Here is a 114,960-nt window from a genome sequence, read left to right as displayed (position 1 = left end):
CGGCGGCGGCCGACTGATCGCTCGCGTGCACGGCGAGGGACGGATGCCGCAGCGCGAGCGCCGCCGCCACGACGCCCGTGCCGCACGCGAGGTCGACCGCGAGGCCGTCGCCCGGGATGTCGGCGGGCAGGTGCGCGAGCAGGAACCGCGTGCCGATGTCGATCGCGGCGCCCGCGAACGCGCCGCCGAACGCGCACACCACGAGCCCGTCGTGCTCGCGGCAGCGCGGGCGGGGGTCGGCGCCGTCGTGCGGCTCCGACGCGATCAGCACGCGCGACTTCTGGCGGGCGTGGCTGACGTCCACGCGCGCGAAGCGCTCCGTGAGCACTCCGTTCATCGCGAGGGACATGTGCTTGATGCGCCCGCCGGCGAACACGCGGACGTCGTCGGCGGCGTGGGCCGCGATCAGGCCCGCGATGTCGCGCAGCGCGTCGAGCGAGCGGGGGAGGCGCATCAGCACGACGCGCGCGTCCCGCACGAGGTCGGCCGACAGCGGCAGCGACACGGTCGTGTCGTCGAGTCCGACGCGGGCCGCGTTCGCGGCGAGCGCTCGCTCGCCGGTCAGCGCGTCCTGGTGCACGCGGATCCGCCCCGGGTCATGGGGGCCGTCCGCTGCGGAGCCGAGCGCCAGGGCGCCGTACGCGTCGCCGATCACGGTCGTCGCCCCGCGTCCGGCGTCCGCGCGCGCGACGGCCGACTCGTCGAGGATGAGCCGGTCGGCGGCGTCGACGGCCACGAGATCGGGCGCCTCGACGTCCGGCCAGCGCCGCAGCGCGTCCAGCGAGAAGTCCACGTGCTCACGCTACCCGGGCGGCGTCCGGCCGCGTGGCCGGCCGCACGTAGGCTGGATCGGTCCGACCCGAGGAGACCTGTGTTCCGCACGCCCCTGACCCTGTTCCGCACGCTCGCGATCGCCGAGGCGATCTCGTGGACGATCCTCATCGCCGCTCTCGTGCTGCGGGCGACGGCCGATCTCGCGATCGCCGTCACCGTCGGCGGCGCGGTGCACGGCTTCGTGTTCCTGTCGTACGGAGCCACGGCCGTCCTCGTGTCGATGAACCAGCGCTGGCGCCTCGGCCCGGCCGCCGTCGCCGTCGTGAGCGCCGTGATCCCCTACGCCACGATCCCCGTCGAGATCTGGCTGCAGCGGTCGGGCCGCCTCGCCGGCGCGTGGCGCCTCGAGGAGTCGCCCGATCCCGCCGACCGCATCTGGTACGACCGGCCGATGCGGTGGTTCCTGAAGCGCCCGTGGCTGCTCGGCGGTCTCATCGCGCTCGCCGTCGTCGCCCTCTACGTCTCGCTGCTGCTCATCGGACCTCCCGGCGGCCGGCACTGAGCGCGGCCGGCGGCCCGCTCGCCCGCGTCCGAAGAATCCGGATGCCAGCGCGCCCGTCGCGATACGCGCCATGATGGGACCGTGGCCGACGCGCGGGTGAGCACCGACACGATCCCTCCCGCGCCCGCGGCGCGGCGCCCCAAGAAGAAGCACCCCTCCGGCGACCGGCTCTCCGCCGGGCTCATGCTCTTCGGCACGGCGCTCGCCCTGCTGTGGGCGAACTCACCGTGGGGCTCGACCTATCACGAGTTCTGGGAGCTCCACGTCGGACTCACGTTCGGCGACGTCGAGGTCACCGCGACGCTCCACGAGGTCGTCAACGACGTCCTCATGACGTTCTTCTTCTTCCTCGTGGGGCTCGAGGTCAAGCGCGAGCTGACGATCGGCGAGCTCACCGAGCGGTCGCGGGCCATCGTCCCGATCGTGGCGGCGATCGCCGGCCTCATCGTGCCGGCGGCGCTGTTCATCCCGCTCGGCGCGATGGTCGGCGAAGCGGATGCCTGGGGCATCGTGATCTCGATGGACACGGCGTTCCTCCTCGGTGCGCTCGCGCTGATCGGCCCGGCGTTCCCCAAACGCCTGCGCACGTTCCTGCTGACCCTGGCCGTCGTCGACGACATCGGCGCGCTCGCGGTCATCGGCATCTTCTACAGCGGAACCCTCCAGCTGATCCCGCTCGCGGCCGCGGCGCTGCTGATGGGGCTCGTGGCCCTCGTGCGCTTCGTGCCCGCCGGGCGCGGCCTGCTCTACGCCGTGCTCGGCGTCGCGCTGTGGGTCGCCGTCCTCGCCGCCGGCATCCACCCCACCCTCGCCGGCGTCGCGGTGGCGCTGCTCATCCCGGTCTTCCCGCCCCGGCGCGCCGACGTGGAGCACGCCGCCGAGCTCACCCGCGCGTTCCGCGAGTCGCCGAATCCGCAGTACGCCGCCGCGCTCACGCGCAGCATCCGTCAGTCGCTGTCGATCAACGAGCGCATCGACATGGCGTGGCGGCCGTACGTCGCGTACGGCGTGCTGCCGCTGTTCGCGCTCGCGAACGCCGGCGTCCACCTGAGCCCCGAGGTCTTCCAGGAGGCGTTCACGTCGCCGCTCACGTGGGGGATCATCCTCGGCCTGGTGGTCGGGAAGTTCGTGGGCATCACGGGCGCGACCGCGCTCGTGCGGGCGACGGGCAAGGGACAGCTCGCGCCGGGGCTGGCGTTCCACCGTGTCGCTGGTGGAGCGGCACTGTCGGGCATCGGCTTCACCATCTCGCTGTTCATCGTGCCGATCGCCATCGAGGACGGCGAGCTCCAGGACCTGGCGCGCGTCGGCGTGCTCGCCGCATCCGTCATCGCCTTCTTCCTGGGCTGGGCGATCATCGCGATCGGCGACCGGCTGAGGCCGCCGCAGCCGGTCGGCGCGAAGCTCGCCCGGCCCGTCGACCCCGAGCGCGACCACGTGTTCGGGTCGGCCGAGGCGACGTGCGAGATCGTCGAGTACGGGGACTTCGAGTGCCCGTTCTGCAGCCGGGCGACCGGGTCGGTCGACAAGGTGATCGAGCACTTCGGGTCGGACGTGCGCTGGGTGTGGCGGCACCTGCCGCTGGACGCGCCGCACCCGCACGCGCAGGAGGCCGCGCAGGCCGCCGAGGCCGCGGGACTGCAGGGACGCTTCTATCCGATGGCGCGCGCGATGTTCGCCAACCAGGACCGGCTCGAGCGGACCGATCTGTTCGCCTACGCCGAGGAGCTGGGTCTGGACCTGGATCGCTTCGCCGAGGATCTGACGTCGCCCGACGTGCTGCGCCGCGTGCAGGACGACCGGCTCGACGCCGAGGTGATGGACCTGCACTCCACGCCCACGTTCTTCATCAACGGCGTCCGGCACATCGGCCCGTACGACTCGGCGAGCCTCATCCGTGCGCTCGAGGCCGCGCGACCCGATCCGCCCGCCCTGTGATCACCAGCCCTCGGTGAGCACGCGGTCCAGAGCGGCCACGAGGGCGTCGGCGCTGTCCTCGCCGAAGCACAGCGGCGGCTTGATCTTGAGGATGTTCTGGTGGTCGCCGGTCGGCTGCGCGATGACGCCGAGGTCGCGCAGGCGCCGGCAGATCGCGGCGGTCTCCGCCGTCGCCGGCTCCCACGTCTCGCGGTCGCGCACGAACTCGGGTCCGAGATACAGCCCCGCGCCGTGGACGGCCGCGAGGATCGGATGCCGGTCCCCGAGGGCGAGCAGCCTTTCGCGCAGCGCACCGCCGACGCGGCGGGCGTTGCCGACGAGATCCTCGTCGCGCATGATGTCGAGCACCGTGAGGCCCACGACGCTGGAGACCGGACTGCCGCCGGCGGACGAGAAGAAGTACCCGCCGGTGCGGTAGCGGGCCGCGACCTCGCGCGTCGTGATGACGGCGCCCAGGGGATGCCCGTTGCCCATCGACTTCGCGACCGCGACGATGTCGGGCACGGCGTCCTGCTGCTGGAAGCCCCAGAACCACTCGCCGAGGCGTCCGTAGCCCACCTGCACCTCGTCGGCGATCGCAAGACCCCCGTGGGTGCGCACCGCGTCGTACACGCGGGCGAGGTAGCCGTCGGGGAGGAACATGCCGCCGCCGTTGCCGAACGCGGTCTCGGCGACGAAGGCGCCCACCGGCGAGCCCGCGGCGGCCAGGCGTGCGATCTCGTCCGCGGCGTCGGCGGCGTAGCGCTCGGGGGCATCGGCGTGGGGGCCGCGGAACGGATGGGGCGAGGGCACCGTGTGCACCCACGCGGGCCGCGTCTCGAGGGCTGCCGGGTTGTCGGCGGTCGAGGTCGACACGGCGTCGGTCAGGTACGTCCAGCCGTGGTACGCCTCCTCGACCGCGACCACGTCCGGGCGTCCCGACCACCCCCGCGCGAGCCGGAGGGAGAGATCCACCGCCTCGGACCCGCTGTTGACCAGGAAGACCGTGTCGAGCGGGTCGGGGACGAGCTCGGCCAGCCGCTCCGAGAACTCCACGACGGCCGGGTAGTGGAACCGCGAGTTCGTGTTGAGCAGTCGCCACTGCCGGTCCACCGCATCGGCCAGCCGCGGGTGGGAGTGGCCGACGGCCGTGACGTTGTTGAGCGTGTCGAGGTAGACGCGGCCCTCGGCGTCGACGAGCAGCTCGCGCCACCCGCGCACCATGACCGGAGGGGCGTCGTAGTAGTGCTCCTGGACCTCGGCGAACACGGCGTCGCGGCGCTCGAGCAGACGTGCGGCGTCGAGGGGCGCGGGCGCGGGTTCGAGCCCCGGGACGAGCGGCGACGGGTCGGCCACGACCGCGGTCCACGCCGCAGCGAGGCTCCGTGGGGCGAAGCGGGGCGCGTCGACGCCCTCGCGCACCACCTGGACCCACACCCGGCCCGCGGGCTCCGCGACGCGGTCGCCCGCGACGACCGCCGACCCGGCGGGCTCGATGAGGCGGCAGCCGTCGACGATGAGGCGGACGCCGTGCGCGGTGAGGACGAACCCCGACGGCGTCGGCGCCACGGTGCCGGCCCAGGGGGCGAGCAGGGGAGCGCCCGAGGGGGTCGCCAGCTCGACGCCGAGTGAGACGATGCGCGGCGGCTCGGGGTCCAGCGGCACGGCGCGCGTGAGGCGGGACTCGCCGAACCGCGCGGCCGCGACCGCTCCCTGCGGTGCCGCTGCGAACGCGGCGTCCTCGGTCTCGGCGCGGAGCCACCGGCCATCGTCGAGCAGGGCGCTCGCCGGCGACAGGTCGACGACGTGCGGCGCGTCCGTGTCGATGAGCGGCCGGGCGGCCGGAAGCGCGAGCGGGGCCGGGGCGTGCCCGGTCGCGGCGCGCACGAGCGCGGTGGCGACCTCGAGCGGAACCGACACCGCCCGGTCGAAGATGGCCCGCTCGTGCGCGAGGTTCTCCGCGGCGTAGCCGTTGCCGGGGTCGCCGGACAGCACCTGGTGGGCGCTCGCGACCAGCACTGCGCCGCGCTGCACGACGAGCGGCCACAGCGCCGTCTGCTCGGCGTCCGAGAGCGGGCGCTCCCGGTGGTAGGCGGTCACGGCGCGCATCGCGGCGGCGAGGTCGACGCCGTCGTGGTGCAGCAGCGACGAGACCGTGATGGCGAGCTCCGCGACGGCCCACGAGCGACCGAGGTCGCCGAGGTCGATGACGCCGTCGGGCAGCCGTGTCAGCGGGTCGCTGCGGACGACGTTGTCGTCGGTGAGGTCGCCGTGGATCGCCTGCACGGGCAGATCGCCGACGACAGGCGCCAGCGCGCGCGCCGCGGCGCCCGCGGCATCCGCGAGTCGGCGCCGCGCAGCGTCGTCGGGCACGGCGGGGAGGAGCTCGGCGAGCACGTCGGGCGCTCGACGCAGATCCCACTGGTGCGCGCGGTCGGCGCCGGGTAGTGCGAGGGCGCTCAGGGCCTGCGCGACACGCGCCGCGAGGGCGCCGAGTGCGCTCACGACCGCCGGCGAGAGGTATCCCGACAGCGTCTCGCCCGGGAGGAAGTCCAGCAGCCGCGCGTGCATCACGACGCCCGAGATCGGCACGGCGAGGGTGGTTCCCCCGCCGGGGCGGCGGTGCGCCCGCGGGGCGCGGGTGCCGGCGCGGGCCGCGATCAGGTCCGCCGCCGCGGACTGAGCCTCGAGTTCGGGAACCGTGGTGCTCGGGTTGGCGATCTTCAGCAGGAGGGCGGGGCCGTCCTCGCGCTCGATGAGGAAGTTGCGGTCCTGATTGCTGCCGAGCGGGCGTGCGCGCCCGGCGACGCCCCAGCCGTCGAGCGCGATGCCCGCCGCCGTCTCGTCGTCCACCGCGGGCGGGGTGGCCTGCACGAGGCCCGGGGCCTGCGGAGTGGAAGAGCTCATGCCCGGTGCCTCTCATCATCTGCTGGGACGAGGCTATACGCCGACGGTCGCGACGGGCACAGGGTGGGGCATGCTGGGGTCATGGCACCGCACATCGCCCACCTCTCGATCGGCATCGCGGCCGCCGCCGGACCCGATGTCGCCCGGACCGCCGCGCGAGCGGCCGAGGATGCGGGACTGCACGCGCTGTGGGTCAACGACACCCCGGCGGCGGATGCGCTCGAGCTCCTCGCGGCCGCGGCGGCCGTCACCGACCGCCTGGTGCTGGCGACCGGCGTGCTGCCGGTCGACCGCCGGCCCGCCGACGAGGTCGCCGCCCGCGTGGCCGCGCTCGGGCTCCCCGTGGACCGGCTGATGCTCGGCGTCGGCTCCGGGCAGCTGCGCCGCGGAGCGCTCGCGCGCGTCGAAGCGGATGCCGCGCGCCTGCGCGAGGATCCGGCCGCGCCCGTCGTCGTGGGAGCGCTCGGTCCCCGCATGCGGTCGCTGGGCGCGGAGCGCGCCGACGGACTCCTGCTGAGCTGGCTCACGCCCGAGATCGCGGCGCGACAGACCGCCGAGGCGCACGCCCTCTCACCGCGGGCGCACGTCGCCCTGTACGCACGCACGGCGGTCGACGTGGACGCCGTGCCGCGCATGCGGCGCGAGGCGGAGCGCTACGCGTCGTTCCCCGCCTACACCGCCCACTTCGCACGTCTCGGCGTCGACCCGGGCGACACCGTCATCACGCCGGATCGCCTCGCAGGGCAGGTGGCGGAGTACCGGGCGGGCGTCGACGAGCTCGTGCTTCGTGCCATCACCGCGGCCGACGAGCCCCTCGCGATCGCGCGTTTCGTGGAGTCGGTGGCCGGTGCCATGATCGGGCCATGGAGCTGAACGAGCTCGTCGCGACCACCGACGCGGTCGCCGGAACGGCCGCGCGGCGCGAGAAGGTCGCGGCCCTGGCCGCGCTGCTGCGCGGACTCGCCGCCGACGACGTGCCGGTGGCCGTCGGCCTGCTGCTGGCGCGACCGCGCCAGGGGCGGCTCGGTGTCGGATGGCGGGGGCTGGACGCGCTGGAGGTCGCCCACGCCGAGACCCCCACGCTGACGCTGGCGGACGTCGACGAAGCCTTCACGCGGCTCGCGGACGCCGAGGGCGCGGGGTCCGCGACGACGCGGCGCGACACGCTGCGTGCGCTTGCGGCTCGCGCGACGCCGGGGGAGTGGCAGCTGCTGCGCCGCGTGATCCTCGGCGAGCTGCGCACCGGTGCGCTCGAGGGCGTGCTGCTGGATGCCGTGGCAGCGGCCGCCGACCGGCCTGCCGCGGTTGTGCGCCGCGCGGCGATGCTGTCGGGCGATCTCGGGCGGACCGCCGCCCTCGCCCTGTCGCCGGACCCCGAGTCGCTCGACGCGGTGGGGCTGGAGGTCGGGACGCCGGTGCTGCCCATGCTCGCCTCGACGTCGGCGTCGACCGCCGACGCCCTCGCCACGCTCGGCGGGACGGCGTCGGTGGAGGTCAAGCTCGACGGCGCCCGCATCCAGGTCCACCGCCGCGGCGACGACGTGGCGGTGTACACGCGCAGCCTCGCCGACATCACCGCGCGGGTCGCCGAGATCGTCGAGGTCGTGCGGAGCCTCCCCGCCGAGAACGTCATCCTCGACGGCGAGACGCTCGCGCTCGACGAATCCGGTGCTCCCCGTCCCTTCCAGGACACGATGGCCAGGTTCGGCTCCGACGACGCGGCCGACGTCGCGCTGCGACCCTGGTTCTTCGACGTCCTCCACCTCGACGGACGCGACCTCATCGACGAGCCGCTCACGCACCGCCGCGCGGTGCTGGACCGGCTCGCCCCCGGCGCGCGCGTGCCCGGCATCCTGACCGCCGACGCCGCCGAGGCGGAGGAGTTCGCCCGCCGGGCGCTCGCAGACGGGCACGAGGGCGTCATGGTCAAGGCCGCCGACTCCGCGTACGCGGCCGGCAGGCGCGGCAAGGCGTGGCTCAAGGTCAAGCCGGTGCTGACGTTCGACCTCGTCGTCCTGGGGGTGGAGTGGGGCTCGGGCCGCCGCGAGGGCCTGCTGTCGAACCTGCATCTGGGCGCGCGCGACGTCGGCGGCGAGTTCGGCGAGCCCGGCGGCTTCGTCATGGTGGGCAAGACCTTCAAGGGGCTGACCGACGATCTGCTGGCGTGGCAGACGGCGCACTTCCCGCAGATCGAGACGCATCGCACGAGGCATGCGGTCCACGTGCGGCCCGAGACCGTCGTCGAGATCGCCGTGGACGGCGTTCAGCGCTCGTCGCGGTACACGGGCGGGGTGGCGCTGCGCTTCGCGCGCGTGCGGGGATACCGGCCCGACAAGTCCGCGGCCGAGGCCGACACGATCTCGGCGCTGCGGGCCCTGCTGCGGTGACGCACGCCCGCGCAGCGGCCATCATGGTGGCATGCGCATCGTCGTCCTCACCGGCGCCGGGATCTCGGCCGAGAGCGGCGTGCCCACGTTCCGCGACGCCGGCGGACTGTGGGAGGGCCACCGCGTCGAGGACGTCGCCACCCCCGAAGCGTTCGACGCCGACCCCGACACCGTGCAGCGCTTCTACGACATGCGGCGCCGCGCCGTCGCCGGGACGCATCCGAACGCCGCGCACCGGGCGCTCGCCCGGCTCGAGGGTGCGCTGGGCGATGACCTCCTCGTCGTGACGCAGAACATCGACGACCTGCACGAGCGGGCGGGGAGCACGCGCGTCGTGCACATGCACGGAGAGCTCCTGCGGGCTCGGTGCACCGCGTGCGGCGAGCGGCCGGTGTGGAGCGACGACCTCATCGACGCACCGCCGTGCCCGGCGTGCGGCACCTCGACGCTGCGCCCCGACGTCGTGTGGTTCGGCGAGATGCCCTACGACCTCGATGTGATCGAGCAGGCGGTCGTCGCGTGCGACGTGTTCGTCTCGATCGGCACGTCGGGGTCCGTGTACCCGGCGGCGGGCTACGTCGCCCTCGCGACCGCGTTCGAGGCCCGCACGGTCGAACTGAATCTCGAGCCGACCGAGGCCCTCGTGCCGTTCGACGACGCGCGCGCGGGAGCGGCGTCGCTGCTCGTCCCGCAGTGGGTGGACGAAGTGCTCGACGCCCGCCGCTGAGCGCGCTCAGCCGAGTCCGTGGCGCGCGCACGCGTCGGCGACGTCGCCCGCGCACAGCTCGCCGACGGTCACTCCGCCGTCGGCGACGACATCGGCCACCTGGTCGACTCCCACGATCTGCGGCTGCACCGCGATGAAGGGCGTGCCGTCGTCCAGGGCGGCGGCGGTGGCGGGCTCCTCACCGCGCGCGAGGGCCACGGCCGCCTCGGCGGCGGCGTCGACCTCGAGCGCGACGGGGGTGTACACGGTCGCCGTCTGACGGCCGAGCAGGATGTTGCGCAGCCCCGTGAGCGACGCGCCCTGGCCCACCACGATCACACCCTCGGCCCCGCTGTCGGCGAGGACGTCGATGGCCCCGGCGGCATTGGCGTCGTCGGCGGCCCAGACCGCGTCGATCTCCCCGTCGAGCGCCGACAGGGCCCGGGCGAAGGAGATGCCGGTTCGGAACTCGTCCCACACGCCGGCGAGGCTGCGCGAGGGGGCGGCCCCGGCGGCCTCGAGCGTCTCCGTCGCGCCGCGCGTGAACTCGGCCGACCGCGGATCCGACGGGTCGCCGGGCGCGGTCACGATCACGGCGGTGGCCGGATCGACCTCCGCGGCGGTCAGCGCGTCGGTCAGCGCCGTCGCCGCGAGCGAGCCGATGGCGCCGGCGTCGAACCCGACGGCCGCGTCGGCGGCGGTCACCGGACGGTCGTAGGCGAGGACGGGGACGCCGCGGTCGGCGGCGCGCAGTGCCACGGGCTCTCCCGCCCCGTCCTGGTCGGTGAGCAGGAGCACGCGGCATCCGCCCGAGAGCAGGTCATCCGCGGCGGACGAGTACTCCGCGGCCGGGACGAGGCGGATGTCGACGGTGAACCCCTCGGCCGAGAGCGACTCGCGCAGCAGCGGCGCGTCGAGGTCGGCCCACCGGGATGCGGCGTCGGGTCCGCCGGGGAGGATGCCGCACGCACGCCGGCCCGCGGCTTCCGAGGACTCCTGCCCGGTGCTGAGGATGGCGCAGCCGCTCAGCACGACCGCGACCGCGAGGGCCATCCCGGCGGCGAGCACAGCGCGGCCCGGCGCCGTCACCCCCGACGGCGCCCACCTCACGGGTCGCAGGCTAACCACAGGCACACTGTACCCATTCCCGCCGCCGACGAGCGGATCAGCGGCGGTCGGCCGCCAGCCGGACCAGGCGCACGTTGCCGTCCTCCTTGAGCTCGGCGACGGTGTCGTGCGCGGCGATGTAGTCCGTGAAGCTCTTGTGTCCCAGGGTCTTCTCGCTGAAGGACGGATCCATGCGCCGCAGCAGGCTCTTCAGCGCCGACGCGTGCACCCACTCGTCGTCGGTGCGCTCGCTCTCCAGGCGCAGCGCGCGTTCGAGGAGCTCGTCGGCGGGGTCGGCCTTCTCGGTCTTCTTGCGCGAGCCGCGCGAACCGCCGCCCTTGGCCGCGGGAGCGGTCGGGGGAGCGGCGACGCCGGGCAGCGAATCGTACGTGTCGAACTGGTCGCACGCGGCGGCCAGCGACTTGGCCGTGGAGCCGGCGACGCCGACGCCCACCACGACGCGCCCCAGGCGCTTGCAGCGCTGCGCGAGCGGGACGTAGTCGGAGTCGCCCGCGACGATCACGACGTGCGTGAGATCGGGGAGACGGAACATGTCCTCGACGGCGTCGACGGCGAGCCGGATGTCGGCCCCGTTCTTGGCGTACGCGGCGGCCGGGAACAGCTGAACGAGGTCGACCGCACGGCCCACGAGCTGATCGCGGTACTTGGCGTTGACCGGCGACGACCAGTCGGCGTAGGCGCGGGTGAGCACGAGCGTCCCGAACGATGCCGCGTAGTCGATGATCGCGCCGACATCGACGCGGGCCGCCGCGAGCGCTTCGGCGAACTCGTCGTCGGTCTTCTTCTGCCGGTCGCGCATGTAGCTGCTCTTGCCGTGCACGCGGTCGTACCAGCTCATGACGATGTTGTCGAAGTCCAGGTAGACCGCCACACGTGGGTCCTGCAGGTCGGGCATGTCAGTCCTCTCCCGGGTAGTCGACGCCGATCCGGCGGCGCACGTCGTCGAGTGCGGCCATGATCGCGACCGTCTCGTCCAGCGGGAGGATCTCGCTGTCGAACCGGCCCGACGCGACGGCGGCCTCGGCCGCGAGGGCCTGGTACTGCATCCCGCGTCCTTCGATCTCGGAGCGGAACTCCTCCAGCACGGAGCCGTCGGCGGCGGTCATCCGGAACGACGTCGCGGTGTACCAGACCCGGTCGATGTCGATGCGCGCCTCGGTGCCGAGGATGTGCGCCGTGTTGGGGCCGGCGGCCCGCGACGACGACAGCGACGTCGACAGCGCTCCGCCCGCGTGGGTCATGATCGTGGCGACCTCGGTGTCGGCGCCGGTCTCGCCCAGACGCGCGCTCGCCGTGACCGATTCGGGCGCGCCCAGGATGTCCCACGCGAATGAGACGGGGTAGATGCCGAGGTCCAGCAGCGCACCGCCGCCGAGGTCCAGCGCGTTGAGGCGATGCCCGGGATCGGCCGGAAGGCTCTGGGTGTGGTCCGCGAAGACCGCGCGGACATCGCCCAGCGCACCCGAGGCCACCAGCTCCCGCACGCGCACCATGTGCGGCAGGTAGCGCGTCCACATCGCCTCCATCGCCAGCAGACCGCGCTCGCGTGCGGCGTCGCGCACCCGTTCGGCCTCGGCCGCGGTCAGTGTGAACGGCTTCTCGACGAGCACGTGCTTGCCGGCGTCCAGCGCCAGCAGGGCGTTCTCGGCGTGCGCGGTGTGAGGGGTCCCGATGTACACGATGTCCACGTCCGGATCGGCGACGAGCGCGTCGTACGAACCGTGCGCGTGCGCAATCCCGAACTCCGCCGCGAAGGCGTCCGCCGCCTCGCGACGCCGCGACCCGACCGCCGTCACCGTGTGCCCGGCCATGTGCAGGTCGGCGGTGAACAAGTGCGCGATCAGGCCCGTGGCCAGGATCCCCCATCTGAGTCCGGTCATCCTCCGAGCCTAGCGAGCGCCGCGGTTCTCGGGCATGCGTCCGGCGCGTTTAGGCTCGAAGGATGAGCACGCCCGTCGAGCGCCTGCAGGAGCTGCTGCGCATCCCCACTGTTTCGCACGCCGACGAGTCCCTCGTCGACTGGGAGCGCTTCGACGAGCTGCGCGCCGCGATCGAGCGGCTCTACCCGACGATGCACGCGGTGCTCGAGCGCGAGATCGTCGACGGGCACTCGCTGCTGTACCGGTGGCGGGGATCGTCTCCCGGCCGGGCGACGGTGCTGATGGCGCACATGGATGTCGTCCCCGTCATCCCCGGAGACTGGAAGCACCCGCCGTTCGGCGCCGTCGTGACCGGCGAGGGCGAGGACGCCGAGATCCACGCGCGCGGAGCGATCGACGACAAGGGATCGCTCGTGGCGATCCTCGAGGCCGTCGAGGTGCTCGCGGGCGAGGGCTTCACGCCGGCGAACGATGTGTACGTCGCGTTCGGGCACAACGAGGAGACGGCCGGCGGCGGCGCACGCGCGATCGCCGAGACGCTGCGCGAGCGCGGCGTGGAGCCCGCCGTCGTGCTCGACGAGGGCGGCGCGGTCGTCGACGGCGTGATCCCCGGCGTCGCGGTGCCGACCGCGATGGTCGGGGTCGCCGAGCGCGGCATCATGACGCTCGTCCTCACGGCGCGTGAGAGCGGCGGCCATGCGTCGACTCCGCCGCCGATGCCCGCGACCGCGCGCCTCGCGCGCGCGATCGACCGCCTGCAGCGCAATCCGTTCCCGGTGCGCCTGTCGCCGGCCGTCCGCGCGATGCTCGCCACGGTGGCTCCGCACGCTCCGCAGCCGCTGCGCGGGCTGTTCGAGAACCTGTCGGTCACCGGCCCCCTGGTCGCCCGGGCGCTGGCGACCCTCGGGCCCGAGACGAACGCGAGCGTGCGCACCACCGCCGTGGCCACGCGGCTGGCGGGGGCGCCGGGCGAGAACGTGCTGGCCGCGACCGCGACCGCGGCGATCAACATCCGCCTGCTCACGGGCGACACCGTCGAGGGGGCGACCGAGCGCGTGCGGCGCGTCGTCGCCGATGACGCGATCGGGATCGAGGTGCTCCGTGCCTCCGATCCGTCGCCGGTCTCGCCGTGGCGCGGGGCGGCGTGGCGCCGTGTCGCGACGGCCGTGGCGGACGGGCTGGGCGAGGACATCGCGACCCTGCCGTACCTGCAGCTCGGCGCGAGCGACAGCCGGTGGTTCACCGGCATCTGCGCGAGCGTCTACCGCTTCACGCCGTTCCACCTCACGCGCGCCGAGCGCGACGCGCTGCACGCGCACGACGAGCGCATCCGCGTGACGTCGTGGCTGCGGGGGATCGCGTTCTACCGCGAGTTCATCGCCGCGAGCTGAGCGCGGACCGCCCGCCGGGTCCGGCTACAGGACGTCGAGGGCCGCGTCGAGGTCGGCGATGAGGTCCGCCGGATCCTCCAGTCCGACCGACAGGCGCAGCGTCGTCCAGGCGATGCCGGAGTCTGCGAGCTGCTCGGGAGTCATGTGGCTGTGCGTCATGGACGCGGGGTGCGCGATGAGCGTGCGCGCGTCGCCGATGTTGGCGACCAGCCGCACGACCTGCAGCGCCTGGATGAGCCGCTCGGCGCGCGCGAAGTCGGCCTCGGTGTCGCCGGTGGCGGGCAGGTCGAACGAGAAGACGGATGCCGCGCCGCGCGGCAGATAGCGCTGGGCGTTCGCGTGCCACGGACTCGACGCCAGGCTCGGGTGGTGCACGGCAGCGACGCGCGGATCGGCGTCGAGGAACGCCGCGACGGCGGCGGCCGACGAGCTGTGCCGCGTCATGCGCAGGTCGAGCGTCTCGAGGCCCTGCAGCAGCTGGAACGCGCCCATCGCCGACAGCGAGGGGCCCAGGTCGTGGGAGTACTTGGTCTTGACCAGCGTGATGAACGCCTTGGCGCCGAAGCGCTCGAGCAGCCCGCCCCCGGGCACGCGGGCGTAGGGCTCGGACAGCTGCGGCCACTTCGCCGGGTCGGCGGCGAAGTCGAAGGTGCCGAGGTCGACGACGACTCCGCCGAGGGCCGAGCCGTGCCCGCCGACGAACTTCGTCGCGGAGTGCACGGCGATGTCGGCGCCGTGGTCCTTCACGCGCTGCAGATACGGCGTCGCGACGGTGTTGTCGATGACCAGGGGGACGCCGGCGGCGTGAGCCCGTTCGGCGACCATCGCGGTGTCGAGCACCTGCGCGAGCGGATTCGTGACGGACTCGGCGAAGAACGCCTTGGTGGCGGGCCGGACCGCGGCCGTCCACGCATCCGGATCGTCCTGGTCGACGAAGGTGACGTCGATGCCCCAGCCGGCGAACGTGTCGCCGAGGAGGTCCACGGTGCCGCCGTACAGCTGCGACGCCGCCACGATGTGGTCGCCGGTGCGCGCGAGCGCGAGGAGCGCGAGCGCGACGGCGGCCTGGCCCGACGCGACGCCGGCCGCGGCGACGCCGCCCTCGAGTGCCGCCATGCGCTCCTCGAACACCGCGACGGTGGGGTTCGCCGCGCGGCTGTAGATGTCGCCCTCCTGCCGCAGCGCGAAGCGATCCCGCGCATCGCTCAGCGACGGGAACTCGAACGCGTTCGACTGGTAGATCGCCGGCACGGCGGGGCTGTGCGGCGCCGTGGGGGCGTGGCCCGCCTGCACCTGGGTGGTCGCGAACGCGCGCGGCGGACAGGAATCGGGCATGATCCCATCTTCGCCGGTGGCGGCGGAACGGCCCGAACCGTGTGTCGAACTGTTGCGCCCCGGCCGCACCCGACCGGGCACGATGGAGGGATGTCCCCGCTGATCTCCGCGACCGACCTCGACGCCCTCCTCGCCTCGGGCGCGCCGGTGCGGCTGCTCGACGTGCGATGGCGGCTGGACCGGCCGGAGGGACGTCCCGACTATGTGGCCGGTCACCTGCCGGGCGCCGTGTACGTGGATCTGGATCGCGAGCTCTCCCGCCGGGGCGAGCCGCAGGACGGCCGGCATCCGCTTCCGGCCGCCGCGGACCTCGAAGCCGCCGCGCGACGGTGGGGGGTGCGCGCGGGGGACACGGTCGTCGCCTACGACGACGTGCAGTCGGTGGCGGCCGCGCGTGCGTGGTGGCTGCTGTCGCGTTCGGGTGTCGCGGACGTGCGCGTGCTCGACGGGGGACTGCGCGCGTGGACGGCCGCGGGACTCGCGATCGAGACGGGGGACGTCCGTCATGCCGCGGGCGACGTGCAGCTGCACGACATCGCCGACGGCGCGATCGGCCTCGACGCCGCGGCCGTGTGGCCGGACTCCGGCGTGCTGCTGGACGTGCGTGCCGCCGAGCGCTATCGCGGCGACACCGAGCCGATGGATCCGCGCGCCGGTCACATCCCGGGCGCCGTGAACCTTCCCACCACGCTGCACCTGGACGGCGGACGGTTCCGCGACCTGGCGTCGATCGCCGCATCGTTCGCCGCCGCGGGCGCGGTGCCCGGCACCGCGGTCGCCGCCTACTGCGGGTCGGGGGTGACCGCAGCGCACACGGCGCTCGCGGGGGCCCTCGCTGGCCTCGACATCGCCGTCTACCCGGGCTCGTGGAGCCAGTGGTCGAACACGCGCGGACGCCCGGTCGCGACCGGGCCGACGCCCTCCGGGCGCGTCGAGCCGGACTGAGCGGCTGCCGTCGCGCAGGGGACGCGGGCCGCGTGCGTCACTCGGGGCGGAGCGTGATCTTCCCCGGCGTCCCCGCCGCGACGAGGCGGTGGGCCTCGGCGGCCTCCGGCAGCGGCAGCGACGGTCCGCGCTCGATCGAGAAGCGGCCGGCGGCGAGCAGAGACACCGTCACCGGCACCGCTTCGACGCGCCACGCCTGGGCCCGCGCCGACAGCGGCGCAGGACTCCCGCCGCTGAACGCCCGCAGGCCGAAGGCGGCCGCGTCGCGTCCCCGGACGATCGTGGCGGCGCGCTCGGGCTCGGCGACGAGATCGCGGGAGCTCTCGAGGGCTTCGTCGGTGCCCGCCGCGTCGAGGGCGACCGTGATGCCGCCGGGCGCGAGGGCTCGCACGCGGTCGGCGAGCCCGTCGCCGTACGCCACGGGCTCGGCTCCGAGCGACGCGACGCGCTCCGCGCGCCCGGGCGAGCACGTCGCGATGACGCGGGCCCCCCACAGCACCGCGAACTGGATCGCGGCCTGACCGACGGCGCCCGAGCCGGCGTGGAGCAGCAGCGTGTCGCCGGCGCCGACGGCGAGCGACCGCAGCGCCTGATACGCGGTGCCGGCCGGGATGCCGACGCCGGCGCCGTCCTGGGCGCTGACCGACGGCGGCCGCGGGACGACGTGCGAGGCGGGCACCGCGATCTCATCGGCGTAGGCCCCGGCGGCACCGAAGAACACGACGGGCTCGCCGACGCGCAGGCCCTCCACGGCGTCTCCGAGCGCCGTCACGACACCCGCCCCGTCGGCGCCGACGCGCCGCGGTGTCTCGATGGGCCCGGACGGGCGAGCACCGGAGCGCAGCTTGGCGTCGATGGGGTTCACGCCCGCCGCCTCGACGCGGATCACCACGTCGCCGGGACCCGGAGTCGCCGGTTCGATGTCGGACAGGTGCAGCACGTCGGGGCTGCCGAACTCGGTGTAGACGATCGCGTGGGGCATACCGGGTCGAACCGCGGGCTCCGGGCGCGCTATTCCCGCAGCGACTTCTGAATCCGCTGCACAGACACCGGCTCGGCGGTGCCGCGCTGCTGCGCGAACAGGCTCACGCGGTACTCCTCGAGCAGCCAGCGCGTGCGCACGAGCGACGCCGGAGCGCCCTCCTCGGGCGGGATCGTCCCGCCGGCGTCGGCGTACGCGGCGGCGGCGCGCTCGAACTCGCTCATGCGCTGCCGGTCGCGTCCGGGGTTGTCGGGGAGGGCCTTCACACGGTCGACGGCGGCCTGAAGATAGCGCGGGACGTGGGCGAGCTGCGCGAGTCCGGTGCGCGAGGCGAACGCCGGGAAGACCAGGCCCGACAGCTGCGCCTTGACGTCGCCGAGGGCGCCCAGCAGCGTCAGCGAGTTCGCGTCCCGCATGGCGCGCTCGACCTCGCGCGCGAGCGTCAGGATGCGCGCTGTGAGCGAAACCGTCTGGAACAGCTCGTCGACGACCGCGTGCGAGAACGCGTCGCGGACGGTCGCGAACTCCTGCGCCGTGCGGATGCCGCCGGCTGCGGTGCGGTCGCGCACGGCGTCGGCGACGGCCACGCGGCAGTCCTCGATGAGGGCCTTCGCCGACGGGTACGGCGAGGCGGCGAGCGCCAGCTTCTCGGCGCTGGTGAGGTGTTCGAGGACGTACGCGGCGGGGGAGGGCACGGCCAGCAGCATGAGCCGGCGCACACCGCCGCGCCTTGCCGCGGCGGCCGCTTCGGGGGTGGACTCGAGGCGCAGCGCGACCGACGTCTTCTCGTCCACGAGAGCGGGGTAGCCGCGCACGACGCCGCCGGCGACCTTCGTGTCGACGACCGCGGGCAGGTCCCCGAACGACCACTCGGTCAGCCCCGTGCGCTCGGCGAACGAGGAGGCCCCGGCGCTCCCGGCGGAGGCGCCCGCGGGTCCCGATGCCGGAGCGCCCGGACCGGGCCGCCGGCTCGCGGCGCGCTCGATGGAGGTGGCGACCGACTGCCGCGCGCGGTCCGCCAGCCGCGCCTGGAGCGCCTCGAGGTCTCGATCGGTCCCGGCTGCGCGCCCGCGGGCGTCGACCGCGCGGAAGGACAGCCGCAGATGGCCGGGGACGCGCTCGAGGTCGAAGTCGGCAGCGGTGACGGGCTGGTTCGCGACGCGCTGGATGCGCGCGGCGAGGGCGTCGGTCAGCGCCACCGGCGGCAGGCCGTCGTGGGACTCGGGGCCGGCGCCGTGCAGCTCGTCCGAGAACCGCGCGGCCCAGTCGGCCGCCGGGACCACGGTGCGGCGGATCGCCTTCGGGAGCGACCGGATGAGCGCCGCGATGAGCTCTGCGCGCATGCCGGGCACCTGCCAGTCGAAGCCGTCCGGTCGCAGCTGCGCCAGCAGCGGCAGCGGCACGACGGCGGTCACGCCGTCGTCGGCGGCTCCCGGCTCGAAGCGGTACGCCAGCGACAGCACCTGGTCGCCCTGCTGCCACCGCGCTGGGAAGTCCCGCTCGTCGCCGCGCGACGCCTCGTCGACGAGATCGGCCTCGGTCATGTCGAGCAGGCGCGGCGTGCGCCCGATCGTGTCGCGCCACCACGTCTCGAACGAGCGGACGTCGAACACGTCGCGCGGGATCCGGGCGTCGTAGAAGGAGTAGACGGCCTCGTCGCCGACGAGGATGTCGCGGCGCCGCTCGCGCTCCTCGACCTTCTCGAGGCGGCGGCGCAGCTCGAGGTTGCGTCGCTCGAACGCCGTCAGGCGCTTGTCGAGGTGGGCGGACTCCCACTCGCCCTCGACGAGCGCGTGGCGCAGGAACAGCTCGCGCGCGAGCGGCCGGTCGAAGCGGGCCAGCTGGACGCGGCGGCGCGGCACGATGTCGACGCCGAACAGGGTGAGCTTCTCGTAGGCGGATGCAGCCCCCGCCGACTTCGACCAGTGCGGCTCGCTCATGCTGCGTTTGACGAGGTCCCCGGCCAGTGACTCGGCCCACTCCGGGTCGACCGCGGCGACGGTGCGGGCGAACAGACGGCTCGTCTCGACGAGCTCGGCGGCCATGACCGCCTGCGGCCGCTTCTTCTTCAGCCCCGAGCCGGGGAAGATCGCGAACCGCGCCCCGCGGGCGCCGATGTACTCCGCGCCGCGCCGGTCGTCGCGCCGGGGGGACCGGCCGTCGCCGCGTCCGGACGACGTCGTGCGGTCGTCCAGGATGCCGATGTGCGACAGCAGGCCCGCCAGGATCGCCTTGTGCACGGCATCCGGGTCGGCGGCCTCGACCGCGCCGCGGGAGCCCTTCGGTGCCCGCAGGAGCGCGCTGAGCTGCCGGTGGACGTCGGCCCACTCGCGCACCCGCACGTAGTTGAGGTGCTCCGAGCGGCACATGCGGCGGAAGGCGCTCGAGCCGAGCTCGGCCTGCTTCTGCTGCAGGTGGTTCCACAGGTTCAGCAGGCTCAGGAAGTCGCTGGTCGGGTCGGTGAAGCGAGCGTGCAGGCGGTCGGCCTCCTCGCGGCGCTCTTCGGGACGCTCGCGGACGTCCTGGATCGACAGGCCGGCGACGATCGCGAGCATCTCGCGCAGGACGCCGGTCCGCTGCGCCTCGAGGAGCATGCGGGCGAAGCGCGGGTCGATCGGCAGGCGGGCGATGTCGCGGCCGATGTCGGTGAGTCGGGGTCCCTTCGCTTCGCCGCCCGTCGGATCGCCGCGCCCGCTGCGGCCGGCGGACCGGGCGTCGGAGACCGCGCCGAGTTCGAGCAGCAGGTCGAGCGCGGCCCGGACCCCGCGCGCGTCCGGGGGAGTGAGGAACGGGAAGGCCGAGATGTCGCCGAACCCGAGCGCGAGCATCTGGAGGATCACCGACGCGAGCGAGGTGCGCAGGATCTCGGGCTCGGTGAACTCGTCGCGCGTCGTGAAGTCGTCCTCGGCGTAGAGGCGGATCGCGATGCCGGGGGCGGTGCGGCCCGCGCGACCCGAGCGCTGCTGGGCCGAGGCCTGCGAGATCGCCTCGATGGGCAGGCGCTGGATCTTGCTGCGCGCCGACCAGCGCGAGATGCGCGCCGTGCCCGCATCCACGACGTAGCGGATGCCGGGCACCGTCAGGCTCGTCTCGGCGACGTTGGTGGCGAGGATGACGCGGCGGCGCACGCCCGCGACGCGCGAGCGCTCGAACACGCGGTGCTGTTCGGCCGCCGACAGCCGCCCGTACAGCGGCAGCACCTCGGTGGGAGCTGCGTCCTTGGCGTACATGCCGCGGACGGCATCCATCGCGTCGCGGATCTCCGCCTCGCCCGGAAGGAACACCAGCACGTCGCCGGCGGGTTCGCGGTCGAGCTCGCGCAGCGCCGCCAGCAGCGCGTCGACGTCGTCGCCGGAGTCCGCGGCATCCGCCGTGCCCTCCACGCCGGCGGGAGGCCGGTAGCGGATCTCGACGGGATACGTGCGACCCGAGACCTCGATGATCGGGGCGGGCTCGGGCTCCCCGCCGCGACGGCCCGGCAGCGCGAAGTGCTTCGCGAAGCTCTCGGGGTCGATCGTGGCCGAGGTGATGATCACCTTCAGATCGGGGCGCTTCGGCAGGATCCGCCGCAGGTATCCGATCAGGAAGTCGACGTTGAGGGACCGCTCGTGGGCCTCGTCGACGATGATCGTGTCGTAGCGGCGCAGCAGCCGGTCGCGGTGGATCTCGTTGAGGAGGATCCCGTCGGTCATGAGTGCGACGCGGGTGTCCTCCGACACCTTGTCGGTGAAGCGCACCTTGTAGCCGACGGTCGAGCCCAGCGGCACCTGCAGCTCCTCGGCGACGCGCTCGGCGATGCTGCGCGCGGCGATGCGGCGTGGCTGCGTGTGCGCGATCTTCGTGCGGCCGAGCTCGAGGCAGATCTTGGGCAGCTGCGTCGTCTTGCCCGAACCCGTGGCACCGGCGACGATGACGACCTGATGGTCCGCGATGGCGCGCGCGATCTCGTCCCGCGCGGCGCTGACGGGCAACTCGGGCGGGTAGGAGATCACGGGGACGGATGCGGACACAGCCCTCCATCGTAAACCGGCCACCTGCCGCCCCGCTCCCGGCGGGCGCTCCTAGGCTGGGGCCATGAGCATTCCCCACGTCTCTCTCAACGACGGACACACCATCCCCCAGCTCGGCTACGGCGTCTTCAAGGTGCCGCCGGCGGACACCGAGCGCGCCGTCGGCGAGGCGCTCGAGCTCGGCTACCGCCACATCGACACCGCCGCCATCTACGGCAACGAGGAGGGCGTGGGCGCCGCCATCGCGGCATCCGGCATCCCGCGCGACGAGCTGTTCATCACGACGAAGCTGTGGAACGACCGCCACGACGGCGACGAGCCCCACGCGGCGATCGCCGAGAGCCTCGACAAGCTCGGCCTCGAGCAGGTCGACCTGTACCTCGTGCACTGGCCGACGCCGGCGCGCGAGAACTACGTGCACGCGTGGCAGAAGATGATCGAGATCCGCGATGCCGGCCAGACGCGCTCGATCGGCGTCTCGAACCACCTCGTGCCGCACCTCGAGAAGATCGTGGAGGCCACCGGCGTCGTGCCGGCGGTCAACCAGATCGAGCTGCACCCCGCGCTCACCCAGCGCGAGATCGCCGGCTGGGCCGCCGAGCACGGCGTCGTCATCGAATCGTGGGGACCTCTCGGCCAGGGCAAGTACGACCTGTTCGGCGCCGCGCCCGTCGCCGAGGCGGCGGCCGCGCACGGGAAGACCCCGGCGCAGGTCGTCATCCGCTGGCACCTGCAGCACGGCTTCGTCGTGTTCCCCAAGTCGGTGCGCCGCGAGCGCCTCGCCGAGAACCTCGACGTGTTCGACTTCGCGCTGACGGATGCCGAGATCACGGCGATCGACGCGCTGGATCCGGGTGACGGCTCGGGCCGCGTCAGCGTCCACCCCGACGACGTGAACTGATTCCGCGTGAGCTGATCGCCCATGAACGAGCGCCTCGCCTCGTCGACGAGCCCCTACCTGCGCGCCCATGCCGACAACCCGGTCGCGTGGCACGCGTGGGGGAGCGAGCCGTTCGACGAGGCGCGGCGCCGGGACGTTCCGGTGCTGGTGTCGATCGGCTACTCCACGTGCCACTGGTGCCACGTCATGGCGCGCGAGTCGTTCTCGGACGCCGAGACCGCCGCCGCGCTGAACACCGCGTTCGTGGCCGTCAAGGTCGACCGCGAGGAGCATCCCGAGGTCGACTCCGCCTACATGACGGCGGCCGCGGCGTTCACGCGGAGCCTGGGGTGGCCGCTGACGGTCTTCGCGACGCCCGAGGGACGCCCCTTCTACGCGGGCACGTACTTCCCGCCCGAGCCGCGAGCGGGCATGCCGTCGTTCCGTCAGGTGCTGGCGGCCGTGCACGAGGCCTGGACCACCCGCCGGGACGAGATCGACGCCACCGGAGCGGCCGTCGTCTCGGCGCTCGCCGATGCGGGCGGCGCGGAACCGTCGGGCGGGCAGCCGCCAGCCGCGGATGACCTCGTCGCGGCCGCGCGGGCGCTCTCGGCTCTCGAGGACCGCGAATACGGCGGGTTCGGCGGCGCCGATCCGTCCGCCCCGAAGTTCCCCGTCGCGACGGCGCTGCGCTTCCTGCAGGCGCCGCTGATCCGCCGGGACGCACCCGAGGCGGCCGCGGTGGCCGATCGCGCCATCGCCGCGATGGCGGCCTCGGATCTGCGCGATCCGGTCGAGGGCGGCTTCTTCCGGTACGCCACGCGCCGCGACTGGACGGTGCCCCACTACGAGCGGATGCTGACCGACAACGCCCAGCTGATGGACGTCGTGACGGCGTCGCCCGGCGCCGTCCTCGACCGTGCCGCGGTCGCCGGCGGCATCGCCCGGTTCCTCCTCGAGACGCTGCAGCAGCCGAGCGGCGGGTTCGGCGCGGCGCAGGACTCGGAGTCCTGGATCGAGGGGGCCCGCAGCGAGGGCGGCTACTACGCGTTGGACGCCGCGGGCCGCGCGCCGCTGCCGCCGCCCGCCGTCGACGGCAAGGTCGTCACGGGCTGGAACGGCCTCGCGATCGGGGCGCTCGCGCGCGCCGGGACGGCGTTCGGGCGCGCCGAGTGGATCAGCGCCGCGGTGCGGGCCGCGGGCGCCGTGCTCGAAGCGAACGTCGACCGCGACGGGCGGCTCGTGCGGGCGTCGCTGGACGAGATCCCGTCGCGGTCGCCGGCGACCCTCGCCGACCACGGCCAGCTCGCGTCCGGGCTCGCCGCGCTCGCCGGCGCGACGGGCGAGCACGCCTACGCGGTCCGGGCGCGCGAGCTCGTGCGGGCGTGCGTCACCGCGGACGGCGACCCGGCTCCGCCCGCCGGCGACCCGGTCCTGTCGTCCCAGGGGATCGCCGTGCCGGGCGGCGCCTCCGATGGCGACGAGCCCGTCGGCGCGGCATCCCTCGCCGACGCCGCGCTGCAGCTGTGGCTGCTGGGCGCCGGCGAGAACCTGCGGCGCACGGCGGAGCGGATCGTGGCCGCGGCGCCCGCGGCGACCGCGCAGCCCCTCGCGCACGGCGCGCTGCTGCGGGTCGCAGCCGGGCTCGCCGCGCCGCCGCGACAGATCGTCGTCGTGTCCGAGACGCACGACGGCGCCCTGGTGTCCGCGGCGGCGGCGCTCGACGCCGACGTCCACGTGCGCGTCACGCCGGCGCAGGCGGCGGAGTGGGCCGCGGCCGGCTTCGCGCTGCTCGAGGGCAAGGCGCTCCGGGACGGCGCCGCGGCGGTGTACGACTGCCGCGACTTCTCGTGCCGCCTGCCGGCGACCGATCCTGCGGAGCTCGGCGCGCCCTGACGGTCGGCCGGGCCGGAGCGCCCGGGGCTTCAGCCGGTGGCGCGGTCGTCCCGCGCGGCCCGCGCGGAGGTGTCGACGCTGACGCCGAAGACCATCTCGAGCGCGGCCTCGAACTCGTCCAGGCGGTCGGCCTGCGCGTGCTCGCGGGCGCGCACGGACGGCGTGTGCGACAGCACTCCGGCGAGGTGGCGCAGCGCGGCGGCCGTCGCCTCGGCGGCGGGGTCGTCCGGGCGCAGCTTCGCCAGCTCCGCGTCGACGGCCGCCTGGATGTGCTCGCGCACCGCGACGATCGCCGGAGCGGCGTCGCGCTCGGCGGTGAAGCGCGCGGCGTGCGCGCCGACCACGCGGTGGGCGTCGCCGCCGCCGAGTTCGGGCAGCGCCGCGTGCCGGCCGATGAGCTCGAGGTCCAGCAGATCGAGGCCGGGGAGCTCTCCCACGGACGGGTCGACGTTGCGGGGCAGGCCCAGGTCGACGACGAGCCGCGCGCGGTCGTCGGGCACGTGGTCGGCGGTGACGGTGTAGCTGGTCGTGCACGTGATGACGACCTCGGCCGCGGAGACGGCGTCGCGCAGGTCTTCGGCGGCGCGGATGCCGTAGCGCGCGGCGAACTGCGCGGCGCGCCCCGTCGCCGAGAAGACCGTGATGTCCTCGGCGCCGCGGGCGTTCAGTGCGGCGATGGTGGTCGCGGCGTACCGGCCCGTGCCGACCACGAGCACGGGAGTGGTCGCCCACGCCGTGAGCCGGGACTCGACCATGTCGAGGGCGACACGCACGAGCGAGCGGCCGGCGGCGGCGAGATCCTGCTGCGCGCGCACCTCGCGGGTGGTGTGCGCCGCGCGCTGGAACATGCGCTCGAGCGACGGCGTGGTGGTGCCCTTGCGCCGCGCCGACGCGAGCGCGCGCTGGACCTGGCCGGTGATCTCGTCCTCGCCGAGCACCATGGACTCCAGCCCCGAGCTCACCGAGAAGAGGTGCCGCACGACCTCGTCACCCGACAGCGTCGAGGCCGTCGCGCGCAGCGACGCGAGGTCGGCCTCGGCGAGGCCGGGGAGCACGTCCAGGACGCTCTCGAGCGCCGCGTCCGCGGCGTCGGGCGACGCCTCGATGTCGAGGTACGCCTCGAAGCGGTTGCACGTGGCCAGCACGATCGCGCCGTTGACGCCGTCGACGTCGGCGAGCTGCTCGTCGGCGGTCTCGTCGGCGACACGCGACAGGCGATCGAGCACGTCGAACGCCGTGTTGCTGTGGCTGGCCGAGAGACAGAAAAGCACCGCTGGATTCTACCGGTCCCGGCCGTGAGCCGCACGGAGGCGAGCCGCGTACCCTTGACGGGTGTCATCCGTCGTCACATCCCTCTCCGCCGCCCACCCCCTGATGGACGGCCGCACGGCCGACTCGCGTCTCGTGCGCGCCGCACGCGCCGACCGCCCGCAGACCCTGCCGGTGTGGTTCATGCGTCAGGCCGGTCGCTCTCTGCCCGAGTACCGTGAGAGCCGCGCCGGCGTCGCGATGCTCGACGCGTGCCTGGACCCCGCGCTCGCCGCCGAGATCACGCTGCAGCCGGTGCGCCGCCACGGCGTGGACGCCGCGGTCTTCTTCAGCGACATCGTCGTGCCCGTGCTGCTGGCCGGCGTCGACGTGAAGATCGTCCCCGGTCGCGGCCCGGTCATCGACGAGCCGGTGCGCTCGGCAGCCGACATCCTGCGGCTGCGCCCCCTCGAGCCCGAGGCGCTCGCCCCGATCTCCGACGCCGTGCGCATCGTCGTGGACGAGCTCGGCTCGACGCCGCTCATCGGCTTCGGCGGCGCGCCCTACACGCTCGCCAGCTACCTCGTCGAGGGCGGCCCGTCCAAGGACCAGCTGCGCACGCGAGCGCTCATGCGCACCGACCCGCACGCGTGGTCGGCGCTGCTGAACTGGGCCGCCGACGTGACGGGCGAGTTCCTGCGAGCGCAGGTGCTCGCCGGCGCCAGCGTCGTCCAGCTGTTCGACTCGTGGGCGGGCTCGCTCTCGCGGGACGACTACGTGCGCCGCGTGTCGCCGCACTCCAAGCGCGCGTTCCAGGCCCTGCGCGGTCTCGAGGTGCCCCGCATCCACTTCGGGCTCGGCATGGGCGAGATGCTCGACGTGCTGCCGGGCCTGGGAGCCGACGTCGTGGGCATCGACTGGCGCCTGCCATTGGACGAGGCCAATCGCCGCCTGGGCGGCGCCGTGCCGCTGCAGGGCAACATCGACGCCGCGTTCCTCTCGGCGCCGTGGCCGCTCGTCGAGCGCCACGTGCGCGACGTCGTCGAGCGCGGCGCCGACGCGCCCGCGCACATCGTGAACCTCGGGCACGGCGTGCCGCCCGAGACGGACCCGACCGTGCTGACGCGCATCGTGGAGCTCGTGCATGCCCTCTGACGTGCTCGTCGCCGGCGGCGGCGTCGGCGCCCTCGTGCTCGCGCGCCGGCTCGCCGCCGCCGGGCGCCGCGTGCGCGTCTTCGAGGCGTCGGATCGCGTCGGCGGACAGGTCGTCCCCCTGCGCGTCGGCGGCGTCGACCTGGATGCCGCCGCGGAGTCGTTCGCGACGCGCGGTGACGTCGTGGCGGGACTTCTCGACGAGCTCGGCCTCGCCGCCGACGTCGTGACCCCGAACCCCGCACCCGCGTGGCTGCACCGCGCCGACGGCAGCGCCGTGCCGCTGCCGGCCGCCGGCCTGCTCGGGATCCCCGCGGACCCCCTCGCCGCCGACGTCGTGCGCGTCATCGGCCGCCGCGCCGCGCTGCGCGCTCGACTGGACGGCATGCTCCCCGCCTCGGTCGGAGCGGATGCCGAGACCCTCGGCGACCTCGTGCGCGCGCGCATGGGCGACGGCGTCGTCGACGGCCTCGTCGGCCCAGTCGTGCGGGGCGTCCACTCCCGCGAGCCCGATCAGGTTCCCGTCGCCATCGCGCATCCGACGCTGCTCGAGCGCGTGCGCGAGCACGGCTCCCTCGCCGCCGCCGTCGCGGACCTGCGTGCCGCCGCACCCGCCGGCAGCCAGGTCGCGGGGATCCGCGGCGGCATGCACCGGCTCCCGCAGGCGCTCGCCGGGGACGCGGTCCGCCACGGCGCCGACATCGTCACCGGCGCGCATGTCGACGCGATCGAGCCCGGCGCCCTCGTCGTCGACGGACGCCGCATCGCCGGCGACGTCGTGCGCGCCATGCCCGACCCCGCGGCACCGCCCGCCGACCGCGTGCTGACGCTCGTGACCCTCGTGCTCGACGCGCCCGGGCTCGACCGTGCGCCGCGCGGCACGGGTCTGCTCGTCGCGGCGGGAGCACCGGGCGTGCGCGCTCGGGCGCTGACGCACATCACGGCCAAGTGGGCCTGGGCGGCGGAAGCGTTCGACGGCCGGCACGCCGTGCGACTGTCGTACGACGGCGAGCCGGACGACGTCATCGCCACGGCCACGCGCGACGCCGGCGTCCTCCTCGGCGGTCCCGTCGTCGAGGTCGAGGACGCCCGCTCGGTCACGTGGCGGCGCGGCGAGCGCGCACCCGAGGGACCGACCCCCGTCGTCGGCGAGACCGCGGCCGGCACGGGTCTGGCCGCGGTCGTCGGCCACGCCGAGCGGGTCGCCGCACAGCTTCTCGAGACGACCCAGACTCGCCCGGCCGCCGCCGGGCAGGGAGGATAGGACAGTGACCCCCGACACCGACGCCCCGGCCGAGACGCTCCACTACACGCTGTTCGCGGTGTTCCGCCGCGACCCGCACGCGGTGCCCGCCGCCGAGGACGCCCCCGCGCTCGCCGATGTCGCGGACGGCCTCGCGAGCGTGCGCGGCATCTACGACGTGTCGGGCCTGCGCGCCGACGCCGACGTCATGCTCTGGCTCACCGGCCACACCGCCGACGGGCTGCAGGCCGACCTGCGGGCCCTGCGCCGCTCGCGCGAGCTGAGCGTGCTGCTGCCGACGTGGAACGCGATGGGCGTGCACCGCACCGCCGAGTTCGCGCGCGACCACGTGCCGGCCTACGCGCGGGGGCTTCCGCCCAAGCAGTGGCTGACGATCTACCCCTTCGTGCGCAGCTACGAGTGGTACCTGCTGCCCGACGCCGAGCGCGGCGCGATGCTGCGCGACCACGGCCTCATGGGCCGCGACTTCCCGCAGGTGCAGGCCAACACCGTCGCCAGCTTCGCCCTCGGCGACTACGAGTGGCTGCTGCCGATGGAGTCCGACGACGTCGTCGACCTCGTCGACATGATGCGGCACCTGCGCTCCACCGAGGCCCGCCGTCACGTGCGCGAGGAGATCCCGTTCTTCACCGGCCGCCTGATCGGCGCGAGCGAGGTCGCCGAGGTGCTCGCGTGAGCGCACCCCTGCGCATCGGCACGCGCGGCAGCGCCCTGGCGCTCGCGCAGGCCGGCACGATCGCCGACGCGCTGGGCGGCGAGCTGGTCGTCATCCAGTCCGAGGGCGACGTGAACACGCAGTCGCTCGCGTCGCTGGGCGGGGCGGGCGTGTTCGCCGCTGCGCTGCGCGAGGCGCTGCTCGCGGGCGACGTGGACGCCGTCGTCCACTCGTACAAGGACCTGCCGACGGCGCCGATCGCGGGCCTGTCGGTCGCCGCGGTGCCGCGCCGTGCCGACGCGCGCGACGCGCTGTGCGCGCGCGACGGCCTCACCCTCGACGAGCTGCCCGCGGGAGCCCGCGTCGGCACCGGCTCGCCCCGTCGCCGGGCGCAGGTGGCCGCGCGCCGCCCCGACGTCGAACTCGTCGACATCCGCGGCAACGTCGACACGCGCCTCGGACGCGTCGGCGCCGAGGACCCCGAGCGCCGTCTCGACGCCGTCGTGCTCGCCGCCGCCGGCCTCTCGCGCGTGGGCCGCTCCGAGGCCGTCACGGAGCTGTTCGACCTCGACGCGTGGCCGACGGCCCCGGCGCAGGGAGCCCTCGCGATCGAGACGCGCACCGGCGACGAGACGCTCGCCGCGCGCATCGACCACCGTCCGACGCGGCGAGCGGCCGCGGCCGAACGCGGCGTGCTCGCCCGCCTCGAGGCCGGGTGCGCCGCCCCCGTCGGCGCCCGCGCGTTCGTCGAGGACGGCATGCTGTTCCTCACGGCGCGCGTGTACCGCCTCGACGGCTCGGCGCAGCTCACCAGCTCGCACGCCACCGTCCTCGACGCCGGCGTCGAGGACGAGCTCGCCGAGCGCGTCGCCGCCGAGCTGCTGGCGCAGGGCGCCGCCGATCTCGCACCGCTCGGCGCGTCGCCCGCATCCCAGGAGGACTGATGAACGAGTCGTTCCCCGCCGTCCGCCCCCGGCGTCTGCGCCAGAGCCCCGCGTGGCGGCGCCTGGTGTCCGAGACCCGCATCGAGCCGGCGAAGCTGGTGCTGCCGGTGTTCGTGCGCGAGGGCGCCGAGGCGCCGGTGCCGATCTCGTCGATGCCGGGCGTCGTGCAGCATTCGCTCGACTCCCTCAAAGCCGAGCTGCACCGCGCCGCCGAGGCCGGCCTGTCGGGCGTCATGATCTTCGGCGTCCCCGAGCACAAGGACGCCACCGGGTCCGGCGCGACCGCCGCCGACGGCATCCTGAACGTCGCCACCGAGGTCGCCGCGTCCGAGGTGGGCGACGCCCTCGTGATCCAGACCGACCTGTGCCTGGACGAGTTCACCGACCACGGCCACTGCGGCGTGCTCGACGCGCACGGCCGCGTCGACAACGACGCGAGCCTGGAGCGCTACGCCGACATGGCGCTGGCCCAGGCGGCATCCGGATCCCAGCTGCTCGGCATGTCGGGCATGATGGACGGCCAGACCGCGGTCGTGCGCGCCGCGCTCGACGGCGCCGGCTTCACCGACGTCGCGCTGCTGGCCTACGCCGCCAAGTACGCCTCGGCGTTCTACGGCCCGTTCCGCGAAGCCGTGCAGTCCACGCTCGAGGGCGACCGTCGCACGTACCAGCTCGACCCCGCGAACCGCCGCGAGGGAGCGCGCGAGGTGGCGCTGGACGTCGCCGAGGGCGCCGACATCGTCATGGTCAAGCCCGCCATGAGCTACCTGGACGTGCTGGCGGACGCCGCCGCCACCAGCCCCGTGCCGGTGTGGGCATACCAGATCAGCGGCGAGTACGCCATGATCGAGGCCGCCGCCGCCCACGGCTGGATCGACCGCGAGCGCTCGATCGACGAGTCGATCGTGAGCATCTTCCGCGCCGGCGCCGACGCCGTCCTCACCTACTGGGCGATCGAGGTCGCCGAAAGGATCTCCCGCGCATGAGCACTCCCGCGCAGACCCTCACCAACGACTCCGCCGCCGCGCGCGCCCGCGCCGTCATCCCCGGCGGCGTGAACTCGCCCGTCCGCGCCTTCGGCTCCGTCGGCGGCACGCCACTGTCGATCGTGTCGGCATCCGGCCCTCGCGTGACCGACGTCACCGGGCGCGACTACGTCGACCTCGTCGCCTCGTGGGGGCCGGCCCTGCTCGGTCACGCCCACCCCGAGGTCGTCGACGCCGTGCAGCGGGCTGCGGCCCGCGGGCTGTCGTTCGGCGCGTCGACGCCCGGCGAGACCGAGCTCGCCGAGCTCGTCATCGACCGTCTCACCGTCGGGGGAGTGCGCGGCATCGAACGGCTGCGCCTGGTCTCCACCGGCACCGAGGCGACCATGACGGCGATCCGCATCGCGCGCGGCGCGACCGGACGCGACGTCATCATCAAGTTCGCCGGCCACTACCACGGCCACTCCGACGGCCTGCTGGCCGAGTCCGGGTCGGGCGTGGCGACGCTGGGGCTGCCCGGCTCCGCCGGCGTCCCCGCCGACATCGCGGCCCTCACGCTGGTGCTGCCCTACAACGACCGTGCCGCGGTCGAGGCCGCCTTCGCCGCCCATGACGGGCGCATCGCCGCGATCATCACCGAGGCATCGGGCGCCAACGCGGGCGTGCTCGCCCCCGAGCCCGGCTTCAACGCGTTCCTCGCCGACACCGCCCATGCCCACGGAGCGCTGCTGATCCTCGACGAGGTGCTCACCGGCTTCCGGGTCGGCCCCGCCGGCTGGTGGGGCCTCGAGCAGACCGGCGCGCATCCGTTCGCGCCCGACCTCGTGACCTTCGGCAAGGTCATCGGCGGCGGCATGCCGCTGGCGGGCGTCGGCGGTCGCGCGGCCCTCATGGACCTGCTCGCGCCGCTCGGGCCGGTGTACCAGGCCGGCACGCTCAGCGGCAATCCGCTCGCGGTCGCGGCGGGCCTCGCGACGCTGCGCCTGGCGGATGCCGACGTGTACGCGCACGTGGACACCGCCGCGATCCGCGTCCAGGCCGCCCTGCACGACGCGCTGACGGCCGAGGGGCTCCCGCACGTCATCTCGCGCGCCGGAAGCCTGTTCTCGGTGGCGTTCCGCGAGGGGGCCGTGCGCGACTACGACGATGCGCGCGCGCAGGAGACGTGGCGGTACGGGCCGTTCTTCCACGCGATGCTCGATCAGGGCGTCGCGCTGCCGCCGAGCGTGTTCGAGGCGTGGTTCCTCACGGCCGCGCACGATGAGGACGCGCTCACGGCGATCGTCGACGCGCTTCCCGCCGCCGCGCGGGCCGCGGCATCCGCTCGCGCGCCGGAGTGACCGCGGCGCGGCGCGCGCTCAGGCGCCCCAGCCGGGCATCCACGTGTGGACGAACCAGTACTCGTACGTGATCTGCATCGCCGACACCAGCGGATACCAGAACACCGACAGCGCAACGACGACACCCAGGAACACCCACACGAGTCGTTGACCGGTGAGGCGCCGGTAGTCGTCGGCCCCTCGCGGACCGGCGATGTCGCGCAGCGCGAACACGAGCGCGAGCATCATGAACGGCATCATCAGCACCGTGTAGAACTGGAAGATCGTGCGGTCGGGGTACAGCAGCCACGGTCCGTACGTCACGCCGATCGCCGTCAGCACGAGCGCGTCGCGCCAGTCGCGCCGCACCACGAACCGGTACACGAGATACAGCACCGCCGCCACGCCGGCCCACCACAGCAGCGGATTGGGCATGCTCGAGATCGACTGCGAGCAGCCGCCCGCCGCGTCGCAGCCGGCCTCGCCCTCGGCGATGAACCGGTAGTACATCCCGGTCGGGCGCAGCAGCAGCGGCCACTGCCATGCGGGACTCGAGTACGGATGCCCGCCGACGATGTTCGACGCCGAGTTGAACATCGTGATGTGGTGCTGCCACAGGCTCTGCAGCGACAGCGGCACCCACGCGAAGAGGCCGGTCGCCGGGTTCGCGTCGGCCACGTGCCGGTCGTAGCCGCCGTCGGTGACGAGCCACCCGGTCCACGATGCGAGGTAGACGACGAAGGCCACCGGCACCAGCAGGACGAACGTGACCGCTCCCTGGCGGACGGCATCCGTCGGCCACACCAGCACACCGGCGCGCCGGCGGGCGAGGGCATCGGTCACCACGAGGTAGACCCCGAGACCCGCGAGCACCCACACGCCCGACCACTTCACGGCCGTCGCGGCGCCGAGCGCGGCGCCGGCCGCGACGATCCACGGCCGGTTCCAGAGGATGGGGCCCCACACCGGACCGGTGTCGCCGGCGAACCGCGCGCCGACCGTCACGGCTATCCGCTCCATCGTGCGTTCCCGGTCGATCACGACGAACAGGACCGCGAGCAGCACCCAGAAGGTCAGCATGCCGTCCAGCAGCGCGAGCCGGCTCATCGCGATCGACAGGCCGTCGATCGCGAGGAAGAATCCCGCGAGCACCGCGACGTTCGTCGACCCGGTCATGCGGCGCGCGATCAGCATGAGGACGAGGACGGATGCGGTGCCCGCAAGAGCCGTCGTGAACCGCCAGCCCCACCCGGTCTCGGGGCCGAACGCCAGCATCCCCAGGGCGATGAGCCACTTTCCCAGCGGAGGGTGGATGACGAACCCCGGTTCCGCCGAGAACGAGTTCGCGTCGCCGGCGAGGAACGCGTCATTGCCGTCGGGCCACGACCCCTCGTAGCCGAGCTGCGTGAGCGTCCACGCGTCCTTGACGTAGTACGTCTCGTCGAACTGGTTCATCGCGTCGTGCGGGTTCGCGAGGTTCCAGAAGCGCAGCGCCGCGGCCAGCAGCACCACGAGCACGGGCGCGAGGCGGTCGTAGAGCGTGCGCACGCGCGGGTCTGCGGCCAGGAGGTCCTGCCAGCGATCGAACAGCGAGCGGCGCGCGCGTGGCAGCAGCGGCTCGGCGGTCGTCGTCACCCGAACAGCCTACGGCGCGCGCGGTCGGCCCCCGGTCTAGGCTGGCGGGGTGCTGATCCTCGCGGCCACCCCCATCGGCAACCTGGGCGACGCCTCGCGGCGCCTGGTCGAGGCGCTCTCGAGCGCGACGGTGGTCGCCGCCGAGGACACGCGCACGACGCAGCGGCTGCTGGCCGCGCTCGGCGTCGAGAACCGGCCGCGCATGATCGCCCTGCACGATCACAACGAGAAGGACCGGGCCGGCGACCTCGTCGAGCTGGCCCGCACCGAGGACGTGCTGCTGCTCAGCGACGCCGGCATGCCGACGGTGAGCGATCCGGGCTTCGCGGTCGTCGCGGCGGCCGCCGCCGCCGACGTCCTGGTGACGGCGCTGCCCGGCCCCTCGGCGGTGCTGACGGCCCTGGCGGTGTCGGGCCTGGCGACCGACCGGTTCGCCTTCGAGGGGTTCCCGCCCCGCAAGCCGGGGGAGCGGCGGTCGCAGCTGGCGGAGCTCGCCGCCGAGCCGCGCACGATGGTGTTCTTCGAGGCCCCGTCGCGGCTGGCCGCCACGCTCGCCGACATGGCGACGGCGTTCGGCGGCGATCGGCGCGCGGCGGTGTGCCGAGAGCTGACGAAGCTGCACGAGGAGGTCGTCCGCGGGCCGTTGGCGGAGCTCGCAGCCTGGGCCGAACAGGGCGTGCGCGGCGAGATCGTCGTCGTCGTGGCGGGGGCCGAGCGCCGGGTCGTCGCGTTCGCCGACGCCGTGGCGCAGGTCGCCGAGCTCGTCTCGTCGGGGACGCGGCTGAAGGAGGCCGCGTCGGAGGTGTCGCGCGCGACGGGCCATTCGTCGCGCGAGCTCTACCAGGCCGCGCTCGCCGCCCGCTCCTCGACGTAATGTGACGCCGGGGGCTTCCGGGGACCGTCCGCGGGCCCCGATCGTCACGGCGGCGGGAGGACGCGCGGGGGCGAACTAGAATCTTCTGGTGACTTCCGGCCGATCCTTCTATGCCACGACGCCGATCTACTACCCGAGCGACGTGCCCCACATCGGCCACGGCTACACGACCGTGGCGGTGGACACGCTCGCGCGCTGGCACCGCCAGGCCGGCGACGACACCTGGATGCTGACGGGCACCGACGAGCACGGCCAGAAGATGATGCGCGCCGCCGCCGCCAACGGCGTCGGGCCGCAGGAGTGGGTCGACAAGCTCGTGACCGAGTCGTGGTACCCGCTGTTGGAGACGCTGAACGTCGCCAACGACGACTTCATCCGCACGACGCAGCCCCGTCACGAGGAGCGCGTGCGCGAGTTCGTGCAGGCGATCTACGACCGCGGCTACATCTACGCGGGCGAGTTCGAGGCGCTGTACTGCGTCGGCTGCGAGGAGTTCAAGACCGAGGGCGAGATCCTCGACGGGACGGGCGCGTTCGAGGGCCTGAAGGTCTGCGCGATCCACTCGAAGCCGCTGGAGCTGCTGCAGGAGAAGAACTACTTCTTCAAGCTCAGCGAGTTCCAGGAGCGCCTCCTCGAGCTGTACAAGACGGTGCCGGACTTCATCCGCCCCGAGTCGGCGAAGAACGAAGTGGTCTCGTTCGTCAAGAGCGGCCTGAAGGATCTCTCGATCTCGCGCTCGACGTTCGACTGGGGCATCAAGGTGCCGTGGGACGAGTCGCACGTCATCTACGTGTGGGTCGATGCGCTGCTGAACTACGCCACCGCGGTCGGCTTCGGCACCGACCCCGAGCAGTTCGCGCGCCGGTGGCCGGCGTACCACGTCGTGGGCAAGGACATCCTGCGCTTCCACGCCGTCATCTGGCCGGCCATGCTCATGGCCGCCGGCGTGGAGGTGCCCCGCGGCGTCTTCGCGCACGGCTGGCTGCTTGTCGGCGGCGAGAAGATGTCGAAGTCCAAGCTCACCGGCATCGCCCCCGACGAGATCACCGACGTGTTCGGCTCGGACGCCTACCGGTTCTACTTCCTGTCGGCGATCGCGTTCGGCCAGGACGGCTCGTTCTCGTGGGAGGACCTGTCGGCCCGCTACCAGGCCGAGCTCGCCAACGGCTTCGGGAACCTCGCCTCGCGCACCGTGGCGATGATCGAGCGCTACTACGAGGGCATCGTCCCGCCGCCGGACACGTACGCCGACGCGGATCTCGCGATCCAGAAGACGGTGGCGGATGCCGCGACGGCCGCGGACGACGCCATCGAGCGGTTCCGCATCGACGAGGCCATCTCGGCGATCTGGACGATCGTCGACGAGCTCAACGGCTACATCACCGAGAACGAGCCCTGGGCGCTCGCCAAGGACGACGCGCAGCGGCCGCGCCTGGGCACGGTGCTCTACACCGCCGCCGAGGGGCTGCGGGCGCTCGCGACGCTCCTGTCCCCGGTGATGCCGGTCGCGACCGAGAAGCTGTGGATCGCCCTGGGCGCCGCCGAGACCCTCGGCCGCCTCCAGGACCAGCCTCTCCGCGAGGCCGGGCAGTGGGGCGCCCTGAAGCCCGGCACGTCGGTCAACGGCCTCGCGCCGCTGTTCCCGCGCGTCGAGCAGCACGCCTGATGACCGACCCGTCGAACTACGTGCGCACGCGCGAGAAGGGCTCGCGGGACACGTCGTACCCGCCGGCGCCCGAGCCGCTGGGCGCGCCCACCTACGACAACCACGCGCACCTCGAGATCGAGGACGGCGTGGGGCTGTCGCTGGACGAGCAGCTCGAGCGCGCCGATGCGGTCGGCGTCATCGGCGTCGTGCAGGCCGGCGGCGACATCGAGTCCAGCCGCTGGTCGGCCTGGGCCGCGGCCTCCCACCCGCGCGTCCTCGCGGCCGTCGCGATCCACCCGAACGAGGCTCCCGCGTACGCCGAGGCCGGCCGCCTCGACGAGGCGATCGCCGTCATCGACGAGCTCGCCGCGCAGCCGCGCGTGCGCGCCATCGGCGAGACGGGGCTGGACTTCTTCCGCACCGGCGAAGAGGGGCTCCCCGCCCAGTTCGAGAGCTTCGAGGCGCACATCGCGCTGGCGAAGAAGCACGGCATCGCGATGCAGATCCACGACCGCGACGCCCACGACGCCGTCCTCGAGACCCTCGAGCGCGCCGGCGCGCCCGACCGCACCGTGTTCCACTGCTTCTCGGGCGATGAGGCGATGGCCCGCGTCGCCGCCGACCGCGGCTACTACCTGTCCTTCGCCGGCAACGTGACCTTCAAGAACGCGCAGAACCTGCGCGACGCGCTCGCCGTGACGCCGCGCGAGCGCATCCTGGTCGAGACCGACGCGCCGTTCCTGACGCCCACGCCCCACCGGGGCCGCCCGAACGCGCCGTACCTGATCCCGGTGACGGTGCGCTTCCTGGCCGCCGAGCTCGGCGTGGACGCCGATGAGCTGGCGGCGCAGATCGCCGCGAACACGCGCGAGGTCTACGGCGCGTTCGAGGACTGAGCCGCCGCGCCGCGGTCAGTCCCGGCTCGCGGCGCCCTTGCGCGTGAACAGCGTCTCGGCCTGCTCGAGCGCCATGCCCTTGGTCTCGGGGATGCGCCACAGGACGAACACGAACGACAGGGCCGCGAACGCGGCGTACATGCCGTAGGTCAGCGGCAGCGACCACCCGGACATCGCCGGGAAGGTCATGGTGATGAGGAAGTTCGCGATCCACTGTGCGCCGGCGGCCACCCCGAGCGCCTTCGCGCGGATGCGGCTGGGGAAGATCTCGCCGAGGAGCACCCAGACCAGCGGTCCCCACGACGCGCCGAACCCGATGACGAAGAGGTTCGCCGCCACGAGCGCGATCGCGCCCCACGGATCGGGCAGGGTCACGTCGGATCCGGAGCCCTCGGCGAACAGGAACGAGATCGCCATCAGCCCGAGGGACGCCGCCATCGCCGCCGAGCCGGTCAGCAGGATGGGCTTGCGGCCGAGCCGGTCGACCAGGAAGATCGCCACGAACGTGACGAGCACGTTGGTGATGCTCGTGACGACGCTGATGAGGGCCGAATTGGTCATGCCGACGGAGTTCCACAGGCTCGTGGAGTAGTAGAAGATCACGTTGATGCCGACGAACTGCTGGAACACCGACAGGATGATGCCGATCCACACGATCGGCTGGAGCCCCAGCACCGGTCCCCGCAGCGACGCGCTCGCGTTGCGCTGATCGGTCTCGATGGCGCCGACGAGCTCGTTCATCGTCTTCTCGAGATCGACGGCGGGCACGAGCCGCGAGAAGATCGCGCGCGCCTCGTCGGTGCGGCCCTGGGTGATGAGGAAGCGCGGCGACTCGGGCACCGTGAACGACAGGATGCCGTAGACCGCCGCGGGCACCACGCCGACGATGAACATCCACCGCCAGGCCTCCAGGCCCAGCCACAGGACGTTGTCGGGTCCGCCGGCGGCGCCTTCGAGGACGAAGTCGCTCAGCAGCGCCGCGAAGATGCCGATCGTGATCGCCAGCTGCTGCAGCGACGCGAGGCTCCCGCGGATCTGCTTGGGGGCGATCTCGGCGATGTAGGCGGGGGCGACCACCGAGGCGATGCCGATGCCGAGGCCGCCGACGACACGCCACAGCGCCAGATCCCACACGCTGAACGCGAGCCCCGCCCCCAGGGAGCTGACGAAGAACATGATCGCGCCCAGCAGCATGACGCGCAGGCGGCCCCACCGGTCGGCGAGGTTCCCGGCGATCATGGCGCCGGCGGCGCAGCCGAGCAGCGCGATGGCCACGACGAGGCCGACGACGACGTCGTTCAGGGAGAAGTCCGACTGGATGGACTCGACGGCGCCGTTGACGACGGACGAGTCGAAGCCGAACAGGAAGCCGCCGACGGCCGCGGCGACGGAAAGGCCGATGGCGCGGCGGCCATAGGGGCTCTTCATCGAGAAGGAGTCGGCGGGAATCGCATCGCTCGCGGTCACAGTCGTCACCCTAGTGACACCGGACGCCGATCGGCCGCTGGGTACAGTGAACGCATGTCCGTGTCTCTCCTCGGCGCCGCCGAGATCCGCGCCCTCGCCGCCGAACTCGACGTCACCCCGACCAAGAAGCTGGGGCAGAACTTCGTCGTCGACGCGAACACGGTCCGCAAGATCGTCCACGTCGCGGACGTCCGCGCGGGCGAGCGTGTCGTCGAGGTCGGGCCCGGGCTCGGGTCGCTGACGCTGGCGATCCTCGAGACCGGCGCGAGCGTGACCGCCGTGGAGATCGATCACCGCCTGGCCGAGCGGCTGCCCGCCACCGCCGCCGCCCACGGCGTGCCGGATGACGCCCTCAGGGTCGTGGACGCCGATGCGCTGCGCGTGAGGGAGCTTCCCGGCGACCCGACGGTGCTGGTGGCGAACCTGCCCTACAACGTCAGCGTCCCGGTCCTGCTGCACTTCCTCGAGACGTTCCCGGGGCTTCAGCGCGGCGTCGTCATGGTGCAGTCCGAGGTCGGGGAGCGCCTGGCGGCCCCGCCCGGATCCAAGGTCTACGGCGCCCCGAGCGTCAAGGCCGCGTGGTACGGCCCGTGGCGCCTGGCGGGCACCGTGTCGCGGCACGTCTTCTGGCCGGTCCCCAACGTCGACAGCGTGCTGGTCGCCTTCGAGCGCGACGCCGAGCCGCGCGGCGACGAGGCGCTGCGGCGCCGCACCTTCACGATCGTGGACGCGGCGTTCCAGCAGCGGCGCAAGATGCTGCGACAGGCGCTCGCCGCGACCCTCGGCGGCACGGCCGCCCAGGCGTCCGAGCTGCTCGAGCGGGCTGGTGTCGCGCCCACCGCGCGCGGTGAGGAGCTGTCGGTCGAGGACTTCGTGCGCATCGCCGTCACCGCCGGCTGAGGCCCGCCCGCCACGGCGAATTCGCCGAGTGTTCACGCGCCGGTGGCCGCCGAGTGCGAAACATGCCTGTAACATTCCCCGAAGCCTCGTTCCGACCGCGAGGCGGAGGAGATGAGCGGATGCGGACCGCCGAGTATCCGGCCCCGGAGCGCGTGCTGCTGCACATCAGCGACACCCACCTGCGCGCCGACTCGCGCCTGTTCGACCTCGTCGACGGCGCCGAGCGGCTCGAGCGCGCGCTGCGGGCGATCGAGGGCACCGGCATCCGCCCCGACGCGGTCGTGTTCACCGGCGACCTGGCCGACCTCGGCGAGGCGCGCGCCTACGCCGACCTGCGCGACCTCGTCGAGCCGTTCGCCGAGCGCCTCGGCACGCGCGTGTTCTGGGTGATGGGGAACCACGACGACCGCGCGGCGTTCCGCGCCGAGCTGCTCGACGACCCGTCCGCCGACATGCGTCCGGTCGACCGCGTCGACGAGCTGGACGGCCTGCGCCTGATCACCCTCGACTCGACGGTTCCCGGCGAGCATCACGGACAGCTGCGGGATGAGCAGCTGGAGTGGCTCGGCGAGGTCCTGGCGACGCCTGCGCCGCTGGGGACCATCCTCGCGATGCACCACCCGCCAGTCCCGAGCGTGCTGCCGCTGGCGGCGAGCGTCGAGCTGCGCGACCAGCGCCGGCTCGCGCGCGTGCTGCGCGGCACCGACGTGCGCGCCATCATCGCCGGCCACCTGCACTACTCGACGTTCGCGACGTTCGCGGGCATCCCGGTGTCGGTGGCCTCGTCGACCTGCTACGCGCAGGACCTCACGGTCCCCACCGGCGGCACGCGCCCGCAGGACGGCGCGCAGGCCTTCAACCTCGTGCACCTGTACGACGACACCGTCGTGCACTCGGTCGTGCCCGTCGACGTGCCGCACACGCTCGAGTACATCGCCCCGGACGAGGCGCTGCGGCGCCTGCGCGCCGCCGGGGTGGCCGAGCTCAGCCCCGCCCGGCGGGATGCGCCGAGCGTGCACGGCGCACTTCTTCGCTGACCTCGGCCTTCTCCCACGGGGCCCGCACCGGGAACATCCGCTCCAGGGTCGCGCGCAGCGCCGGCACGCGCAGCTCCTCGGGCACTTCGCTCGAGCCGCCGTCGTTGAGGCAGAACATGTCCACGTCCGTGCGCTCGGCCAGACGCTCCATGCGCCGCAGCGAGTTGGCCAGCGTGGTCTGGACGTACTCGACACGGGGGCGCCGCGTCGCCACCGCGCGACCGGTCATCAGCGCGTAGTAGTGATACAGGCTGTTGGTCACCGAGATGTCGGTGGCGCTGCGGAAGCGCGAGGCGGCCGTGCGCGCGAAGTCCTCGGCGAAGGTCTCCTCGAGCTCGGCCATGACACTGCGGCGCAGCGGCGTCGCGCAGTGTTCGAGGTCGCGCACGATCGAACGGCCGAAGCGCTCGCGCAGCAGCCCGCGGTTCACCCGCAGGCCGTTGTCGTGACCGCTGCGGTGGGTCGCCGGCTCACCCGCGCCGATGCGCACGCCGCATTCGACGAACTTCGTGACGCCGGCCGACGTGAAGAACAGCTCCGGCTCGACGGCGCGGCCGAAGAACATGTCGTCGTTGGAATACAGGAAGTGCTCGGCGATGCCCGGGATGCGGTGCAGCTGCGCCTCGACCGCGTGCGAGTTGTGCGTGGGAAGGACGCTCGGGTCGGCGAAGAACTCCTCGCTGCGCACGATCGTCACCTTCGGGTGGTCGGCCAGCCAGGACGGCGCGGGGGAGTCGGTGGCGATGAAGATGCGCCGCACCCACGGCGCGTGCATGTGGACGCTGCGCAGCGCGTAGCGCAGCTCGTCCACGTGCCGGTAGCGGGCCGCGCCCTCGTCGCCCTCGCCGACGACGTACTCGGCCATCTGCGCCGCGCGCTGGCGCTGGAACTCGCTCGAGGAGCCGTCCACCCACGAGAACACGAGATCGACCTCGCCGGTGAACTCGTCCGGCTGGGGATCGAACATGCCCGCCACGGTGCGCCAGGTGCGACCGTAGCGCTCGACGCGGTCGAACGCGATGTCGGCGACCGGCGTGCTCTTGCGCAGCACCGCGTTGGCCGACGGGGCGTCGACGGCGTCGTCGCCGAAGCGCCAGAATTCCACGCGCGCCCCGGCCGACGCGCCGTAGCGCAGGCCGCCCTCGGCGGTGATGCGCGGCCGGAAGAAGCGGATCGTCGTCGGCTTGCCGTCGGGCACGCGTGCGTCCGGCGCGAGGACGGCGGCCCGGTTCTTGGCCTTGGCGTACAGCGGCTCGGTCGCGGCGACGGCCGACAGCGCCGCGAGGGCCGCCGGGGCGGCGTCGATGTCGACCGCGAGGGCGGGGCGCCGGAGGTCCTGGCGGATCAGCAGCGGCTCGACGCCGGCGTCCTCGAGCGCCGCCGCGACCAGCAGCAGATCGGCGATGCGGGCGTCGTCGGGAGTGATCGACCGGTGCACCAGGTGCAGCATGCCGCGCTCGAGCACGACGTCGTCGCGATCGAGCAGTCCGATCGACGGCGCCGGGAGCGGGGGCAGAGCGGACAGTGCGGGCATGGCGTCTCCTCGTCACCGGTCGGGGGGCTGGCGGCCGGTGGCCACACACTAGGCGTGCTCTATTACGGCGACGTTTCCCGGGCGCTAGCCTCGGAGCATGACCGATGCGCCGCGCTTCCGCTCCGACCTGGCTGACATCCACCGCCCGTACACCGCGGCCGCCGATCGCTACGACGCCACCGGGTACCGGCAGGTCGGCACCTCGGGCCTGTATCTGCCGCCGATCTCGCTCGGACTGTGGTGGAACTTCGGCGACAACATCCCGTTCGACAGCCAGCGCGCGCTGCTGCGCCACGCCTTCGACCGGGGCATCACCCACTTCGACCTCGCCAACAACTACGGACCGCCGTACGGGTCGGCCGAGACGAACTTCGGCCGCATGATGCGCGAGGACTTCGCGCCGTACCGCGACGAGCTCATCATCTCGTCCAAAGCCGGGTGGGACATGTGGCCGGGACCGTACGGCGACCTGGGGTCGCGCAAGTACATCCTCGCCAGCGCCGACCAGTCGCTCGCGCGCATGGGGCTGGACTACGTCGACATCTTCTACTCGCACCGCGTCGACGCCGTGACGCCGATCGAGGAGACCATCGGGGCCCTCGACACGCTCGTGAAGCAGGGCAAGGCCCTGTACGTGGGCATCTCGTCGTACAGCGCGGAGCGCACGGCGGTCGCGGCCGCGGTCGCACGGTCGCTCGGCACGCCGCTGGTGATCCACCAGCCGGCGTACTCGATCCTCAACCGGTGGATCGAGGACGGGCTGACCGGCATCCTCGAGAAGGAGGCGATGGGCGCCATCGCCTTCACCCCGCTCGCGCAGGGGCTCCTCACCGGCAAGTACCTCGGCGACGGCCCCGTCGACCGTGCGCAGAAGCGCAGCTCGCTGCCCGACGGCGGGATCAGCGAGAAGGGGCGGGCGACGCTGCGCTCGCTCGACGTCATCGCGACCGAGCGCGGGCAGTCGCTCGCGCAGATGGCGATCCAGTGGGTGCTGCGCGAGCCCGTGGTCGCCTCGGCGCTCATCGGCGCCTCGCGCACCGAGCAGCTCGACGAGAACCTGGCGGCGCTGGACGGACCCGCCTTCACCACCGAGGAGATCGAGCAGATCGACGCGCTCTCGGACGGCATCGACGTCGACCTGTGGGCGGAGTCGGCGCAGCTGTGACCCTCCCCGTCGCATCCGAGCGCGTCCATGTGCGGGCGCCGGGCAAGCTCAACGTCTTCTTCGAGGTGGGGGACGTCCACGAGGACGGCTACCACGACGTGGCGTCGGCGTACCAGGCCGTGTCGCTGTACGAGGACGTGTGGGCGGAGCCCTCGGACGACTTCACGCTCTCGGTCTCGGGCAGCGTCGATGTCTCGGGCGTCCCCGCCGACGACCGGAACCTGGCGCTCCGGGCCGCGCGCATGGTCGCGCAGCGCATCGGGTACGACGGCGGCGTGCACCTCGACATCGTCAAGAACGTCCCGGTGGCCGGCGGCATGGGAGGCGGATCGGCGGATGCCGCGGCCGCGCTCGTGGCGTGCGACGCGCTGTGGGGCGGGCAGCTGGGCTCCGCGGAGCTGCAGCGCCTGGCGGCGCGGCTCGGCGCCGACGTGCCGTTCGCGCTGATGGGCGGCACGGCCATCGGCACCGGTCGCGGGGACCAGCTGAGCCCGGCCCTGGCCCAGGGACGGTTCGAGTGGGTCATGGTCACCAGCGACACGGGCCTGTCGACCCCCGAGGTCTACGGCCACCTCGACGCGATGCGCGCGCAGCCCGACATCGCGCCCCCGCGGGCGGTGCCCGGGGTCGACCCCGAGGTGCTGCAGGCCCTGCGGGCGGGCAACGCCGCGGCGCTCGCCGCCCGCACCCGCAACGACCTCCAGCCGGCTGCGCTGAGCCTGCGCCCGGACCTGGGCGACGTGCTCGAGGCCGGCGAGCGGGCCGGCGCGCTGGTCGGCTTCGTGTCGGGCTCCGGCCCCACGATCGCGTTCCTGGCGTCCGATCCCGCCGCGGCGCTCGATCTCCAGGTCACGCTGTCGGCCGCCGGCCACGTCGCCCTGCACGTCCACGGTCCCGTGGCGGGCGCGCGCGTGCTCGCGCGCTGATCGGCATCCTCTCCGAAGGAGTCCCTCATGACGACCACCGCCGCCGGCGATCCCCTCGCACGGGCGTGGCTGGACGCCCCCGTCGATGACGCCGCGAGCGCGGCGCTGTCCGCCGGCGGCCTCGAGGTGAGGCGCGTCGGGCAGGACGACCGCGCCGCGTATGCGGCCTGGCTGCAGGCGACGGCGCGCGGGTTCCTGGACTCCGAGCGTACCGACGCGCAGATCGACGCCTCGTGGGAGCGCGCCGGGCACCGTCGGCCGACCGGCGTCTACGACGCGACCGGCGCCATGCCCGAGATCCCCGTCGGCACGATCGGATCCTGGATCGCGCAGCTGACGGTGCCCGGCGAACGGGCGGTGCCCACGTGCGCGATCTCGGCCGTCACCGTCGCACCGACCCATCGTCGCCGCGGCATCGCGCGGGCCATGCTCGAGGGCGAGCTGCGCGAGGCGGCGGCCCTCGGCGTCCCGGTGGCGTCCCTCACGGTGAGCGAGTCCACTATCTACGGGCGCTTCGGCTTCGCGCCGGCGGCGGCGGCCGCGTCATGGCGGTTGAACACCAAGCGCGCGACGTGGACCGGACCCGTCCCGGACGGCCGCGTCGACTTCGTCTCGCGCACGACGGCGCGAGCGCTCGCCGCGGCGGTGCACGAGCGCGTGCGGCTGCGCACGCCGGGAGAGGTCGGCGTGCCGGCGGCGCTGTGGGACTCGCTGGCCGGCACACGCCCCGACGCGAAGGATCCCGGGACCGTGCGCGCGGTCCGGTACGCCGACGCGGCGGGGGAGGTGCAGGGCGTCGCGCTGTACACCGTCCGCGAGAACCCCGACGACTATCCCGCGTCGTCGGCGACCGTCACCCACCTCGTCGCGGCCACCGACGACGCCTACGCCGCCCTGTGGCGCTGCATCGTCGAGCTCGACCTGATCGGCGAGGTCCGCGCGTCGGAGCTGGCGGTCGACGAGCCGCTGCTGTGGATGATCTCCGATCAGCGTGCGGCGACGATCACCGTGAGCGATCACCACTACGTGCGGGTCCTCGACGTCCGCGGCGCGCTCGAGGGCCGCACGTTCGGAGCCGCGGGCGTCGTCGCGCTCACGGTCGAGGACCGGCTCGGCATCGCCGGCGGCGACTTCGTGCTCGAGGCCGATGCCGAGGGGCGCGGCATCGTGCGCCCGGGCGCGGCGCCGGAGGGAGCCGTGACCATGAGCCTCGGGGTGGCGGAGCTGTCGGCGATGCTCCTCGGCGGCGCGTCGGTCGCGATGCTGGCGGCGGCCGGGCGCATCCGCTGCTCCGACGTCCGGGCCGCGTCGCGCGTGTTCGGCTGGCACCGTCAGCCGCGGCTGAGCTTCTGGTACTGACGCCCGCGCGGCGCCGATCCGGCGCCGACGGAGCCGGGAGGATACGGCAGATGTGACGGTCCGGCAACGGCCGGGGCTCGATCGGCCCCGTGTCGCCGACGTCCGCTAGCGTGGGTGATCCGAGGCCGCTGAATGGGGAACGGACGAGGAGAGCGCGCGTGATCGAGTTCGTCGATGTGTCCAAGACGTTCCCCGACGGCACCGTCGCCGTCGACGGGTTCAGCCTCGTGATGCCGCCGCACCGCACCACCGTGCTCGTGGGATCGTCGGGGTCGGGCAAGACGACGCTGCTGCGGATGATCAACCGCATGGTGGATCCGACCGCCGGCCGTGTCGAGATCGACGGCGAGGACGTCGCCGGCCGCGACCCGGTGCAGCTGCGCCGCTCGATCGGCTACGTCATGCAGAACTCGGGTCTGCTGCCGCACTTCTCGGTCGTCGACAACATCGCCACCGTGCCGGTGCTCAGCGGCCAGACGCGCCGGGCGGCGCGGGCCCGCGCACTCGAGCTGATGGACACCGTGGGCCTCGACCGGGCGATGGCCCAGCGCTATCCCGGGCAGCTCTCGGGCGGGCAGCAGCAGCGGGTGGGCGTCGCGCGCGGTCTCGCCGCCGACCCGAACATCCTGCTCATGGACGAGCCCTTCGGAGCCGTCGACCCGATCGTCCGGGCGGAGCTGCAGCAGGAGCTGCTGCGCCTGCAGCGCGACATCGGCAAGACGATCGTGTTCGTCACGCACGACATCGACGAGGCGTTCCTGCTGGGCGATCAGGTGGCGATCCTCGAGCACGCGGCGCACGTGGCGCAGATCGGATCGCCCGACGACATCATCGCGGCGCCCGCGGGCGGGTTCGTCTCGACGTTCGTCGGCGCCGACCGCGGCAAGCGCGCGCTGACCCTTCGCCGCACGCCGCACGGCACGGTCGTCGTCGACGCCGACGGGAGGGCGCAGGGCGCTCTGGTCGAGGGGGACCCGTCGACGTGAGCTGGGTTCTCGACAACCTCGCGCTCATCGGAGAGCTCACCGTGGTCCACCTGCGGCAGAGCGTGATCGCGATCGCCCTGGGGCTGATCCTGTCGCTGCCGCTGGGCTGGGTCGCGTGGCGCTACCGCCTCCTCCGCGGCTGGGTCATCACGATCACGGGGCTGCTGTACACGATCCCGTCGCTGGCGCTGCTGATCCTGCTGCCGACCGTGTTCGCGTACAGTGCGCTGAGCGAGACCAACCTCATCGTCGCGCTGACGATCTACGCCGTGGCGATCATGGTGCGCTCGGTGACCGACGGCCTGGACTCGGTCGACGAGGACGTGCGTCGCTCGGCGACGGCGATGGGCTTCGGCGGCGGGCGCCGGTTCTTCCAGGTCGAGCTGCCGCTGGCGGGCCCGGTGATCCTGGCGGGGCTGCGCGTGACCGCGGTGAGCACCATCTCGCTCGCCACGGTCGGGATCCTCGTCGGCGTGACCAACCTGGGATACCTCTTCACCAACGGACTCCAGCGCCGCATCATCCCCGAAGTGCTGGCGGGGGTCATCGCCGTGATGGTGCTCGCCCTCGTCATCGACGGGCTGCTCGTGCTGGCCGGGCGCGCGGTGATGCCGTGGACGCGGCGAGCCGCGACGGCGAGCCCCCGCGGGCGCACGGCCGGCCGCGCCGCCGGAGCGGAGGCGGTGGCATGAACCTCTTCCTGGACGCGCTCGCCTGGATCTTCTCTCCCGAGCGCCTCGAAGGGCAGTACGCGCTGCCGATCCTGTTCGTCCAGCAGCTCTGGTACACGTTCGTGTCCGTCCTCATCGCCGCCGTCGTCGCGGTTCCGGCGGGATGGCTCATCGGCCACACCGGCCGCGGCCGTGAGGTGGCCGTCGCCGTCTCGGGCGCCGCCCGCGCCATCCCGTCCTTCGGGCTCCTGGTGCTGCTCGTGCTGCTGTTCGGCGTGCTGCACCGCCCCGAAGCCGCCGTCGTCACCTTCGTGCTCCTGGCGATCCCGTCCATCCTGGCGGGGGCGTACACCGGCTTCGAGGCCATCGACCGGCGGGTGATCGACGCCGCGCGCGCCATGGGCATGACCGAGTGGCAGATCCTGTTCAAGGTCGAGGTGCCGCTGGGGCTGCCGCTGCTGATCGGCGGGCTGCGCTCTGCGGTGCTCCAGGTCGTGGCGACCGTCACGATCGCCGCCTACGTCAACCTCGGGGGGCTCGGCTTCCCGATCATCCAGGGGATCCCGCTCGGCCGCTTCGACCAGGTGCTGGGCGGGGCGATCCTCGTCGCGGCCCTGGCGCTCGTCCTCGACGCGCTGCTCGCGTGGGCGCAGCGCGCCGCCGTCCCGCGGGCGCTGCGCGACACGGCGCCGCCCGGGCGCAGAATCCCCTCCCGCATCCCCGTCCGCACCCCGTCCACAGAAGAGAGAATCGCAGCATGATCACAGCGCACCGCCCCCTCGCCGCCGCCGCACTCGCGGCCGCGGCAGCCCTGGCCCTCGCGGGCTGCTCCTCCAGCGATCCGCTGGACTCCGGCTCGACCGACGGCGGCGAGACCGGCTCGACCGAGACGATCGTCGTCGGCTCGCAGGCGTACTACTCGAACGAGATCATCGCCGAGATCTACGCCCAGGCGCTCGAGAGCGCCGGCTTCGAGGTCGAGCGCCAGTTCCAGATCGGCCAGCGCGACGCCTACATCCCGGCGCTCGAATCCGGCGAGGTCGACCTGATGCCGGAGTACACGGGCAACCTGCTCCAGTACTTCGACGCCGAGACCGAGGCCCGCACCGCCGACGACGTCTACGCGGCGCTGCCGGACGCGCTGCCCGCGGGTCTGACGGTCCTCGACCAGTCGTCCGCGACCGATCAGGATTCATACACCGTGACGGCGGACTTCGCCGCCGAGTGGGACCTCGTCGAGATCGGCGACCTGGCGGACGTCGACGGCACGATCACCCTCGGCGGCGCCCCCGAGCTCGCCGAGCGCCCGTACGGTCCCACGGGACTGGCGGACGTCTACGGCGTCGAGGTGGAGTTCTCGGCGACCGGTGACACGACGTTCGAGGAGCTCGTGGCCGGCACCGTCCAGGTCGCGAACATCTACACGGCAGATCCCCGCATCCAGACCGAGGACCTCGTGGTGCTCGCAGACCCCGAGGGTCTGTTCCTGGCGTCGAACGTCGTGCCCCTGGTGAACGCCGACATCGCCGCCGACATCGCGGACGTGATCGACCCGATCAGCGCGGCGCTCACGCCCGAGGCGCTCGTCGCGATGAACGTCCAGAGCACGGACGACCAGATGTCGTCCGCCGACATCGCCAGCGCGTGGCTCGAGGAGAACGGGCTGCTCTGACCCGGACCCCGGGCAACGACGAAGCCCCGCCTCCCGAGGGCGAGTTCTAGCGATCCCCGCAACACCCTGGATTTCAGGGAGTTGCGGGGATCGTGGATTTCGGGGAGTTGAAGGAGCGCTTCTTCGAGGCGTTGGATCGTGAGCTGGGCAATATCACGGAGGCCGCGCGAGCGGTCGGGGTGAACCGGAACACCGCGTATGGCTGGGCGCGGACGGCGGGGATTCGCGGGCGTGGCAAGCCCGGCAGGTTGGGGCATCCAGGGCGGGCGGTGTACGAGCAGCTCCGCGCCAACGGGGTGCGACGGCGCGATGCCGCCGCCCGGGTCGGGGTGCATGAGCGGACCGCGGAGGACTGGGACAAAGGGATCCGGAGCATCAACCACACGCGCCTCTACCCTGATGGGCGGCGCATCGACTACAAGACGGGTGTGACCAGTTTCAACACATCCGGTTCGATGCCCTCGCTGGCTGCGGTGGAGGCGGAGTTGCACCCGCGGTTCCTGACGATCGTGGAGCGGGAGACGATCGCGGATCTACACCGGCAGCACCTGTCGTTGCGAGCGATCGGCAGGCAGCTGGGCCGGCCGGCGTCGACGATCAAACGGGAGCTCGACGCCTACTCGGTGGGCGGCGTCTACCGACCGCACGCCGCGCACCGGACCTGGGTCAAGCGTCGCGGTCGCCCCAAGCGCTCCAAGCTCGCCGCACCCGGTCCGCTGCGCGAGTACGTCTCCGGCAAGCTCGGAGTGCACTGGTCGCCGGAGCAAATCTGCCACGCTCTGGTCAAGGAGTTCCCCGACGACGAGAGCATGCGCGTGAGCACCGAGACGATCTACCAGGCGATCTACGTCCAAGCCCGAGGCGGTCTGCGCCGCGAGATCGCCGACGCGCTGCGCACCGGCCGCACCCGCCGCAAACCACACCGTCACCCGGAGCAGCGCACGCCGCGGTTCACGGACCCGATGGTGATGATCTCCGACCGTCCCGCCGAGGTCGAAGACCGCGCCGTTCCCGGACACTGGGAAGGAGACCTGATCGTCGGCACCGGATCGCAATCCGCGATCGTGACCCTCGTCGAACGCACCACGAGATACGTCCTGCTCGGCCACCTGCCCGCCGGTCACACCGCCGAACAAGTCCGAGACGTGCTCGTCCCGCTGATCGGCACCCTGCCCCCTCATCTGCGGGGGTCGCTGACCTGGGATCAGGGCAGCGAGATGGCCGCGCACAAGCAGTTCACCGTCGCGACCGATGTCCCGGTCTACTTCTGCGACCCGCACTCGCCCTGGCAGCGCGGATCGAACGAGAACACCAACGGCCTGCTGCGGCAGTACTTCCCCAAGGGCACCGACCTGACCGTCTACGGACCCGAAGACCTCGAACACGTCGCCCAGGAACTCAACGGCCGGCCACGCAAAACGCTCGGCTGGGATACCCCAGCCGAGCGTCTGCGTGATCTACTGACAACCACATAGGCCATCAGGTGTTGCGAGGACTCCTAGAATCCGCCGAGGGAGGCGGGGCTTCGTGTCAGACCGTGCGGCGGCGGGACATCGATCGTCCCGCGCCGTCACGACACCGCCGCATGGCGGAGCTGTGCAGGGTCAGTGGCCCTGGCAGCGGTCCTTCTCGGCGACGCCCGCGAGGGCGAGCTCGACGTGCTGTCCGCAGCCGGCCCAGGTCGGCTTGCCGCAGATGGAGCAGGTGATTCGCTGGCACATGGTGTTTCTCCTTCGAGATGTGGGTGTGGTGGTGGGTGCTCAGGCGAGCGAGAGGAAGAGCTTCTCGAGCTCCTCCTGGGTCAGGCCGTCCGCCGCCTTCGTCCCCTCGGGGTCGACGACGCAGTCGCGCATGGCGGTGGAGATGATGGCGAAGCCGGCGCGGTCCAGGGCGCTGGTGACCGCGGCGAGCTGCGTGACGACGTCGCGGCACGATCCGCCGTTCTCGACGGCGGTGATCACGCTGGCCAGCTGGCCCTGCGCGCGGCGCAGGCGGTTGACGATCTTCTTCGTCGCCGCGGCCTGCTCTTCGGGTGTCCCGGTGTTCATCATCATGCGTAGGCTCCTTCGCTGGTCAGCACGCGCTCGATGTCGGCACCGAACCAGTGCCGCAGGGTCTGGATGCCGCCCGACAGCGACGCGGAGTCGAAGCCGTTCCCGACGAGGATGCGGTGCGCGATGTTCGCGCGCACGCCGGCGGCGCACAGGACGCGGACGGGGCGGCCGGCTGCTGCCTGGTGCACTTCGTCGATGCGGTCGCGCAGCTCGGTGTGGGCGATGTTCAGGGCGCCGGGGAGATGGCCCGTCGCGAACTCGGCGGGCGTGCGCACGTCGAGGATGAGGGCGCTCTCGCCGATCGTCTCGGCCTCGGCGGCGTACCACAGCGACAGGCGGCCGTTGAGGACGTTCTCGGCGACCATGCCGACCAGGTTCACCGCGTCCTTGGCGTTGCCGTAGGGCGGCGAGTAGGCCAGGTCCAGGTCGATGAGGTCGGTCGCGGCGAAGCCTGCGCGGATCGCGGTGGCGATGACGTCGATGCGCTTGTCGACGCCCTCGGTGCCGACGGCCTGCGCGCCGAGTAGCCGGCCGTCGCCCGCCGCGATGTGGACGATGAGGTGGATGGCCGACGCGCCGGGGAAGTAGCCCGCGTGCTGGTTCGGGTGCAGGTGGAGCGTCCGGTAGGCGATTCCCGCGGCGTCGAGCGCCATGCGGTTGGCGCCGGTCATGGCGGCGGTGAGGTCGCCCACGCGCACGATCGCCGTGCCCAGGGGCTGCGTGATGCGGCGGCTCGCCTCCATGCCGAAGATGTCGTCGGCGATGAGGCGCCCGGCGCGGTTGGCGGGGCCGGCGAGGGCGACGGGGCGCACGGCGCCCGTGATCGCGTCGACCGAAGCGGTGGCGTCGCCGGCCGCCCACACGCCGTCGGCCGAGGTGCGGCCGCGGTCGTCGACGACGATCGCGCCGCGCACCGTGTCGATGCCCGCGGCGGCGATGAAGGCGGTGTCGGGGCGCACGCCGACCGACATCACGATGATGTCCGCCGCGAGGCGCGTGCCGTCGGTGAGGACGACGGTGTCGGCGTCGTCGGCGTGCTCCACGGATGCTGCGCCGATGCCGTCGATGACGCGGATGCCGAGGGCCTGCAGCTCCTCGGTGACGAGGGTCGCCAGCTCCTGCTCGAGCGGGGGGAGCACGTGCGGGGCGAGCTCGACCACGTCGACCGACAGGCCGGCGTGGCGCAGCGCCTCGGCGGCCTCGAGTCCGATGAAGCCCGCGCCGAGCACGACGGCCCGCGCGGCGCCCGAGGTGACGCGCTCGCGCAGGGCGACGGCGTCGCCGACGGTGCGCAGGGTCCGCACCCGCGGCGAGTCGATGCCCGGCAGCGGCGGCACGAGGGCCGAGGCGCCGGGGGCGAGCACGAGGGCGTCGTACGAGAGCTCCTCCGCGCCGGCGGGGGAGGTGACGCTCACCGTGCGGGCGGCGGTGTCGATCGCGGTGACCTCGTGATGGATGCGCACGTCGAGGTTCAGAGCCGCGCGCAGCGACTCGGGGGTCTGGACCAGGAGGGAGGAGGCGTCCGCGATCTCGCCGCTGACATGGTACGGAAGACCGCAGTTGGCGAAGGAGACTTCCGAGCCGCGCTCGAGCACGATGATCTCGGCCGTCTCGTCGTGCCGTCGCGCGCGGGCGGCGGCACTCATTCCGGCGGCGACGCCGCCAACGATGATGATGCGCATCCTGTCCTTCCTGATGCCCTTCCGGGGGTGGGCCTGATACCCTCCGGGGTACGGGCTGGTATGTACCAGGATACCCCCGGGGGTATATCGTCGTCAAGTCTCCGCACCGGCCCGACGCGCGATCCGGCCATCCCCTCGCCTAGCCTGGAAGCGATGGCACATCTTCTCGGGGCCGAGGCCCTGCACCTGGAATTCCCGACCAGGATCGTCTTCGACAGCGTCTCGCTCGGTGTCGACGAGGGCGACCGGATCGGCATCGTCGGCCGCAACGGCGACGGCAAGTCGAGCCTGCTCGCCATGCTCGCCGGTCGCCTCGCCCCCGATTCGGGCCGCGTGACGGTCCGCGGCGGAGTGCGCGTCGGCGTGCTGGACCAGGCCGATGTGCTGGGGAAGGACCGCACGGTCTCGGAGATCGTCGTCGGCGGCCGTCCCGAGCACGAGTGGGCCGGCGACCCGCGCACGCGCGACGTCATCGCCGGACTCCTCGGCGGGATCGGCTGGGACGCCCCGGTGGGCGACCTGTCCGGCGGCCAGCGCAGGCGCGTTGCGCTCGCGGCGCTGCTGAGCGCCGACCACGACGTGCTGTTCCTCGACGAGCCGACCAACCACCTCGACGTCGAGGCGATCGCGTGGCTCGCGTCTCACCTCAAGCGCCGGTGGGCGGCGAACGCCGGGGGACTGCTGGTCGTGACCCACGACCGCTGGTTCCTCGACGAGGTGTGCACCGCGACGTGGGAGGTGCACGATCGCATCGTCGAGCCGTTCGAGGGCGGGTACGCGGCCTACATCCTGCAGCGCGTCGAGCGCGACCGCCAGGCGGCGGCGATCGAGGCCCGTCGGCAGAACCTCGCCCGCAAGGAGCTCGCGTGGCTGCGGCGCGGCGCTCCCGCGCGCACGTCCAAGCCCAAGTTCCGCATCGACGCGGCCAACGTCCTCATCTCGGACGTCCCCGAGATCCGCGACAAGGTCGCCCTGCAGTCGCTCGCCGTCTCGCGCCTGGGCAAGGACGTCGTCGACCTCCTCGACGCGTCGGTGGCCTACGGCGACCGCGAGGTGCTGCGGGACGTCGAATGGCGCATCGCCCCGGGGGAGCGCACGGGACTGCTCGGCGTCAACGGCGCGGGCAAGTCGACGCTGCTGGGGCTGATATCGGGAGCGCTCGAGCCGACGTCGGGTCGCGTCAAGCGCGGCAAGACCGTCAAGGTGGCCTCGCTCACGCAGCGGCTCGACGAGCTCGAGGAGCACCTCGACGATCCGGTGCGCATCGTCATCGGGCGCCTGCGCACGACGTACACGTTCGGGAGCGGCTCGAAGGCGCAGGAGCTGACGCCGGGTCAGCTCCTGGAGCGCATGGGCTTCTCCAGCGCCCAGCTGTCGACACCCGTGAAGGACCTGTCGGGCGGGCAGAAGCGCCGCCTGCAGCTGCTGCTGATCCTCCTCGAACAGCCGAACGTCCTCATCCTCGACGAGCCGACCAACGACCTCGACACCGACATGCTCGCGGCGATCGAGGATCTGCTCGACTCGTGGCCGGGAACGCTCCTGGTCGTCTCACACGACCGCTACTTCCTGGAGCGCGTGACCGATCAGCAGTACGCGATCCTCGGCGGTCATCTGCGTCATCTTCCCGGCGGCATCGACGAGTACCTGCGTCTGCGCGCCCGCGAGGAGCAGGAGGCGGCGCAGACGCCGGCATCTGCTTCGGCGCCGGCGGCGGCGGAGCCGGGACTCGGCGGTGCGGAGCTGCGGGCGGCGCAGAAGGAGCTCGCGGCGCTCGAGCGCCGGCTCGAGAAGCTGCAGGGTCAGATCGACGCCGCGCGCACGGCGCTGGCCGACCACGACCAGTCGGACTACGTCGGCCTCGGCGCCGAGATGACCCGCATCACCGGACTCGAGGCCGAACGCGACGGGATCGAAGAGGCGTGGTTCGAGCTCACCGAGCGGATGGGCTGAGCGGCACCGGGCCTAGAGCGCGTCGAAGCTCAGGCTGAGCTTGCGCAGCAGCCCCGCGATCCGTTCGCGGTCGCCGCGCGAGAGGCCCTCGAGCAGCACGGCCTCGGCGTCGACGAGCCGGGTGATGGCGGCGTCGACGCGCGTGCGCCCCTCCTCGGTGAGCGTCACCAGGACGCTCCGGCCGTCCGCGGGGTCGGCTTCGCGGCGCACCAGCCGCCGTCCGACGAGCCGGTCGATGCGGTTGGTCATCGTGCCCGACGAGACGAGCGTCTGCTGCAGCAGCTGCTTGGGGCTCAGCTGGAACGGCTCCCCGGCGCGCCGCAGCGCCGACAGCACGTCCCACTCCCACGGCTCGAGCTCGCTGCGGCGGAACGCGTCGCGCCGCGCCCGATCGAGGTGCCGCGACAGGCGGTCGACGCGCGAGAGCACCTCGAGCGGCGAGAAGTCCAGGTCGGGGCGCTGCGCGACCCACGCCCGCACGATCCGGTCGACTTCGTCCGCCTGCTGTTCCACAGCCCCATTATCGGGTGCGGGTGGGCGGATGCTGGGAGCAGCGGCCCATGCCGCCGGTCCCGGCCTGGCAGACTTGATCCGCGGCACCCCTCAGGCGCCGCGGTCCGCCGTGGTGTAATGGCAGCACGACAGCCTTTGGAGCTGTGAGGTCCAGGTTCGAGTCCTGGCGGCGGAGCATGAGCGACACCACCGACACCGGCCTCGCCGTCATCGTCCTCGCCGCCGGCGCAGGCACACGGATGAAGTCCTCGCTTCCCAAGGTGCTCCACCGCATCGGCGGTCGCGAGCTGGTCGGCCACGTGCTGACCACCGCCGGCGCCCTGGCCCCCTCGCGGGTCGTCGCCGTCGTCCGGCACGAGCGCGAGCAGGTGGCCGCCGCCATCGCCGACGCGGCCCCCGACGCGGTCGTGGTCGACCAGGACGATGTGCCCGGCACCGGGCGCGCCGTCGAGATCGCCCTCGACGCGATCGCAGACTTCGGCGGCGACGTGCTGGTCCTCAGCGGCGATGTGCCGCTCCTGGACGCCGACACCCTCGCCGCGCTGGTCACCGCCCACCGCGCCGCGGACGCCGCCGCCACCGTGCTGAGCGCCGTGCTCGACGACGCGTCGGGCTACGGGCGCGTGGTGCGCGATGCCGACGGCGCGGTCGCGCGCATCGTCGAGCAGAAGGACGCCACGGCCGACGAGATCGCGCTCCGCGAGATCAACGCGGGCGTCTACGTCTTCCGCGCGGCGCCGCTGCGCGAGCAGCTGGCGCGCGTGGGCACCGACAACGCCCAGGGCGAGAAGTACCTCACCGACGTCATCGGCCTGCTGCGCACCGCCGGGGCCGCCGTCGCGGTCTCCGCGGCGCCGGACGCCGGCGCCGCCCTCGGCGTCAACGACCGCGTGCAGCTGTCCGAGGCCGGCCGCATCCTCAACGCCCGCACGGTCCGCCGGTGGCAGCTGGAGGGGGTGACCGTGGTGGACCCCGCGACGACGTGGATCGACGTCGACGCCGTGCTCGCGCCCGACGTCACGGTGCTTCCCAACACCCACATCCTGGGCGCCACCGCCGTGGCGACCGGCGCCGTCATCGGCCCCGACACGAGCCTGATCGACTGCGAGGTCGGCGAGCGCGCGACCGTGAAGCGCACCGATGCGACCCTCGCCGTCATCGGCGACGACGCCACGGTCGGACCGTGGTCGTACCTGCGCGCCGGAACCCGGCTGGATGCGCACGGCAAGATCGGCACGTTCGTCGAGACGAAGAACTCCACGATCGGCGAGGGCAGCAAGGTGCCGCACCTGTCGTACGTCGGCGACACCGACATCGGGCGCGGCGTCAACCTCGGCGCGGGCGCCATCACCGCCAACTACGACGACCTGACCAAGCACCGCACCGAGATCGGCGACGAGGTCCACTCCGGATCCCACAACGTCTTCGTCGCGCCCGTTAGGATCGGAGACGGCGCGAAGACCGGGGCGGGGGCGGTCATCCGCAAGGATGTCCCCGCCGGTGCCCTGGCACTGACCGTGGCCCCCCAGCGCAACGTCGAGGGATGGGTCGAGAAGAACAGACCGGGTACCGGCGCGGCGCACGCGGCCGCAGCGGCTCGGTCCGCACAGAAGGCGGACGATGGGGCGCAAGAACAAGAAGGTTGACCTCGATCAGGCGAACGACATCGCCCCCGGACTGGTCGCCAAGACCAAGAAGCGGCTCGTCGTCGCCGCCGGCCGCTCGCATCCGGGCCTGGCCGCCGAGGTCGCGGCGGAGCTGGGCACCCAGCTGGTCCCGACCGAGTACCGCACATTCGCGTCGGGCGAGATCCTGACGCGCTTCCAGGTGTCGATCCGCGGCTGCGACATCTTCCTCGTCCAGACGTTCGGCCCGCCGGTCAACGAGTGGATGATGGAGATGCTGATCATGCTGGACGCCGCCAAGCGCGCGTCCGCGAAGCGCATCACGGTCGTCGCCCCGTACTTCCCCTACTCGCGTCAGGACAAGAAGGGCCGCGGTCGCGAGCCCATCAGCGCGCGTCTGGTCGCCGACCTGCTCAAGACGGCCGGCGCCGACCGCGTCATGAGCGTGGACCTCCACGCCGCGCAGATCCAGGGCTTCTTCGACGGCCCCGTCGACCACCTGTTCGCCAAGCCCGTGCTCCTGGAGTACTTCCAGCGCACTCTGACCGACGCCGACCGTGAGAAGCTCACGGTCGTCTCGCCCGACACCGGCCGCGTCCGCGTCGCCGACACGTGGTCGGACAGCCTCGGCGCCCCGCTGGCGATCATCCACAAGCGCCGCGACCCGAACGTCGCCAACCAGGTGACCGTCAACGAGATCGTCGGTGAGGTCGAGGGACGCGTGTGCCTCCTCGTCGACGACATGATCGACACCGGCGGGACGATCGTGAAGGCCGCCGAGGCGCTGAAGAAGAACGGCGCCCAGAAGGTCATCGTCGCCGCCACCCACGCGGTGTTCAGCGCGCCCGCCACCGAGCGGCTGCAGAGCGAGGCGATCGACGACGTCGTGGTGACCGACTCGATCCCGCTGCCCGAGGAGAAGCGCTTCCCGTCCCTGACGGTGCTCCCGATCGCGCCGCTGCTGGCCCGCGCGATCCACGAGGTGTTCGAGGACGGCTCGGTCACGAGCATGTTCGACGGCGCCGCCTAGCGCGGAGCACGGGCCCGGCACGGCGCGGCACGAGGGAGAGGGATGCCCGAGGAGATCACCGAAGCCGAACTGACCGTTGCACGACCCCATGCCACTCCCGCCGTCGATGTCGCCGGTGATCTCGACACCGATCTGGGCGGCCTCACCAGCGCCGAGGCGGAGCGTCGCATCGCCATCGCGGGGCCCAATCAGCTTCCCGAGCCGCCGCGCAGGCCCGCCGTGCTGCGGTTCCTCGCGCATTTCAACGACACGCTGATCTACATCCTGCTCGCCGCGGCGGCGATCAAGGCGCTCATGGCCGACTGGCTCGACTTCTGGGTCATCATCGGCGTCACCGTCATCAACGCCCTGGTGGGCTTCCTGCAGGAGGGTCGCGCCGAGCGCGCGCTCGCCGGCATCCGCGACATGCTCTCGCCCGACGCGTCGGTGCGCCGCGACGGCGCCTGGAAGTCCGTGCCGGCCGACGAGCTCGTGCCGGGAGACGTCGTCCGGCTCGCGCCCGGCGACAAGGTGCCGGCGGACCTGCGCCTGTTCGAGGCGCACCGGCTGCGCATCGACGAAGCCGCGCTGACGGGCGAGTCGGTGCCGTCCGCGAAGGACGTCGAGGCGGTGGCCGTCGACGCCGGCGTGGGAGATCGTCACTCGATGGCGTTCTCGGGGACCATCGTCGCGTCCGGGCAGGCGCGCGGCATCGTCACCTCGACCGGAGCCCTCACCGAGATCGGCCGCATCCAGTCGCTGGTGTCGGGCGCGGGCTCGCTCGCGACGCCCCTGACGCGGCAGCTCGACGCCTTCGCCAAGGTGCTCACGCTCGTGATCCTCGGCATGGCGGCCCTCATGATGGCGATCGGCCGCTTCGTGCACGACATGCCGTTCGACGAGCTGGTGTCGGCCGCCATCGGCTTCGCGGTCGCCGCCATCCCCGAGGGGCTTCCGGCGCTGGTGACCATCACGCTGGCGATCGGCGTGCAGCAGATGGCGCGGCGCAAGGCCATCACGCGCAAGCTGACGGCGGTCGAGACGCTCGGAGCCGTCACGACGGTGTGCTCCGACAAGACCGGCACGCTGACCCGGAACGAGATGACGGTGCGGCGCATCGTCACGCCGCTCGGCGGCTACGAGGTCACCGGACTCGGGTACGCGCCCGACGGCGCGATCACCCGTCACGACGGCGCCGCGCCCGGCGCGGACGTCACGGCGGTCCTCGCCGTGGGGACCCTCTGCAACGAGGCGCACATCGTGCTCGACGGCGAGCAGCACAGGCTCGTGGGCGAGCCGACCGAGGGCGCGCTGAAGGTCGTCGCCGCCAAGGGCGGCGTGTCGTCCCAGGGGAGCCGCCGGCTGGCGGTGCTCCCGTTCGACTCGGAGCACAAGTTCATGGCGACCCTCAACGAGGGCGCCGACGGCGCGCGGGCGTTCCTGGTCAAGGGCGCTCCCGACCGGCTGCTCGACCGCAGCACGTCGCAGCGCGGCGCGGACGGGCGCGAAGCGGTCGACCCGGAGCACTGGATGCGGATCGTCGACGAGCTGTCGGCCGAGGGGCTGCGCGTGCTCGCCGCCGCGCGACGCCCGGCGGCCCCCGGGACCGCCGCGGTCGAGATGGACGACCTCGAGGAGCTGGAGTTCCTGGGCGTGTGGGGCATCGTCGACCCGCCCCGGCCCGAGGCGGTCACGGCGATCGAGGACTGTCACACGGCCGGCGTGCGGGTGAAGATGATCACCGGCGACCACGCCGGCACGGCCGTCGCGATCGCGCGCGAGATGGGGATCGTCGACGGCGAGCAGCCGCGCGTGCTCACCGGCGCCGAACTCGAGGCGCTCAGTCAGGATCAGCTGCAGGCCGTCGCGCGCGACGTCGACGTGTACGCGCGCACGAGCCCCGAGCACAAGATCCGCATCGTGCGCGCGCTCCAGTCCCACGACGAGGTCGTCGCGATGACCGGCGACGGCGTCAACGACGCGCCGGCGCTGACCCGCGCCGACGTGGGCGTGGCCATGGGGATCAAGGGCACCGAGGCGACGAAGGAGGCGGCCGAGATCGTCCTGGCCGACGACAACTTCGCCACCATCCGCTCCGCGATCCGCGAGGGCCGGCGGATCTACGACAACCTGCGCAAGTCGATCGTGTTCATCCTGCCCACCAACGGCGCGCAGTCGCTCGTGATCCTGGTCGCGGTCGTGTTCGGTCTCGCGCTGCCGCTGACGCCCGTCCAGGTGCTGTGGATCAACATGGTCGTGGCGATCACGCTCACCCTCGCCCTCGCCTACGAGCCCGCCGAGCGGGGCATCATGCTGCGGCCGCCGCGGGCCTCGCGCCGCTCGATCATCAGCGGCGGCGAGCTGGGCTTCGTGCTGGCGGTGTCGGCCGTCATCGGCGGTGCGAGCCTGGGGCTGTTCTACGGAGCCCTCGCGTACGGCTCGTCGCTGGACTACGCGCGCACCGAGGCCATCACGATGCTCGCGCTCGGGCAGCTGGCGTTCCTGTTCAACAGCCGGTTCCTGGACCGCTCGAGCCTCACGCGCGACGTGCTGACCGGCAACCCCATGGTGTGGTGGTCGGCGCTGGCGCTGATCGTGCTGCAGCTGGCGTACACCTACCTGCCGTTCATGAACGAGCTGTTCGAGTCCCGCCCCCTCGACGCGGCGTCGTGGCTGGCGCCCGTCGGCCTGTCGATCGCGGTCTTCTTCGTGATCGAGGGCATGAAGTGGGTCCGGCGGCGGTTCGCGGCGGATTCATAGACGCCCGACGCCTCCGAGACCGGCCGCGCCGCTAGCGTGGAGACCCAGACCTGCACGACACCCATCCCGAGGAGGACGATGTCCCCGCTCACCCTGTCTTCCCGTCCGGTCCGCGTCGGCGCCGCCATCGTCGGCGCCGCGGGCGCCCTCATGCTCGCCGGCTGCGGCACCGCGACCGGCACGTCCTCCGAGACGGATGCGGCCGCGGACTCCACCACCGCCGAGGACACCACCACCGACGCGACGGACAGCGGCGAGGCGGCGTACGCCGACGGCACGTACACCGCCGACGGGTCGTACCTCACGCCCGAGACGGTGGAGCAGGTCACCGTGACGGTGACGCTCGAGGCGGATGTCATCACCGCCGTCGAGGTGACCGGCGACCCGCAGACCGCCGAGACCGAGCGCTACCAGAGCGAGTTCATCGGCGGCATCTCGGACCAGGTGGTGGGCGTCGACATCGACGAGATCTCGGTGTCCCGCGTGGCGGGGTCCTCGCTCACCAGTCAGGGGTTCAACGAGGCCATCGACGCGATCAAGGCCGAAGCGGCGAGCTGAGCGGTGCCCGCAGCCCCCTGGCGGTTCGACGCGATCGGGGTGCCGTGGCAGATCGAGACCGCGCGGCCGCTCGCCGGCGACGACCGGGAGCGCATCCGCGCCGTGATCGCCGACTTCGACCGCAGCTGGTCGCGGTTCCGTGACGACTCGGCCGTCGCCGCGCTCGCCGCCGGAGCCGGCCCCGTCCGTGCTCCGGCCGACGCCGCCGCGATGCTCGAGGTCTACGGGCAGCTGTCGGACGCGACGGCCGGCGCCGTCAATCCGCTCGTCGGCGACGCGCTGGCCTCCCGGGGGTACGACCGCTCGCTCTCGCTCGTCGACCGCGGAGCGCGCCCGGCACCGCCGGCCGCGGGCGTGCGGGTCGCGGGCGACCTGCTCGAGGTCGATCCGCCCGCGCTGATCGACGTCGGCGCGCTGGGCAAGGGCAGACTGGTCGATCTCGTCCTCGCCGCCGTCCCGGCCGCGCTCGGCCCGGCCGTGGTCGACGCCAGCGGCGACATCGCGGTGCGGGCGACGACGCAGCGGATCGGCCTGGAGCATCCGTTCGACGCGCGGCGGGCGATCGGCGTGTGGACCGTGACGGATGCCGCACTCTGCGCGTCGGCCGCCAATCGGCGCGCGTGGGGGGCGGGGCTGCACCACGTGCTCGACGCGCGCACGGGCGAGCCGGTGCGGACGGTCGCGGCGACGTGGGCGGTCGCGCCGGACGCGATGCACGCGGATGCCGCGGCGACGGCGCTCTTCTTCGAGGGCGGGCCGCGTCTGGCGGCGCGCTGGGACGTGGCGTGGGTGCGGATGCTGACCGACGGGCGCGTCGAGTGGTCGCCGGGCTGCGACGCCGACCTGTTCGTCGCGCGATAGCGTGGACGCGTGACCGACCTCCTCGCCCTCGCCCCGGAGTACGTGTGCTGAGTTCGCTGACGGCCGCGTGGACGCGCGTGTTCGGCGTGCTCGGCCGGGTGTCGATGTACCGGCTCGTCTTCCTCGCGCTCCTCTCGCTCACCGTCATCGCGTTCGCGCTGTCGCTCTTCGACCTCGTCGCGCCCGGTCCGCTCGAACTCGCCGTCACGGCCGCGGTCCTCGCGGTGGTGTGCGTCGCCGTGGATGTCGCGGCGCACCGCATCCTGCACCTGAACATGCACATCGAGTCGTCGATCATCACCGCCTCGATCCTGCTGTTCGTGCTGCGCCCGTCGCTGGATCCGCTCGCCCTGGTGGGGATCGCGATCGGCGCGGCGGTGGCGTCGCTGTCGAAGTACGTGCTGGCGTGGCGCGGGCGCCACATCTTCAACCCGGCCGCCGTCGGCGCAACCGCCCTGACGCTGCTCGGAGCGGTGTTCCCGGCGCTGGGCGGATCGTCGTGGTGGGTCGGCACGCCCGCGATGGCCGGTCCCGTGATCGTGCTGGGCCTGGCGGTGCTGTGGCGCACCGAGAAGGTCCGCGTCATCGCGGTGTTCCTCGTCGTCGCCATCGGGGTCGGCGTGCTGCGGACCTCGGCGCAGTACCAGGCGGCGGGGGTCGAGATCGGCCTGACCGACATCCTGTGGCCCCTGCTGTGGTCGGGCCCGTTCCTGTTCCTGGGCGCGTTCATGCTCTCGGAGCCGCTCACGCTGCCGCCGCGCCGGTGGCAGCAGCTGACGGTCGCCGCGGTGGTCGGCGTGCTGGCGGGCTGGCCGATCCCGGTCGGGGCCATCAGCCTCGGACAGGAGCGCGCGCTGCTGATCGGCAACCTCGTCGCCTTCGCGTTCGCCCTCCGCACGGCGGTGCGCCTGACGCTGGCGGAGCGCGACGAGCTGTCGCCGACCGTGCGGCGGCTCACGTTCCGCGCTCGCCGCCGGTTCGCGTTCACGCCGGGTCAGTACCTGGAGCTCGACGTGCCGCATCGGCACCCGGACGCGCGGGGGACCCGCCGGGAGTTCAGCATCGCGTCGGCGCCCGAGGACCTGCCGATGGTGTCGGTCGCGTTCAAGGAGTCGACGAGCAAGGCGCCGCTGAGCTCGTACAAGAAGGCGCTCGCGCAGGTCACCGAGGGGACGGCGCTGGCCGTGACGGGCGTGTGGGGCGACTTCCTCCTGCCGACGCGCACCGGCGCGCCCGTGCTCATGGTCGCGGCCGGGATCGGCGTGACGCCGTTCGTCTCCCAGCTGCGCCACGCACGGCTCGCGGGCGAGGACCGCGACATCGTGCTGGTCTACGTCGCCTCCGAGCCCGAGGAGCTCGTCTACCGCGACGAGATCGAGGCGTCCGGCGTGCCGGTCGTCGTCTTCACGCGCACCGAGCCGGCGGATCTGCCCCCGCACTGGCGGTGGGCGCGCGGCGTGCGCCTGGACGCCGACGGCCTGCTGCGCGTCGTGCCCGACATCGCGGCGCGCCACGCGTACATCTCGGGCCCGCCCGGGCTGATCGCCGAGCTCGCGCCCGCGCTCGAGCGGGCGCGCTCCATCACGACGGACGCGTTCTCGGGCTACTGAGCGCTCTCGTCGGCTGCCGTGTCGACCGCCTCGGCCTCCGGCTCGACCGCGGGGGCCTCCGGCGTGCTCGTCGCCGCCGCGGGATCAGCGGGCCGCGCCGGCAGGCGCACCGTGAAGGTGGTGTCGCCCGGCTCGCTCTCGGCCGTGATCGTCCCGCCATGCGCTTCGGCGATGGCACGCGCGATCGAGAGCCCGAGTCCCGTTCCGCCGGTCTTGCGGGCGCGCGACCGGTCGGCGCGGGTGAACCGCACGAACAGGTCGTCCTTGATCGCCTCGTCGATGCCCGGACCGTCGTCGTGGACCGCGATCACCGCGTCATGGCCGTCGCGGTGCACGCTCACGGTGACCGTCGTGCCCTCGGGCGTGTGCGTGCGGGCGTTCGCGAGGAGGTTCGCGACCACCTGGTGCAGCCGTGCGGCGTCGCCGGCGACCACGACGGGGTGATCTTCGACGTCGAGGTGCCAGCGATGCCCGGGCCCGGCCACCTGGGCGTCGGCGACGGTCTCCACGGCCAGGGCGGTCAGGTCGACGCTGCCGAACACGAGCTCCTGGCCCTCGTCCAGCCGCGCCAGCAGCAGCAGATCCTCCACGAGGGTCGTCATCCGCAGCGATTGGGTCTGGATGCGCTCGAGCGCCGATTCGGTGGTCTCGGCGACTTCGGGGGTCGCGCCGCGCTGGAGCGCCCGGAGGGACAGCTCGGAGTACCCGCGGATGGACGCCAGCGGTGTGCGCAGCTCGTGGCTCGCGTCGGCGACGAAGCGGCGCATGAGCTCTTCGTTGCGCTGGCGGGCCGACAGCGACTCGTCGACATGGTCGAGCAGCGTGTTCAGCGCCGAGCCCACCTGCCCGATCTCGGTGCGGTCGTCGGTGTAGGCGTCGGGCACCCGCTCGCTGATCGTGACGTCGCCCTCGGCCATCGGCATCCGGGCGACGCGCGTCGCCGTGTCGGCGACCGAGCGCAGCGGGCGCAGGCTCGCGCGGATCACCAGCGCGATCGCGATGCCGAGTAGGAGCAGTCCACCCGTCGTGACGAGGGCGACGGTGGTCAGGATCTGGCCGAGCGTCGAGCTGACCTCGCTGGTCGGCAGTCCCACGAGCGCGGCGTTGCCGCCGGGGGAGGTGTCGACGATCACGCGATAGCGTCCCAGGCCGTCGACCTCGACGGTCGCGGTGCCCGGGTGGTCGATCTGCGCGACGAGCTCCTCGAGCTGGTCCTCGCTGAGCGTCACGACCGCCTCGGCGCTGTCGACGTACGCCCCCGAGAGCCCCTCGCTGTTCTGCATGACGAACAGGAACCCCTGCGGCTGCCGGCCGGCGTCGAGCACGTCGGCGGCGGTCGGGCCGCCGCGCAGCGAACTGCCCGCGGACACGAGGCGGGCGTTGAGGTTGGTGTCGAGGATGTTCCCCAGCAGCGCGCTGGTGGCGACGGCGACGAGCGTGAGGATGAGGGCGACCATGCCGATGACGGTCACCATGAGCCGAGACTGCAGGCTCCACCGCGTGCGCCTCGGCGCGGCGCCGGCGGCCGGCGCCGGATCGGCCCCGGCGGCTTCGGTCACTGGGGCGCCTTGATCATGTACCCGACGCCGCGCACCGTCTGGATGAGCGGCTCGCGGCCGGCGTCGATCTTCTTGCGCAGGTACGAGATGTACAGCTCGACGACGCTCGAGCGTCCGCCGAAGTCGTAGTTCCACACGCGGTCGAGGATCTGCGCCTTCGACACCACGCGGCGCTGGTTGCGCATCAGGAAGCGCAGCAGCTCGAATTCGGTCGCGGTCAGTTCGATCTGGTCTCCCGCGCGCTCGACCTCGTGGCTGTCCTCGTTGAGCGACAGGTCGCCCACCCGCAGGATCGGCTCGGCGCCGGAGACCTGCGCCGTGCCCGAACGCCGCATGAGGCCCCTCAGCCGTGCGACGACCTCCTCGAGGCTGAAGGGCTTGGTGACGTAGTCGTCGCCGCCGGCCGTCAGGCCCGCCACGCGGTCGCCGACCGAGTCCTTCGCCGTGAGGAACAGCACGGGCACGTCGTCGCCCGCCTGACGCAGGCGCTGCAGCACGGCCATGCCGTCGAGGTCCGGCATCATGATGTCGAGCACGAGCGCGTCGGGCGCGAACTCGCGTGCGGCCTGCAGCGCCTCGAAGCCCGAGGCGGCGGTGCGCACCTGCCAGCCCTCCATGCGCAGCGCCATCGACAGCAGGTCGGTGAGCATCTGCTCGTCGTCGACGACGAGGACCCGGGGCGGGGTCCCGTCCAGGCGCGTCAGGTCGGGAAGCGTGTTGGCTGCGGTCATGGCTCCCATTGTCCACCCCTTCCTATGCCTTTCCTATGGCGCAGCCTATGCACCTGCTGTGAAAGCCTCCGCGCCGCTCATCACCGATTCATAGCGTGCTCATTCTTCGCGCTTGATCGCGGTTCCTAGCCTTCTCGCGGAGACGGGCCGACCCGGGCCTGTCAGGAGGAGACCCATGTACTGGACCTATCTGCGGCGGGAACTGGCCGGTCGCAAGAAACAGACGATCATCGTCGCGGCGGGCCTCGCGCTCGCGATCGCCCTCGTGATCATCGTGAACTCGCTGTCCGCGGGCGTGCGCGACGCGCAGGCCCAGGCCCTGGAGTCGGTGTACGGCGTCGGCACCGATCTGACCGTCACCGGCGCCGCCGCCGAGCCGGGCGAAGGCGGCGGCGGTCCCAGCTTCGAGTTCGACGAGGAGGGCGGCTCGACCGACGACGAGGGGACGACCTCGCTCAGCCAGTCGCAGCTGCAGACCGAGCGCATGCGCGCGACGCTCGAGGGGACGACCGTGGAGACGGTCGCCGGCGTCGACGGCGTCGCGGCCGCGGCCGGCGCGCTGAGCCTGACCAACTCCACCTTCTCGGGAGAGCTGCCCGAGCGACCGACCGACGCCGACGGGAGCGCGGCCGAGGGCGGCCAGATGCCCGAGGGCGGCGCACCGGCGGACGGCGAGCAGGGCGGCGGCTTCGGCGGCGGCTCGTTCGACCTCGACTCCTTCAGCGTGCTCGGCGTCGACCTCGGCGCGCTCGGCGTCGGCCCGCTGTCGGCGGTCACGCTCGACGACGGCGCGGCGCTGACCGCCTCGGACGAGGGCTCGTACGTCGCCGTCCTCGACGCCACCTACGCCTCGACCGAGGAGCTCGCCGTGGGCGACACCATCGAGGTCGGCGGCACCGATGTCGAGGTCGTCGGCATCGTCTCGTCCAGCTCGACCGCCGACACGGCGGCGGACGTCTACATCCCCCTGGGCGTCGCCCAGGAGCTCGCCGGGGTCGGCGACGTCGTCTCGACCGTCTACGTGCAGGCCGACTCCGCCGACAGCATCGAGGCCGTGCAGGCCGCGATCCAGGCGGAGCTGCCCGACGCCGAGGTCAGCTCGCAGTCGGACCTCGCCTCGACCGTGTCGGGATCGCTGTCCAGCGCCTCGTCGCTCATCACGAACCTCGGCACGTGGCTGTCGATCATCGTGCTGGCCGTCGCGCTCGTGCTCGCGGTGCTGTTCACGATCTCGGGCGTCACGCGCCGCACGCGCGAGTTCGGCACGCTCAAGGCGATCGGCTGGAAGAACGGCCGCGTGGTGGGTCAGGTCGCCGGCGAGTCGATGGTGCAGGGACTCATCGGCGGAGTGATCGGCCTGATCGTGGGCCTCGCCGGCATCGTGGTGATCAACATCGTGTCGCCGACGATCTCGGCGGCTCCGGACACGACGACGCAGGCCGGCCCCGGCGGGCAGGGCATGCCGGGCGGCTTCGGCGGCAGCCAGTTCGCGACGGACGCCGCGGACATCGTCCTGAACGCGCCCATCACGATCTCGGTCGTCGCCGCCGCCGTCGGCATCGCCGTCCTGGGCGGTCTGGTCGCGGGCGTGTTCGGCGGCTGGCGCGCGGCGCGCCTCGCCCCGGCCGAGGCGCTGCGCTCGGTCTCGTGACCCGTTCCCACACCGACAACGACAACGACAGATCGACACGATTGGACACGCCATGACCACCGTCATCGAACCGGCCGTGGAGGACGCGGCCACGGATGCGCCCGAGCCGATCATCCGGCTCTCCGGCGTCACCCGCACCTACCAGCAGAAGAACCGCGTCGTGAAGGCGCTCACCGGGGTCGACCTCGAGATCCGCCCCGGCGACTTCCTCACGATCCAGGGCCCGACCGGGGGCGGCAAGTCGACGCTCCTGCAGCTGCTCGGCGCGCTCGACCGGCCCACCTCGGGCGAGGTGCGGGTCGCCGGCCACGATCTCGCGAAGGCGTCCGGCGCGGACCTCCAGCGCCTGCGCGCCCACGAGATCGGGTTCGTGTTCCAGGGGTTCAACCTGATCCCCACGCTCACGGCCCACGAGAACGTCGACATGGCCCTCGAGCCGCTGGGCCTGTCGCGGGCCGAACGCGCCGAGCGCGTCACGGAGGCGCTCGCGCACGTCGGCCTCGCCGACCGCGGCGATCACCGCCCCAGCGAGCTCTCGGGCGGTCAGCAGCAGCGCGTCGCGATCGCCCGCGCCATCGTCAAGCGCCCGCGCGTGCTGCTGGCCGACGAGCCCACCGGAAACCTCGACGAGAGCATGCGCGACGAGATCCTGGCGGTGCTGGAGTCGCTCAACTCCGAGGGGCTCACGCTGATCGTCGTCACGCACGACTCGGCCGTCGCCAAGCGCGCCGGCCGCCGCGTGCGGCTGGCCAAGGGCGTGGTCACCGAGCTTTAGGCCCGGCGCGAGAAACGCCGCGGCGCGGCATCCGGACGTGCAAGGCCGGATACCGCGCCGCGGCGTCTGTGCGCGGTCTGCGCACGCGGCCGCGTCAGTGCGTGTCTTCGGCCTCGACCTCGGTGCGGTCGCCGGACCACAGCGTGTGGAACGTGCCGTCCTTGTCGATGCGCTTGTAGGTGTGCGCGCCGAAGAAGTCGCGCTGGCCCTGGATGAGGGCGGCGGGCAGGCGCTCGGCGCGCAGGCCGTCGTAGTACGCCAGCGACGACGAGAACGCCGGCGCGGGGATGCCGGCGGCCGCGGACTGCTGCACGATCGCGCGCCACGCCTCCTGCGCGCGTCCGAGGGCCTCGACGAAGTAGGGCGCGGTCAGCAGGACGGGCAAACCCGGCTCGGCGTCGTACGCGTCGGCGATGCGGTTGAGGAACTGCGCGCGGATGATGCATCCGCCCCGCCAGATCTTCGACACCGCACCCAGGTCGATCGTCCAGCCGTACTCGGCCGCGCCCGCGCGGATCTCGTCGAAGCCCTGGCTGTAGGCGACGATCTTCGACGCGTACAGCGCGAGGCGCACCTGCTCGATGAAGGCATCCGCGTCCTCGACGTTCAGGCCCTCGACGGGACCGGGGAGGTCGCGTGACACGGCGCGCTGCTCGGGGTGCGACGACAGGGACCGTGCGAAGGTCGCCTCGGCGATGCCCGAGACGGGGACGCCGAGCGACAGCGCGGTCTGCACCGTCCACGCGCCGGTGCCCTTGGCGCCGGCCTGGTCGAGGATGACGTCGACGAGCGGCTCACCGGTCTCGGCGTCGACCTGGCGCAGCACCTCGGCGGTGATCTCGATGAGGTAGGACTCCAGCTCGCCGGTGTTCCACTCGGCGAACACGTCCGCGATCTCGGCGGGGGTCTTCCCGGTGCCGCGGCGGATCAGGTCGTACGCCTCGGCGATCAGCTGCATGTCGGCGTACTCGATGCCGTTGTGCACCATCTTCACGAAGTGCCCGGCGCCGTCGTGGCCGACGTGCGTCACGCACGGCTCGCCCTCGGCGACCGCCGCGATGGACTTCAGGATCGGCCCGAGGGTCACCCACGACGCGTCCGAGCCGCCCGGCATGAGCGACGGGCCGAGCAGCGCGCCCTCTTCGCCGCCCGAGACGCCCATGCCCACGAAGTTGATGCCGGTCTCGCGGACCGCCTTCTCACGGCGGATCGTGTCGGTGAACAGCGAGTTGCCGCCGTCGACGATGATGTCGCCGGGCTCGAAGACCTCGACGAGCGCGTCGATGACGGCATCCGTCGCGCGCCCCGCCTTGACCATGATCACCGCGGTGCGGGGAACCGTCAGCGACGCGGCGAACTCCTCGTACGAGAACGACGGGATGAATCCCGCCTCGGGGTGGTCCGCCACCAGCTCGTCCGTCTTGGAACGGCTGCGGTTGTGCACCGCCACGGTGTTGCCCTCACGGCTGGCGAGGTTGCGGGCGAGGTTCGACCCCATCACCGCAAGACCAACCACACCGATGTTCGCTGCTGCCTCGGTCACGTAGAACTCCTGTCATCCGATCGCTTCCAGCCTAGAGTCTGGCGCGTTCGTGTGACGCCGATGTGGCGGGGTGCTCACACCGGCTCGGGCCCGCCGTGAGGTTGCGGCGGGGGAGTGGAGGCGTCAGTCCTTGCGGTACGCCTGGCGGCCCATCGACCAGAACGCGACCGTCGTGCCGACGACGCCGAGCGCCGCGATGACGCCGATCGTCCAGAGCAGGACGTGCGAGAAGAAGCCGTATTCCATGGAGATCCTCCGTCGGCGGTTGCAGGGCGTTCCTCATCGTAGCGGTCCGGCTGGTAGACTGAGCGACTGTACTTCGGCGAGGGATGCCCTGCGCCGGCCCGGGGGCCGGCAGCGGCCTCCGTGATCGACGAGGGTGTGCAGGCTCCAGGCTTCCTCACGCGCTCGCGTTCGAGTCGAATCCAGACCCCAAATATCCGGGCTCCGCGCCCGTCGGAAATACGGGCCCGCGCGCCCGTGAGGAGAGAACATGTCTCAGGACGTCGACACCAAGGTCACCGCTGAGGTGCGCACCAGCTTCGGCAAGGGCTTCGCCCGACGCCTCCGCGCCGCCGGCAAGATCCCTGCCGTCATCTACGGCCACGGCACCGAGCCGGTGCACATCGCGCTGCCCGGTCACCAGACCGCGCTGCTGATCCGTCGCGCGAACGCGCTGCTCCAGCTCGACATCGACGGCGCGGAGCAGCTCGCGCTGGTCAAGGACGTGCAGAAGGACCCGGTGCACCAGGTCATCGAGCACATCGACCTGCTCGTGGTCAAGAAGGGCGAGAAGGTCCACGTCGAGGTCCCCGTGACCGTGGTGGGCGAGCCCTTCGCCGGCACGATCGTGAACCTGGACGCCACGACGATCTCGCTCGAGGTCGAGGCGACCCACATCCCCGAGCACATCGAGGTCGACGTCGAGGGCCTCGAAGAGGGCGCCCACATCACCGCCGGCGAGCTGACGCTCCCGAAGGGCGCGACGCTCCTGGCCGACGCCGACCTGCTGGTCGTCGCCATCTCGACCCCGGCCGCCGCCGCGGTCGAGGAGGAGACCGAGGAGGCCGAGGAGGCCGAGGCTCCCGCCGAGGAGGCCGAGGAGGCCGCCGCCGAGTAATCCGGACGGATGTCAGCGAGGGGGTGCGGATGCCGTGCCCCCTCGCTTCGTCTCGAGGCGCCGTCGTGCGCCGCACGAACCGAGGAGAATGACGCCATGGCGCAGACGTGGCTGGTGGTGGGGCTCGGGAACCCCGGCCCGCGATACGAGGCGACGCGGCACAACGTCGGGCAGATGGTGCTCGACGAGCTCGCGTCGCGCCGCGGCGAGTCCTTCCGTGCGCACAAGGCCAACGCCCGCGTGGCCGAGACCTGGCTGCGCCCCGGCGCGGCCAAGATGATCCTCGCCAAGCCGAACTCGTTCATGAACGTCTCGGGCGGCCCCGTGGCGAACCTCGCCCGGTTCTACGGCGTGGAGCCGGAGCAGGTGGTGATCGTCCACGACGAGCTGGACATCCCGTTCGACACGATCAAGCTCAAGACCGGCGGCGGGCACGGCGGCCACAACGGCGTGCGCGACGTCGCCAAGGCTCTGGGCACGCCCGAGTTCCCGCGCGTGCGCGTCGGGATCGGGCGCCCGCCGGGACGTCAGGACGCCGCCGACTGGGTGCTCGACCCGTTCGCGGGCGCCGAGCGGCAGAACCTGCCGATCCTGCTGTCGGACGCCGCCGACGCGGTCGAGAAGCTGATCGACGAGGGCCTGCTCGCCGCGCAGCAGAAGCACCACGCGCCGCGGGCGTGAGCGCCGCGGCCCCGCTCAGCCGGTGAAGCCGGCCCCGGTCGCGAGCCCCGTGGAGATCCCGATCTGAACCGCGGTGAAGAACGCGATCGGCCCGAGCGCCGCCACCAGCACGGCGGCGACCCCGAAGCCTCGTCCGGAGCCGCGCACGATGGCGATGGTCCCCTGGACCAGCGCCCACAGCCCCAGCGCCGTGCCGATCCAGAACGACACCTCGCCGGCGAGCACCGCGTCGCGCACGGGCGAGAGGATGGACCAGTCGAAGTCGCCGGCCAGCGGCTGCGCGGACATCTGGCCGCCCGTCCCGAGGCCGACGCTGAAGGCGGCGATGCCGCCCGCGATCGATGCGCCGACCATCGCGGCGACGGCGGCGACGAGCGCGACGATCCCCATGACGGGGGAGCGACGCGGCTCGGCCGGGCGCGGGGCCGGTGCTCCCGCGTACCCCGGCGGTGTGTAGCGCGCGCCGGGCTGAGCGTACGGCGACCCGGGCGGGGGCCCGTACTGCGGCGCCGGCGACGGGGCGGGGCGGCCCGAGGCCGGCGCCGGTGCGCCTGCGGGCGGACCGACCGGTGCCCCGAACGGGGGCGTGGCCGGCGGCGTCCAGCCGGGTGGAGGCGTCGGGGACTGCGCGGGGTCGGTCACGTGCTCATCCTATGAGGGCACGGGCCACGTAGACTTCTCCGGTGACAGTTCCCGGGATCGTGCGCGCCCTCGAGCAGGCTGAATCGTTTCGGGATGCGCTGGGCGCGGCATCCGTCGACGCCGACTTCTCGCTGGTCGAAGGACTCGACGCGCCCCTGCTGGCCGGTCTGCTGGAGCGCCGGCGCGCGGCGGGCAGGCCGCAGGCCGTGCTGGTCGTCTCGCCCACGGGCCGCCGCGCCGATTCGCTGGGGCCGGCGCTCGAAGCCGTGCTGCCCGGCGCTCACGTGCTGCACTTCCCGGCGTGGGAGACGCTGCCGCACGAGCGGCTGAGCCCGTCCGCCGAGACGGTGGGGCGGCGGCTCGAGATCCTGCACGAGATCGCCCGCTGGGACGGCGAGTCCCCCCTCGTGGTCACCGCGTCGGTGCGCGCCGCGATCCAGCCGATCGCGCCCGGGCTCGGCGAGACCGAGCCGCTCCGCCTCTCGGTCGGCGGTCGGGGCGTCGAACTCGAGGACGTCGTGTCGCAGCTCGTGGAGCTGGCGTACCACCGCGTCGACATGGTCTCGCGCCGCGGCGAGTTCGCGGTGCGCGGCGGCATCCTCGACGTCTTCCCGCCGACGGCGCCGCAGCCGTACCGCGTGGAGTTCTTCGGCGACGAGGTCGACCAGATCCGTGCCTTCTCGGTCGCCGATCAGCGGTCGCTGCCGGGCGAGGTCGACGCCGTCGATCTGCTCGCCGCACGCGAGCTGCTGCTCACCGACGATGTGCGCCGGCGCGCCCGCGCACTGCGCGACCGGCTGCCGGGTCTCGGCGCCATGCTCGAGAAGATGAGCGAGGGCATCCCGGTCGAGGGGATGGAATCCCTCATGCCCGCCGTCCTCGACGGGCTCGTCACCCTGGTGCACGCTCTGCCCGAGGGCACGGCCGTCGCCGTCGTCGATCCCGAGCGCTGCGTCACCCGCGCCATCACGCTGGGCGAGACCAACCGCGAGTTCCTCGACGCCGCGTGGAGCGCCGCGACCGCCGGTGCCGCGACGCCCGTCGACACGTCCGCGGTGCTCGGCAGCGGCCTGTCCTCGGGCGACTTCGTCGCGCTTCCGCTGCTGCGCGACGTCGCACGCGAGCGGGGCGGTGTGTGGTGGACGCTGAGCGCCTTCGACTCGGGTGCGGCGGACGCCGTCGCCGAGGGCCTCATCGACACCGACATCGACATCGACGCGGCGCTCGAGAAGGTCGCGATGACGCGCGTGGCGGCGTCGCCGGTGCCGTCCTTCCACGGCAACGTCGACGGCGCCATCGAGCATGTCGGCGCTCTGCTGGCCGACGGCTGGCGGGTGGCCGTCGTCGCCGGCGGAGTGGGGCTGGTCGAACGCGCCGCCGACGTCCTCGCCGAGCGCGGCATCGGTGCGCGCCGCGTCGAGGACCTCGACGCCGTCCCCGAGCCGGGCGTCGCGCACCTGGCGGTGGCGACCCTCGAGAGCGGGTTCGAGTCCGCCGAGGCGAAGTTCGCGGTGCTGACCGAGTCGGAGTTCTACGGGCGCACCATCGGCGGCGACCAGAGGGTCGTCAAGAAGCTGGCCTCGCGCCGGCGCAACGTCGTCGACCCGCTGCAGCTCACGCCCGGCGACTTCGTCGTCCACGCCACGCACGGCATCGGCAGGTTCGTCGAGCTGATCCAGCGCGAGGTCTCGTCGGGGGGACGCAACCCGGTCAAGACGCAGCGCGAGTACCTCGTGCTCGAGTACGCGCCGAGCAAGCGAGGGTACCCCGGTGACAAGCTCTTCGTCCCCACCGACCAGCTCGACCAGCTGTCGCGCTACGTCGGCGGCGAAGCCCCGGCGCTGTCGAAGATGGGCGGCAGCGACTGGGCGCAGGCGAAGTCCAAGGCGCGCAAGGCCGTGCGCGACATCGCGGTGGAGCTCGTCAAGCTGTATTCGGCGCGCGTCGCGGCCAAGGGCCACGCGTTCGGCCCCGACACGCCGTGGCAGCGCGAGCTCGAAGAGGCGTTCCCGTTCGCCGAGACCGCCGACCAGCTGCAGACGATCGACGAGATCAAGGCAGACATGGAGAAGTCGATCCCGATGGACCGGCTGCTGTCGGGCGACGTCGGCTTCGGCAAGACCGAGGTCGCCGTGCGTGCGGCGTTCAAGGCGATCCAGGACGGCAAGCAGGTCGCGATGCTCGTCCCCACGACCCTGCTGGTCAAGCAGCACCTCGAGACCTTCACCGAGCGCTTCGCCGGCTTCCCCGTCAAAGTGCGGCCGCTCTCGCGCTTCCAGAGCGACAAGCAGGCGCGCGACACGATCGCCGGCCTCGCCGACGGCACGGTCGACATGGTCATCGGCACGCACCGCATCCTCACCGAGAAGGTCCTGTTCAAGGACCTCGGCCTCATGATCATCGACGAGGAGCAGCGCTTCGGCGTCGAGCACAAGGACGCGCTGAAGAAGCTCAAGACGAACGTCGACATCCTCGCGATGAGCGCGACGCCGATCCCGCGCACGCTCGAGATGGCGGTGACCGGCATCCGCGAGATGTCGACGCTGCAGACGCCGCCCGAGGACCGGCATCCGATCCTGTCGTACGTCGGCGCGCGCAACGACAAGCAGATCGCCGCGGCGATCCGCCGCGAGCTGCTGCGCGAGGGGCAGGTGTTCTACGTGCACAACCGCGTGCAGTCGATCCAGCGCGTCGCGGCCGACCTCGCCGAGCTCGTGCCCGAGGCGCGCATCGCCGTCGCGCATGGCCAGATGGGGGAGCACCAGCTCGAGCAGGTCGTCGACGACTTCTGGGAGCGCAAGGCCGACGTGCTGGTGTCGACGACGATCATCGAGACGGGCCTGGACATCTCGAACGCGAACACGATCATCATCGACCGGGCCGACAAGTACGGGCTGTCGCAGCTGCACCAGCTGCGCGGCCGCGTGGGCCGGGCGCGCGAGCGCGCATACGCGTACTTCTTGTACGACGAGGCCAAGCCGCTGACCGAGACCGCCGCCGACCGCCTCGAGACGATCGCCGTCAACAACGACCTCGGCAGCGGCATGCAGGTGGCGCTGAAAGACCTCGAGATCCGCGGCGCCGGCAACCTGCTCGGGGCCGAGCAGGCCGGCCACATCGCCGGCGTCGGCTTCGACCTGTACCTGCGCATGATCGGCGAGGCCGTGGCGACGTTCCGCGGCGAGGAGACCGAGGGGCCCGCCGAGCTGCGGCTCGAGCTGCCCGTCGAGGCGCGCATCCCCGAGACCTACATCGACAGCGAGCGGCTGCGCCTCGAGGCGTATCAGAAGCTGTCGGCCGCGGCATCCGCCACCGCCAAGGACGACGCGATCGCCCTCGTCGTCGAGGAGCTCGCCGACCGGTACGGCGACCTCCCCGAGGAGGGCGCCGGCCTCATCGCGATGGCGCGCCTGCGGCGCCGGGCCGCGCAGGCCGGGCTGTCGGACGTCGTCGCGATGGGCCCGAACCTGCGCATCGCCCCCGCCCGGCTGCCCGACTCGATGCGCGTGCGCCTGCAGCGGCTGTACCCGAAGGCGAAGCTGCTCGCCGGCGGCGACGCCCTCGTCGTGCCGCTGCCGACCGCCGCGGGCGAGCGGATCGGCGACGCCGACCTCATCACGTGGGTCGAGCAGCTGCTCGACCAGCTGTGGCCGAGGAAGGATGCGGTGGCGGCGGGCTCGGCGACCCCGGCGGGCTAGGCTGTGGCGACGACCGCCGCCAAGCCCGACAGGGCGGCGCGCTGAAGCGCCGAGGAGCCCATGGACCTGCAGAGCCTGTACCACCGCCACGTGCCGCGCGCGCTGCACGCGCACATCAAGGGCTACCGGGGCTCTGCGCGGCATGACGTGGAATCGGCCATGACGGTGCGCGGCCTGCCCCGGCGTTCGACCGTGCGCGGCAGCGTGTGGGCTGTGGCAGGCGTGCGGAACGAGCAGGATGTGATCGGCGAGACGCTCCGTCATCTCCTCGATCAGGATGTCGCCGGCATCATCGTCGCCGACAACGGCTCGACCGACGGCACGCCCGATGTCCTCGCGGACTTCGCCCGCGACGGCGCTGTGCATCTCGTCGAGGATCGGGAGCCGCGGTTCCTGCAGCCCGAGAAGATGACCTACCTCTCGCACCTCGCGTGGAGCGCGGGAGCGGAGTGGATCATCCCCTTCGATGCCGATGAGCACTGGTATGCGCCGGGCCAGTCGCTCGCGGCGCACCTGGCAGGGTCGACCGACTCCGTGCTGCACGCCGTGATGCACGACGTCGTTCCCCTCGGAGACGAGCTGTCGTTCGGTGAGGACGAGGAGGTCCTCGTTCGCCGGCTTGACGCTGCAGACGCCTCGTCGATCGAGCGCAAGGTGGCGTTCCGCGCGGGACCGACGGTCTACGTCCGCCCCGGGAACCACGAGGTGCTTCGGGATGGCACGCGCGCCGAGGGGCTTCATCTGCTCCACTACCAGTGGCGCAGCCGCGAGCATCGCGTGCGCAAGGCGCGGCGTGGCGCCGCGGCGCACGCGCGCACGGGGGACCACGATCGGGGGTGGCACTGGTTCGCGCTGGACGCGCTCGACGACGCCGCGCTGGCGGAGTCGTGGGATCACATTCGGCGGGATGCCGAGGACTCGCCCGAGTGGGTGCGTGCATCCGCTCCATGGCGCTCGTGGGACCGATGGGACCCCGCCGGCGTCATGTGACGGACGTCCACCCGGCTCGCGCCCGGGAGTGCGTTCGCCCCCAGTCTCAGAACGGCGCCGGATCCACCTCCACGCCATGACCGGTGGGGCTCGTCCACGCGAGCGTGCGGCCGTCGCGTTCGAGGTGCCACTGCGACTCGTGCTTCAGCCGGTGGTGCGGGCGGCACAGCGGCGCGAGATTGTCGTCGGCGGTCGGCCCGCCGTACTGCCAGTCGAGCACGTGGTCGACGTCGCAGTCGGCGGCGGCGCGAGGGCACCCCGGGAAGACGCACAGCGGATGCTTCACCCCCAGCCACCGCTTGAGGTCGGCCGGAACGCGGTACGTGCGGCGGTCGACGTCGAGCACCGTCCCGGTGACCGGATCGGTCAGGATCCTCACCCACGACGACGCGGTGCCGGCGAGCCTGCGCGCCGTGTCGATGTCGATGGGGCCGTAGCCGTCGAGGATCGCCGGCCCGTCGTCCTCTCCGAGAAGCGTCAGCGCGGGCACCGTCACCGCCACGGTGGCGGCCGGGGCGCCGGCGGGCCCTGACGCTCCCGCGGGTTCCGCGGTGCCGGCGAGGCTCGCACCGGCGGCGCCGCTCGTTGCGGCGGCCGGGACGAGGTCGGCGAGCACGTCGGCGCGCAGCTGCGCGAGGGTGCGCCGCTCGTCGGGCGCGCGGCGGAGCTCGCGTGCGGCGTGGTCGATGCGCCGCTTCAGTCCGTGCGCCGCGGCGGCCGGCAGCAGCGCCGTCAGCGTGGACATGCCATCGAGCTCGGGGGTGATCCACACGCTGCGGTCGGCGGCGGCGCGCCGGTGCCGCGTGTCGATGGTCTCGGGGTGTGCTCGCTCCCGCGCGCGGCGGGCCACCGTGCGGAAGCGCCCGGGCGCCAGCCGCATCGCGGCGGCGAGCACGCGCTCCTCGAAGACCGCCCACGCTTCGGGCGCATCGCCGGGGAGCGTCCCGACCAGCTGCGCGACGGCGGTCGCGCTCGCCTCCGGAACGGATCCGCCCAGGAACCGCGCCCACACCGCGGGAGCCCGCTCGCGCAGCATCGCCGCGTGCGCGGCGCGCGCCTGCACGGTCGCCTCGGACAGCTGCAGGCGCACCGCGATGTCGACGGCGGCGGCGCGCACGGCGAGGTCGCGCCGGTCGCGACGGACGGCCGCGACCGTGCGCCCCCGCACATCGCGCCAGTCGGGCGCGAGCGTCGGATCGGGGCCCACCCACAGCTCGGGCTCGGCGCGCGCCGCCGAGAGCACCTCGTCGATGACGTGCCACTGGTCGGCCGCCGCGACGCGCGCCCGGAACGCGGCCGCCTCGAGTTCGCGCATCGCCGCGCCGTGGTTCGACTCGGGCGTGAAGCGCGGTCCGTCCGGGTCGTCGTCTCGCAGCAGCGGAGCCCACGCGACGTCCCACGGCTCGTCCGGCCACGGTTCGTCCGGCCACGGTTCGTCGGGCTGGGCCAGGACGGCATCGGGGTAGGTCACATCGGCCGGAACGTTCTCGGCGGGCTCGCCGTGCGCTGATTCGTTCATTTGTTCGAGAGTACGAGCGGCTTCCGACATCGCCGGCGTCCCGCGGCGGCAGGGAGACATGCTCGGCAGGCACCCGCTGCGGCGCCCCGCGACCCGATCCCGTGCACCGTCGCAGCGCCCGGAGTAGCGTCGCCCTCATGGACGCCTGGACCGTCGACCGCGGCTCCCGCACTCTCGTGCGACGGAGCGTCCCCGCACCCGAGCCGGGGCCCCGCGACCTCCTCGTGCGCGTGCGCGCGTGCGGCGTGTGCCGCACGGACCTGCACGTCGTCGACGAGGACATCGCACCCCATCGCGACCGGGTCATCCCGGGGCACCAGATCGTCGGCGACGTGACCGCGACCGGCGAGGACGTGACCGGCTTCGCCGTCGGCGACGTCGTCGGCATCGCGTGGCTGCGAGCCACGTGCGGCCAGTGCCGGCACTGCCGCTCGGGACGCGAGAACCTGTGCGAGCGTGCGACGTTCACCGGCTGGGACGCCGACGGCGGGTACGCCGAGTACGCCGTCGTCGACGCCGCCTATGCCTACGCCCTGCCGCCGGGCGCCGATCCGCTGCGCATCGCCCCGCTGCTGTGCGCCGGCATCATCGGCTACCGCGCCCTGACGCGCGCGAACCTGCCGCCCGGCGGCACGCTCGGGATCTACGGGTTCGGCTCGAGCGCGCACATCGCGGCGCAGCTGGCGATGGCATCCGGGGCCCGCGTGTTCGCCATGACGCGGGGCGAGCGCAACCGGGAGCTGGCGCGCGAGCTGGGGGCGGCGTTCACGGGGGAGTCGCATGCCGTCCCGCCCGACCTCCTCGACAGCGCCATCGTGTTCGCGCCCGCGGGCGAGCTCATGACCACGGCGCTCGCGGCCACGGTGCGCGGGGGCACCGTCGTCAGCGCCGGCATCCACATGTCGCCGATCCCGGAGTTCAGCTACGACGATCTGCTGTTCGGCGAGCGGGATCTGCGCAGCGTCACGGCCAACACGCGCGCCGACGGCGACGAGTTCCTGCGCCTCGCGCACCGGCTGGACCTGGCCCCCGAGGTCACCGCGTACCCCTTCGGCGAGGTGGATGCGGCTCTCGACGACCTGCGCGCCGACCGATCGCGCGGCAGCCTCGTCATCGCGATGGAGTGACGGATGCCGACGGATGCCGTCGCCGCACTCCGCCGCGACGCTCCGTCGCCGCCCGGCGCGACGCTCTCTCCACCGATCCGCCCGGCTCTCCCGGCGGGGCGCGCCGGGAGGCTAGCGTATGCATCATGCGCTTCGAGCATCTGGGGGCCGAGCCCCGCATCCACGAGACGGCGGTCATCGCGCCGACGGCGGTCATCAGCGGCGATGTGACCATCGGGCCGGACTGCCAGGTGCTGCACGGCGCCGTGATCACGAGCGAAGGCGGCCCGATCACCCTCGGGGCGAGCGTCATCGTCATGGAGAACGCGCTCATCCGCGCGAGCGCGACCAACCCGGTGCACATCGGCGACAACACGCTCGTGGGCCCGATGGCGAGCGTGTCGGGCGCGACGATCGGCGACGAGGTGTTCCTCGCGACCGGCACGCGGGTGTTCAACGGGGCGCACATCGACGCGCGCTGCGAAGTGCGCATCAACGCCGTCGTCCATCTGCGCACGCACCTGGCCGAGGCGACCGTCGTGCCGATCGGGTGGGTCGCCGTGGGCGACCCCGTCCGCATCCTCCCGCCCGAGCGCCACGACGAGATCTGGGACGCCCAGAAGGAGCTCGACTTCCCCGGGTACGTGTTCGGGCTCGATCGCGACACCCCCGATCTCATGGTGCAGCTCACCGAGCGCTACGGCAGCAGCCTGGCCCGCCACGTCCACGACACCCGACTCGACTGAGCCGCGGGCACCCGCCCGGTCGGGGCCGGCGCGCGCGTCGGCGACAATGGAGGGGATGAGTACCGCTCCCCAACCCGTCGGCGTCCGCCACAGCATCCTCGACGATCTGACAGGACTCCTCTCGGGCGTCCTGGTCGCGTCGCTGGGCCTGTACCTGCTCAGCACCGGGGGAGTGGTCACCGGCGGCACGGCCGGACTGTCGCTGCTGATCAGCTACGCCGTGCCGATCCCGTTCGGCGTGATCTTCGTCGCCGTCAACATCCCGTTCTTCGCGCTGGGCGTCGCCAAGCGCGGCTGGCCCTTCATCCTCCGCAGCCTCGCGTGCGTCGTGGCGGTGTCGCTCCTGGGCCCGCTGCACCGGGCGGTGCTGGGCGAGGTGCCCATCGACCCGCTGTACGCCGCCCTGCTGGGCAACGTCCTCGCCGGCGTCGGCCTGCTGATCCTCTTCCGCCACTCCGCGAGCCTCGGCGGGTTCAACATCGTCGCGCTCATCGCGCAGGAGCGCCTGGGCTGGCGCGCCGGCTACGTGCAGATGGCGCTGGACGGCGTCGTCGTGCTGCTGTCGCTCATCGTCGTCTCGCCGCTGCTGGTGCTCATGTCGGCGGCCGGCGCGGTGGCGCTCAACGGCATCATCGCGCTCAACCACCGCCCCGGCCGCTACATGGGCTACTGAGCCTCAGCCGGTGTTCTGGAGGCCCGCGGCGACGCCGCTGACCGACAGCAGCAGCAGGCGCTGCTGATCCGGATCGGCGTCCCGGCCCTCGAGCGCCGCCTCGCGCAGCGCGCGCAGCGATCGCAGCTGCAGCAGCGACAGGGCGTCGACGTAGGGGCTGCGCATCTTGACGGCGCGCTGGAGGACGGGACGGTTGCCGAGCAGCTCGGTGCCGCCGGTGAGGTGGACCACCCAGCTGCGGGTGATCTCCATCTCCTCCATCACGAGGTCGGCGAGGTCGGTGCGGTCGCCGAGGTCGAGGTAGCGGCGCGCGATGCGGGCGTCCGCCTTCGCGAGGCTCATCGCGACGTTGTCGATCATGGTGCGGAACAGCGGCCACTGGTCGTACGCGTCCGTGAGCAGGTCCGCGTCGCCGACGGCCTCGAGCGCCGTGCCCAGGCCGAACCAGCCCGCCAGGTTGATGCGCGCCTGCGTCCACGCGAACACCCACGGGATCGCCCGCAGGTCCTCGAGCGACTCCACCGACAGGCCGCGGCGCGCCGGGCGCGATCCGAGGGCGAGCAGCCCGATCTCCTCCATCGGCGTCACCTGCGCGAACCACGGCGCGAAGCCGGGGGCCTTCACGAGCGCGTAGAAGCGCTCGCGCGACGCGGCGTCCATGGTCTCGGCGACCGCCGCGAAACGCGCGGCGGCCTGCGAGTTGCGGTCCTCGATGGACGGCGCCGAGGCCAGCAGCACGGCGGCGGCGACCTGGTCGATGTGGCGCATCGCGATGCTCGAGTCGCCGTAGCGCGCGAAGATGACCTCGCCCTGCTCGGTGAGCTTGAAGCGCCCGTCGACCGAGTGCGGCGGCTGGGCGAGGATCGCCGAGTTGGCGGGGCCGCCGCCGCGGCCGAGCGCGCCGCCGCGGCCGTGGAACAGCGTGAGCTCGATCTTCGTCTCGTCCGCCCACTGCGCGATCTGCTCCTGTGCGGCGTACAGCGCCAGGTTCGCCGCGACGGGTCCGACGTCCTTGGACGAGTCCGAGTAGCCGAGCATGACCTCGAGACGGCGGCCGGTGTCGGCCAGGCGTGCGGCGAACTCGGGATGCTCGACGATCTCGGCGAGGATGCCGGGCGCGGCCTGGAGGTCGGCGAAGGTCTCGAACAGCGGGATGACGTCGAGCACCGGCGCGGTGCCCTCGGGTCCGGCGGCGTACGCGGCCAGCCGGTGGACGTTCGCGAGGTCCTGCGCCGACTGCGTGAACGAGACGATGTAGCGTCCTGCCGCGCGCGGACCGTAGCGGTCCTGCAGGTAGGCGATCGAGCGGAAGACGTCGAGCACCTCTTCGGTCAGCTCGCTGCGCTCGCCGCCGGCGTCGAGCTCGGCGAGCACCTTGGCGTGGACCGCCGAGTGCTGGCGGACCTCGAGCTCGGCGAGGTGGAACCCGAACGTCTCGACCTGCCACAGCATCTGCTGGAGGTGCCCGTACGCCTGGCGCGGGGCTCCGGCGGCCACGAGCGAGTCCTGCACGACCTTGAGGTCGCCCAGCAGCTGCGAGGGCGTGCGGTACGCGCGATCGGCGTCGCGCACGCGCGTCGCCTCGATGCGCCGGGCGATCAGCAGCATGATGCGCCGGTGCGGCTCGTCGGGGGAGCGCTTGGCGATCTCGTCGGCGGCGTCCTCGTCGGCGGCGCGCAGGGCGTACCACAGGGCGGTCAGCGCGTCAGACGGCGGCGTGGTCGCGGCATCCAGCGTCAGGGTGCGGCCGATGCGGTTGGCGGTGCGCTCCAGCCCCAGCAGCACGTGCTCGCTGGCGATCTTCGCGGCCTTGCGGGTGATGGAGGCCGTCACGAACGGGTTGCCGTCGCGGTCGCCGCCGACCCAGGAGCCGATGCGCACGAAGGGGCGCACGACAGGCGCGCGGCTGCCGGCCGCCGGTCCCTGCAGAGCGTCGTCGATGCGGCGGTACACGTGCGGGATCGCGGTGTAGAGCGTCTCGTCGAACACCGCCATGACCGAGCGCACCTCGTCGACGGGCGACGGCTTCTCGGCGCGCAGCGGGGCCGTGCGCCACATGGTGTCGATCTCCTCGACCATGCGCCGCTCGGCGCGGCGCTGGTCGGCCCCGTTGCGCAGCGACGCGTCGTGCTCGTCCAGCAGCGTCGAGAGGCGCCGGATGCTGGACGACACCGCGCGACGGCGCGCCTCGGTCGGGTGGGCGGTGAAGACGGGGTGGAAGCGCAGCGCCTGCAGGCGCGACAGCGCCGTGTCGTCGCCGACCTCGGAGGCGAGGCGGACGAATGCCGCCGCGACGGAGTCGGTGACCGATTCCTTCTCGGGGCGTCCGTCGCGCTCGCGCAGGATCCGCACGCGCTGGTGCTCCTCGGCGAGGTTCACGAGGTGGAAGTACGAGGTGAAGGCGCGGGCCACCTCGTCGGCGCGCTGGACGGTGAAGGAGTCGGCGATGGCGGTCGCCCGCTCGAACGCCGCCGGCGTCTCGTCGGTGTACGCCTGGATCGTCGCGATGCGCAGGCGCTCGACGTCCTCGTAGAGTCCGGGGGAGCCGCTCTCGCGGAGGACTCGGCCCAGCAGCGATCCGAGGAGGCGGACATCGGCCCGCATCTGCTCGGGGATCTCCTGTCCGGCCTCGAATCGGCCCACGAGGTCGATGGCTTCGGTTCGGGTGAGCTCACGCATGCGCTCAACGCTAGCGTCCAGGTGTTTCACCCTCGTGACGCGGCCGTCATGCGACGACGCACGTCGGGGCGCGCAGCCCGCCGCCGGTAGACTGGCCGCTCTTGGTGTGCCGGGAAGACTGGTCGGCGGCGGTTCCCCCACCGTCCGGCGAACGGAAGGACTCCATGTCACTGCTGCGCTCCGCACGCTTCCCCGCGATGGTCCTCCTCGGCGCCGCGGTCCTCGGCCTCATCGTCGCGAACTCGCCGCTGGCGGAGGCCGCGAGCGAGATCAAGCACGCGTACGTCGGCATCCCCGGGGTCTTCGAGCTGTCAGTGGGGCACTGGATCCAGGACGGCCTGCTGGCGCTGTTCTTCTTCGTCGTCGCGGTGGAGCTGCAGTTCGAGCTGACCAACGGCGAGCTCAATTCCGCCAAGAAGGCCCTGCAGCCGGCCATCGCCGCCGCCGGCGGCGTCCTGGTGCCGATCCTGCTGTACCTCGTGTTCGCGTGGGGCACCGAGTCGGCGGCGGGCTGGCCGATCCCGACGGCGACCGACATCGCCTTCGCGCTCGGGGTGCTGGCGGTGTTCGGCCGCGGGCTGCCCTCGGCGCTGCGGGTCTTCCTGCTCGCGCTGGCGATCCTCGACGACATCGTCGGGATCGTGTTCATCGCCGTGCTGTTCACGGCCGACGTCAACTACGGCATGCTCGGCGCCGCCGCGGTGCTGGTCGTCGTCTTCGGCTTCCTGAGCCGGCGGCTCCGCCCCGAGAACGCGGTCCCGTTCACGATCGCGCTCATCGCGGTCGGCATCGCCGTGTGGTTCCTCGTCCACGAGTCGGGCGTCCACGCCACGATCGCCGGCGTCGCCCTGGGCCTGGCGATGAGCCAGCGCCCGGCCCTGCACGCGCGGCACGCCATGGAGCCGTGGATCAACGCCATCGTGCTGCCCCTCTTCGCCTTCTCCGCCGCGCTGGTGGCGATCCCCCAGGTGTCGCCGTCGGATCTGTCGCCGGCCTTCTGGGGCGTGCTCGTCGCCCTTCCGGTCGGCAAGACCGTCGGCATCGCCGTCTCGGGATGGATCGCCCTGCGCGTGGGGCGGCCCAAGGACACCGCGCCGCCGCTGGTGTTCCCCGACCTGCTGGCCGCGGGCGCCCTCGGCGGCATCGGGTTCACCGTCTCGCTGCTGCTGAGCGAACTGGCGTTCGCGGGCGCCGACGAACTGCGCGACGAGGCGACGCTCGGCGTCCTGGCCGGCTCGGTGATCTCGGTCGTCGCCGCCGCGACGCTCGTATCCTTGCGGGCATGGCGATACCGCAGAATCGAAGCGCTGACGACCTGACGGATCCGCTCCGCGAGGCGGCCGACATCATGCGCGCCGTGCGCGACACGTGCGTGTGGACGCAGCAGATCGACCACCGCGCGCTCGTGCCGTACCTCGAGGAGGAGGCCGCCGAGCTCATCGACGCCGTCGAGGCGGGCACGCGCGACGAGCTGCGCGAAGAGCTCGGCGATGTGCTGTGGCAGGTGCTCTTCCACGCCGAGATCGCCTCGCGCGACCCCGACGCGCCCTTCGACATCGACGACGTCGCACGGGGCCTCACCGAGAAGATGGTGCGCCGGCATCCGCATGTCTTCGCCGGCGAGGTCGCCACCACGCCCGAAGAGGTGCTCATCCACTGGAACGCCGCCAAGGCCGCCGAGAAGCGCTCGCGCACGAGCGTGCTCGACGGGGTGAGCGAGCGGATGCCGACCCTCGCGCTCGCCCAGAAGCTCGTCGGCAGGGCGGCGCAGGTCGGCGTCGTCGCGGGCGGGCCCGGCCGAGGCGAGTCGGCGCCGGCCGCGACCGAGGGCGAGCTCGGCGACGCGCTCCTCGCGCTCGTCGCCACGGCCCGCGCGAACGGCTGGGACGCCGAACGCGCCCTGCGCGAGCGACTGCGGCTGGTGCAGGAGGAGATCCGCGCGGTGGAGTCGGCCCGCGCGGCGGCCCTGGGGCCGACGGCGGACCGGTCCGCGGGGGCGGATCTGGAAGACTAGTCCGGTGCCCACCGTGAACCCGCCGCGCGGCATGCGCGACTTCCTCCCCGCCGACAAGGCCCGCCGCGAGCGCGTGCTCGCCGTCATCCGCGAGCGCTACCTCGCGCACGGCTTCGACGAGATCGAGACGCCCGTCGTGGAGGACTACGGGCGGCTGCACGCCGGCATCGGCGGAGACAACGAGAAGCTCGCCTACAACCTGCTCAAGCGGGGCCTGGACGCCGACGCCATCCGCGCGGCCGCCGACGACCCGGCAGCCCTCACCGACCTGGGCCTGCGCTACGACCTCACGGTGCCCCTGGCGCGCTTCTACGCCACGAACCGCGCGCAGCTGCCGACGGTGTTCCGTGCGATCCAGATCGCGCCGGTGTGGCGCGCCGAGCGCCCCCAGAAGGGCCGCTACCGCCAGTTCGTGCAGTGCGACATCGACATCATCGGCGACGCCGGGCCGCGCGCCGAGGCCGAGCTGATCGTGGCGACCCTCGACGCCGTCGACGCGCTGGGCCTGTCCGGCGCGAACGTCCGCATCAACGACCGGCGGGCGCTCGACTGGATGCTCGAGCACTTCGGCTTCGCCGCCGAGGAGCGACCGGGCGTGCTCATCACGATCGACAAGCTCGACAAGATCGGCCCGTCGGGCGTCGTCGCCGAACTCCGCGAGCGCGGCGCGGACCCCGCCGCCGTCGACGCCTTCGCGGCCCACCTCGCGCGGAGCGCGCCCGAGCCGGGCGCGTTCGGGGCGGATGCCGTGCGCGCGGCGCTGCCGGCGGGCGTCCCCGACGACATCGTCGCGCACCTGGCCGGCATCGGCGAGGCCGTGGCCGCAGCACGGGTCCACAGCGACGCGGAATCGGTGCCGCTGGTGTTCGACCCGTTCCTCGTCCGAGGCATGGGCTACTACACGGGGACCATCTACGAGCTCGCCCACCCGTCCGTCGGCTACTCACTCGGCGGCGGCGGCCGGTACGACGGCATGATCGGGCGCTTCCTCGGCCAGGAGGTGCCCGCCGTCGGGTTCTCGATCGGGTTCGAGCGCATCGTCGACCTCGTCGAGGACCACGACGGGGCTTCGGCGGCATCCGTCGTGCTCGTCCACGATCGCGATGTCCCGCTCGCCGAGCTCGCGGCGCTGAAGGCCCAGCTGGTCGCCGAGGGTGCGCGCGTGCGGCTCGAGCAGCGCACCAAGAACCTCAAGGCCCTGCTGGACCGCGCGACCGCCGACGGCTACGCGGCGTTCGCGACCGTGTCGGCCGGGCAGTCGCGCGACGCGCTCGAGGTCAAGCCGCTCGGCTGACGCGCAGCCGGACCGCCCGGTAGACGGCGCCGACCGCGAACACGGCGACGCCCGCGACGACGGCCTGCCAGGGCAGCGTCGCGCAGAGGACGACGCACCCCGCCGCGCCGATCAGCTGCAGCGCCCGCGGATACCGTCGGCGGTCAGGGCGCTGCCGGAAGGCGGCGACGTTCGCGACGAAGTAGTACAGCAGGACGCCGAACGACGAGAACCCGATCGCGCCGCGCAGGTCGACCAGCGCGACCAGCGCGATGACGACCCCGCCGACGGCGATCTCGGCGCGGTGCGGGACGTGCCGGCGCGGATGAACGGCCGACAGGAACGACGGCAGGTCGCGCTCACGGGCCATCGCGAAGGTCGTGCGCCCGATGCCGGCGATGAGGGCGAGCAGCGCTCCGAGCGAGGCCGCCGCGGCGCCCACGCGCACGACGGGTTCGGCCCACGCCCAGCCCGAGGCGGCGACCGCGTCGGCGATCGGCTCGGTGGACGCGGCGGTCGCCTCGGGGCCGAGCGAGGCCAGCAGGGACACGCCGACGGTCGCGTAGACGACGAGCGCGCCCGTGAAGGCCAGCACGATCGCGCGGGGGATCGTGCGTGAGGGGTCGCGCACCTCCTCGCCCATCGTCGCGATGCGCGCGTACCCCGCGAACGCGAAGAAGAGGAGGCCGGCGGACTGCAGGATGCCGTACCAGCCGTCGCTCCAGAGCGCGTCGGCGTTCAGCCAGCGGTCGGCGCGCGGCGTCGAGCCGATCGCGGCGACCGCCACCGCGAGGCTCAGCAGCACCGCGACGACGATCACACGGGCGGCCGCCGCCGTGCGGGTCACGCCGAACCCGTTCACGGCGGTGAGCGCCGCGACCGCCGCGATCGCCACCGACCGCTCCCAGCCGGCCGGGGCGGCGTAGGCGGCGAAGGTCAGCGCCATCGCCGCGCTCGAGGCGATCTTGCCGACGACGAACCCCCACCCCGCGAAGAACCCCCACCACGGGCCGAGCTCGGCGCGCCCGTACGCGTAGGTCCCGCCCGAGGTCGGGTGGGCGGCCGCCAGCTGGGCCGACGACGTGGCGTTCCCGAACGCGACGACGGCGGCGATCGCCAGGCCCGCGATGAGCCCCGTGCCGGCGGCGGCCGCGGCCGGGGCGAAGGCGGCGAAGACGCCGGCGCCGATCATCGAGCCGAGGCCGATGAAGACGGCGTCGCCGAGCGAGAGGCGGCGCGCGAGCGCGGGGGACGTCACCGGCGAACCATATCGCGCGGCCGCGGGCCGCCCACGCGGCTTCACCGGTCGGAAACGCGCCGTTCACCCGCATGGGGTCGGATCGGATCCATGGGTGGGGCGCGGCGGGTCACGGCGGCGGCCGTGTCGGTCGGCGTGCTCGCGGCGATCGGCGCCGTCGGAGCGGTGGCGCTGCGGGTGACGCTGACCCGCCAGGCCGCGGTGGCGCGACGGCGCATCGGCAAGCCGCTCGGCGAGGACGCGCTCGACGCGGACCGCGTGTGGCTGCGGCGCCTGGAGGGCGAGCCGGTCGAGCTCCTCCTGCTCGGCGACTCGATCGCCGCCGGGCTCGGCGCCGAACGGCGCAAGGACACGCTCGGCGGACGCCTGGCGAAGCTGCTCGCCCGGCGGCTGCACCGCCCGGTCCGGCTGCGGACGGCCGCCGTCGTCGGCGCCGAGTCGTCCGAGCTCGCGCCGCAGATCGATGCGCTGGAGGCCGATTACCGGCCCGATGTCGCGGTGATCGTCGTCGGCGGCAACGACGTGACCCACCGCATCCCCGTCTCGGAGTCGGTCGAGCATCTGAGCCGCGCGATCCTCCGGCTGCGCGGGCGCGGCGCCGAGGTCGTGGTGGGGACGTGCCCGGACCTGGGGGCGCTGCGCCCCGTGCCGCAGCCGCTGCGCTCGCTCGGCTCGCGCATCTCGCGCCGGCTGGCCGAGGCGCAGGCCGAGGCCGCGACCGCCGCGGGCGCGACCCCGGTGTCGCTGCGTCGCGCGGTCGGGGCCGTGTTCATCTCCAACCCCGACGAGATGTTCAGCCTCGACCGGTTCCATCCGAGCGCGCTCGGGTACCGGCGCACCGCCGATGCCCTCGTGCCCGCGGTCGAGACCGCGCTGGGCGCGACGGCTACGCCGTCCCGGCCGGACTCTGCGTGACGCGGCGCTTCTCGCGCACGTACACCTCGCGGCGGACGCGCGCCACGACCTCGCCGGTCGCGTCGGTGATGTCGGTCTCGAACCACTCCAGGACCTTCGCGCCGCCGCGCGCCCGCTCGCGCAGCTCCGCGGCCTTCTCGCGCGGCACCTCGAACCGCGCCGTGAGCATTCCGCGCCCCGGCTTGACGAACTCGATCTCGCCGCGGGTGTCCCACACGACGTAGTCGCGGCCGAGCTGGTGCATCACGAGCATGAAGTAGTACGGATCGGTCATCGCCGACATCGATCCGCCGAACGCGGTCCCGACGTAGTTGCGTGTGAGGGGATTGACGTGCAGCCGCACCTCGGCGTGCGTCCAGTCGTCGGCGAACTCCTTCACGCGGATGCCGCTGAACAGGTTCGGGACCCACAGGCTCATGCCCAGGGCGAGACGTCGCGGTGTCATGCGCATGCGGGCCAGTGTGGCCGGTGGTCGCCCGAGTCGCCAAACCGCTGGGGCGGTGCCGCGAGATGGTGCGCACAGTTCTAGTTCATATAGAATACTTTTCGTCACGTTCGCCGCCAGGCTCCAGGAGGGTCCGACATGCTGATCCGCATCGATCCGACGAGCGACCAGCCGCTGTTCGAGCAGGTCGCAGCGTCGGTCCGCGCCGACGCCGCGGCCGGGCGGCTGCGCGCCGGCGACCGCCTGCCCGCCGCGCGAGAGGTCGCCCCGGCCCTCGGCGTCAACCTCCACACCGTGCTGCGCGCGTACCAGGAGCTGCGCGACGAAGGACTCGTCGACATGCGACGCGGGCGCGGCGCCGTGCTCACCGCCGCCGTCGAGCCGCTCGCGGCGCTGCACGACGACATCGCCGCGCTCGTGACGCGTGCACGATCCCTCGGCCTGTCACCCGACACACTCGCCTCACTCATCAAGGAGACCTCCGCATGACCGACACCCTGCCGCTGCGCCGATTCGTGCTCGTGGGGGTGATCGCGCCCGCCGTCCTGACGGCGGTCGCGCTGGCGATCCAGCTGTCGCTGCTTCCCGCGCTTCCCGACCCCGTCGCCATCCACTGGGACGCGGCCGGCCGGCCCGACGGATTCGGACCGGCGTGGTCCACGCTGCTCATCGGCGTCGCCGTCGGTCTCGGCCTGCCGCTCCTGCTCGCCGCGGCGGCGCTGCCGGGACTGCGGCGCGGCGACCGCGGCGCGACCTACCGGCTGCTGGGTGCGGCGGCGGCTGGCCTGTCGACGATGTCGGCCGTGCTCATGACGTGGTCGCTGGCGCTGCAGGCGGGTCTCGACGACGCCGCCGACGCGCCGAGCATCCTCCCCGCGCTCCTGCTCTCGTACGCGCTCGCCGCCGCAGCGGGCGCGGCGGCCTGGTTCGTCCAGCCGCGCGCGTCGTGGGCGCCCCCGCCGGCCGCTCCCGCAGCGCCGCTCGCGCTCGGCGACGGAGAGCGCGCGGTGTGGATGCGCTCGGCGTCGATGTCCCGCACGGGCGGCGCGCTCATCGCCGGCGCGTGCCTGGTGATGCTGGCCGCGACCGGCGGCGCCGCGCTGTTCGGCGCACCGGCCGGCGCGGTATGGCTGCTCGTGGGGCTGTCGCTGCTGCTGCTGATCCTCGCGGCCACCACCGTCGCGTTCCACGTCCGCGTCGACACGGACGGGCTGCACGTGGACTCGGTGCTCGGGCTGCCGCGCATGGGCGTGCCGCTGCGCGACGTCTCCTCGGCGGCGGTCGTGACGGTCAACCCCATGGGGGAGTTCGGCGGCTGGGGGCTGCGTTCGACGCCGGGACGATTCGGGGTGATCCTGCGCGGCGGCGAGGCCCTCGAGGTGACGCGCCGGAGCGGACGGCGCTTCGCCGTCACGGTCGACGACGCCGCGACGGCGGCCGCGCTGCTGCAGGCGCTCGTGCGTCGCGCCGAGTCGGCCCGCGACGAGGCGGCCGGGGCCTGACGGCCCGTCGCGGGCCTCTCGGCGGGCAGGGGGCGTGTGCGCGGTGCCGGTCGTCACTAGAGTGGGACCGGACCGACGACGCTCCACGAACCACCCTCCACAAGCAAGGAGATTCCTGTGGCACAGATCGAGGCTGTAGGCGCGCGAGAGATCCTGGATTCGCGCGGTAACCCGACCGTCGAGGTGGAGGTGCTGCTCGACGACGGCATCGTCCAGCGCGCGGCCGTCCCCTCGGGGGCATCCACCGGCGCCTTCGAGGCGTACGAGCTGCGCGACGGCGACAAGAGCCGGTACAGCGGCAAGGGCGTCCTGAAGGCCGTCGCCGCCGTCATCGATGAGCTCGGCCCCGCCATCGAGGGCGTCGACGCGAGCGAGCAGCGCATCATCGACGAGATCCTCATCGAGACCGACGGCACCGAGAACAAGTCGCGCTGCGGCGCGAACGCGATCCTCGGCGTGAGCCTCGCGGTGGCCAAGGCCGCCGCGGACAGCGCCGACCTGCCTCTGTTCCGCTACCTCGGCGGTCCGAACGCGCACGTGCTGCCCGTGCCGCTGTTCAACGTCATCAACGGCGGCGAGCACGCCGACAACGGCATCGACTTCCAGGAGTTCTTCCTCGCCCCCATCGGCGCCGAGACCTTCTCGGAGTCGCTGCGCTGGGGCACCGAGGTCTATCACGTCCTCAAGGGCGAGCTGAAGGCGGCGGGCTTCGCCACCGGGCTCGGCGACGAGGGCGGGTTCGCCCCCGACCTTCCCAGCAACCGCGAAGGCCTGGACTTCCTCATGAAGGCGATCGAGAAGGCCGGCTTCACGCCGGGCTCCGAGATCGCGGTCGGCCTGGACGTGGCCGCGACCGAGTTCTTCTCCGACGGCGTCTACACGGTCGAGGGCAAGCCCTGGACGGCCGAGCAGCTCACCGACTACTTCTCGCAGCTCGTCGCCGACTACCCGATCGTCACGATCGAGGACGCGCTCGCCGAGGACGACTGGGATGCGTGGAAGGCCCTCACCGACGCGCTCGGCGCGAAGACGCAGCTCGTCGGCGACGACCTGTTCGTCACCAACCCGACGCGACTGAAGAAGGGCATCGACCTCGGGGTCGGGAACTCCCTGCTCGTGAAGGTCAACCAGATCGGCACGCTGTCCGAGACGCTGGACGCCGTCGACATGGCGCACCGCGCGGGCTTCACCGCGATGCTGTCGCACCGCTCCGGCGAGACCGAGGACACCACCATCGCCGACCTCGTCGTCGCCACCGGTGCGGGTCAGATCAAGAGCGGCGCGCCCGCCCGCAGCGAGCGCGTCGCGAAATACAATCAGCTTCTGCGCATCGAAGAGGAGCTCGGCGACGCGGCGGCGTTCATCGGCCGCGCAGCCTTCCCGCGCTACCAGGGCTGATCGACCGACGAGAGGGGGGAGCATGGCGAAGCGTCAGGCTCCCCCCTCTCGCGTTCCCCGCACCCGCCGGGAGCGGGGCCCGGTCGACTTGCGGGGCTGGCTCGCCGGCATCCGCCTGTCCGGGTTCATGGTCATCATGCTGGGCCTGGTCGTGCTCGCCGCCTTCGTGCTCGTGCCCACGATCGGCACCTACGTCGCCCAGCGGCAGCAGCTGGCGGCGCTCGAGGCCAGCGTCGAGCTGAGCGAGGAGCAGGTGGCCGCCCTCGAGGCCGAGCGCGCGCGGTGGCAGGACCCCGCCTACATCACCACGCAGGCCCGCGAGCGGCTGTACTACGTGCGTCCGGGCGAGGTCGTGTACCTGGTCGACAACGACCTGCCCCCCGAGCTGCTCCCCCAGGAGCAGGAGGACGTGAGCGAGGACGTCGAGCCGACGCGCACCGACTGGATGGCCCAGTTCGTCCGGTCGGTGACCGAGGCCGGCCTCGCGCAGTCGGCCGTCGCGCCGCTGACGATCGGCGTCCCCGATCCGTCGCCGAGCGGCACCGGATCGGCGACGCCGACACCGTCGCCGTGACCGGGAGGCGTTCCAGGCGCGTCCCAGGTGCTGGCGCTAGTGTGGCCGCGTGACGACGCCGCCCTTCGCTCCTGTGACCGACGCCGATCTCGCTGTCATGCGGCAGCAGCTCGGCCGGCCCGCGCGCGGCGTCGTCGGGGTCGCGGCCCGCTGCGTCTGCGGGAACCCGACGGTCGCCGCGACGGCCCCGCGGCTGTCCGACGGCACGCCGTTCCCGACCTTCTACTACCTCACCCACCCCGCGGCGACGGCCGCGATGTCGTCCCTCGAGGCGACGCACGTCATGCGCGAGCTCGGCGACGAGCTCGCCGAGGACGAGGAGCTCGCGGCCGCATACCGCGCGGCGCACGAGCAGTACCTGCGCGATCGCGCCCGGTTCGGCGAGGTCCCCGAGATCGAGGGCATCTCGGCGGGCGGCATGCCCACGCGCGTGAAGTGCCTGCACGCGCTCGCCGCGCACGCCCTCGCGGCGGGTCCCGGGGTCAACCCCATCGGCGACCGCGCGCTCGCCCGCGGCGACTGGTCGCCCGAGCGCTGCGTGTGCGCGGAGCCGGGCGCCGCCGGATGAGGATCGCCGCCGCGCTCGCACTCGCGATCGGCCTCGCGCTGACCGCGAGCGCGCCCGCCGCCGCGGCGACGACGCCCGAGGCGACGCCCCAGGCCACGACGGACGACCCCGTCCGCGCGGCGGAGTACTGGCTGGCCGACTACGGCATCGAAGACGCGTGGGAGGTCACCCGTGGCGCCGGCGTGCGCATCGCCGTCATCGACACGGGGATCGGGCGCGGCCCCGCCGAGTTCGCCGGCGCCGTCGTCGGCGGGACGGACGTGTCGGGCGTCGGCTCCGACGACGGACGCACGCCGGTGGGCGCGGTCGACGCCAATCACGGCAGCTGGGTCGCCTCGCTCGCGGCGGGGCGGGGGACCGGCCCCGACGAGGGGATGATCGGCGTGGCGCCCGAAGCCGAGCTGCTGAGCGTGTCGGTCGGCTTCGGCACGGCGTCCTCGGTGCCGTTCAGCGACCAGATCGCCGAGGCGATCCGGTGGTCCGTCGACAACGGCGCCGACATCATCAACCTCTCGCTCACGACCAACACGCAGGACTGGGACACGAGCTGGGACGACGCGTTCCTGTACGCGTTCGACAACGACGTCGTCGTGGTCGTGGCGGCGGGCAACCGCGGCAGCGGCACCGACACGGTCGGCGCCCCCGCGACGATCCCGGGCGTGCTCACCGTCGCCGGCGTCGATCCCGACGGCCGGGCGAGCGTCGAGGCGTCCACGCAGGGAATCTCCATCGGCGTCTCCGCGCCCAGCGAGGAGCTGATCGGGGTGTCCGCCGACGGACGGCTGGTGCGCTGGAACGGCACGAGCGGAGCGGCGCCGATCGTCGCCGGAATCGCCGCCCTCGTGCGCAGCGCCCACCCCGAGCTGGACGCGAACAACGTCATCAACCGCATCATCCGCACCGCGACGCCGGCGGGCGCGGACGGCGCCGGATCCGTCGCGCTGTACGGCTACGGGCTGGTCGACGCGTACGGCGCCGTGACCGCATCCGTCCCGCTCGTCTCGACGAACCCGATGGGGAGCCTCGAGGACTGGATCCGGATCTACCGTCGCGCCGAGGGCGTGACGCTTCCCGAGCCGACCGTCGCCCCGGTCGAGATCGATCCGCTGCCGCCCGCCGACACCGTCGTGAAGGCCGCATCTCCGCTGCTCCCGTCCCAGCAGACGCTCGTGTACGGAACCGTGCCGCTGATCGTCGTCACCGCCACGGCTATACTGGTCGGGCTCGGCGTCACCGCTGCTGTCCGACGCGTCCGATTGGCGTCCCGCGCGCCGAGCCCCCGAACACACGAGGAGTACTCCAAATCGTGACCAACACCGTGCCCAAGATCCTCATCGTCGGTGGTGGCTACGCGGGCTTCTACACCGCATGGAAGCTCGAGAAGCTGCTCCGCAAGGGTGAGGCCGAAGTCACCGTCGTCGATCCGCTCCCGTACATGACGTACCAGCCGTTCCTTCCCGAGGTGTCCGCCGGCTCCATCGAGGCCCGCCACTCGGTCGTGGCGCTGCGACGGCACCTCAAGCGCTCGACCGTCATCGCCGGCAAGGTCACCGGCATCGAGCACGCGAAGAGGGTCGCCACGATCACCCCGATCGCAGGCTCGCCGTACCAGTTCGAGTACGACCAGATCGTCGTGACCGCCGGCGCCGTCTCGCGCACGTTCCCGATCCCCGGCATCGCCGACAACGCGATCGGACTGAAGACGATCGAGGAGGCCGTCGCGATCCGCGACCGCCTCATGTCGAACTTCGACAAGGCTTCGACGCTGCCCCCCGGCCCCGAGCGGGACCGTCTGCTGACCGTCGTCGTGGTCGGCGGCGGGTTCGCGGGCATCGAGGTCTTCGCCGAGCTGCGTTCGGCGGCATCCGCCCTGCTGAAGTTCTACCCGCAGCTGACGTTCGAGGACACGCACTTCCACCTGATCGAGGCGATGGGGCGCATCATGCCCGAGGTCTCGATGAAGACCGCCGAGTGGGTCCTGAAGGATCTCGCCAAGCGCGGCGCGAACGTGCACCTGGACACCCAGGTCACCGGTGCCGTCGGCGGGAACATCGAGCTCTCGACGGGCGAGACGCTCCCGAGCGACCTCATCATCTGGACCGCCGGCGTCATGGCGAACCCGACCGTGGTGCGCGGCAGCGACCTGCCCGTCGAGCAGCGCGGCCGCATCCTGACCCGCCCCGACCTGCGGGTGGGCACCGAGGACGAGGTCGTCGAGGGCGCGTGGGCGGCCGGCGACGTCTCGGCGGTGCCGGACCTCACCGGCGGCGGCGTGGGCGGCTACTGCGTGCCCAACGCCCAGCACGCCGTTCGCGAGGGCAAGCTCCTGGCCAAGAACCTCGTCGCCGTGCTGCGCGGCGAGCTCCCGCACGAGTACTTCCACAAGAACCTCGGCGCGGTCGCGGGCCTCGGCCTCTACAACGGCGCGTTCCAGTCGGGCAAGATCGGCCTGACCGGCTTCATCGCGTGGCTCGCCCACCGCGGCTACCACGGCCTGGCCATGCCGACGTGGGAGCGCAAGTGGCGCGTCCTGTGGGGCTGGTGGAACAACCTGTGGCTCGGCCGCGACATGGTCAACCTGTCGACCGTGCAGAACCCGCGCTACGTCTTCGAGGAGTTCGCCGCGCGCCCGCGTCCGGCGCAGACCGCCGAGAAGCCCGCGGCGGCGAAGAAGAGCGCTGCGACCGAGAAGGTCGGCGCCAAGGGCTGACCGGCTAGCGTGGAGGCGCCGGACGACGGCGCCCCCGTAGCCCAACCGGCAGAGGCAGGCGGCTTAAACCCGCTCCAGTCCGGGTTCGAATCCCGGCGGGGGTACGCATGAGGGCGGTGTCCACGGACACCGCCCTCACGCGCATCCACAGGTGGACGGGTCCGGGGCGCGGATGCCTCTAGAGTGTGGGGATAGCGCGCACCCGAAGCGAGCCCGATGACTCTCGATCTGCTGAACCTGCCGACGGCGCCCCAGAGCACGACCGATCGTGCCGCCCACTGGAGCGCCATGTCCGCCGCGGTCGCCGACCTGTCCGGTCCCGTCGCGGCGATCAGCCTGCCCGCGCTCCGGCGCAACGCCCTCGATCTCGTGGTGCGCGCAGGCGGCGTCCCCATCCGCGTCGCGAGCAAGTCGGTGCGCGTGGGCGGACTGCTCGCCGCGACGCTCGCCCTGCCCGGATTCCGCGGGATCATGGCCTACACGCTCCCCGAGGCGCTGTGGCTGGCCGAGACCTTCGACGACGTGCTGGTCGGGTACCCGACGGCCGACCGGGCGGCGCTGGCGCAGCTGGCCGCCGATGAGCGGGCGGCGTCGCGCATCACGCTCATGGTCGACGATGCGGCCCACCTCGACCTCGTCGACGCCGTCGCCGCGCCCACCCAGCGCGCAGCGCTGCGGCTCGCGATCGACGCCGACGCGAGCTGGCGGACGCCCGGCCTCGGGCACATCGGCGTGCACCGCTCGCCGCTGCGGGAGCCCGCCGACGTCGCCGCCCTCGCGCGGACGATCGTCGCGCGCCCGGGCTTCCGGCTGGTGGGGCTCATGATGTACGAAGCGCAGATCGCGGGACAGCCCGACGCCTCCGGCTCGGGCGCCGACGCCGTCGTGCGATGGATGCAGGGACGCTCGGCCGAGGAGCTGCGGCGCCGGCGCGCCGCGATCACCGCGGCGCTGCGCGGCATCGCCCCTCTCGAGTTCGTCAACGGCGGCGGGACCGGCTCGCTCGAGACGACCGCCGCGGACGAGGCGGTCACCGAGCTGACCGCCGGGAGCGGACTGCTCGCCGGTCACCTCTTCGACGGCTACCGGGCATTCGATCCGCTGCCCGCGGCGGCCTTCTCGCTCGAGGTCGTGCGCAAGCCCGCCGACGACATCGTGACGCTCCTCGGCGGCGGCTGGGCGGCATCGGGACCGGCGGGGCGCTCGCGCGAGCCCCTCGCCGTCTGGCCGGAGGGGCTGCGGCCCCTCGCACGCGAGGGCTACGGAGAGGTGCAGACGCCCCTGCAGGGCGAGGCGGCGCGGCGCCTGCGCATCGGGGACCGCGTGTGGCTGCGCCACGCCAAGAGCGGCGAGCTCAGCGAGCACGTCGACCGGTTCCACCTCGTCTCCGGCGGCGAGCGCGTGGGGGAGATGCCGACATACCGCGGTGAGGGGAAGGTGTTCCTGTGACCCGTCCGGGAGGAGTGTGGCGGAACTGGTCGCGATCGGTGTCGGTGCGTCCGGTGCGCATCGAGTTCCCGCGCACCGTGGACGCGGTGCGGCGGGCCGTCACGGCGGCCGCGCGCAGCGGACTGGGCGTGAAGGCGGTGGGCGCCGGGCACAGCTTCACCGCGATCGCGGCGGCTCCGGGAGTCCTGCTCGACCTCCGCGACCTCACGGGTCTGGTGCGCGTGGACCGCGAGCGGCGGCGCGTGACGCTGCGTGCGGGCACGCACCTGCACACGATCCCGCGTCTGCTCGCACCGCACGGGCTGGCGATGGAGAATCTCGGCGACATCGACGCCCAGACCATCTCGGGCGCCATCTCGACCGGCACGCACGGCACCGGCGCGCGCTTCGGCGGCATCGCGACGCAGGTCGTCGGGGTGACCATGGTGACCGCCGACGGCGAGCTGCTGGTGGTCGACGACGAGCGCAACCCCGATCTGCTGCCGGCCGTGGCGCTGGGGCTCGGGGCTCTCGGCGTCCTCGTCGAGGTCACGCTGCAGTGCGTCCCGGCCTTCGTCCTGCACGCTCTCGAGGCGCCGGAGCCCCTCGAGGACGTCGTGGGCGCGCTCGCGGAGCGCGTCGAGGCGGCCGACCACTTCGAGCTGTACTGGTTCCCCCACACCGCCACGGCGCTGACCAAGACCAACACGCGACTGCCCGAGTCCGCACCGCGGCATCCGCTCCCTGCCGTGGGCCGGTGGGTCGACGACGTGCTGGTGGGCTCGGCGCTGCACCAGGTCGCCTGCAGCGTCGCGCGCACGGTGCCGGCGACCGTCCCGGCGATCAACGGGCTCGCGGCGCGGCTGTGGGGCGACCGCGAGTTCACCGATTCGTCGGCGCGCGTGTTCGCGACGACGCGCGCCGTGCGCTTCCGCGAGATGGAGTATGCGCTGCCGGCCGAGGACATCCCGACCGCGTTCGCGGCGCTGCGGCGCGTGATCGACGAGCGCGGGTGGCGCATCTCCTTCCCCGTCGAGGTGCGCTTCGCGGCCGCCGACGACATCTGGCTCTCGACGGCCCACGGACGCGCGAGCGGGTACATCGCGGTCCACCGGTACTACCGCGAGGACCCGGCGGAGTACTTCGAGGCGGTCGAGGAGATCATGGTCCGGCTCGGCGGGCGGCCCCACTGGGGCAAGATGCACACGCTGGACGCCGACCTGCTGCGCACGCGGTACCCGAGGTTCGACGACTTCACCGCGCTGCGCGACGACGTCGACCCCGATCGCGTCTTCGGCAACCCGTACCTCGCCCGCGTACTGGGTGGGTAACGCCTGGGAGATGGCCCACTCGACCCCCGGCCCGGACGTGCCGATGGCTAGGATGAGGGGACAGCGCGAACGGAGTCCTGGGCAATGGAATGGCTGATCCCCGTCCTCATCGTGGTGGCGCTCGCCATCATCGTCGGCATCTATCTGTGGGCGACGTACAACTCGCTCGTGCAGCTGAACGTGCGCGTCGACGAGGCCTGGAGCGACATCACCGTCCAGCTCAAGCGCCGCGCCGACCTGCTGCCCAATCTCATCGAGACCGTGAAGGGCTACGCCGCCCATGAGAAGGCGGTGTTCGAGAACGTCACGCGAGCCCGAGCCGAGACCCTGACCGCGCAGACCCCGGGTGCCGCCGGTGTCGCCGAGGGGCACATGCAGCAGGCGCTGAAGTCGCTGTTCGCGGTGGCCGAGGCCTACCCGCAGCTCCAGGCGAGCCAGAACTTCCTGCAGCTGCAGCAGTCGATCGTCGACACCGAGGACAAGATCCAGGCCTCGCGCCGGTTCTACAACGGCGGCGTGCGCGAGCTCAACACGAAGATCAAGGTCTTCCCGAACAACCTCTTCGCGCGCAACCTGGGGTTCCATGAGCGCGAGTTCTTCGAGGTCGTCGACGGCGCGGCGATCTCGGAGCCGCCGCGCGTTCAGTTCTGATCCGCGCCGGCTGAGCCGTGTACTCGGCGATCGCGCGGAACAAGCGCAACACGTGGTTCATCCTCATCGCCTTCGTGCTCTTCATCGGCGCGATCGGGCTGCTGGCGGGCTGGCTCATGAGCGAGAACTGGTTCGTGACGGCGTTCGTGCTGCTGTTCGCGGGCGGGTACGCCACCTTCCAGTACTTCCTCGCCGACAAGGAGGCGCTCGCTCTCGCCGGCGCGGTCGAGGTGAGCAAGGCCGACGCGCCGCGCTACCACCGCATCGTCGAGAACCTCTGCATCACCACCGGCGCGCCCATGCCGCGCCTCTACGTGGTGGACGACCCCGCGCCCAATGCCTTCGCGACCGGGCGCAAGCCCGAGGACGCGGCCATCACGGTCACGACCGGGCTGTTCGAGATCATGACCGACCGCGAACTCGAGGGTGTGCTCGGACATGAGCTCGGCCACATCCGCAACTACGACATCCGCGTGTCGCTTATCGTCTTCGGGCTGGTCGTGGCCGTCGGCATCCTCGCCGACATGTTCATGCGGGCGGCGTTCTTCGGCCGTCGCGGGGGCGGCGGCCAGCAGCAGATCATCTTCCTGGCCTTCGGGCTGATCGCGGCGATCGTCGCGCCGCTGCTGGCGGGGGCGGTGCAGGCGGCGATCTCGCGCCAGCGCGAGTACCTCGCCGACGCCACCAGCGCCATGACCACGCGCGACCCCGAAGGGCTCGCGTCGGCGCTCGGGAAGCTCGCGGCGCACGGGCGGCCGCTCCGCCGCGCCAACACGTCGATGGCGCACCTGTGGATCGCCGACCCGCTCAAGCCCAACGCGCTCGCGCGCCTGTTCGCGACCCACCCGCCCATCCCCGAGCGCATCGAGCGGCTGCACGAGATGGGCGGACGCTTCTGATCCGCCTCCCGGGACGCTAGCGTCGGGATCCGTGACGATCCGTCTGAGCCGCGAGCAGGCGCGGCGCGTGGCCGTGTGCGGCCAGGCGCTCACCGCCGACCGTCCCGCGGGCATCGTCGAGACGGTCGACGCCCTCACGATCGTGAACATCGAGCCGACCGCGGCGATCGCGCCCTCTGCCGACCACATCCTGTGGTCGCGCCTCGGCTGGCCGTATCAGCCGGCTGATCTCGCGCGCCTCGAGCAGCACGACCGTGCGGTGTTCGAATGGGGCGGGTTCTACCGCACGATGGCGGATCTGCCGCTGGTGGTGCCCGAGATGCGCCGGCGGCCCGCGTCGCAGGCGGCACGGGACTGGCTGGAGGCCAACGACCGGTTCCGCCGCGACGTGCTCGCACGCCTGCGCGCCGAGGGGGAGCTGCGACCGGTCGAGATCCCCGACACGGCGCAGGTGTCGTGGCGCTCATCGGGGTGGACGAACAACCGCAACGCGCAGCAGATGCTCGAGATCCTGGTCATGACCGGCGACGTGGCGATCTCGTCGCGCGACGGCAAGGGGCGCCGCTTCGACCTCGCCGAACGCGTATATCCCGCGGACGTGCCCGTGCTCGGCGACGAGGAGGCGGCCCGCGAGCGCGCCGAGCGGCGCCTGGGCGCGCTGGGGATCGCCCGCGCGAAGGGGGTCGCACAGCCGGTCGAGCCGATCGCGGCGGGCGATGTGGGCGAGACCGCCGTGGTCGAGGGCGTCGAGGGGGAGTGGCGCGTGGATCCGACCGCGCTGGAGGCGGCCGAGGAGTTCCGTCCGCGCACCGCGCTGCTGTCGCCGTTCGACCGTCTGGTGTTCGACCGCGATCGGCTCGCCGAGCTGTTCGGCTTCGAGTACATCCTCGAGATGTACAAGCCGGCCGCGAAGCGGCGCTGGGGCTACTTCGCGCTGCCGATCCTGCACGGGGACCGGTTCATCGGGAAGCTCGACGCGAAGGTCGACCGCAAGGCGGGCGTCCTCGTCGTCCACGCCGTGCACGAGGACGTGCCGTTCACCGACCGGATCGCCGCCGCCGTCGAGGCCGAGATCGACGACCTCGCGCGATGGCGGGGCGTCGAGGTCCGACGCGGGTCCGGCGCCGGGTGAGGCGCGCGGGGCCCGATCCGTCGTCAGCGCACCGCGAGCACCATCTGCCCGCCCGTGAACGACACGTCCCCGCGCAGCGTCCACTGCGTCGTGCGGTAGGTGAACGCGTCGGCGCCGCCGGCGCGCGCGTCGCCGGTCACGGTCGCGACCAGGACGCCGTCGGTCGCGATGAACGCATCGGCGTCCTCCGACAGCCGCAGCTGCGGATACCCGTCGATCCGGAACGCCACCGAGGCGAGGGTCTCGAGGTCGGCCGCCCACGGGATGCGGATGCCGCAGTTCTCGGGCACGGCGTCGGTCGCCGCCGCGCACGCATCGGCGTACGCGTCGAGCTGCCGCTGGGCGACGGTCGTGGCCTCGTCGAGGACCTGTGCCTCGATCGCGGCTTCGGCGTCCTCGCCGGGGAGCACCGTGATCGCCGCGTCTCCGCCGAGGATCCCCGCGGGAGCCGCGGCGACGGTGTAGGCGGCCGGCAGGAGCGGCTGGGGGCCATCGGCCACGATGGCCACTCCGCCGATCAGGACGGTGTCGCCGAGCGTCGTCGTCGTGGTCGCGGTGCCGAGCGCGTCGGACGCGACGCTCCAGCCGGACGCGCTGCGCACGAGCGAGAAGGTCGCGCTGTGCTCGGATCCGGCCAGCTCGAAGGAGACGTCCGCGGATGCGGTGTCGCCGGACTCGGCGACCTCGTCGACCCGCGGCGACGCGATCATGGCGTCTGCGCCGTCGAACGCCGCGGACAGGTCGTCGGCGTCGGCCGGCAGCGGGTCGATGAGTTCGAGCGCGGCCCGGCCGTCACCGTCGGCGAGCGCGGCGAGGTACTGCTCTGCCGCGTCGGCCGGGCCGGGCGGCCGAGTCAGGACCCACGCCGCCGTGCAGGCGGCCGCCAGCAGCGCGGCCGATGCGACCGAGATCCCGATGATCGTCGCGCGCTTCACCGCTCCACGCTATCCGACGGCTCGTCCTCGGCGAGCTCGACCGGCTCGCGCGACGAGGTCTCGTGCCGGCGCGCCTCGGGGAGCGCCCGGGCGACGTCCTCGACGGCGTCGCCCCACCGCGACACCGATACGTGCTCCAGGCCCTGCCAGCGCGCCGCCGCGCGCAGCTCCTCGGCAAGGCGCTCGGGTGCGTCGGCCGGTCGGCCGTGCTCCCACCACGCCGATTGCACGAGGAGCGTCGACCCCGGCCGATCGGCCTTCAGATCGATGCGTCCGACGATGTCGTCGCCGACGAGCACGGGCAGCGAGTAGTAGCCGAAGCGGCGCTTGGCCGCGGGCGTGTAGATCTCGATGCGGTAGTCGAAGTCGAACAGGCGCTGCGCGCGGTCCCGGAACCACACCATCGGATCGAACGGGGTCAGCAGGGCGACCGCGTCGACGCGTCGCGGGACCACGGCGTCCCGGTGGAGCCAGGCGCGCGCGGGACGGCCCGCCGAGACCCAGCCCTCGACCTCGACGGGCTGGAGCATCCCGGCGTCCTCGAGCTCGCCGATGGCGGTCGTGACGGCGCGCCGGTCGCGCAGGCGCCAGTAGTCGGCGAGGTCCGAGGCCGTCGCCACGCCGTAGGCGGCCCCGGCGCGCGAGACGAGCTCGCGGATCGCGTCCGCGCGGGGAGCGGGCGCGTCCAGGACCTCGTGGGGGATGACGTCTGCGGCGAGGGCGTACCGCCGCTCGAACCCCCGACGTCCCGCGATGGCGACGTCGCCGAACATCCACAGCAGCTCGAGCGCCTGCTTGACGACGTCCCAGTCCCACCACGGCCCGCGGCGCGCCTGCTTCGCGTCGTGCTCGATCTGCGCGGGACGCAGCGGTCCGCGCTCGGCGAGCTCGCCGAGCACCCAGTCGACGATCTCGCGGTGGCGCCGGAACCAGCCGTCGGGATCGGATCCGTGCTTGGCGCGGTTGTCGTCCATGCGGAACCGGAACAGCGCCCAGTCCCGCATCGGGATTAAGGCGGCGACGTGTGCGAGGTATTCGACGTACGGGGCGCGCCGCGTGAAGAGCAGGCGGTCCAGGGACGCGGGGTCGTACGGGCCGAGCCGCGAGAACAGCGGCATGTAGTGACTGCGGGCGTACACGTTGACCGAATCGATCTGCAGCGTGCCCATGCGCGCGAGCGCCGTGTTGAGCTGACGCGTACCCGGTGCCGCCGGGCGCGGGCGCGCGAAGCCCTGCGCGGCCAGCGCGACCGCTCGCGCCTGCGGCGCGCTGAGGCTGGATCTCACGGCCCACAGCCTAGTCAGGACCGCCGACAACCCGTTCGGGCCATGCCCGCGCGGGCATGCGGCGCGCCTAGACTGGCGGGATGAGCGGCCCGGAGGAAAAGCCCCGCGGATCATGGTTCGGCGCGCTGACCGACCGCAGTCGCGTCGTCTCGTCCGAGATCGGCGAGACGATTCCGCGCGGGCTCCGCGTGGGGGCCGCCTACTCGTGGCGGCTGCTGCTGATCGGCGCGGCCGTCGGAGTGGCCGTCTGGCTCGTCATCCTGCTGAAGCTGCTCGTGATCCCGCTGCTGGTGGCGATCCTCGTCACGGCCCTGCTGTCGCCCGCGTTCGACTGGATGCTGCGACACCGCGTTCCGCGGTGGCTCGCCATCATCGTCTCGGTCATCGGCACGCTCGCGATCGTGACGGGTCTGCTGTGGCTGGCGGTGTGGCAGATCACGCAGCAGTGGAGCTCGGTGCAGATCCGGACCGGCGACGCGATCGACGGGCTGCGTCAGTACCTCATCGACGGTCCGCTGCACCTGACGGCCGATCAGATCGACGGGCTGCTCGGTCAGGCGTGGACCTTCATGCAGCAGCAGGCCGAGCTGCTGTGGTCGGGCGCGCTCGCGATCGGCACGACGATCGGCCATGTCGGCACGGGCGTGCTGCTGTCGCTGTTCATCCTGATCACGCTGCTGGCCGACGGCGCCGGCATCTGGCGCTGGACGACCAAGCTCTTCCCGCGGGCGGCGCGGCCCGCCGTGGACGGCGCGGCGCGCGCCGGCTGGTGGACCGTCAAGAACTACGCCCGCACGCAGCTGCTCGTCGCCACGATCGACGCCATCGGCATCGGTCTGGGCGCGTTCCTGCTCGGTGTGCCGCTGGCGATCCCCATCGGCGTGCTGGTGTTCCTCGGCGCGTTCGTGCCCTTCATCGGCGCCATCGTGACCGGCGCCCTGGCGGTCTTCCTCGCGCTCGTCTACAACGGTCCCTGGATCGCCCTCTGGATGCTCATCGTCGTCCTCGCCGTCCAGCAGATCGAGGGTCACATCCTGCAGCCGCTGCTGATGGGCTCCGCGGTCAAGGTCCACCCGCTCGCCGTGGTGCTCGTCGTCGCCGGCGGTGCGCTGATCGCCGGGATCCCCGGCGCCCTGTTCGCCGTTCCCATCGCGGCCTTCGTCAACGTCGTCGGCGTCTATCTCGGCGAGCGCGCCTGGGAGACCGGCGCCCGACCCGAACCGGAGGACCTCATATGGGCCACCGTCCCTCGCTCCAGGAGAACCGCGCGTGACCACTGATCGCTCCACCGTCCCCGCCCCGGTCGCTCCCGGCCTCGCCGAATTCGAGGACGCCGCCGCTGCGCTGTCGGGACTCATCCTGCGCACGCCCCTCGAGGAGGCGCGCAGCCTCGAAGAGGTGCTCGGCGTCCCCGTGCACCTCAAGCTCGAGAACCTGCAGCGGACCGGCTCGTTCAAGATCCGCGGCGCCACCTACCGTCTGTCGCGGCTGACGCCGGAGGAGCGCCGACGCGGCGTCGTGGCGGCATCGGCCGGCAATCACGCGCAGGGCGTCGCCCTGGCCGCCGAGGCCCTGGGCATCCCGGCGACGATCTTCATGCCGCTGGGCGTGCCCGTGCCCAAGCTCCTGGCCACGCGCGGCTACGGCGCCGACGTCGTGCTCGAGGGCGCCACCGTCGAGACGCCGCTGCGTCTCGCGGCGGAGTTCGCCGAGCGCACCGGCGCCGTCTTCATCCACCCGTTCGACCACCCCGACGTCATCGCCGGGCAGGGAACGCTGGGTCTCGAGCTCATGGAGGACATCCCCGACCTCGAGACGATCGTGCTCGGGATCGGCGGCGGCGGCCTCATCGCCGGCGTCGCGGCCGCGGCGAAGGCGCGGGCGGCGCAGCAGGGACGGACGCTGCGCGTCATCGGCGTCCAGGCCGAGAACTCCGCGCCGTACCCCGAGTCGCTGCGCGCGGGGCATCCGGTCGAGATCGAGACGTCGCCGACGATCGCCGACGGCATCGCGGTGGCCCGGCCCGGCGACCTGCCGTTCCGCATGATCAGCGAACTCGTCGACGACGTCGTCACCGTCAGCGACGACGACATCGCGCGCGCCCTGCTGATGCTGCTCGAGCGCGCCAAGCAGGTCGTCGAGCCCGCCGGCGCCGTCGGGGTCGCCGCGATCCTCGCCGGCAAGGTGACGGCGTCGGGGCCGACGGCTGCGGTGCTCTCGGGCGGCAACATCGATCCGCTGCTGCTGCAGCGCGTCGTGGCGCACGGCCTGGCGGCATCCGGCCGGTACATGACCCTGCAGATCCCGCTTCCGGACCGGCCGGGGCAGCTCGCGCGCGTGTCCGAGCTGCTGGCTCTCGCGGGCGCCAACGTCATCGAGGTGCTGCACACGCGTCACGGGCAGGGGCTTCAGATCAGCGAGGTGATCCTGCAGCTGAGCGTGGAGACGCGGGGCGAGGAGCATCGCGCGCACGTGATCTCGGTGCTCGAGGACGCCGGCTTCGCCCCGCGCGTCATGCCGGACTGAGACCCCCGGGCGCTCGCGCGCCCGGGGGACAGGTCACTGGCCGTTGTAGGTCTCGACCTTGATGATCTCGACGGCGATGGAGCGGCCGTTCGGGGCCGTGTACGACGTCTCGTCGCCCTCCTTGAGGCCGAGGATGGCGGCGCCCAGCGGGCTCGCCTCGCTGTACACGTCGAGTTCGCTGCCGTTGCCGATCTCGCGGTTGCCGAGCAGGAACACCTCTTCGCCGCCGGCGATCGTGGCGGTCACGACGGTGCCGGGCTCCACGGTCCCCGTGCTCTCGGGGGCGTCGCCGACCGTGGCGTTCTTGAGCAGCGACTGCAGCGTGCGGATGCGCGCCTCCTGCTTGCCCTGCTCGTCCTTGGCCGCGTGATACCCGCCGTTCTCCTTGAGGTCGCCCTCCTCGCGGGCCGCTTCGATGCGCTTGGCGATCTCGTCGCGCCCGGTCGTGGAGAGGTGCTCGAGCTCGGCGGCGAGCCGGTCGTAGGCGTCCTGGGTGAGGAACGTCACCTGAGCGTCGTTGGACACGTCTGTCTCCTTCGGTTGCGGATGGGCCGAGGCGGCGTGGCCGGGGCCCGGATATCAAAACGCCCCGGCTCCCGCCAGGGCGTCTCGTCAGGTCGTTGGCGATACCTTACGTCACCCAGCAGGAGTTGACCAAACCCGTCGTGGCGTCGCCGGTGGTGGCGAGGACCTCGCGGAAGGCGCGGGCGGGGAGGTCGGATGCCGGGTACTCCACGACCTTCCAGCCGACGACGCCGTGCTCGCGGTCCTGCGCTTCGAGGGCGCACGCGATGCTGCGCCCGACCGGCCCGGAGAACTGGAAGCTGACGGCCACGGAGTGCTCGTCGACGACCTCGAATCCGGTGGTGTCGGCGTCGACGGCGTCGATGTTCGCCGCGAAGATCGACCAGCCGACGGCCCCGAAGCCCACGGCGGCGACGACGATGACGGCCACGACGACCCACCGCGGCATCGCCGGGCGCGTGCGGCCGTAGCGTTCGTCGAGCATCTCGGGGGTCGTCATGCGGGGTCCGATCCGAACATTAGGCTGGAGTCCCCAGCCTACGCGCTGCCGTGCGCCGCCCCCGTGCGCGTGCGGCCCCGATCGAGGACACCATGCACCTGCTCGTCTCCGCCGCCACCGCGGCATCCACGCCCACGCCGACGCTCGAGGTCGACCCCGATCTCGTGACGCCGGGCGTGTGGGGCTTCGCGATCATCGTCTTCGTCACGCTCGCGGTGATCCTGCTGGTGTGGGACATGCTGCGGCGCATCCGTCGGGGGCGTGTGCGCGCCGACATCGCCGAGGAGCTGGATGCCGAGGAGGCCGCGCGCCGCGAGAGCGAGGGCGCCGAGGGCGTCGACGAGGACGGCGAAGCGCCCCGGGAGCCGCGCGACCGCGACTGACCCGCGGATCGCCGCCGTTCGCGCGGCGGCCGGAGCGCCCGGCCGTCAGCCGCCGTGATAGGCGGGGTTCAGCGCGATGAGCAGGCACGCCGTCCAGTGGCACAGGAACGCCAGGACGGTGCACACGTGGAAGATCTCGTGGAAGCCGAAGTGGCCCGGCCACGGGTTCGGGCGCTTGAGGGCGTAGACCACCGCTCCGACGGTGTAGAGCAGGCCGCCGACGACGACGAGCACCATCATGGCGACGTTGGCCATGACGAGGTCGACGATGTACATCACCGCGGCCCATCCGAGCACGAGATACAGCGCGACGTACAGCCATCGGGGCGCGTGGATCCAGAACACGCGGAACAGGATGCCGAGGATCGCGCCGCCCCACACCAGCGACAGCAGGACGATCGACTTCTGCGTCGGCAGGGCCAGCACGGCGATCGGCGTGTAGGTGCCGGCGATCAGCAGCAGGATGTTGGCGTGGTCGATGCGCTTGAGCACCGCCTTGGTCGTGGGGCCCCAGTTGAAGCGGTGGTAGAGGGCCGAGTTGCCGAACAGCAGCAGCGACGTCGCCATGAAGACCGCCGAGGCGGCCTTGGCGGGCCCGCCCTGGGCCAGCGCGATCAGCACGATGCCGGCGGCGATGGCGACCGGGAAGGTCACCGCGTGGATCCAGCCGCGCCAGCTCGGCTTGATCTCGACGGCCGCGTCCGCGGCCGCCGCGTCCATGAGGGGAAGGACGGGGACCTCGGGGGCGGCGGGAAGGCCGCTGCGTCGACTCATGCTCCCAGGCTAGACCCGCCCGCATGCCGCCGGAGGCACATACTCGGTCTCACTGTAAATGAGACCCAGTCTCAGGAGCCCGCGAGCGCGCTCGCTGAGGAGTACCGTACTCGTGTGGTGCACGCGTCATCGAACGAGGGGAGAGGCCCCCTCTATCGCCTCTACATCGGCCGACTGCGGCGTGAGCTGCGACCTGAGGACGTCCCGCACCATGTCGCGATGATGATCGACGGCAACCGCCGCTGGGCGCGTCAGCTCGGGTACGACACCGCCGCCCACGGCCACCGCGCCGGAGCGGCGAAGATGCGCGAGTTCCTCCGCTGGTGCGACGAGCTGGGGATCAAGGTCGTGTCGCTGTACCTGCTGTCCACCGACAACCTGTCCAAGCGCGACACCGGGGAGCTCGCCGATCTGCTCGGCATCATCGCCGATCTCGCCGACGAGCTCTCGCGCGAGCGCGACTGGCGCATCCAGCACGTCGGGCGCGCGGATCTGCTTCCCGCGGACCTGGCCGCCGTCCTCGCCGCCGCCGAGCAGCGGACCACCGGGCATACGGGGCTGCACGTCAACCTCGCCGTGGCGTACGGCGGGCGCGGCGAGATCGTCGACGCGGTGCGCAGCATCATCGCCGAACACGGCGGCGTCGGCGGCTCGCTCGAAGAGCTCGCCGAGAACCTCACCCCCGAGCAGATCGGCGAGCACCTGTACACGGGCGGCCTGCCCGATCCGGATCTGGTGATCCGCACGTCGGGCGAGCAGCGCCTGAGCGACTTCCTGCTCTGGCAGAGCGCGCACTCGGAGTTCTACTTCGTCGAGGCGCTCGGGCCGGACCTGCGCGAAGTGGACTTCCTTCGGGCGATCCGCGACTACGCCACGCGCGACCGCCGGTACGGCGGCTAGCGAGCGCTTCCCGCGGGCGGGTCCTTCGGCCCCCGCGCGCGGCGCGTCGCGCGTGCCAGAATGTGACCGTGGCGGATATGGAGACGTTCCTCGATTCGTTCGACGGTGAGCCCGGATACCTCGACTGGGCGGCGTTCGGCCCCCTCGCACCGGCGGTGCGCAGCGAGGTGAACGCCGACACCGAGCTGCTGGGCTCGGGTCGTCCGACCAGCATCGGCCTCGTCGCCGACAACGTCCGCGAAGCACGCGAGCTGGTGGCCCAGGTCATGGACGTCGAGTCCGACCAGGTCGTGCTGCAGCCGTCGACGACGTACGGGCTGATGCAGGCGCTGTACGGCGTGGCGGGAGGACTGCTCGTCTCGCGAGCGGAGTACCCCAGCCTCACCGTCGGCGCCACGCGGGCGGCGGACGCCCTCGGCTCGCTCCAGGTGCAGTGGATGGAGCCCGCCGACGGCATGGTGACCCCGGATGTCGTCCGCGACGCCCTCACCGACGACACGCGCGCGCTGGCGGTGAGCCTGGTCGACTTCCGCACGGGCTACCGCGCCGACCTCACGGCGCTGCGCGAGGTCATCGGCGACCGACTGCTCATCGTCGACGCGATCCAGGCATTCGGCGTCATCGAGGCGGACTGGACCGCCGCGGACGTCGTGTGCGGCAACGGCTACAAGTGGGTGCGCGCCGGGCGCGGCACCGGCTTCGCGTGGTTCGGCGAGCGCGCGCTCGAGCGCATCGCCCCCGTGCTGTCGGGCTTCGCGGGCGTCGACGGCGACCTTCCGGTGGACGTCGTGCCGCAGCCGTCGTCGTCGGCGCACGCCTTCACGGTCTCGAAGCCCGACGCGCTGGCCGCCGCGCGCCTCGCCGCGGCGCTGCGCCCCATCGTCGAGGTCGGCGTCGCCGAGATCGAGGACGAGCTGGCGGCGCGCACCGGCGATGTCATCCACATCGCCGACCGCTACGAGGTGCCCGTGATCACTCCGCGTGAGGCCGCCCAGCGCGCGGGCATCGTCACGCTCGCGCCGGCGCCCCAGGACGCCGCGCCGCTGGCCGCATCGCTGGCGAACCACGGTCTGGCCGTCACCGTCCGCTCGGGGCTGGTGCGCGTCGCGCCGCACGTCGGCACCGGCGCGAGCACCCTGCGGCTGTTCGGCGACGCCCTGGCGGCGTTCGCGTCCGCGCGCGTGTGGTGAGCCGCCTGCCGGACGCCCGGCCGCCGGATCCCGTTAACCGGACCGTAACCGACCTGCCGCGTGTCGGAAGCCTACGGAGGCCCTCGGCGTCGTAGCTTCAAGACATCGGGCAAGGCGCCCGGTCGAGTCGGCCTCACGGATCGCGACTCGTGGCCCATGGTCGACTCGAGACTGACCGGGTGATCCACCCGGGGCGGGAGTGGGTTGTGACCATAGGAGCACCACAGGATCAGCGCAGCCGGAGCCTCGAGGAGGAGGTGGACGAGCAGGGCATCCAGCTGATGACCTTCGTTCTGGACACCTCGGTCCTGTTGAGCGATCCGCGCGCGTTCTTCCGGTTCGCAGAACACAACGTCGTGATCCCCGTCGTGGTGATCACCGAGCTCGAGGGCAAGCGCCACGACCCCGAGATCGGCTACTTCGCCCGGCAGGCCCTGCGCCACCTGGACGAACTGCGCATCGAGCACGGCCGGCTGGACTTCCCGGTCCCCGTCGGCGCCGACGGCACGCTGCGCGTCGAACTGACCAACACCGACGCCACGGTGCTGCCCGACGGCATGCGCCTGGGCGACAACGACAGTCGCATCCTCGCCGTCGCGATGAACCTCGCGAACGACGGCCACGATGTCACCGTGGTCTCGAAGGACCTGCCGATGCGCGTGAAGGCCGCCTCGATCGGCATCAACGCCGAGGAGTACCTCGCCGAGCAGGCGGTGGACTCGGGGTGGACGGGCATCGCCGCGATCGACGTGTCCGGCGACGAGATCAGCGACCTCTACGAGACCGAGGTGGGGGCCAGCGACGACGTCCGCGGGCTGCCGGTCAACACCGGACTGATCATCCACTCCGAGCGCGGGTCCGCCCTGGGGCGCGTGACGGGCGACAGCGACTACCGTCTCGTGCGCGGGGACCGCGAGGTCTTCGGTCTGCACGGCCGCTCGGCCGAGCAGCGCATCGCGATCGATCTGCTGCTGGATCCCGACGTCGGCATCGTGTCGCTGGGCGGACGCGCCGGAACCGGCAAGTCGGCGCTGGCCCTGTGCGCCGGACTCGAAGCGGTGCTGGAGCGTCAGCAGCAGAAGAAGATCATCGTCTTCCGCCCGCTGTTCGCCGTCGGCGGCCAGGAGCTCGGCTACCTGCCCGGAGACCAGCAGGAGAAGATGAACCCGTGGGGTCAGGCCGTGTACGACACCCTCGGCAGCGTCGTGTCGGCCAACGTGCTCGACGAGGTCATCGAGCGGGGGCTGCTGGAGGTGCTGCCGCTCACCCACATCCGCGGCCGGTCGCTGCACGACTCCTTCGTGATCGTCGACGAGGCCCAGTCGCTCGAGCGCAACGTGCTGCTGACGGTGCTCAGCCGCATCGGGCAGAACTCGCGGGTCGTGCTGACCCACGACGTCGGCCAGCGCGACAATCTGCGCGTCGGACGTCACGACGGCGTCGCCTCGGTCATCGAGACGCTCAAGGGGCACGGGCTCTTCGGCCACGTCACGCTGACCCGCTCGGAGCGCTCGGCGATCGCGGCGCTCGTGACCGACCTGCTCGAGGCCGGCGAACTCGCCTGAGATCGGACCAGGGGGCCGGGATGCCGCATCCCGGCCCCTCGTCATGCCCGCGTGGACGCGGCGCTCGGGGGTGCTGACGACGTCCATCGTCGTCCTGGGATGAGAGCCTTCTCATCCGGTCGGGGGAGGGCCGAAACGTCTGTCACCATGGATGGGTTGCGCGCACCGGCGCGCGGTGAAGGGAAGCGCGTGGACGGTCGGCGACGGTACGCCCTCGGGGGCGCAGCCATCGTGACGGCGAGCGCCGCGCTGGTGATCGCCGTCGCGATGACGAACACAGCCGCGCTCGAGGACTCGCCCGGCGACGCCCTCGGTCACGCCGGGATCGTCGTCCCCGACGCCACGCCGGCGGTGCCGACGCCCGAGGTCCCGCCGACCCCCGAGCCGGAGCCCGAAGAGCCCGAGACCGCCGAGCCCGCCGCCCCGGTGGCGGATCCCTCCGAGACGGTCGCGGCGCCCTCTCCCATCGAGGTCACCGTCGTGCCCGACGACAGCCAGATGAGCGCGTGGGACGCGGCGACCCTGCGCGCCTGGGCCGAGGAGCACGACTGGAGCAGCGCGCGCATCGAGCGCTGGCTCGACAACATCGAGCGTCTGCGCGCAGGCTCCGACGCCGCAGACGCGGAGGACGTCCACTCGGGCTGGACGTCATCGCAGACTTCCGTCACCGGCTCTTCCGACTGGTCCTGGGACCGCGGATCCGGCGACGGCGCAGACCAATCGCGCGATTCCCCAGACCGTCGCGATTGATGAGGCCGGATCTCCCCAAGCCGGCCGCCTGGCCCCCGGTGTCCCCCAGCACCGGGGGCCGCTTCTGTTCCGGTCTCACTCCCAGCGGTAGCCGGCGCCCCGCACCGTGACGATGCGGTGGGCGCCGAGCTTGCCGCGCAGGTAGCGCACGTACACGTCGACGACGTTCGAGCCCGGATCGAAGTCCAGCCCCCACACGCGGCTGAGGAGCATGTCGCGGCTGAGCACGTGCCCGGCGTTGCGGATGAACTGCTCGGCGAGCGCGAACTCGCGCGAGGACAGCTCGACGTCGCGGCCGTCGACGATCGCGCGGCGCGCGAGGACGTCGAGCACGACGCCGCCGTGGGAGAGGGTCACCTCGGGCGTGGACGCGTGCTCGCGCAGCCGTGACCGGACGCGCGCGAGGAGCTCCTCCACCGTGAAGGGTTTCGGGATGTAGTCGTTCGCGCCCGCATCCAGCCCCGCCACGGTGTCGCGCGTGCTCGTGCGCGCCGTGAGCATGATGACCGGCAGCGCGCTGCCGGCGGAGCGGATGCGGCGCAGCACGTCGAAGCCGTCCAGCGTCGGCAGCCCGACGTCGAGCAGAACCAGGTCCGCGCCGCCGGCGAGCGCGAGTCGGAGCCCCTCGGCACCGTCCTCGACGGTCCGGGTCTCGTAGCCGGCGTGCTGGAGACCGCGGGCGACGAAGGCGGCGATGCGCGGTTCGTCTTCGACGATGAGGATGCGGGTCACTCGGATGCCTTCCGCTGGAGGACGACGTCGCCGGCGCTCACCGGCCCGGACACGCTCTCGGCGAAGCCCGGCAGGTGGATCGTGAACGTCGCGCCGCCCCCCGGGGTGTCGGTGATGCGGCACGCGCCGCCGTGGGTCCGCACGATCGCGTCCACGATCGCCAGGCCGAGCCCGGAGCCGCCCACCTCACGTCGCGTGTCGGCACGGTCGAACCGCCGGAAGATGCTGAAGCGCGCGGCCGGCGGGATGCCGGGGCCGTGGTCGCGCACCCACAGGCTCGCGCCGACGTCGTCGAGCGCGCTGCCGATCTCGATCGGCGCGCCGCGAGGCGTGTATTTCGCGGCGTTGTCGGCGAGCTGCAGCCACGCCTGGAGCAGACGATCGGCGTCGCCCGGCACGACGCCCTGCGCCGCGCTCTCGATGGTCCAGCGATGCCCCGGGATCACGGTCACGAGCTCGCCGACGCGGGCGGTGAGCGAGCCGAGGTCCACCTCTGCCATCGTGTACGCGTCGTCCTCGGCCGCCGCGAGCAGGTCGATGTCGGCCACGAGGCGCGACATGCGGTCGAGCTCGGCGATGCCGATGTCGCGCGTGGCGGCGACATCGGAGGCGTCGGCGGGATCCATCAGCTCGAGGTGGCCGCGCACGATGGTGATCGGCGTCTTCAGCTCGTGCCGCACGTCGTCCAGCAGCTGACGCTGGCCGTCCACGGAGTCCTCGAGACGGTCGAGCATGGAGTTCACGGTGCGCGACAGGTCTGCGATGTCGTCGTCGCCGTGCGCGTGCAGCCTCGGCGAGAGGTCGTCGAGCGTGATGGCGCTCGCCGCCTCTCTGAGGTGGCGGATGGGGCGGAGCAGGCGGCGGGCGACGAACCAGCCGACGACGCCGGTGGCCAGCAGCACGATCGTCGCGGCGATCGCGTAGGTGCGCATGGCCGAGGTCACCGGCGCGAGCTCGGCGCCGAGGTTCACCGCGCGCACGTAGATGCCGCTGTGCGCATCGCCGGGCACGGTCACGGGGATCGCGATGTAGCGCAGCGCCCCCGCGGCGGTCGCGGCCGTGCCGAGCACGGTGCCGCCCGTGCGCTCGGTCTCCTCGACGACGCGTGCGACGAGCGGATCGGCGTCGGGGATCTCGAACCCCGACAGCGTCCCGGGGCGGAACCGCACGACGCCGTCGATGACGGCGATGGAGCCCTCGTTGCGGGCGGGCACCAGCCACGCCACGACGTCGTACAGGTACGCCTCGACGGTCGTGTAGTCCTCGACGGCGAGGGTCTCCGACGCGGTGTCGTCCTCGAGCGCCTCGGCGGCGTCGCCGGCGCCCGCCACGGTGTTCAGGCGGTCGACCTGCTGCGTCAGCCGGTCATCGACCGCGTCGAGCACCTGGCTCCATTGGACGACGAACGTGATCCCGCCCACGAGCACCAGACCCACGAAGGCGACCGCGAGGATCGCGCCGAGGATCCTCGCGGCCGCCGACAGCGGTCGCGCCGAGGTCGTCCTCCGGCGGAGGGGTCGGGTCGGGATGCGCGGCACGCGGGAGCGGGACTCAGCCGGGGTGCGTCATCGACAGCAGGTCGAGCTTGGAGTCCAGCTGCTCCAGCGTGAGCTCGCCCCGCTCGACGTACCCGAGGTCGAGGACGGCCTCGCGGACGGTGATCCCCTTGGCGACCGAGTGCTTGGCGATCTTGGCGGCCGCCTCGTACCCGATGAGCTTGTTCAGCGGCGTCACGATCGACGGCGACATCCCCGCATACGCGGCCGCCCGCTCGACGTTCGCCTCGAGCCCGTCGATCGTCTTGTCGGCGAGCACGCGCATCGCGTTCGACAGCAGGCGGATCGACTCCAGCAGCGCGGTGCCCATGACGGGGATGGCGACGTTGAGCTCGAACGAGCCCGAGGCGCCGGCCCACGCGACGGTCGCGTCGTTGCCGATGACGCGCGCGCACACCATGAGGGTGGCCTCCGGGACGACCGGGTTGACCTTGCCGGGCATGATCGACGATCCCGGCTGGAGGT

At 72.9% G+C, this 114,960-nt stretch carries 99 protein-coding genes and 2 tRNA genes (2 of these 101 running past the window's edge); 69 read left to right on the top strand and 32 right to left on the bottom strand.

The features are described from left to right. Positions 1-793, bottom strand: the 5' portion of a protein-coding gene (locus HD594_RS14075) for a class I SAM-dependent methyltransferase (protein ID WP_184751542.1). Its footprint begins 326 nt before the window's first position; 793 of the gene's 1,119 nt are visible here — the first part of the coding sequence; its start codon is at positions 791-793; its stop codon lies off the left edge, out of view. Positions 794-871: 78 nt separating this feature from the next. On the opposite strand from HD594_RS14075, the gene HD594_RS14070 reads away from it, so the two are divergent. Beyond that, positions 872-1,336: a DUF3817 domain-containing protein gene (locus HD594_RS14070; protein ID WP_184751541.1), complete on the top strand. Its 465-nt coding sequence runs from the start codon at positions 872-874 to the stop codon at positions 1,334-1,336. Between the two features lie 81 nt (positions 1,337-1,417). After that, positions 1,418-3,274 carry a Na+/H+ antiporter NhaA gene (gene nhaA, locus HD594_RS17870; protein WP_271171153.1) on the top strand — a complete coding sequence of 619 codons (1,857 nt, stop codon included), beginning with the start codon at positions 1,418-1,420 and terminating at the stop codon, positions 3,272-3,274. Here nhaA (HD594_RS17870) and HD594_RS14060 read toward each other — a convergent pair whose 3' ends face one another. Continuing rightward, the gene (locus HD594_RS14060; protein ID WP_184751540.1) at positions 3,275-6,160 is read right to left on the bottom strand and encodes an aminotransferase; all 2,886 of its coding nucleotides are present in this window, start codon (positions 6,158-6,160) and stop codon (positions 3,275-3,277) included. It lies immediately after the preceding gene. An 81-nt stretch (positions 6,161-6,241) separates the two neighbouring features. On the opposite strand from HD594_RS14060, the gene HD594_RS14055 reads away from it, so the two are divergent. Genes HD594_RS14055 through HD594_RS14045 form a run of 3 tightly spaced genes read left to right on the top strand, consistent with a single transcriptional unit; the run spans position 6,242 to position 9,274 of the window. Then, positions 6,242-7,033, top strand: coding sequence for an LLM class flavin-dependent oxidoreductase (locus tag HD594_RS14055; RefSeq protein ID WP_184751539.1), 792 nt, complete (start codon positions 6,242-6,244; stop codon positions 7,031-7,033). After that, positions 7,024-8,547 (top strand): ATP-dependent DNA ligase, encoded by a 1,524-nt coding sequence (locus tag HD594_RS14050; RefSeq protein WP_184751538.1) that lies wholly within the window; start codon positions 7,024-7,026, stop codon positions 8,545-8,547. The genes HD594_RS14055 and HD594_RS14050 overlap by 10 nt, the downstream gene beginning before the upstream one ends. Before the next feature lie 31 nt (positions 8,548-8,578). Next, complete coding sequence (locus tag HD594_RS14045) at positions 8,579-9,274, top strand: NAD-dependent deacylase (RefSeq protein WP_184751537.1); 696 nt, start codon at positions 8,579-8,581, stop codon at positions 9,272-9,274. A gap of 6 nt (positions 9,275-9,280) precedes the next feature. On the opposite strand, the gene HD594_RS14040 is transcribed toward HD594_RS14045, so the two are convergent. The 3 genes from HD594_RS14040 to HD594_RS14030 are packed head-to-tail and all read right to left on the bottom strand — an operon-like array spanning position 9,281 to position 12,261. Next, entirely contained in the window at positions 9,281-10,363 is a 1,083-nt protein-coding gene (locus HD594_RS14040) for a substrate-binding domain-containing protein (protein ID WP_184751536.1), read from the bottom strand. Between the two features lie 55 nt (positions 10,364-10,418). Next, on the bottom strand, positions 10,419-11,276 hold the full coding sequence (locus HD594_RS14035) for an NYN domain-containing protein (RefSeq protein WP_184751535.1): 858 nt from the start codon (positions 11,274-11,276) through the stop codon (positions 10,419-10,421). Between the two features lies 1 nt (position 11,277). Continuing rightward, the gene (locus HD594_RS14030) at positions 11,278-12,261 is read right to left on the bottom strand and encodes a Gfo/Idh/MocA family protein (protein ID WP_184751534.1); all 984 of its coding nucleotides are present in this window, start codon (positions 12,259-12,261) and stop codon (positions 11,278-11,280) included. Between the two features lie 62 nt (positions 12,262-12,323). On the opposite strand from HD594_RS14030, the gene HD594_RS14025 reads away from it, so the two are divergent. Then, positions 12,324-13,652 (top strand): M20/M25/M40 family metallo-hydrolase, encoded by a 1,329-nt coding sequence (locus HD594_RS14025; protein ID WP_184751533.1) that lies wholly within the window; start codon positions 12,324-12,326, stop codon positions 13,650-13,652. 24 nt (positions 13,653-13,676) lie between these two features. Here HD594_RS14025 and HD594_RS14020 read toward each other — a convergent pair whose 3' ends face one another. Next, positions 13,677-14,987 (bottom strand): O-acetylhomoserine aminocarboxypropyltransferase/cysteine synthase family protein, encoded by a 1,311-nt coding sequence (locus HD594_RS14020; RefSeq protein WP_184751532.1) that lies wholly within the window; start codon positions 14,985-14,987, stop codon positions 13,677-13,679. 90 nt (positions 14,988-15,077) lie between these two features. On the opposite strand from HD594_RS14020, the gene HD594_RS14015 reads away from it, so the two are divergent. Further along, positions 15,078-15,932: a sulfurtransferase gene (locus HD594_RS14015; protein ID WP_184751531.1), complete on the top strand. Its 855-nt coding sequence runs from the start codon at positions 15,078-15,080 to the stop codon at positions 15,930-15,932. A 37-nt stretch (positions 15,933-15,969) separates the two neighbouring features. Here the strand turns inward: HD594_RS14015 and HD594_RS14010 are convergent, their stop codons facing one another. Both HD594_RS14010 and hrpA read right to left on the bottom strand, forming a co-directional pair. Further along, positions 15,970-16,914: a quinone oxidoreductase family protein gene (locus HD594_RS14010; protein WP_184751530.1), complete on the bottom strand. Its 945-nt coding sequence runs from the start codon at positions 16,912-16,914 to the stop codon at positions 15,970-15,972. 29 nt (positions 16,915-16,943) lie between these two features. Next, a complete protein-coding gene (gene hrpA / locus HD594_RS14005) occupies positions 16,944-20,924 on the bottom strand; it encodes an ATP-dependent RNA helicase HrpA (RefSeq protein ID WP_184751529.1) in 3,981 nt (1,326 codons plus the stop codon). A gap of 64 nt (positions 20,925-20,988) precedes the next feature. Here hrpA and HD594_RS14000 point away from each other — a divergent pair, with 64 nt between their 5' ends. Next, positions 20,989-21,825 (top strand): aldo/keto reductase, encoded by an 837-nt coding sequence (locus tag HD594_RS14000; RefSeq protein WP_184751528.1) that lies wholly within the window; start codon positions 20,989-20,991, stop codon positions 21,823-21,825. Positions 21,826-21,846: 21 nt separating this feature from the next. Beyond that, a complete protein-coding gene (locus HD594_RS13995; protein WP_184751527.1) occupies positions 21,847-23,700 on the top strand; it encodes a thioredoxin domain-containing protein in 1,854 nt (617 codons plus the stop codon). A 29-nt stretch (positions 23,701-23,729) separates the two neighbouring features. Here the strand turns inward: HD594_RS13995 and HD594_RS13990 are convergent, their stop codons facing one another. Next, positions 23,730-24,971, bottom strand: a complete 1,242-nt coding sequence (locus HD594_RS13990; RefSeq protein ID WP_184751526.1) for a glutamyl-tRNA reductase — start codon at positions 24,969-24,971, stop codon at positions 23,730-23,732. Positions 24,972-25,074: 103 nt separating this feature from the next. On the opposite strand from HD594_RS13990, the gene hemE reads away from it, so the two are divergent. From hemE to hemL, 6 genes are read left to right on the top strand one after another with little or no spacing between them, the layout of a single operon-like run. Then, entirely contained in the window at positions 25,075-26,103 is a 1,029-nt protein-coding gene (gene hemE, locus HD594_RS13985) for a uroporphyrinogen decarboxylase (protein ID WP_184752896.1), read from the top strand. Beyond that, positions 26,093-27,364 (top strand): protoporphyrinogen/coproporphyrinogen oxidase, encoded by a 1,272-nt coding sequence (locus HD594_RS13980; protein WP_184751525.1) that lies wholly within the window; start codon positions 26,093-26,095, stop codon positions 27,362-27,364. Before hemE ends, HD594_RS13980 begins: the two co-directional genes overlap by 11 nt. Before the next feature lie 4 nt (positions 27,365-27,368). Continuing rightward, on the top strand, positions 27,369-28,040 hold the full coding sequence (hemQ, locus tag HD594_RS13975) for a hydrogen peroxide-dependent heme synthase (RefSeq protein WP_184751524.1): 672 nt from the start codon (positions 27,369-27,371) through the stop codon (positions 28,038-28,040). After that, the gene (hemC, locus tag HD594_RS13970) at positions 28,037-28,963 is read left to right on the top strand and encodes a hydroxymethylbilane synthase (protein WP_184751523.1); all 927 of its coding nucleotides are present in this window, start codon (positions 28,037-28,039) and stop codon (positions 28,961-28,963) included. The genes hemQ and hemC overlap by 4 nt, the downstream gene beginning before the upstream one ends. Continuing rightward, positions 28,963-29,949, top strand: coding sequence for a porphobilinogen synthase (gene hemB / locus HD594_RS13965; protein WP_184751522.1), 987 nt, complete (start codon positions 28,963-28,965; stop codon positions 29,947-29,949). Before hemC ends, hemB begins: the two co-directional genes overlap by 1 nt. Then, positions 29,946-31,289 (top strand): glutamate-1-semialdehyde 2,1-aminomutase, encoded by a 1,344-nt coding sequence (hemL, locus tag HD594_RS13960; RefSeq protein ID WP_184751521.1) that lies wholly within the window; start codon positions 29,946-29,948, stop codon positions 31,287-31,289. The genes hemB and hemL overlap by 4 nt, the downstream gene beginning before the upstream one ends. A gap of 18 nt (positions 31,290-31,307) precedes the next feature. Here hemL and HD594_RS13955 read toward each other — a convergent pair whose 3' ends face one another. Continuing rightward, positions 31,308-32,903: a dolichyl-phosphate-mannose--protein mannosyltransferase gene (locus HD594_RS13955; RefSeq protein WP_184751520.1), complete on the bottom strand. Its 1,596-nt coding sequence runs from the start codon at positions 32,901-32,903 to the stop codon at positions 31,308-31,310. 49 nt (positions 32,904-32,952) lie between these two features. Here HD594_RS13955 and rsmI point away from each other — a divergent pair, with 49 nt between their 5' ends. From rsmI to HD594_RS13940, 3 genes are all read left to right on the top strand, one after another. Then, positions 32,953-33,777: a 16S rRNA (cytidine(1402)-2'-O)-methyltransferase gene (rsmI, locus tag HD594_RS13950; protein WP_184751519.1), complete on the top strand. Its 825-nt coding sequence runs from the start codon at positions 32,953-32,955 to the stop codon at positions 33,775-33,777. Between the two features lie 88 nt (positions 33,778-33,865). Next, on the top strand, positions 33,866-35,443 hold the full coding sequence (metG, locus tag HD594_RS13945) for a methionine--tRNA ligase (protein WP_184751518.1): 1,578 nt from the start codon (positions 33,866-33,868) through the stop codon (positions 35,441-35,443). After that, positions 35,443-36,321, top strand: a complete 879-nt coding sequence (locus HD594_RS13940; RefSeq protein ID WP_184751517.1) for a TatD family hydrolase — start codon at positions 35,443-35,445, stop codon at positions 36,319-36,321. The genes metG and HD594_RS13940 overlap by 1 nt, the downstream gene beginning before the upstream one ends. A gap of 15 nt (positions 36,322-36,336) precedes the next feature. On the opposite strand, the gene HD594_RS13935 is transcribed toward HD594_RS13940, so the two are convergent. Beyond that, positions 36,337-37,749: a sugar porter family MFS transporter gene (locus tag HD594_RS13935; protein ID WP_184752894.1), complete on the bottom strand. Its 1,413-nt coding sequence runs from the start codon at positions 37,747-37,749 to the stop codon at positions 36,337-36,339. Between the two features lie 93 nt (positions 37,750-37,842). Here HD594_RS13935 and rsmA point away from each other — a divergent pair, with 93 nt between their 5' ends. Together rsmA and HD594_RS13925 are read left to right on the top strand one after the other, a co-directional pair. Further along, complete coding sequence (gene rsmA, locus HD594_RS13930) at positions 37,843-38,688, top strand: 16S rRNA (adenine(1518)-N(6)/adenine(1519)-N(6))-dimethyltransferase RsmA (protein ID WP_184751516.1); 846 nt, start codon at positions 37,843-37,845, stop codon at positions 38,686-38,688. A gap of 119 nt (positions 38,689-38,807) precedes the next feature. Beyond that, positions 38,808-39,725, top strand: a complete 918-nt coding sequence (locus HD594_RS13925) for a phosphodiesterase (RefSeq protein ID WP_184751515.1) — start codon at positions 38,808-38,810, stop codon at positions 39,723-39,725. On the opposite strand, the gene HD594_RS13920 is transcribed toward HD594_RS13925, so the two are convergent. Beyond that, positions 39,673-41,259, bottom strand: coding sequence for a stealth conserved region 3 domain-containing protein (locus HD594_RS13920; RefSeq protein WP_184751514.1), 1,587 nt, complete (start codon positions 41,257-41,259; stop codon positions 39,673-39,675). The genes HD594_RS13925 and HD594_RS13920 overlap by 53 nt on opposite strands. Positions 41,260-41,356: 97 nt before the next feature. On the opposite strand from HD594_RS13920, the gene HD594_RS13915 reads away from it, so the two are divergent. The 8 genes from HD594_RS13915 to HD594_RS13880 all read left to right on the top strand — a co-directional run bounded on the left by HD594_RS13915 (position 41,357) and on the right by HD594_RS13880 (position 49,513). After that, entirely contained in the window at positions 41,357-42,424 is a 1,068-nt protein-coding gene (locus HD594_RS13915) for an aldo/keto reductase (protein ID WP_184751513.1), read from the top strand. Continuing rightward, complete coding sequence (locus HD594_RS13910) at positions 42,421-43,350, top strand: 4-(cytidine 5'-diphospho)-2-C-methyl-D-erythritol kinase (protein WP_184751512.1); 930 nt, start codon at positions 42,421-42,423, stop codon at positions 43,348-43,350. Before HD594_RS13915 ends, HD594_RS13910 begins: the two co-directional genes overlap by 4 nt. A 27-nt stretch (positions 43,351-43,377) precedes the next feature. Beyond that, complete coding sequence (locus HD594_RS13905) at positions 43,378-44,709, top strand: GNAT family N-acetyltransferase (protein ID WP_184751511.1); 1,332 nt, start codon at positions 43,378-43,380, stop codon at positions 44,707-44,709. A gap of 158 nt (positions 44,710-44,867) precedes the next feature. Continuing rightward, positions 44,868-45,695, top strand: a complete 828-nt coding sequence (locus HD594_RS13900) for an ABC transporter ATP-binding protein (RefSeq protein ID WP_184751510.1) — start codon at positions 44,868-44,870, stop codon at positions 45,693-45,695. Next, on the top strand, positions 45,692-46,387 hold the full coding sequence (locus tag HD594_RS13895) for an ABC transporter permease (RefSeq protein WP_184751509.1): 696 nt from the start codon (positions 45,692-45,694) through the stop codon (positions 46,385-46,387). Before HD594_RS13900 ends, HD594_RS13895 begins: the two co-directional genes overlap by 4 nt. Beyond that, positions 46,384-47,127, top strand: a complete 744-nt coding sequence (locus tag HD594_RS13890; RefSeq protein ID WP_184751508.1) for an ABC transporter permease — start codon at positions 46,384-46,386, stop codon at positions 47,125-47,127. Before HD594_RS13895 ends, HD594_RS13890 begins: the two co-directional genes overlap by 4 nt. Beyond that, entirely contained in the window at positions 47,124-48,038 is a 915-nt protein-coding gene (locus tag HD594_RS13885) for an ABC transporter substrate-binding protein (RefSeq protein WP_184751507.1), read from the top strand. The genes HD594_RS13890 and HD594_RS13885 overlap by 4 nt, the downstream gene beginning before the upstream one ends. Before the next feature lie 296 nt (positions 48,039-48,334). Further along, a complete protein-coding gene (locus tag HD594_RS13880; protein ID WP_184752777.1) occupies positions 48,335-49,513 on the top strand; it encodes an IS30 family transposase in 1,179 nt (392 codons plus the stop codon). Positions 49,514-49,798: 285 nt separating this feature from the next. Here HD594_RS13880 and HD594_RS13875 read toward each other — a convergent pair whose 3' ends face one another. Both HD594_RS13875 and HD594_RS13870 read right to left on the bottom strand, forming a co-directional pair. After that, positions 49,799-50,086, bottom strand: a complete 288-nt coding sequence (locus HD594_RS13875; protein WP_373877199.1) for a metal-sensitive transcriptional regulator — start codon at positions 50,084-50,086, stop codon at positions 49,799-49,801. A gap of 2 nt (positions 50,087-50,088) precedes the next feature. Next, the gene (locus HD594_RS13870; RefSeq protein WP_184751506.1) at positions 50,089-51,774 is read right to left on the bottom strand and encodes an FAD-dependent oxidoreductase; all 1,686 of its coding nucleotides are present in this window, start codon (positions 51,772-51,774) and stop codon (positions 50,089-50,091) included. A 153-nt stretch (positions 51,775-51,927) separates the two neighbouring features. On the opposite strand from HD594_RS13870, the gene HD594_RS13865 reads away from it, so the two are divergent. Continuing rightward, positions 51,928-53,727 carry an ABC-F family ATP-binding cassette domain-containing protein gene (locus tag HD594_RS13865; protein ID WP_184751505.1) on the top strand — a complete coding sequence of 600 codons (1,800 nt, stop codon included), beginning with the start codon at positions 51,928-51,930 and terminating at the stop codon, positions 53,725-53,727. Positions 53,728-53,739: 12 nt separating this feature from the next. On the opposite strand, the gene HD594_RS13860 is transcribed toward HD594_RS13865, so the two are convergent. After that, positions 53,740-54,240, bottom strand: coding sequence for a MarR family winged helix-turn-helix transcriptional regulator (locus HD594_RS13860; RefSeq protein ID WP_184751504.1), 501 nt, complete (start codon positions 54,238-54,240; stop codon positions 53,740-53,742). Between the two features lie 103 nt (positions 54,241-54,343). Here HD594_RS13860 and HD594_RS13855 point away from each other — a divergent pair. From HD594_RS13855 to HD594_RS13825, 7 genes are all read left to right on the top strand, one after another. Continuing rightward, positions 54,344-54,415: transfer RNA gene (locus HD594_RS13855), tRNA-Gln, on the top strand. Position 54,416: 1 nt separating this feature from the next. Beyond that, positions 54,417-55,886 (top strand): bifunctional UDP-N-acetylglucosamine diphosphorylase/glucosamine-1-phosphate N-acetyltransferase GlmU, encoded by a 1,470-nt coding sequence (gene glmU, locus HD594_RS13850; RefSeq protein WP_184751503.1) that lies wholly within the window; start codon positions 54,417-54,419, stop codon positions 55,884-55,886. Then, positions 55,861-56,895: a ribose-phosphate diphosphokinase gene (locus HD594_RS13845; protein ID WP_184751502.1), complete on the top strand. Its 1,035-nt coding sequence runs from the start codon at positions 55,861-55,863 to the stop codon at positions 56,893-56,895. The genes glmU and HD594_RS13845 overlap by 26 nt, the downstream gene beginning before the upstream one ends. Positions 56,896-56,937: 42 nt before the next feature. Continuing rightward, a complete protein-coding gene (locus tag HD594_RS13840) occupies positions 56,938-59,634 on the top strand; it encodes an HAD-IC family P-type ATPase (protein WP_184751501.1) in 2,697 nt (898 codons plus the stop codon). A 78-nt stretch (positions 59,635-59,712) separates the two neighbouring features. Continuing rightward, a complete protein-coding gene (locus HD594_RS13835; RefSeq protein ID WP_184751500.1) occupies positions 59,713-60,192 on the top strand; it encodes an FMN-binding protein in 480 nt (159 codons plus the stop codon). 3 nt (positions 60,193-60,195) lie between these two features. Beyond that, complete coding sequence (locus HD594_RS13830; RefSeq protein WP_184751499.1) at positions 60,196-61,053, top strand: FAD:protein FMN transferase; 858 nt, start codon at positions 60,196-60,198, stop codon at positions 61,051-61,053. 44 nt (positions 61,054-61,097) lie between these two features. Continuing rightward, positions 61,098-62,663: a flavodoxin reductase gene (locus tag HD594_RS13825; protein WP_184751498.1), complete on the top strand. Its 1,566-nt coding sequence runs from the start codon at positions 61,098-61,100 to the stop codon at positions 62,661-62,663. Here the strand turns inward: HD594_RS13825 and HD594_RS13820 are convergent. Beyond that, complete coding sequence (locus tag HD594_RS13820) at positions 62,657-64,222, bottom strand: sensor histidine kinase (protein WP_309297731.1); 1,566 nt, start codon at positions 64,220-64,222, stop codon at positions 62,657-62,659. The genes HD594_RS13825 and HD594_RS13820 overlap by 7 nt on opposite strands. Beyond that, on the bottom strand, positions 64,219-64,953 hold the full coding sequence (locus tag HD594_RS13815; protein ID WP_184751497.1) for a response regulator transcription factor: 735 nt from the start codon (positions 64,951-64,953) through the stop codon (positions 64,219-64,221). Before HD594_RS13815 ends, HD594_RS13820 begins: the two co-directional genes overlap by 4 nt. A 175-nt stretch (positions 64,954-65,128) precedes the next feature. Between HD594_RS13815 and HD594_RS13810 the strand changes: the two genes are divergently transcribed. Continuing rightward, entirely contained in the window at positions 65,129-66,604 is a 1,476-nt protein-coding gene (locus HD594_RS13810) for an ABC transporter permease (RefSeq protein WP_184751496.1), read from the top strand. Between the two features lie 52 nt (positions 66,605-66,656). Further along, positions 66,657-67,379: an ABC transporter ATP-binding protein gene (locus HD594_RS13805; protein ID WP_184751495.1), complete on the top strand. Its 723-nt coding sequence runs from the start codon at positions 66,657-66,659 to the stop codon at positions 67,377-67,379. Between the two features lie 94 nt (positions 67,380-67,473). On the opposite strand, the gene gndA is transcribed toward HD594_RS13805, so the two are convergent. Next, a complete protein-coding gene (gene gndA, locus HD594_RS13800; protein ID WP_184751494.1) occupies positions 67,474-68,922 on the bottom strand; it encodes an NADP-dependent phosphogluconate dehydrogenase in 1,449 nt (482 codons plus the stop codon). 123 nt (positions 68,923-69,045) lie between these two features. After that, positions 69,046-69,168 (bottom strand): hypothetical protein, encoded by a 123-nt coding sequence (locus HD594_RS17730; protein ID WP_271171264.1) that lies wholly within the window; start codon positions 69,166-69,168, stop codon positions 69,046-69,048. 247 nt (positions 69,169-69,415) lie between these two features. On the opposite strand from HD594_RS17730, the gene HD594_RS13795 reads away from it, so the two are divergent. Together HD594_RS13795 and pth are read left to right on the top strand one after the other, a co-directional pair. Further along, the gene (locus tag HD594_RS13795) at positions 69,416-70,042 is read left to right on the top strand and encodes a 50S ribosomal protein L25/general stress protein Ctc (protein ID WP_184751493.1); all 627 of its coding nucleotides are present in this window, start codon (positions 69,416-69,418) and stop codon (positions 70,040-70,042) included. A gap of 96 nt (positions 70,043-70,138) precedes the next feature. After that, positions 70,139-70,723, top strand: a complete 585-nt coding sequence (gene pth / locus HD594_RS13790) for an aminoacyl-tRNA hydrolase (protein WP_184751492.1) — start codon at positions 70,139-70,141, stop codon at positions 70,721-70,723. A gap of 15 nt (positions 70,724-70,738) precedes the next feature. Here pth and HD594_RS13785 read toward each other — a convergent pair whose 3' ends face one another. Further along, positions 70,739-71,365 carry a hypothetical protein gene (locus tag HD594_RS13785; protein ID WP_184751491.1) on the bottom strand — a complete coding sequence of 209 codons (627 nt, stop codon included), beginning with the start codon at positions 71,363-71,365 and terminating at the stop codon, positions 70,739-70,741. A 41-nt stretch (positions 71,366-71,406) separates the two neighbouring features. On the opposite strand from HD594_RS13785, the gene mfd reads away from it, so the two are divergent. Both mfd and HD594_RS13775 read left to right on the top strand, forming a co-directional pair. Beyond that, positions 71,407-75,063, top strand: coding sequence for a transcription-repair coupling factor (mfd, locus tag HD594_RS13780; protein ID WP_184751490.1), 3,657 nt, complete (start codon positions 71,407-71,409; stop codon positions 75,061-75,063). A 60-nt stretch (positions 75,064-75,123) separates the two neighbouring features. Continuing rightward, entirely contained in the window at positions 75,124-76,053 is a 930-nt protein-coding gene (locus HD594_RS13775) for a glycosyltransferase family 2 protein (protein ID WP_184751489.1), read from the top strand. A 46-nt stretch (positions 76,054-76,099) separates the two neighbouring features. Here HD594_RS13775 and HD594_RS13770 read toward each other — a convergent pair whose 3' ends face one another. Further along, entirely contained in the window at positions 76,100-77,572 is a 1,473-nt protein-coding gene (locus HD594_RS13770; RefSeq protein WP_184751488.1) for an HNH endonuclease signature motif containing protein, read from the bottom strand. Positions 77,573-77,709: 137 nt separating this feature from the next. Here HD594_RS13770 and HD594_RS13765 point away from each other — a divergent pair, with 137 nt between their 5' ends. The 3 genes from HD594_RS13765 to HD594_RS13755 all read left to right on the top strand — a co-directional run bounded on the left by HD594_RS13765 (position 77,710) and on the right by HD594_RS13755 (position 80,097). Beyond that, complete coding sequence (locus HD594_RS13765; RefSeq protein ID WP_184751487.1) at positions 77,710-78,699, top strand: zinc-dependent alcohol dehydrogenase family protein; 990 nt, start codon at positions 77,710-77,712, stop codon at positions 78,697-78,699. Between the two features lie 125 nt (positions 78,700-78,824). Beyond that, positions 78,825-79,424, top strand: a complete 600-nt coding sequence (locus tag HD594_RS13760) for a gamma carbonic anhydrase family protein (protein ID WP_184751486.1) — start codon at positions 78,825-78,827, stop codon at positions 79,422-79,424. A gap of 55 nt (positions 79,425-79,479) precedes the next feature. After that, a complete protein-coding gene (locus HD594_RS13755; RefSeq protein WP_246414050.1) occupies positions 79,480-80,097 on the top strand; it encodes a YitT family protein in 618 nt (205 codons plus the stop codon). 3 nt (positions 80,098-80,100) lie between these two features. Here the strand turns inward: HD594_RS13755 and HD594_RS13750 are convergent, their stop codons facing one another. Next, the gene (locus HD594_RS13750) at positions 80,101-82,776 is read right to left on the bottom strand and encodes a phosphoenolpyruvate carboxylase (RefSeq protein ID WP_184751484.1); all 2,676 of its coding nucleotides are present in this window, start codon (positions 82,774-82,776) and stop codon (positions 80,101-80,103) included. Positions 82,777-82,940: 164 nt separating this feature from the next. On the opposite strand from HD594_RS13750, the gene nhaA (HD594_RS13745) reads away from it, so the two are divergent. Genes nhaA (HD594_RS13745) through hisS form a run of 3 tightly spaced genes read left to right on the top strand, consistent with a single transcriptional unit; the run spans position 82,941 to position 86,084 of the window. Further along, complete coding sequence (gene nhaA / locus HD594_RS13745; protein WP_184751483.1) at positions 82,941-84,095, top strand: Na+/H+ antiporter NhaA; 1,155 nt, start codon at positions 82,941-82,943, stop codon at positions 84,093-84,095. Further along, the gene (locus HD594_RS13740) at positions 84,059-84,790 is read left to right on the top strand and encodes a nucleoside triphosphate pyrophosphohydrolase (protein ID WP_184751482.1); all 732 of its coding nucleotides are present in this window, start codon (positions 84,059-84,061) and stop codon (positions 84,788-84,790) included. Before nhaA (HD594_RS13745) ends, HD594_RS13740 begins: the two co-directional genes overlap by 37 nt. Before the next feature lie 31 nt (positions 84,791-84,821). Then, positions 84,822-86,084, top strand: coding sequence for a histidine--tRNA ligase (gene hisS / locus HD594_RS13735; protein ID WP_221447001.1), 1,263 nt, complete (start codon positions 84,822-84,824; stop codon positions 86,082-86,084). Here the strand turns inward: hisS and HD594_RS13730 are convergent. Beyond that, positions 86,068-87,321 carry an APC family permease gene (locus tag HD594_RS13730; RefSeq protein WP_184751480.1) on the bottom strand — a complete coding sequence of 418 codons (1,254 nt, stop codon included), beginning with the start codon at positions 87,319-87,321 and terminating at the stop codon, positions 86,068-86,070. The genes hisS and HD594_RS13730 overlap by 17 nt on opposite strands. Positions 87,322-87,411: 90 nt before the next feature. Here HD594_RS13730 and HD594_RS13725 point away from each other — a divergent pair, with 90 nt between their 5' ends. Further along, positions 87,412-88,236 carry an SGNH/GDSL hydrolase family protein gene (locus tag HD594_RS13725; RefSeq protein ID WP_184751479.1) on the top strand — a complete coding sequence of 275 codons (825 nt, stop codon included), beginning with the start codon at positions 87,412-87,414 and terminating at the stop codon, positions 88,234-88,236. Here the strand turns inward: HD594_RS13725 and HD594_RS13720 are convergent. Continuing rightward, on the bottom strand, positions 88,208-88,687 hold the full coding sequence (locus tag HD594_RS13720) for a PaaI family thioesterase (protein ID WP_184751478.1): 480 nt from the start codon (positions 88,685-88,687) through the stop codon (positions 88,208-88,210). The genes HD594_RS13725 and HD594_RS13720 overlap by 29 nt on opposite strands. Before the next feature lie 132 nt (positions 88,688-88,819). Here HD594_RS13720 and HD594_RS13715 point away from each other — a divergent pair, with 132 nt between their 5' ends. The 13 genes from HD594_RS13715 to HD594_RS13655 all read left to right on the top strand — a co-directional run bounded on the left by HD594_RS13715 (position 88,820) and on the right by HD594_RS13655 (position 100,874). Next, positions 88,820-89,170, top strand: a complete 351-nt coding sequence (locus HD594_RS13715) for a GntR family transcriptional regulator (protein ID WP_184751477.1) — start codon at positions 88,820-88,822, stop codon at positions 89,168-89,170. Next, a complete protein-coding gene (locus tag HD594_RS13710) occupies positions 89,167-90,183 on the top strand; it encodes a DUF1648 domain-containing protein (protein WP_184751476.1) in 1,017 nt (338 codons plus the stop codon). The genes HD594_RS13715 and HD594_RS13710 overlap by 4 nt, the downstream gene beginning before the upstream one ends. 117 nt (positions 90,184-90,300) lie before the next feature. Beyond that, on the top strand, positions 90,301-91,581 hold the full coding sequence (gene eno, locus HD594_RS13705; protein WP_184751475.1) for a phosphopyruvate hydratase: 1,281 nt from the start codon (positions 90,301-90,303) through the stop codon (positions 91,579-91,581). 22 nt (positions 91,582-91,603) lie between these two features. Beyond that, complete coding sequence (locus HD594_RS13700; protein ID WP_184751474.1) at positions 91,604-92,155, top strand: FtsB family cell division protein; 552 nt, start codon at positions 91,604-91,606, stop codon at positions 92,153-92,155. A gap of 49 nt (positions 92,156-92,204) precedes the next feature. Beyond that, complete coding sequence (locus HD594_RS13695; protein WP_184751473.1) at positions 92,205-92,723, top strand: DUF501 domain-containing protein; 519 nt, start codon at positions 92,205-92,207, stop codon at positions 92,721-92,723. Further along, a complete protein-coding gene (locus tag HD594_RS13690; protein ID WP_184751472.1) occupies positions 92,720-94,033 on the top strand; it encodes a S8 family serine peptidase in 1,314 nt (437 codons plus the stop codon). The genes HD594_RS13695 and HD594_RS13690 overlap by 4 nt, the downstream gene beginning before the upstream one ends. 8 nt (positions 94,034-94,041) lie before the next feature. Then, positions 94,042-95,433: an NAD(P)/FAD-dependent oxidoreductase gene (locus tag HD594_RS13685; protein ID WP_184752889.1), complete on the top strand. Its 1,392-nt coding sequence runs from the start codon at positions 94,042-94,044 to the stop codon at positions 95,431-95,433. Positions 95,434-95,463: 30 nt separating this feature from the next. Then, positions 95,464-95,537 (top strand) — tRNA-Leu (locus tag HD594_RS13680). Positions 95,538-95,649: 112 nt separating this feature from the next. Then, a complete protein-coding gene (locus HD594_RS13675; RefSeq protein ID WP_184751471.1) occupies positions 95,650-96,882 on the top strand; it encodes an alanine racemase in 1,233 nt (410 codons plus the stop codon). After that, positions 96,879-98,192 carry a D-arabinono-1,4-lactone oxidase gene (locus HD594_RS13670; RefSeq protein ID WP_184751470.1) on the top strand — a complete coding sequence of 438 codons (1,314 nt, stop codon included), beginning with the start codon at positions 96,879-96,881 and terminating at the stop codon, positions 98,190-98,192. Before HD594_RS13675 ends, HD594_RS13670 begins: the two co-directional genes overlap by 4 nt. A gap of 84 nt (positions 98,193-98,276) precedes the next feature. Continuing rightward, positions 98,277-98,843 (top strand): LemA family protein, encoded by a 567-nt coding sequence (locus tag HD594_RS13665; protein WP_184751469.1) that lies wholly within the window; start codon positions 98,277-98,279, stop codon positions 98,841-98,843. A gap of 17 nt (positions 98,844-98,860) precedes the next feature. Next, complete coding sequence (locus HD594_RS13660) at positions 98,861-99,742, top strand: M48 family metalloprotease (protein ID WP_184751468.1); 882 nt, start codon at positions 98,861-98,863, stop codon at positions 99,740-99,742. Between the two features lie 31 nt (positions 99,743-99,773). Beyond that, positions 99,774-100,874, top strand: a complete 1,101-nt coding sequence (locus tag HD594_RS13655) for a DNA glycosylase AlkZ-like family protein (protein WP_184751467.1) — start codon at positions 99,774-99,776, stop codon at positions 100,872-100,874. A gap of 23 nt (positions 100,875-100,897) precedes the next feature. Here the strand turns inward: HD594_RS13655 and HD594_RS13650 are convergent, their stop codons facing one another. Further along, on the bottom strand, positions 100,898-101,809 hold the full coding sequence (locus HD594_RS13650; protein ID WP_184751466.1) for a nuclear transport factor 2 family protein: 912 nt from the start codon (positions 101,807-101,809) through the stop codon (positions 100,898-100,900). Beyond that, positions 101,806-103,095 (bottom strand): winged helix-turn-helix domain-containing protein, encoded by a 1,290-nt coding sequence (locus HD594_RS13645; RefSeq protein WP_271171265.1) that lies wholly within the window; start codon positions 103,093-103,095, stop codon positions 101,806-101,808. Before HD594_RS13645 ends, HD594_RS13650 begins: the two co-directional genes overlap by 4 nt. Before the next feature lie 80 nt (positions 103,096-103,175). On the opposite strand from HD594_RS13645, the gene HD594_RS13640 reads away from it, so the two are divergent. Further along, the gene (locus HD594_RS13640) at positions 103,176-104,375 is read left to right on the top strand and encodes an AI-2E family transporter (protein WP_184751464.1); all 1,200 of its coding nucleotides are present in this window, start codon (positions 103,176-103,178) and stop codon (positions 104,373-104,375) included. Beyond that, a complete protein-coding gene (gene ilvA, locus HD594_RS13635) occupies positions 104,365-105,621 on the top strand; it encodes a threonine ammonia-lyase (protein WP_184751463.1) in 1,257 nt (418 codons plus the stop codon). The genes HD594_RS13640 and ilvA overlap by 11 nt, the downstream gene beginning before the upstream one ends. Before the next feature lie 33 nt (positions 105,622-105,654). Here ilvA and greA read toward each other — a convergent pair whose 3' ends face one another. Then, a complete protein-coding gene (gene greA, locus HD594_RS13630; RefSeq protein WP_184751462.1) occupies positions 105,655-106,146 on the bottom strand; it encodes a transcription elongation factor GreA in 492 nt (163 codons plus the stop codon). Positions 106,147-106,252: 106 nt separating this feature from the next. After that, positions 106,253-106,645: a DUF4307 domain-containing protein gene (locus tag HD594_RS13625; RefSeq protein ID WP_184751461.1), complete on the bottom strand. Its 393-nt coding sequence runs from the start codon at positions 106,643-106,645 to the stop codon at positions 106,253-106,255. A gap of 50 nt (positions 106,646-106,695) precedes the next feature. Between HD594_RS13625 and HD594_RS13620 the strand changes: the two genes are divergently transcribed. After that, the gene (locus HD594_RS13620) at positions 106,696-107,028 is read left to right on the top strand and encodes a hypothetical protein (protein WP_309297732.1); all 333 of its coding nucleotides are present in this window, start codon (positions 106,696-106,698) and stop codon (positions 107,026-107,028) included. A 45-nt stretch (positions 107,029-107,073) separates the two neighbouring features. Here HD594_RS13620 and trhA read toward each other — a convergent pair whose 3' ends face one another. Next, the gene (gene trhA, locus HD594_RS13615; protein ID WP_246414048.1) at positions 107,074-107,802 is read right to left on the bottom strand and encodes a PAQR family membrane homeostasis protein TrhA; all 729 of its coding nucleotides are present in this window, start codon (positions 107,800-107,802) and stop codon (positions 107,074-107,076) included. A gap of 114 nt (positions 107,803-107,916) precedes the next feature. Here trhA and HD594_RS13610 point away from each other — a divergent pair, with 114 nt between their 5' ends. The 4 genes from HD594_RS13610 to HD594_RS13595 all read left to right on the top strand — a co-directional run bounded on the left by HD594_RS13610 (position 107,917) and on the right by HD594_RS13595 (position 112,207). After that, positions 107,917-108,702 carry an isoprenyl transferase gene (locus HD594_RS13610; RefSeq protein ID WP_184751460.1) on the top strand — a complete coding sequence of 262 codons (786 nt, stop codon included), beginning with the start codon at positions 107,917-107,919 and terminating at the stop codon, positions 108,700-108,702. 77 nt (positions 108,703-108,779) lie between these two features. Then, a complete protein-coding gene (locus HD594_RS13605) occupies positions 108,780-109,892 on the top strand; it encodes an aminotransferase class V-fold PLP-dependent enzyme (RefSeq protein WP_184752883.1) in 1,113 nt (370 codons plus the stop codon). Between the two features lie 281 nt (positions 109,893-110,173). Further along, complete coding sequence (locus tag HD594_RS13600; protein WP_184752881.1) at positions 110,174-111,457, top strand: PhoH family protein; 1,284 nt, start codon at positions 110,174-110,176, stop codon at positions 111,455-111,457. A 189-nt stretch (positions 111,458-111,646) separates the two neighbouring features. After that, positions 111,647-112,207 (top strand): hypothetical protein, encoded by a 561-nt coding sequence (locus HD594_RS13595; protein WP_184751459.1) that lies wholly within the window; start codon positions 111,647-111,649, stop codon positions 112,205-112,207. Positions 112,208-112,282: 75 nt separating this feature from the next. Here HD594_RS13595 and HD594_RS13590 read toward each other — a convergent pair whose 3' ends face one another. The 3 genes in view from HD594_RS13590 to HD594_RS13580 are tightly spaced (at most 13 nt apart) and all read right to left on the bottom strand, a layout consistent with a single transcriptional unit that may run on beyond the window. After that, complete coding sequence (locus HD594_RS13590) at positions 112,283-112,939, bottom strand: response regulator transcription factor (protein ID WP_184751458.1); 657 nt, start codon at positions 112,937-112,939, stop codon at positions 112,283-112,285. Beyond that, positions 112,936-114,477, bottom strand: a complete 1,542-nt coding sequence (locus HD594_RS17530; protein ID WP_271171266.1) for a sensor histidine kinase — start codon at positions 114,475-114,477, stop codon at positions 112,936-112,938. Before HD594_RS17530 ends, HD594_RS13590 begins: the two co-directional genes overlap by 4 nt. A 13-nt stretch (positions 114,478-114,490) precedes the next feature. Continuing rightward, positions 114,491-114,960 carry the 3' end of a class II fumarate hydratase gene (locus HD594_RS13580; protein WP_184751457.1) on the bottom strand. 925 nt of this gene lie beyond the right edge of the window, so 470 of the gene's 1,395 nt are visible here — the last part of the coding sequence; its start codon lies off the right edge, out of view; it ends in the stop codon at positions 114,491-114,493.

Source organism: Microbacterium thalassium (genome assembly GCF_014208045.1).
Taxonomy (GTDB): domain Bacteria; phylum Actinomycetota; class Actinomycetes; order Actinomycetales; family Microbacteriaceae; genus Microbacterium; species Microbacterium thalassium.
This window is presented reverse-complemented; position numbering and strand designations above follow the sequence as displayed.

Bases quoted from the DNA above. Each gene is read 5' to 3' on its own strand.
- HD594_RS13750 (WP_184751484.1), bottom strand. From the start codon at position 82,776: ATGCGTGAGCTCACCCGAACCGAAGCCATCGACCTCGTGGGCCGATTC.
- nhaA (WP_184751483.1), top strand. From the start codon at position 82,941: ATGTCACTGCTGCGCTCCGCACGCTTCCCCGCGATGGTCCTCCTCGGC.
- HD594_RS14025 (WP_184751533.1), top strand. From the start codon at position 12,324: ATGAGCACGCCCGTCGAGCGCCTGCAGGAGCTGCTGCGCATCCCCACT.
- hemL (WP_184751521.1), top strand. From the start codon at position 29,946: ATGAGCACTCCCGCGCAGACCCTCACCAACGACTCCGCCGCCGCGCGC.
- HD594_RS13760 (WP_184751486.1), top strand. From the start codon at position 78,825: ATGCGCTTCGAGCATCTGGGGGCCGAGCCCCGCATCCACGAGACGGCG.
- hemB (WP_184751522.1), top strand. From the start codon at position 28,963: ATGAACGAGTCGTTCCCCGCCGTCCGCCCCCGGCGTCTGCGCCAGAGC.
- trhA (WP_246414048.1), bottom strand. From the start codon at position 107,802: ATGAGTCGACGCAGCGGCCTTCCCGCCGCCCCCGAGGTCCCCGTCCTT.
- HD594_RS13995 (WP_184751527.1), top strand. From the start codon at position 21,847: ATGAACGAGCGCCTCGCCTCGTCGACGAGCCCCTACCTGCGCGCCCAT.
- hisS (WP_221447001.1), top strand. From the start codon at position 84,822: ATGCGCGACTTCCTCCCCGCCGACAAGGCCCGCCGCGAGCGCGTGCTC.
- HD594_RS13720 (WP_184751478.1), bottom strand. From the start codon at position 88,687: ATGCGCATGACACCGCGACGTCTCGCCCTGGGCATGAGCCTGTGGGTC.
- HD594_RS13740 (WP_184751482.1), top strand. From the start codon at position 84,059: ATGGCGATACCGCAGAATCGAAGCGCTGACGACCTGACGGATCCGCTC.
- HD594_RS13890 (WP_184751508.1), top strand. From the start codon at position 46,384: ATGAACCTCTTCCTGGACGCGCTCGCCTGGATCTTCTCTCCCGAGCGC.
- HD594_RS14045 (WP_184751537.1), top strand. From the start codon at position 8,579: ATGCGCATCGTCGTCCTCACCGGCGCCGGGATCTCGGCCGAGAGCGGC.
- HD594_RS13905 (WP_184751511.1), top strand. From the start codon at position 43,378: ATGACGACCACCGCCGCCGGCGATCCCCTCGCACGGGCGTGGCTGGAC.
- HD594_RS14055 (WP_184751539.1), top strand. From the start codon at position 6,242: ATGGCACCGCACATCGCCCACCTCTCGATCGGCATCGCGGCCGCCGCC.
- HD594_RS13935 (WP_184752894.1), bottom strand. From the start codon at position 37,749: ATGAAGAGCCCCTATGGCCGCCGCGCCATCGGCCTTTCCGTCGCCGCG.
- HD594_RS13665 (WP_184751469.1), top strand. From the start codon at position 98,277: ATGGAATGGCTGATCCCCGTCCTCATCGTGGTGGCGCTCGCCATCATC.
- HD594_RS13725 (WP_184751479.1), top strand. From the start codon at position 87,412: ATGGGTGGGGCGCGGCGGGTCACGGCGGCGGCCGTGTCGGTCGGCGTG.
- HD594_RS13605 (WP_184752883.1), top strand. From the start codon at position 108,780: ATGGAGACGTTCCTCGATTCGTTCGACGGTGAGCCCGGATACCTCGAC.
- HD594_RS13980 (WP_184751525.1), top strand. From the start codon at position 26,093: ATGCCCTCTGACGTGCTCGTCGCCGGCGGCGGCGTCGGCGCCCTCGTG.
- HD594_RS14060 (WP_184751540.1), bottom strand. From the start codon at position 6,160: ATGAGCTCTTCCACTCCGCAGGCCCCGGGCCTCGTGCAGGCCACCCCG.
- HD594_RS13640 (WP_184751464.1), top strand. From the start codon at position 103,176: ATGAGCGGCCCGGAGGAAAAGCCCCGCGGATCATGGTTCGGCGCGCTG.
- HD594_RS13875 (WP_373877199.1), bottom strand. From the start codon at position 50,086: ATGAACACCGGGACACCCGAAGAGCAGGCCGCGGCGACGAAGAAGATC.
- HD594_RS13775 (WP_184751489.1), top strand. From the start codon at position 75,124: ATGGACCTGCAGAGCCTGTACCACCGCCACGTGCCGCGCGCGCTGCAC.
- HD594_RS13675 (WP_184751471.1), top strand. From the start codon at position 95,650: ATGACTCTCGATCTGCTGAACCTGCCGACGGCGCCCCAGAGCACGACC.
- HD594_RS13845 (WP_184751502.1), top strand. From the start codon at position 55,861: ATGGGGCGCAAGAACAAGAAGGTTGACCTCGATCAGGCGAACGACATC.
- HD594_RS14020 (WP_184751532.1), bottom strand. From the start codon at position 14,987: ATGCCCGATTCCTGTCCGCCGCGCGCGTTCGCGACCACCCAGGTGCAG.
- HD594_RS13870 (WP_184751506.1), bottom strand. From the start codon at position 51,774: ATGCGCATCATCATCGTTGGCGGCGTCGCCGCCGGAATGAGTGCCGCC.
- HD594_RS13795 (WP_184751493.1), top strand. From the start codon at position 69,416: ATGTCTCAGGACGTCGACACCAAGGTCACCGCTGAGGTGCGCACCAGC.
- HD594_RS13835 (WP_184751500.1), top strand. From the start codon at position 59,713: ATGTCCCCGCTCACCCTGTCTTCCCGTCCGGTCCGCGTCGGCGCCGCC.
- HD594_RS14050 (WP_184751538.1), top strand. From the start codon at position 7,024: ATGGAGCTGAACGAGCTCGTCGCGACCACCGACGCGGTCGCCGGAACG.
- pth (WP_184751492.1), top strand. From the start codon at position 70,139: ATGGCGCAGACGTGGCTGGTGGTGGGGCTCGGGAACCCCGGCCCGCGA.
- HD594_RS13810 (WP_184751496.1), top strand. From the start codon at position 65,129: ATGTACTGGACCTATCTGCGGCGGGAACTGGCCGGTCGCAAGAAACAG.
- HD594_RS13805 (WP_184751495.1), top strand. From the start codon at position 66,657: ATGACCACCGTCATCGAACCGGCCGTGGAGGACGCGGCCACGGATGCG.
- HD594_RS13920 (WP_184751514.1), bottom strand. From the start codon at position 41,259: ATGCCCGCACTGTCCGCTCTGCCCCCGCTCCCGGCGCCGTCGATCGGA.
- HD594_RS13690 (WP_184751472.1), top strand. From the start codon at position 92,720: ATGAGGATCGCCGCCGCGCTCGCACTCGCGATCGGCCTCGCGCTGACC.
- HD594_RS14030 (WP_184751534.1), bottom strand. From the start codon at position 12,261: ATGACCGGACTCAGATGGGGGATCCTGGCCACGGGCCTGATCGCGCAC.
- rsmA (WP_184751516.1), top strand. From the start codon at position 37,843: ATGTCCGTGTCTCTCCTCGGCGCCGCCGAGATCCGCGCCCTCGCCGCC.
- HD594_RS13865 (WP_184751505.1), top strand. From the start codon at position 51,928: ATGGCACATCTTCTCGGGGCCGAGGCCCTGCACCTGGAATTCCCGACC.
- HD594_RS13700 (WP_184751474.1), top strand. From the start codon at position 91,604: ATGGCGAAGCGTCAGGCTCCCCCCTCTCGCGTTCCCCGCACCCGCCGG.
- glmU (WP_184751503.1), top strand. From the start codon at position 54,417: ATGAGCGACACCACCGACACCGGCCTCGCCGTCATCGTCCTCGCCGCC.
- HD594_RS13625 (WP_184751461.1), bottom strand. From the start codon at position 106,645: ATGACGACCCCCGAGATGCTCGACGAACGCTACGGCCGCACGCGCCCG.
- HD594_RS14035 (WP_184751535.1), bottom strand. From the start codon at position 11,276: ATGCCCGACCTGCAGGACCCACGTGTGGCGGTCTACCTGGACTTCGAC.
- HD594_RS13710 (WP_184751476.1), top strand. From the start codon at position 89,167: ATGACCGACACCCTGCCGCTGCGCCGATTCGTGCTCGTGGGGGTGATC.
- HD594_RS13715 (WP_184751477.1), top strand. From the start codon at position 88,820: ATGCTGATCCGCATCGATCCGACGAGCGACCAGCCGCTGTTCGAGCAG.
- HD594_RS13840 (WP_184751501.1), top strand. From the start codon at position 56,938: ATGCCCGAGGAGATCACCGAAGCCGAACTGACCGTTGCACGACCCCAT.
- HD594_RS14010 (WP_184751530.1), bottom strand. From the start codon at position 16,914: ATGCCCCACGCGATCGTCTACACCGAGTTCGGCAGCCCCGACGTGCTG.
- HD594_RS14015 (WP_184751531.1), top strand. From the start codon at position 15,078: ATGTCCCCGCTGATCTCCGCGACCGACCTCGACGCCCTCCTCGCCTCG.
- hemE (WP_184752896.1), top strand. From the start codon at position 25,075: ATGGACGGCCGCACGGCCGACTCGCGTCTCGTGCGCGCCGCACGCGCC.
- HD594_RS13755 (WP_246414050.1), top strand. From the start codon at position 79,480: ATGAGTACCGCTCCCCAACCCGTCGGCGTCCGCCACAGCATCCTCGAC.
- HD594_RS13770 (WP_184751488.1), bottom strand. From the start codon at position 77,572: ATGAACGAATCAGCGCACGGCGAGCCCGCCGAGAACGTTCCGGCCGAT.
- HD594_RS17730 (WP_271171264.1), bottom strand. From the start codon at position 69,168: ATGGAATACGGCTTCTTCTCGCACGTCCTGCTCTGGACGATCGGCGTC.
- HD594_RS13885 (WP_184751507.1), top strand. From the start codon at position 47,124: ATGATCACAGCGCACCGCCCCCTCGCCGCCGCCGCACTCGCGGCCGCG.
- HD594_RS13600 (WP_184752881.1), top strand. From the start codon at position 110,174: ATGACCTTCGTTCTGGACACCTCGGTCCTGTTGAGCGATCCGCGCGCG.
- HD594_RS13915 (WP_184751513.1), top strand. From the start codon at position 41,357: ATGACCGATGCGCCGCGCTTCCGCTCCGACCTGGCTGACATCCACCGC.
- HD594_RS13940 (WP_184751517.1), top strand. From the start codon at position 35,443: ATGACCGACCCGTCGAACTACGTGCGCACGCGCGAGAAGGGCTCGCGG.
- HD594_RS13815 (WP_184751497.1), bottom strand. From the start codon at position 64,953: ATGACCGCAGCCAACACGCTTCCCGACCTGACGCGCCTGGACGGGACC.
- HD594_RS13925 (WP_184751515.1), top strand. From the start codon at position 38,808: ATGCGGACCGCCGAGTATCCGGCCCCGGAGCGCGTGCTGCTGCACATC.
- HD594_RS13765 (WP_184751487.1), top strand. From the start codon at position 77,710: ATGGACGCCTGGACCGTCGACCGCGGCTCCCGCACTCTCGTGCGACGG.
- HD594_RS14000 (WP_184751528.1), top strand. From the start codon at position 20,989: ATGAGCATTCCCCACGTCTCTCTCAACGACGGACACACCATCCCCCAG.